The sequence below is a fragment of the Streptomyces sp. NPDC088785 genome, from assembly GCF_044750685.1.
In the GTDB taxonomy this organism is placed as follows: domain Bacteria; phylum Actinomycetota; class Actinomycetes; order Streptomycetales; family Streptomycetaceae; genus Streptomyces.
In genome coordinates this window covers 1-112,489 of record NZ_JBIVKH010000018.1, presented here as the reverse complement: position 1 = coordinate 112,489, position 112,489 = coordinate 1, and the positions used below count along the sequence as shown (strand labels likewise).

At 73.2% G+C, this 112,489-nt stretch carries 102 protein-coding genes and 1 rRNA gene (1 of these 103 cut by a window edge); 36 read left to right on the top strand and 67 right to left on the bottom strand.

Annotation, left to right across the window (positions count from 1 at the left end; all coding sequences use genetic code 11):
- Together ACIP5K_RS32865 and ACIP5K_RS32860 are read left to right on the top strand one after the other, a co-directional pair.
- Positions 1–167 carry the final stretch of an aryl-sulfate sulfotransferase gene (locus ACIP5K_RS32865; RefSeq protein WP_401415499.1) on the top strand. Its footprint begins 952 nt before the window's first position, so the window shows 167 of its 1,119 coding nt (coding positions 953–1,119); the start codon falls outside the window, past its left edge; its stop codon occupies positions 165–167.
- On the top strand, positions 164–1,492 hold the full coding sequence (locus ACIP5K_RS32860; RefSeq protein WP_401415497.1) for a uracil-xanthine permease family protein: 1,329 nt from the start codon (positions 164–166) through the stop codon (positions 1,490–1,492). Before ACIP5K_RS32865 ends, ACIP5K_RS32860 begins: the two co-directional genes overlap by 4 nt.
- On the opposite strand, the gene soxR is transcribed toward ACIP5K_RS32860, so the two are convergent.
- Entirely contained in the window at positions 1,440–1,916 is a 477-nt protein-coding gene (soxR, locus tag ACIP5K_RS32855) for a redox-sensitive transcriptional activator SoxR (RefSeq protein WP_401415495.1), read from the bottom strand. The genes ACIP5K_RS32860 and soxR overlap by 53 nt on opposite strands.
- Positions 1,917–1,997: 81 nt before the next feature.
- Here soxR and ACIP5K_RS32850 point away from each other — a divergent pair, with 81 nt between their 5' ends.
- On the top strand, positions 1,998–2,459 hold the full coding sequence (locus ACIP5K_RS32850) for a MaoC family dehydratase (RefSeq protein WP_401415493.1): 462 nt from the start codon (positions 1,998–2,000) through the stop codon (positions 2,457–2,459).
- Between the two features lie 15 nt (positions 2,460–2,474).
- Here ACIP5K_RS32850 and ACIP5K_RS32845 read toward each other — a convergent pair whose 3' ends face one another.
- Positions 2,475–3,122 carry a TetR/AcrR family transcriptional regulator gene (locus ACIP5K_RS32845; protein ID WP_401415491.1) on the bottom strand — a complete coding sequence of 216 codons (648 nt, stop codon included), beginning with the start codon at positions 3,120–3,122 and terminating at the stop codon, positions 2,475–2,477.
- A gap of 372 nt (positions 3,123–3,494) precedes the next feature.
- Here ACIP5K_RS32845 and ACIP5K_RS32840 point away from each other — a divergent pair, with 372 nt between their 5' ends.
- Positions 3,495–5,732, top strand: coding sequence for an arginine decarboxylase (locus ACIP5K_RS32840; RefSeq protein ID WP_401415490.1), 2,238 nt, complete (start codon positions 3,495–3,497; stop codon positions 5,730–5,732).
- Here ACIP5K_RS32840 and ACIP5K_RS32835 read toward each other — a convergent pair.
- Complete coding sequence (locus ACIP5K_RS32835) at positions 5,716–6,006, bottom strand: YiaA/YiaB family inner membrane protein (RefSeq protein ID WP_401415488.1); 291 nt, start codon at positions 6,004–6,006, stop codon at positions 5,716–5,718. The two genes, ACIP5K_RS32840 and ACIP5K_RS32835, sit on opposite strands and share 17 nt — an antisense overlap.
- A gap of 88 nt (positions 6,007–6,094) precedes the next feature.
- A complete protein-coding gene (locus tag ACIP5K_RS32830; protein ID WP_401415487.1) occupies positions 6,095–7,252 on the bottom strand; it encodes an acyl-CoA dehydrogenase family protein in 1,158 nt (385 codons plus the stop codon).
- 81 nt (positions 7,253–7,333) lie between these two features.
- On the opposite strand from ACIP5K_RS32830, the gene ACIP5K_RS32825 reads away from it, so the two are divergent.
- Entirely contained in the window at positions 7,334–7,984 is a 651-nt protein-coding gene (locus ACIP5K_RS32825) for a TetR/AcrR family transcriptional regulator (protein WP_401415486.1), read from the top strand.
- Between the two features lie 697 nt (positions 7,985–8,681).
- Here the strand turns inward: ACIP5K_RS32825 and ACIP5K_RS32820 are convergent.
- From ACIP5K_RS32820 to ACIP5K_RS32795, 6 genes are all read right to left on the bottom strand, one after another.
- Complete coding sequence (locus tag ACIP5K_RS32820) at positions 8,682–9,764, bottom strand: Zn-dependent alcohol dehydrogenase (RefSeq protein WP_401415484.1); 1,083 nt, start codon at positions 9,762–9,764, stop codon at positions 8,682–8,684.
- A 17-nt stretch (positions 9,765–9,781) separates the two neighbouring features.
- On the bottom strand, positions 9,782–11,170 hold the full coding sequence (locus ACIP5K_RS32815) for an aldehyde dehydrogenase family protein (protein WP_401415482.1): 1,389 nt from the start codon (positions 11,168–11,170) through the stop codon (positions 9,782–9,784).
- An 86-nt stretch (positions 11,171–11,256) separates the two neighbouring features.
- Positions 11,257–12,519, bottom strand: a complete 1,263-nt coding sequence (locus ACIP5K_RS32810) for an MFS transporter (RefSeq protein WP_401415481.1) — start codon at positions 12,517–12,519, stop codon at positions 11,257–11,259.
- Positions 12,520–12,526: 7 nt separating this feature from the next.
- Positions 12,527–13,939: a CitMHS family transporter gene (locus tag ACIP5K_RS32805; RefSeq protein ID WP_401415480.1), complete on the bottom strand. Its 1,413-nt coding sequence runs from the start codon at positions 13,937–13,939 to the stop codon at positions 12,527–12,529.
- Positions 13,940–14,094: 155 nt separating this feature from the next.
- A complete protein-coding gene (locus tag ACIP5K_RS32800) occupies positions 14,095–14,697 on the bottom strand; it encodes a TetR family transcriptional regulator (protein ID WP_401415478.1) in 603 nt (200 codons plus the stop codon).
- Positions 14,698–14,718: 21 nt separating this feature from the next.
- Complete coding sequence (locus tag ACIP5K_RS32795) at positions 14,719–15,231, bottom strand: hypothetical protein (RefSeq protein WP_401415476.1); 513 nt, start codon at positions 15,229–15,231, stop codon at positions 14,719–14,721.
- A gap of 181 nt (positions 15,232–15,412) precedes the next feature.
- On the opposite strand from ACIP5K_RS32795, the gene hmgA reads away from it, so the two are divergent.
- The 3 genes from hmgA to ACIP5K_RS32780 all read left to right on the top strand — a co-directional run bounded on the left by hmgA (position 15,413) and on the right by ACIP5K_RS32780 (position 18,839).
- Positions 15,413–16,726 (top strand): homogentisate 1,2-dioxygenase, encoded by a 1,314-nt coding sequence (gene hmgA, locus ACIP5K_RS32790; RefSeq protein ID WP_401415474.1) that lies wholly within the window; start codon positions 15,413–15,415, stop codon positions 16,724–16,726.
- Between the two features lie 87 nt (positions 16,727–16,813).
- A complete protein-coding gene (locus ACIP5K_RS32785) occupies positions 16,814–17,563 on the top strand; it encodes a GntR family transcriptional regulator (RefSeq protein ID WP_401415473.1) in 750 nt (249 codons plus the stop codon).
- A 22-nt stretch (positions 17,564–17,585) separates the two neighbouring features.
- Positions 17,586–18,839: a type ISP restriction/modification enzyme gene (locus ACIP5K_RS32780; protein ID WP_401415471.1), complete on the top strand. Its 1,254-nt coding sequence runs from the start codon at positions 17,586–17,588 to the stop codon at positions 18,837–18,839.
- Positions 18,840–18,891: 52 nt separating this feature from the next.
- On the opposite strand, the gene ACIP5K_RS32775 is transcribed toward ACIP5K_RS32780, so the two are convergent.
- Positions 18,892–19,611: a TetR/AcrR family transcriptional regulator C-terminal domain-containing protein gene (locus ACIP5K_RS32775; protein ID WP_401415470.1), complete on the bottom strand. Its 720-nt coding sequence runs from the start codon at positions 19,609–19,611 to the stop codon at positions 18,892–18,894.
- A gap of 63 nt (positions 19,612–19,674) precedes the next feature.
- On the opposite strand from ACIP5K_RS32775, the gene ACIP5K_RS32770 reads away from it, so the two are divergent.
- A complete protein-coding gene (locus ACIP5K_RS32770) occupies positions 19,675–20,661 on the top strand; it encodes an ATP-binding cassette domain-containing protein (protein WP_401415468.1) in 987 nt (328 codons plus the stop codon).
- Complete coding sequence (locus tag ACIP5K_RS32765) at positions 20,658–21,443, top strand: ABC transporter permease (protein WP_401415466.1); 786 nt, start codon at positions 20,658–20,660, stop codon at positions 21,441–21,443. The genes ACIP5K_RS32770 and ACIP5K_RS32765 overlap by 4 nt, the downstream gene beginning before the upstream one ends.
- Before the next feature lie 181 nt (positions 21,444–21,624).
- Here the strand turns inward: ACIP5K_RS32765 and ACIP5K_RS32760 are convergent, their stop codons facing one another.
- Positions 21,625–21,897, bottom strand: a complete 273-nt coding sequence (locus ACIP5K_RS32760) for a hypothetical protein (protein WP_401415465.1) — start codon at positions 21,895–21,897, stop codon at positions 21,625–21,627.
- 429 nt (positions 21,898–22,326) lie between these two features.
- Between ACIP5K_RS32760 and ACIP5K_RS32755 the strand changes: the two genes are divergently transcribed.
- A complete protein-coding gene (locus ACIP5K_RS32755; protein WP_401415463.1) occupies positions 22,327–24,006 on the top strand; it encodes a serine/threonine-protein kinase in 1,680 nt (559 codons plus the stop codon).
- Positions 24,007–24,028: 22 nt separating this feature from the next.
- Here the strand turns inward: ACIP5K_RS32755 and ACIP5K_RS32750 are convergent, their stop codons facing one another.
- The gene (locus ACIP5K_RS32750) at positions 24,029–24,826 is read right to left on the bottom strand and encodes an SGNH/GDSL hydrolase family protein (RefSeq protein WP_401415462.1); all 798 of its coding nucleotides are present in this window, start codon (positions 24,824–24,826) and stop codon (positions 24,029–24,031) included.
- 285 nt (positions 24,827–25,111) lie between these two features.
- Here ACIP5K_RS32750 and ACIP5K_RS32745 point away from each other — a divergent pair, with 285 nt between their 5' ends.
- The 4 genes from ACIP5K_RS32745 to ACIP5K_RS32730 all read left to right on the top strand — a co-directional run bounded on the left by ACIP5K_RS32745 (position 25,112) and on the right by ACIP5K_RS32730 (position 28,615).
- A complete protein-coding gene (locus ACIP5K_RS32745) occupies positions 25,112–26,329 on the top strand; it encodes a S8 family peptidase (RefSeq protein ID WP_401415461.1) in 1,218 nt (405 codons plus the stop codon).
- 154 nt (positions 26,330–26,483) lie between these two features.
- Complete coding sequence (locus tag ACIP5K_RS32740; RefSeq protein ID WP_401415459.1) at positions 26,484–27,578, top strand: DUF5925 domain-containing protein; 1,095 nt, start codon at positions 26,484–26,486, stop codon at positions 27,576–27,578.
- A gap of 148 nt (positions 27,579–27,726) precedes the next feature.
- Positions 27,727–28,122 carry an STAS domain-containing protein gene (locus ACIP5K_RS32735; protein ID WP_401415457.1) on the top strand — a complete coding sequence of 132 codons (396 nt, stop codon included), beginning with the start codon at positions 27,727–27,729 and terminating at the stop codon, positions 28,120–28,122.
- Between the two features lie 52 nt (positions 28,123–28,174).
- Entirely contained in the window at positions 28,175–28,615 is a 441-nt protein-coding gene (locus tag ACIP5K_RS32730) for an ATP-binding protein (protein WP_401415456.1), read from the top strand.
- Positions 28,616–28,736: 121 nt separating this feature from the next.
- Here the strand turns inward: ACIP5K_RS32730 and ACIP5K_RS32725 are convergent, their stop codons facing one another.
- Positions 28,737–29,102 carry a GntR family transcriptional regulator gene (locus ACIP5K_RS32725; protein ID WP_401415454.1) on the bottom strand — a complete coding sequence of 122 codons (366 nt, stop codon included), beginning with the start codon at positions 29,100–29,102 and terminating at the stop codon, positions 28,737–28,739.
- Positions 29,103–29,172: 70 nt separating this feature from the next.
- On the opposite strand from ACIP5K_RS32725, the gene ACIP5K_RS32720 reads away from it, so the two are divergent.
- Both ACIP5K_RS32720 and ACIP5K_RS32715 read left to right on the top strand, forming a co-directional pair.
- Complete coding sequence (locus tag ACIP5K_RS32720) at positions 29,173–30,108, top strand: GNAT family N-acetyltransferase (protein ID WP_401415453.1); 936 nt, start codon at positions 29,173–29,175, stop codon at positions 30,106–30,108.
- The gene (locus ACIP5K_RS32715; protein WP_401415451.1) at positions 30,086–30,583 is read left to right on the top strand and encodes a DUF402 domain-containing protein; all 498 of its coding nucleotides are present in this window, start codon (positions 30,086–30,088) and stop codon (positions 30,581–30,583) included. Before ACIP5K_RS32720 ends, ACIP5K_RS32715 begins: the two co-directional genes overlap by 23 nt.
- A 28-nt stretch (positions 30,584–30,611) precedes the next feature.
- Here the strand turns inward: ACIP5K_RS32715 and ACIP5K_RS32710 are convergent, their stop codons facing one another.
- Positions 30,612–31,244: a class I SAM-dependent methyltransferase gene (locus tag ACIP5K_RS32710; protein WP_401415449.1), complete on the bottom strand. Its 633-nt coding sequence runs from the start codon at positions 31,242–31,244 to the stop codon at positions 30,612–30,614.
- A gap of 150 nt (positions 31,245–31,394) precedes the next feature.
- Between ACIP5K_RS32710 and ACIP5K_RS32705 the strand changes: the two genes are divergently transcribed.
- Entirely contained in the window at positions 31,395–31,532 is a 138-nt protein-coding gene (locus tag ACIP5K_RS32705) for a hypothetical protein (RefSeq protein ID WP_401415448.1), read from the top strand.
- Positions 31,533–31,550: 18 nt separating this feature from the next.
- Here the strand turns inward: ACIP5K_RS32705 and ACIP5K_RS32700 are convergent, their stop codons facing one another.
- Positions 31,551–32,018, bottom strand: a complete 468-nt coding sequence (locus tag ACIP5K_RS32700; protein WP_401415446.1) for a GNAT family N-acetyltransferase — start codon at positions 32,016–32,018, stop codon at positions 31,551–31,553.
- 202 nt (positions 32,019–32,220) lie between these two features.
- Between ACIP5K_RS32700 and ACIP5K_RS32695 the strand changes: the two genes are divergently transcribed.
- A complete protein-coding gene (locus ACIP5K_RS32695; RefSeq protein ID WP_401415444.1) occupies positions 32,221–33,246 on the top strand; it encodes a lytic polysaccharide monooxygenase in 1,026 nt (341 codons plus the stop codon).
- Positions 33,247–33,411: 165 nt separating this feature from the next.
- Here ACIP5K_RS32695 and ACIP5K_RS32690 read toward each other — a convergent pair whose 3' ends face one another.
- On the bottom strand, positions 33,412–33,876 hold the full coding sequence (locus tag ACIP5K_RS32690) for a GNAT family N-acetyltransferase (protein ID WP_401415442.1): 465 nt from the start codon (positions 33,874–33,876) through the stop codon (positions 33,412–33,414).
- Positions 33,877–34,080: 204 nt separating this feature from the next.
- Here ACIP5K_RS32690 and ACIP5K_RS32685 point away from each other — a divergent pair, with 204 nt between their 5' ends.
- On the top strand, positions 34,081–37,530 hold the full coding sequence (locus tag ACIP5K_RS32685; RefSeq protein WP_401415440.1) for a DNA polymerase III subunit alpha: 3,450 nt from the start codon (positions 34,081–34,083) through the stop codon (positions 37,528–37,530).
- A complete protein-coding gene (locus ACIP5K_RS32680) occupies positions 37,527–38,540 on the top strand; it encodes a DNA polymerase thumb domain-containing protein (protein ID WP_401415438.1) in 1,014 nt (337 codons plus the stop codon). Before ACIP5K_RS32685 ends, ACIP5K_RS32680 begins: the two co-directional genes overlap by 4 nt.
- Here the strand turns inward: ACIP5K_RS32680 and ACIP5K_RS32675 are convergent.
- Positions 38,527–39,552, bottom strand: a complete 1,026-nt coding sequence (locus ACIP5K_RS32675; protein ID WP_401415436.1) for a sugar phosphate isomerase/epimerase family protein — start codon at positions 39,550–39,552, stop codon at positions 38,527–38,529. The genes ACIP5K_RS32680 and ACIP5K_RS32675 overlap by 14 nt on opposite strands.
- 137 nt (positions 39,553–39,689) lie before the next feature.
- Here ACIP5K_RS32675 and ACIP5K_RS32670 point away from each other — a divergent pair, with 137 nt between their 5' ends.
- Positions 39,690–40,796 carry a Gfo/Idh/MocA family protein gene (locus ACIP5K_RS32670; protein ID WP_401415434.1) on the top strand — a complete coding sequence of 369 codons (1,107 nt, stop codon included), beginning with the start codon at positions 39,690–39,692 and terminating at the stop codon, positions 40,794–40,796.
- A gap of 10 nt (positions 40,797–40,806) precedes the next feature.
- Here ACIP5K_RS32670 and ACIP5K_RS32665 read toward each other — a convergent pair whose 3' ends face one another.
- The gene (locus ACIP5K_RS32665; protein WP_401415432.1) at positions 40,807–42,060 is read right to left on the bottom strand and encodes an ROK family protein; all 1,254 of its coding nucleotides are present in this window, start codon (positions 42,058–42,060) and stop codon (positions 40,807–40,809) included.
- Between the two features lie 148 nt (positions 42,061–42,208).
- Here ACIP5K_RS32665 and ACIP5K_RS32660 point away from each other — a divergent pair, with 148 nt between their 5' ends.
- Positions 42,209–43,273 carry a DUF3533 domain-containing protein gene (locus ACIP5K_RS32660; RefSeq protein ID WP_401415430.1) on the top strand — a complete coding sequence of 355 codons (1,065 nt, stop codon included), beginning with the start codon at positions 42,209–42,211 and terminating at the stop codon, positions 43,271–43,273.
- Positions 43,274–43,357: 84 nt separating this feature from the next.
- Entirely contained in the window at positions 43,358–44,011 is a 654-nt protein-coding gene (locus tag ACIP5K_RS32655) for an acetate uptake transporter (RefSeq protein ID WP_401415429.1), read from the top strand.
- 81 nt (positions 44,012–44,092) lie between these two features.
- On the opposite strand, the gene adhE is transcribed toward ACIP5K_RS32655, so the two are convergent.
- From adhE to ACIP5K_RS32595, 12 genes are all read right to left on the bottom strand, one after another.
- Complete coding sequence (gene adhE, locus ACIP5K_RS32650; RefSeq protein ID WP_401415573.1) at positions 44,093–46,693, bottom strand: bifunctional acetaldehyde-CoA/alcohol dehydrogenase; 2,601 nt, start codon at positions 46,691–46,693, stop codon at positions 44,093–44,095.
- A gap of 267 nt (positions 46,694–46,960) precedes the next feature.
- On the bottom strand, positions 46,961–48,043 hold the full coding sequence (locus tag ACIP5K_RS32645; RefSeq protein ID WP_401415427.1) for a S1 family peptidase: 1,083 nt from the start codon (positions 48,041–48,043) through the stop codon (positions 46,961–46,963).
- 520 nt (positions 48,044–48,563) lie between these two features.
- Complete coding sequence (locus ACIP5K_RS32640) at positions 48,564–49,355, bottom strand: slipin family protein (protein ID WP_401415425.1); 792 nt, start codon at positions 49,353–49,355, stop codon at positions 48,564–48,566.
- A gap of 195 nt (positions 49,356–49,550) precedes the next feature.
- Entirely contained in the window at positions 49,551–50,456 is a 906-nt protein-coding gene (locus ACIP5K_RS32635) for a S1 family peptidase (protein WP_401415423.1), read from the bottom strand.
- A 255-nt stretch (positions 50,457–50,711) separates the two neighbouring features.
- Entirely contained in the window at positions 50,712–51,464 is a 753-nt protein-coding gene (locus ACIP5K_RS32630) for a DUF1684 domain-containing protein (protein WP_401415421.1), read from the bottom strand.
- On the bottom strand, positions 51,461–52,774 hold the full coding sequence (locus ACIP5K_RS32625; RefSeq protein ID WP_401415419.1) for an LLM class flavin-dependent oxidoreductase: 1,314 nt from the start codon (positions 52,772–52,774) through the stop codon (positions 51,461–51,463). Before ACIP5K_RS32625 ends, ACIP5K_RS32630 begins: the two co-directional genes overlap by 4 nt.
- Positions 52,771–53,853, bottom strand: a complete 1,083-nt coding sequence (locus tag ACIP5K_RS32620) for an LLM class flavin-dependent oxidoreductase (protein ID WP_401415418.1) — start codon at positions 53,851–53,853, stop codon at positions 52,771–52,773. The genes ACIP5K_RS32625 and ACIP5K_RS32620 overlap by 4 nt, the downstream gene beginning before the upstream one ends.
- Before the next feature lie 106 nt (positions 53,854–53,959).
- Complete coding sequence (locus tag ACIP5K_RS32615) at positions 53,960–54,925, bottom strand: ABC transporter substrate-binding protein (RefSeq protein WP_401415416.1); 966 nt, start codon at positions 54,923–54,925, stop codon at positions 53,960–53,962.
- 89 nt (positions 54,926–55,014) lie between these two features.
- Positions 55,015–55,776: an amino acid ABC transporter ATP-binding protein gene (locus tag ACIP5K_RS32610; protein ID WP_401415414.1), complete on the bottom strand. Its 762-nt coding sequence runs from the start codon at positions 55,774–55,776 to the stop codon at positions 55,015–55,017.
- Positions 55,773–56,684 carry an amino acid ABC transporter permease gene (locus ACIP5K_RS32605; protein WP_401415413.1) on the bottom strand — a complete coding sequence of 304 codons (912 nt, stop codon included), beginning with the start codon at positions 56,682–56,684 and terminating at the stop codon, positions 55,773–55,775. Before ACIP5K_RS32605 ends, ACIP5K_RS32610 begins: the two co-directional genes overlap by 4 nt.
- Positions 56,685–56,761: 77 nt before the next feature.
- Positions 56,762–58,561, bottom strand: a complete 1,800-nt coding sequence (locus ACIP5K_RS32600) for an FAD/NAD(P)-binding protein (protein WP_401415411.1) — start codon at positions 58,559–58,561, stop codon at positions 56,762–56,764.
- Positions 58,558–59,418 carry an amino acid ABC transporter permease gene (locus ACIP5K_RS32595; RefSeq protein WP_401415409.1) on the bottom strand — a complete coding sequence of 287 codons (861 nt, stop codon included), beginning with the start codon at positions 59,416–59,418 and terminating at the stop codon, positions 58,558–58,560. The genes ACIP5K_RS32600 and ACIP5K_RS32595 overlap by 4 nt, the downstream gene beginning before the upstream one ends.
- A gap of 458 nt (positions 59,419–59,876) precedes the next feature.
- Between ACIP5K_RS32595 and ACIP5K_RS32590 the strand changes: the two genes are divergently transcribed.
- On the top strand, positions 59,877–60,833 hold the full coding sequence (locus ACIP5K_RS32590; protein ID WP_401415408.1) for an ABC transporter substrate-binding protein: 957 nt from the start codon (positions 59,877–59,879) through the stop codon (positions 60,831–60,833).
- Positions 60,834–61,531: 698 nt separating this feature from the next.
- On the opposite strand, the gene ACIP5K_RS32585 is transcribed toward ACIP5K_RS32590, so the two are convergent.
- Complete coding sequence (locus ACIP5K_RS32585; protein WP_401415406.1) at positions 61,532–62,845, bottom strand: DUF5685 family protein; 1,314 nt, start codon at positions 62,843–62,845, stop codon at positions 61,532–61,534.
- 367 nt (positions 62,846–63,212) lie between these two features.
- Between ACIP5K_RS32585 and ACIP5K_RS32580 the strand changes: the two genes are divergently transcribed.
- Positions 63,213–63,659: a cell division protein SepF gene (locus tag ACIP5K_RS32580; protein WP_401415405.1), complete on the top strand. Its 447-nt coding sequence runs from the start codon at positions 63,213–63,215 to the stop codon at positions 63,657–63,659.
- A 58-nt stretch (positions 63,660–63,717) separates the two neighbouring features.
- Here ACIP5K_RS32580 and ACIP5K_RS32575 read toward each other — a convergent pair whose 3' ends face one another.
- Entirely contained in the window at positions 63,718–65,334 is a 1,617-nt protein-coding gene (locus ACIP5K_RS32575; RefSeq protein WP_401415403.1) for an MFS transporter, read from the bottom strand.
- Positions 65,335–65,637: 303 nt separating this feature from the next.
- Here ACIP5K_RS32575 and ACIP5K_RS32570 point away from each other — a divergent pair, with 303 nt between their 5' ends.
- Both ACIP5K_RS32570 and ACIP5K_RS32565 read left to right on the top strand, forming a co-directional pair.
- Positions 65,638–66,777: a hypothetical protein gene (locus ACIP5K_RS32570; RefSeq protein ID WP_401415402.1), complete on the top strand. Its 1,140-nt coding sequence runs from the start codon at positions 65,638–65,640 to the stop codon at positions 66,775–66,777.
- A gap of 238 nt (positions 66,778–67,015) precedes the next feature.
- Positions 67,016–68,005, top strand: a complete 990-nt coding sequence (locus ACIP5K_RS32565) for a phosphatase PAP2 family protein (protein ID WP_401415400.1) — start codon at positions 67,016–67,018, stop codon at positions 68,003–68,005.
- 123 nt (positions 68,006–68,128) lie between these two features.
- Here the strand turns inward: ACIP5K_RS32565 and ACIP5K_RS32560 are convergent, their stop codons facing one another.
- On the bottom strand, positions 68,129–68,332 hold the full coding sequence (locus ACIP5K_RS32560) for an I78 family peptidase inhibitor (protein WP_401415398.1): 204 nt from the start codon (positions 68,330–68,332) through the stop codon (positions 68,129–68,131).
- Positions 68,333–68,781: 449 nt separating this feature from the next.
- Between ACIP5K_RS32560 and ctaD the strand changes: the two genes are divergently transcribed.
- Positions 68,782–70,497, top strand: coding sequence for a cytochrome c oxidase subunit I (ctaD, locus tag ACIP5K_RS32555; RefSeq protein ID WP_401415396.1), 1,716 nt, complete (start codon positions 68,782–68,784; stop codon positions 70,495–70,497).
- Positions 70,498–70,507: 10 nt separating this feature from the next.
- Here ctaD and ACIP5K_RS32550 read toward each other — a convergent pair whose 3' ends face one another.
- The 3 genes from ACIP5K_RS32550 to ACIP5K_RS32540 form a co-directional block, all read right to left on the bottom strand.
- Positions 70,508–71,287, bottom strand: coding sequence for a hypothetical protein (locus tag ACIP5K_RS32550; protein ID WP_401415570.1), 780 nt, complete (start codon positions 71,285–71,287; stop codon positions 70,508–70,510).
- Positions 71,288–71,340: 53 nt separating this feature from the next.
- Positions 71,341–72,600 (bottom strand): glycosyltransferase family 4 protein, encoded by a 1,260-nt coding sequence (locus ACIP5K_RS32545; RefSeq protein WP_401415394.1) that lies wholly within the window; start codon positions 72,598–72,600, stop codon positions 71,341–71,343.
- A 250-nt stretch (positions 72,601–72,850) separates the two neighbouring features.
- The gene (locus ACIP5K_RS32540) at positions 72,851–73,432 is read right to left on the bottom strand and encodes a transglycosylase family protein (protein ID WP_401415392.1); all 582 of its coding nucleotides are present in this window, start codon (positions 73,430–73,432) and stop codon (positions 72,851–72,853) included.
- Positions 73,433–73,831: 399 nt separating this feature from the next.
- On the opposite strand from ACIP5K_RS32540, the gene ACIP5K_RS32535 reads away from it, so the two are divergent.
- Complete coding sequence (locus ACIP5K_RS32535; protein ID WP_401415391.1) at positions 73,832–74,608, top strand: hypothetical protein; 777 nt, start codon at positions 73,832–73,834, stop codon at positions 74,606–74,608.
- A gap of 125 nt (positions 74,609–74,733) precedes the next feature.
- Positions 74,734–75,144, top strand: a complete 411-nt coding sequence (locus ACIP5K_RS32530; RefSeq protein ID WP_401415390.1) for a hypothetical protein — start codon at positions 74,734–74,736, stop codon at positions 75,142–75,144.
- Between the two features lie 21 nt (positions 75,145–75,165).
- Here the strand turns inward: ACIP5K_RS32530 and der are convergent, their stop codons facing one another.
- From der to ACIP5K_RS32500, 6 genes are all read right to left on the bottom strand, one after another.
- Positions 75,166–76,641 (bottom strand): ribosome biogenesis GTPase Der, encoded by a 1,476-nt coding sequence (der, locus tag ACIP5K_RS32525; protein ID WP_401415388.1) that lies wholly within the window; start codon positions 76,639–76,641, stop codon positions 75,166–75,168.
- Between the two features lie 81 nt (positions 76,642–76,722).
- Entirely contained in the window at positions 76,723–77,370 is a 648-nt protein-coding gene (locus ACIP5K_RS32520; protein ID WP_401415387.1) for a lysophospholipid acyltransferase family protein, read from the bottom strand.
- Positions 77,367–78,047, bottom strand: a complete 681-nt coding sequence (gene cmk, locus ACIP5K_RS32515) for a (d)CMP kinase (protein WP_401415386.1) — start codon at positions 78,045–78,047, stop codon at positions 77,367–77,369. Before cmk ends, ACIP5K_RS32520 begins: the two co-directional genes overlap by 4 nt.
- A 90-nt stretch (positions 78,048–78,137) precedes the next feature.
- Positions 78,138–79,223 carry a prephenate dehydrogenase gene (locus ACIP5K_RS32510; protein ID WP_401415384.1) on the bottom strand — a complete coding sequence of 362 codons (1,086 nt, stop codon included), beginning with the start codon at positions 79,221–79,223 and terminating at the stop codon, positions 78,138–78,140.
- Positions 79,220–79,591 (bottom strand): chorismate mutase, encoded by a 372-nt coding sequence (gene aroH, locus ACIP5K_RS32505; protein WP_401415382.1) that lies wholly within the window; start codon positions 79,589–79,591, stop codon positions 79,220–79,222. The genes ACIP5K_RS32510 and aroH overlap by 4 nt, the downstream gene beginning before the upstream one ends.
- A gap of 129 nt (positions 79,592–79,720) precedes the next feature.
- Entirely contained in the window at positions 79,721–80,164 is a 444-nt protein-coding gene (locus ACIP5K_RS32500) for a YidB family protein (protein ID WP_401415380.1), read from the bottom strand.
- A 174-nt stretch (positions 80,165–80,338) separates the two neighbouring features.
- Here ACIP5K_RS32500 and ACIP5K_RS32495 point away from each other — a divergent pair, with 174 nt between their 5' ends.
- Complete coding sequence (locus ACIP5K_RS32495; protein WP_401415379.1) at positions 80,339–81,022, top strand: DNA polymerase beta superfamily protein; 684 nt, start codon at positions 80,339–80,341, stop codon at positions 81,020–81,022.
- A 28-nt stretch (positions 81,023–81,050) separates the two neighbouring features.
- Here the strand turns inward: ACIP5K_RS32495 and ACIP5K_RS32490 are convergent, their stop codons facing one another.
- The 12 genes from ACIP5K_RS32490 to ACIP5K_RS32435 form a co-directional block, all read right to left on the bottom strand.
- On the bottom strand, positions 81,051–81,815 hold the full coding sequence (locus ACIP5K_RS32490; protein ID WP_401415377.1) for a DNA polymerase beta superfamily protein: 765 nt from the start codon (positions 81,813–81,815) through the stop codon (positions 81,051–81,053).
- Positions 81,816–81,874: 59 nt separating this feature from the next.
- On the bottom strand, positions 81,875–82,870 hold the full coding sequence (locus tag ACIP5K_RS32485) for an ADP-ribosylglycohydrolase family protein (protein WP_401415375.1): 996 nt from the start codon (positions 82,868–82,870) through the stop codon (positions 81,875–81,877).
- Positions 82,867–83,628, bottom strand: a complete 762-nt coding sequence (locus tag ACIP5K_RS32480) for an NUDIX hydrolase (RefSeq protein WP_401415373.1) — start codon at positions 83,626–83,628, stop codon at positions 82,867–82,869. Before ACIP5K_RS32480 ends, ACIP5K_RS32485 begins: the two co-directional genes overlap by 4 nt.
- Before the next feature lie 79 nt (positions 83,629–83,707).
- Positions 83,708–84,841: a pseudouridine synthase gene (locus ACIP5K_RS32475; RefSeq protein ID WP_401415371.1), complete on the bottom strand. Its 1,134-nt coding sequence runs from the start codon at positions 84,839–84,841 to the stop codon at positions 83,708–83,710.
- A gap of 10 nt (positions 84,842–84,851) precedes the next feature.
- On the bottom strand, positions 84,852–85,493 hold the full coding sequence (gene scpB / locus ACIP5K_RS32470; protein ID WP_401415370.1) for an SMC-Scp complex subunit ScpB: 642 nt from the start codon (positions 85,491–85,493) through the stop codon (positions 84,852–84,854).
- Positions 85,490–86,536 carry a segregation and condensation protein A gene (locus tag ACIP5K_RS32465; RefSeq protein ID WP_401415567.1) on the bottom strand — a complete coding sequence of 349 codons (1,047 nt, stop codon included), beginning with the start codon at positions 86,534–86,536 and terminating at the stop codon, positions 85,490–85,492. The genes scpB and ACIP5K_RS32465 overlap by 4 nt, the downstream gene beginning before the upstream one ends.
- Positions 86,537–86,553: 17 nt before the next feature.
- Positions 86,554–87,138 (bottom strand): hypothetical protein, encoded by a 585-nt coding sequence (locus ACIP5K_RS32460; protein WP_401415368.1) that lies wholly within the window; start codon positions 87,136–87,138, stop codon positions 86,554–86,556.
- Positions 87,123–88,316 carry a ParA family protein gene (locus ACIP5K_RS32455; protein ID WP_401415366.1) on the bottom strand — a complete coding sequence of 398 codons (1,194 nt, stop codon included), beginning with the start codon at positions 88,314–88,316 and terminating at the stop codon, positions 87,123–87,125. The genes ACIP5K_RS32460 and ACIP5K_RS32455 overlap by 16 nt, the downstream gene beginning before the upstream one ends.
- 366 nt (positions 88,317–88,682) lie before the next feature.
- Complete coding sequence (gene ald / locus ACIP5K_RS32450) at positions 88,683–89,798, bottom strand: alanine dehydrogenase (RefSeq protein ID WP_401415365.1); 1,116 nt, start codon at positions 89,796–89,798, stop codon at positions 88,683–88,685.
- 144 nt (positions 89,799–89,942) lie between these two features.
- Positions 89,943–91,988, bottom strand: coding sequence for a tetratricopeptide repeat protein (locus ACIP5K_RS32445; RefSeq protein ID WP_401415565.1), 2,046 nt, complete (start codon positions 91,986–91,988; stop codon positions 89,943–89,945).
- 289 nt (positions 91,989–92,277) lie between these two features.
- Entirely contained in the window at positions 92,278–92,907 is a 630-nt protein-coding gene (locus tag ACIP5K_RS32440) for an NUDIX domain-containing protein (protein WP_401415364.1), read from the bottom strand.
- A gap of 94 nt (positions 92,908–93,001) precedes the next feature.
- Positions 93,002–94,675 (bottom strand): CTP synthase, encoded by a 1,674-nt coding sequence (locus tag ACIP5K_RS32435; protein WP_401415362.1) that lies wholly within the window; start codon positions 94,673–94,675, stop codon positions 93,002–93,004.
- 609 nt (positions 94,676–95,284) lie between these two features.
- Between ACIP5K_RS32435 and ACIP5K_RS32430 the strand changes: the two genes are divergently transcribed.
- Entirely contained in the window at positions 95,285–97,087 is a 1,803-nt protein-coding gene (locus ACIP5K_RS32430; protein ID WP_401415563.1) for a glycoside hydrolase family 15 protein, read from the top strand.
- 197 nt (positions 97,088–97,284) lie between these two features.
- Positions 97,285–98,958 (top strand): PucR family transcriptional regulator, encoded by a 1,674-nt coding sequence (locus ACIP5K_RS32425; RefSeq protein ID WP_401415360.1) that lies wholly within the window; start codon positions 97,285–97,287, stop codon positions 98,956–98,958.
- 69 nt (positions 98,959–99,027) lie between these two features.
- On the opposite strand, the gene ACIP5K_RS32420 is transcribed toward ACIP5K_RS32425, so the two are convergent.
- The 5 genes from ACIP5K_RS32420 to ACIP5K_RS32400 all read right to left on the bottom strand — a co-directional run bounded on the left by ACIP5K_RS32420 (position 99,028) and on the right by ACIP5K_RS32400 (position 104,431).
- The gene (locus ACIP5K_RS32420; protein WP_401415358.1) at positions 99,028–100,161 is read right to left on the bottom strand and encodes a glycosyltransferase family 4 protein; all 1,134 of its coding nucleotides are present in this window, start codon (positions 100,159–100,161) and stop codon (positions 99,028–99,030) included.
- A gap of 344 nt (positions 100,162–100,505) precedes the next feature.
- On the bottom strand, positions 100,506–102,239 hold the full coding sequence (recN, locus tag ACIP5K_RS32415) for a DNA repair protein RecN (RefSeq protein ID WP_401415561.1): 1,734 nt from the start codon (positions 102,237–102,239) through the stop codon (positions 100,506–100,508).
- A 203-nt stretch (positions 102,240–102,442) separates the two neighbouring features.
- A complete protein-coding gene (locus ACIP5K_RS32410) occupies positions 102,443–103,348 on the bottom strand; it encodes an NAD kinase (RefSeq protein WP_401415356.1) in 906 nt (301 codons plus the stop codon).
- The gene (locus ACIP5K_RS32405) at positions 103,345–104,160 is read right to left on the bottom strand and encodes a TlyA family RNA methyltransferase (protein ID WP_401415354.1); all 816 of its coding nucleotides are present in this window, start codon (positions 104,158–104,160) and stop codon (positions 103,345–103,347) included. The genes ACIP5K_RS32410 and ACIP5K_RS32405 overlap by 4 nt, the downstream gene beginning before the upstream one ends.
- A 7-nt stretch (positions 104,161–104,167) precedes the next feature.
- Positions 104,168–104,431, bottom strand: a complete 264-nt coding sequence (locus ACIP5K_RS32400; RefSeq protein ID WP_401415353.1) for a hypothetical protein — start codon at positions 104,429–104,431, stop codon at positions 104,168–104,170.
- A 42-nt stretch (positions 104,432–104,473) separates the two neighbouring features.
- Here ACIP5K_RS32400 and ACIP5K_RS32395 point away from each other — a divergent pair, with 42 nt between their 5' ends.
- Positions 104,474–104,821 (top strand): SCP2 sterol-binding domain-containing protein, encoded by a 348-nt coding sequence (locus ACIP5K_RS32395; RefSeq protein WP_401415351.1) that lies wholly within the window; start codon positions 104,474–104,476, stop codon positions 104,819–104,821.
- Here ACIP5K_RS32395 and ACIP5K_RS32390 read toward each other — a convergent pair.
- The 4 genes from ACIP5K_RS32390 to ACIP5K_RS32375 all read right to left on the bottom strand — a co-directional run bounded on the left by ACIP5K_RS32390 (position 104,805) and on the right by ACIP5K_RS32375 (position 108,951).
- Complete coding sequence (locus ACIP5K_RS32390; protein ID WP_401415349.1) at positions 104,805–105,659, bottom strand: ABC transporter ATP-binding protein; 855 nt, start codon at positions 105,657–105,659, stop codon at positions 104,805–104,807. The two genes, ACIP5K_RS32395 and ACIP5K_RS32390, sit on opposite strands and share 17 nt — an antisense overlap.
- 35 nt (positions 105,660–105,694) lie before the next feature.
- A complete protein-coding gene (locus ACIP5K_RS32385) occupies positions 105,695–106,732 on the bottom strand; it encodes a FecCD family ABC transporter permease (protein ID WP_401415347.1) in 1,038 nt (345 codons plus the stop codon).
- Positions 106,729–107,775, bottom strand: coding sequence for a FecCD family ABC transporter permease (locus ACIP5K_RS32380; RefSeq protein ID WP_401415345.1), 1,047 nt, complete (start codon positions 107,773–107,775; stop codon positions 106,729–106,731). The genes ACIP5K_RS32385 and ACIP5K_RS32380 overlap by 4 nt, the downstream gene beginning before the upstream one ends.
- Before the next feature lie 114 nt (positions 107,776–107,889).
- Positions 107,890–108,951, bottom strand: a complete 1,062-nt coding sequence (locus ACIP5K_RS32375) for an HAD-IIA family hydrolase (RefSeq protein ID WP_401415343.1) — start codon at positions 108,949–108,951, stop codon at positions 107,890–107,892.
- A gap of 71 nt (positions 108,952–109,022) precedes the next feature.
- Here ACIP5K_RS32375 and ACIP5K_RS32370 point away from each other — a divergent pair, with 71 nt between their 5' ends.
- On the top strand, positions 109,023–110,339 hold the full coding sequence (locus tag ACIP5K_RS32370) for a DUF1015 family protein (protein ID WP_401415341.1): 1,317 nt from the start codon (positions 109,023–109,025) through the stop codon (positions 110,337–110,339).
- Positions 110,340–110,405: 66 nt separating this feature from the next.
- Here the strand turns inward: ACIP5K_RS32370 and ACIP5K_RS32365 are convergent, their stop codons facing one another.
- The 3 genes from ACIP5K_RS32365 to rrf form a co-directional block, all read right to left on the bottom strand.
- Positions 110,406–111,155, bottom strand: a complete 750-nt coding sequence (locus tag ACIP5K_RS32365) for a hypothetical protein (RefSeq protein ID WP_401415339.1) — start codon at positions 111,153–111,155, stop codon at positions 110,406–110,408.
- A complete protein-coding gene (locus ACIP5K_RS32360; RefSeq protein WP_401415337.1) occupies positions 111,047–112,237 on the bottom strand; it encodes a hypothetical protein in 1,191 nt (396 codons plus the stop codon). The genes ACIP5K_RS32365 and ACIP5K_RS32360 overlap by 109 nt, the downstream gene beginning before the upstream one ends.
- A gap of 158 nt (positions 112,238–112,395) precedes the next feature.
- Positions 112,396–112,489 (bottom strand): 5S ribosomal RNA (gene rrf, locus ACIP5K_RS32355); the annotation flags it as partial.

Sequence of the window (112,489 nt, the reverse complement as noted above, 5' to 3'; positions counted from 1 at the left end):
GGCTCTTCGAGGTGACCGCCGACGGCTATCTGTGCTGGGAGTACATCGTCCCGTTCTTCGGCGGCTACGCCGAGGAGGAGGTCCGCACGCTCTTCCCGTCCGAGCCGAACGCCGTGTTCCGCTCCTACCGCTACGCGGCCGCCGAACTGCCCTGGCTGAACCGGTGACCGCCCCGGCCGGCGCCCTGGTGAGCCCGGTCGACGAGCGGCTGCCGGTGCGCCGTCTCGTCCCCCTCGCCTGCCAGCACCTGCTGGCGGGCGTGGCCGCGCCCGTCTCCTCCGTCGTCCTCATCGCGACGACGCTGGGGCTGTCGCCCGCCCGGACCGCGTCCCTGCTCAGCGCGACGCTGATGCTGTGCGGGGTGGGCGCCCTGCTCCAGTCCCTGGGCGTGCGGGCGCTGCGGGTGGGGGCCCGGCTGCCGTTCCTGATGCTGCCGGGCGGCGCCGCCGTCGCGATCTTCCTCCAGACCGCCCGGGAGTACGGCCCGGCGACCGCGTCCGGCTCGGTCCTGGTCGCCGCCGCGTTCCTGCTGTGCGTCGTGCCCTTCTACGGGCGTCTGGTGCGGCTCTTCCCGCCGCTGGTGATGGGCACGACGGTCGTCCTCATCGGCATCAACATGATCAAGGTGACCGCTCCGATGGTCGCCTCGGGCCCGGGCCTCGGCTTCGCCACGCTCGGCGTGACCGGTCTCCTGCTGCTCGTGCTGCGCGGCGTGTGGCGGCAGTCGGCGGTGCTGCTCGGCCTGGCCGGCGGCACCCTCCTGGCGGTGCTGACCGGCACCGGGCTGCACGTCGCGCACGGCGGCGCGTTCGCCCTGCCCGAGCCGTTCCCGTACGGCACGCCGCACCTCGACCCGCTCGCCGCCGTACCGCTGCTGGTCTTCGCCCTCGCCTCGCTCGCCGAGGCCACCGGGCAGACGGTGCTCAACAGCGAGGCCGTGGGCCGCGCCCCCGACCCCGGCCGCGACGTGCCGCGCATCGCCCGCGCCGACGCGCTGGTCTCGCTCGGCTCGGGCGTCTTCGGTACGTCGCTGATGGTGACCAGCGCCGAGAACATCGGGATCGTCCAGCTCACGCGCGTCCGCAGCCGGTTCGTGACGGCGGCGGCCGGGGTCCTGCTCATCGCCTGCGGGCTGCTCGCGCCGCTCACCCGGGTGCTGGCCGCCGTCCCCGAGCCGGTGGTCGGCGCGGCGGGGCTGGTCATCTACGCCGTCATCGCCGTCATGGGGTTCGGGATGCTCTCCCGCACCGACCTCGCGCACGGCACCGACAGCGTGGTGATCGCGCTCGCCCTGGTCGTCGGCATGCTGCCGATCGTGCAGCCCGGGATGTACGCGGGCCTGCCCTCGTGGGCGCGGACCCTGTTCGGCAGCGGGGTGGCGGCCGGGGCGATCGCGGCGGTCGTGCTCTGCGCGGTGTTCCGGGCGCTCGGTCCCCGGGTCACGGCCGCGCGGGACGCTCCCGGCGCTCCGTCATCAGACGCGAGCCCGTGAGCCGCTCGCCGAAGACGTCGTCCGGGTTGGACAGCACGCAGTTCTCCAGGGAGAGGCAGCCGCAGCCGATGCAGTCGGTGAGGTGGTCGCGCAGCCGGCCCAACTGCGCGATCCGCTCGTCCAGTTCGGAGCGCCAGGTCTCGGACAGGCGCGCCCAGTCCTCCTGGGTCGGGGTGCGCTCCTCGGGCAGTTCGGCCAGCGCCTCGCGGATCGTCGCCAGCGGGATGCCGACGCGCTGGGCGGCGCGGACGAAGGCGACGCGGCGCAGGGTGTCCCGGCTGTAGCGGCGCTGGTTGCCGGGCGTGCGGCGGCTGGTGATCAGGCCCTTGGCCTCGTAGAAGTGCAGCGCGGAGACGGCGGCGCCGCTGCGTGCGGCGACCTGCCCGACGGTCAGCTCGTGGATCTTCTCCGGGATCTGTGGCACCCGGTCGAGCCTAGTCGCAGCGCGACCGCGTTGTTAGCATGCTGAGCAAGCGCTTAGACATTGCGATGGAGGATGGACAGCATGGCGGAGCCGCGGGTTTTCAAGGACGTCGACGAGCTGAAGGGCGCCGTCGGCGAGCAGCTCGGACACAGCGACTGGGTCGAGATCGAGCAGAGCCGCATCGACCGGTTCGCCGAGGCGACGGGTGACCACCAGTGGATCCACGTGGACCCGGAGCGGGCGAAGGCCGGGCCGTTCGGCACGACGATCGCGCACGGCTATCTGACGCTGTCGCTGCTGCCGCTGTTCGGCCCGCAGCTCATCGCCGTCGAGGGCGTGAAGATGGGCGTGAACTACGGGACGAACAAGGTGCGTTTCCCCGCGCCCGTACCCGTCGGCTCGCGGCTGCGCGCCACCGGGAGGATCACGTCCGTGGACGACGTGGCGGGCGGCGTGCAGGTGTCGGTGGCGTTCACGGTGGAGCGCGACGGCGGCGACAAGCCGGTCTGCGTCGCCGAGTCGGTGTCCCGCTACTACCTGTGAGCGCCCCGGCGGGCGCTAGCCGCGCGGCTCGACGGCGGCGCCCACCATCCTGAGGACGAGGTCGGCGTAGAACGCGCCGACCTCGTCGGGCGTGCGGCGGCCCTGGGTGTTGAACCAGCGCGCCACGTCGATGCACAGCGAGAGGATCGCGACCGTCGTGCCGGGCACGTCCGGCACCTGGAACTCGCCGGCGGCCACGCCGTCCTCGATGATCCCGCGGACGGCGGCGTCGCTCTCGCGGCGCAGCGCCACGATCTCCGGCCGGTGCTCGTCGCCGAGGGAGTCCAGCTCGTACTGGACGACGCGCGCGGTGGTGTGGTGTCCCGCGTGCCAGCGGACGAAGGTGCGCACCGCCTCCGCGAGCCGCTCGGTGGCCGTGCCCCCGCCGTCGGCCGCGCGGCGCAGGATGCGCAGCGCCTTCTCGTGGCCGATGCGGCTGATGCGCAGCAGCAGCTCTTCCTTGGTCTTGTAGTGGATGTAGAGCGCGGCCGGGCTCATGCCGGCCCGGCTCGCGATGTCCCGGGTCGTCGTGGCGTGGTAGCCGCGCGCGGCGAAGGCCTCGACCGCGGCGACGAGCAGGCGCCGGGCGGCGTCGGGGGTGACCTCGGCCCAGGGCATCTCGTCGTCGGGCTGCTGGTCCGTGACCCGCTGGTCCTGCGTCATCGCTGCGCTCACATCCTGTCGTGGGGCTCGGCCTCACCCTACCTCCCGGGCTGAGCGGGCGCTTAGCCCGAGGTCGCCCCGGCCGGAATGCGGTGAACACATAAGGAGGGGCGCGCGCATTCCCGGGCGGACCCGGTATTGGATGCACTCTTTCGGAATGCCCGGGAAATCCACTCCACCGGCCGGATCGCGCGGTCCTTTTCGAGGCTTTTACCGCTCCGGCGTGCCCGAGGAGCGGGAGCGCACGTGCCCGCAATTCCGAATGCCGCCGTACGCCGGAGGACCAGGTCCATCTCCGCTCCATTTCCGGGCACTTGCCCATGACGGGAATCTCCCGCATTCAGCGAACAGCCGAGGAACGGAACGGGCACCATGGACAGTCGGACGCGGATCTTCACCTATCTGGGAGGCGGCCTCGACGGCCGGACGGCGCACGATCTCGGCGTCTGGCGCGACCTCCTGCGCGCAGCGGGGCTCCAGGTCGAGGTGCAGGCCGGGCTCCCGGCCGCCGGGGACGGCGCCCACCGGTCGGCCGGCGCCGCCGTGGTGGACAGCCGGCTGCTCGCGGACCGGCCGGCGGCCGGGCTGTTCCCGTCGGTGCCCGTCATCGTGCTCCTGGCGGGCGCGGACGCGACCGACCCCCTCACCCGCGTCCCGGGCGAGGCCGGCCGGATCCGGCTCGGCCGCGACGCCCCGGAGGAGGACGCGGCGAAAGTCCTCACCGCCCTCGGAAAGCGCCCCGAATCGGCCCGTCCGCCATTCTTCGACGCGCTCCAGGATTTCGTCCGGCGCGATACGACGTCGTGGCACACTCCGGCCCACGCCGCGGGGCGGGCCTTTCTCGCGTCGGACGTCGGCCGGGAGTTCCACGCGTTCTGCGGCGAGGAACTGCTGCGGGGCGACATCTCGGTGTCGGTCGCCGCATTCGGTTCGCTGCTCGAACACTCCGGGCCGATCGGTGCGGCGGAGGCGAACGCCGCGCGCGTGTTCGGGGCCGAGCGCACCTACTTCGTCCTCAACGGCACCTCCACCACCAACCGCATCGTCGGTCACTACGCGCTGGGCCCGGGCCGGAGCGCCGCGGTGGACCGCAACTGCCACAAGGCGGTGCTGCACGCCCTGGTCCTCAGCGGCGCCCGGCCGCGCTATCTGCACCCCACGCGCAACGGCTACGGACTGATCGGCCCGGTCCCGCCCGCGGGGCTGGACACCGAGCCCGCCGACCTCGCGGTGATCACCAACTCCACGTACGACGGGCTGTGTTACGACACCGTGCGCACCAGCGCGCTCCTCGCCCCTGCGGTCCCGCGCATCCTGTTCGACGAGGCGTGGTTCGGCTACGCGCGCTTCCACCCGCTCTACCGGGACCGGTACGCCATGGCCGTCACCGACCGGGCGCTGCCCGACGCCGTGCGCCCGACCGTCTTCGCCGCGCAGTCCACGCACAAGATGCTCGCGGCGCTCTCCCAGGCCGCGATGCTCCATGTGCGGTCGGCGCCGCGGGCGCCGGTGGCGGACCGGCGGCTGGACGAGACGTACATGATGCACGCCAGCACCTCGCCGTCCTACCCGATGATCGCCTCGCTCGACGTGGCCGCCGCCATGATGGACGGGGAGCGCGGCAGGGAGCTCATCGCGGAGCCGGTCCGCGAGGCGGTGGCGTTCCGGCAGGCCATGGACCGCACCGGCAGCCGTCTCGCGGCGGCCGACGCGCGGGACGGGTGGTTCTTCGGGGTCTGGCAGCCCCCGTACGTCACGGACCCCGACACCGGCGAGCGGACGGCCTTCGCCGAGGCACCGGCCGACCTGCTGACCACGCGGCCGTCCTGCTGGGAACTGGAACCGGGGGCGGCCTGGCACGGGTTCAGCGGTCTGGAGGACGGCTACTGCCTGCTGGACCCGCTGAAGGTCACCGTGCTGTGCCCCGGCGTGAGCGCGAGCGGCGAGGTCGCGCCCCGGGGCGTCCCGGCGCCCGTGCTGAGCGCCTTCCTGGGCACCAGGGGCATCACCGTCGAGAAGACGGGCGACTACACCGCCCTGTTCCTCTTCTCGATGAGCACGACCCGCGAGAAGTGGACCGCACTCCTGCGCGCCCTGCTGGACTTCAAGGAGCTGTACGACGGCGACGCCGCGCTGGAGGACGTCCTGCCGGACCTGGTCGCCGACCGGCCCGGGCACTATCGCGGGATCACCCTGCGCGAGCTGTGCCGGCGCATGCACGCGCACCTGCGCGACCACGGGCACGCGGAGCTGCTGGACCGCGCGCACACGACGGCGCCGCCGGCCGACTGCACCCCCGCGGAGGCCTACCGGCGCACCGCGGACGCGCCCACCGAGCTGCTGTCCCTGCGCGAGGCCGCGCATCGCACCGCGGCCTCGATGATCGTGGTCACGCCGCCCGGCATCCCGCTGCTGATGCCGGGCGAGAACTGCGGGCCCGCGTCGGGGACCGTGCTGCGCTTCCTGGCGGCCCTGGAAGCCCGGGACCGGTCCTTCCCCGGCTTCCTCAGCGAGATCCACGGAGTCCACCGGGACCCGCGTACGGGCGCCTACCGGATCGACTGCCTCGCCGCTGCGGCGCCGGAGGGCGGGGTCAGGCGACCGGCCTGAACGGGTCGTGCTCCGCGAGGATCTTCTCGATGCGGGCCTGGTCGACGCGGCTGACGATCCGGTCGGCCTCCTGACGGTCCCGGATCACCTTGGCGAGGGTGAACGCCGAGGTGGTCAGGTACAGGACCGAGACCGCCAGGAACGCCCGGATCCAACCGCTGACGTCGAGGCTGTAGATCCCGACGGAGACCGCCGCGAGCGCGACGGCGAAGGACGCCACGGCCTGGCCGTAGTAGGCGTTGGTGTTCTGCTGCTTGACCGGTGTCTCACTCATGCCGCCCAGCATGGAGCGGGCGGGGCCTGCGCCCCATCCGCTCCCGTACTCATCCGCGTACTCAGACCGCGGACCCGCGGCCGGCGCCTCAGAACGCCGATACGCCCGTCAGCGCGCGGCCGATGATGAGCTTCTGGATCTGGCTGGTGCCCTCGTAGAGGGTCATGACGCGGGCGTCGCGCAGCAGCTTGCCGACCGGGTACTCGTCGATGTAGCCGTAGCCGCCGAAGACCTGGAGGGCGTTGTTGGCGCAGCGCACGGCGGCCTCGGAGGCGAAGAGCTTGGCCTTCGAGGCCGCGACCTGGAACTCCTCGCCGCGGTCGATCAGGTCGGCGACGCGCCAGGTCAGCAGGCGGGCGGCGTCCACGTCGAGCGCGATGTCGGAGATCATCTCCTGCACCAGCTGGTACGCGGCGATGGGCTTGCCGAACTGCTCGCGGTCCGTGGCGTATCCGACGGCGGCGTCGAGCGCGGCCTGGGCGATGCCGACGCAGCCGGCCGCGACCGACATCCGGCCCTTGGCGAGGGCGGACATGGCCACCGAGAAGCCCTTGCCCTCGGGGCCCATCAGCGCGGAGGCGGGCACGCGCACGTCCTCCAGGACCAGCTCGGCCGTCGCCTGGCCGCGCAGGCCGAGCTTGCCGTGGATGGTGTTGCGGGTCAGGCCCGGGGTGTCGGTGGGGACCAGGAAGGCGGAGATGCCCTTGTGGCCCGGGGTGTCGTTGGTGCGGGCGAAGAGCAGCACCACGTCGGCCCAGGTGCCGTTGGTGATGAAGATCTTGGTGCCGTTGATGACGTACTCGTCGGTGGCCGCGTCGTGGACGGCCCTCGTCCGCAGGTGGGCCGGGTCGGAGCCGTGGCCCGGCTCGGTCAGGCCGAAGCAGCCGAGCGCGTCGCCGGCGGTGAGCCGGGGCAGCCAGTACCGCTTCTGCTCCTCGGACGCCCACTGCTGGATCGGCTTGGTGACCAGGCCGAGCGAGACGGAGACGATGCCGCGCACGGACGAGTCGCCGCGGCCTAGCTCCTCCGTGACCAGGCAGTACGAGAGGTGGTCGCCGCCGGAGCCGCCGTACTCCTCGCCGATCGTCAGGCCCAGGAAGCCGACCTCGCCGAGCTTCTTCACGATCGCGCGGTCGACCTCCTCCGCGCGGTCCCACGTCACGACGTTCGGCGCGATCTCGCGGTCCACGAAGTCCTTGGCGAGGCGGCGGACCGCCGTCTGCTCCTCGTTCAGCTCCAGATTCACGGACGACTCCCGGGGCGGCGTGCAGGCTGAGCTTTAAATTAGCACTGCTAGTTTTTGGCTGACAGCCCTACTATGTGCGCCATGGCCCGACCGCGCAAGCCCCTCCTCAGCCGAGACCGCATCGTCGACACGGCCCGCGCCCTCGTCGACGGCGAGGGGCTGGCCGCCGTCTCCACGCGCCGGCTCGCGGCCGAACTCGGGGTGAGCGGGCCGTCCCTGTACAACCACTTCCGCACCAAGGACCAGATCCTGGAGGCGGTCGCCGACTCGGTGAGCGCGCAGGTCGATCTGTCGATGTTCGACGCGGCGGACGGGCGGGACTGGCGCACCGCCCTGCACGACTGGGCCGTCTCCTACCGGGCGGCGCTGCGGGCGCATCCGAACATCGTGCCCGTGCTCGCGCAGGGGCCCGGGCGGCGGCCCGCCGGGCTGCGGCTCGCGGACGCCGTGTTCGGGGCGATGGTCGATGCCGGGTGGTCGCCTGCTCAGGCCACGTCCATCGGGGCGCTCATGCGGTACTTCGTCACGGGGTCGGCGCTCGGGTCGTTCGCGGGGGGCTTCGTCGACGACGAGGCCGCCTACGATCCCGCCGACTATCCGCATCTCGGGCAGGCCCATCTGCTCGCCGACCGTCAGGAACTCATCGACGAACGGGCCTTCGAGACCGGCCTCACGGCCCTCCTGGACGGCCTGTCGGTCCAGTACGCCGGCCGCCCCCGCCCGACCCCCTGACCCCGATCCCCCTTCACACGGCTCCCCGCACCTCGGGCCGCTCTGTTCGCGTGCGGCCCGGTGGGGGGTCGGTCGCGCAGTTCCCCGCACCCCTGGGCCGTACGTCATCTGCGGCCCGGCGGGGCTTCTCGCGCAGTTCCCCGCGCCCCTGGGTCGTGCTTCGTGTGCGGGCCGGTGGCCGCGTCTCGCGCAGTTCCCCGCGCCCCTAGGTCGTACGTCATCCGCGGGCCGGTGGCCGCTTCTCGCGCAGTTCCCCGCGCCCCTGGGGTGGTCTCTCGCGCGTGCCGCCGTCGTGGCTGGTCGCGCAGTTCCCCGCGCCCCTGAGGCATGCGCTGGCGCGCAGCCTCTCCTTGAGGCTGCGCTTCGCGCGCCTCTTGGGGCAGGCGGGCGGTGCGGCTCTCCTGATGGGCCGCTCCGGGGAGGCGGGACCGTGGTGGGCCCCTGATGAGATGGCGCACGCAGTGCGCATCTCAGGGGCGCGGGGAACTGCGCGAGAAGCCCCGCCGAGCCGCAGACAAAGTGCTACCCAGGGGCGCGGGGAACTGCGCGAGAAGCCCCGCCGGGCCGCGGGCGAAGTGCTACCCAGGGGCGCGGCCAGCCCCCACCGGGCCGCAGGCGACGGACCGGACAGCCCAGGGGCGCGGGGGACTGCGCCGTCGGCCGCCACGCCCGGCGCATCCGAAAGACCGCTCGGGGGTCAGAAGATGATCAGGGAGCGGGCTCCCTTGCCCGTGAGCATGTTGTCGAAGGCCGTCGGGATGTCGTCCAGGGTGATGTGCTCGGAGACCAGCGCGGACAGGTCCAGACGCCCCGCGCGGACGTGCTCGGCGAGGACGGGAAGGTCGGCGGCCGGATCGGAGTTGCCGTAGACGCAGCCGGACAGGGTGCGCCCCCAGTGGAAGAGCTCCAGGGCGTTGAAGGTGACGACCTGGTCCTTGCCGCCGATCCCGACGACCGTGGTCCGCCCACCCCGCCGCGTGGACTCCCAGGCGGCCCGAATGGTCACGGCACGCCCCACGCACTCCACGGCGACATCGACCCCCTGCCTGCCGGTGAGCCCCCGGATCTCCCGGGCCGTGCCGTCCGAGGCCACGACATAGTCCGTGGCACCGGCGGCGCGCGCCAACTCCTCCTTCTCCGGCGACACGTCGACCGCGACGATCTTCGAGGCCCCCGCGATCCGGGCGGCCTGGAGGGTGGCGAGCCCGACGCCCCCGACGCCGAACACCGCGACCGTCTCCCCCGCACGGACCCGCGCGGAGTGGTGCACCGCGCCGTATCCGGTGAGCACGGCGCAGCCGAGCAGCGCGGCGTCGGTGAGCGGCACCCCGTCCGGCACCGGCAGCACGGCGTTCGCGGCGACCACCGTCTCCTCGGCGAACGCGGCGACGTTCAGCCCGGGGTGCAGATCGGAGCCGTCGGAGGCCCGGCGCGCGTACACGTCGTTCGCTCCGGCCAGCGCGTTGGCGCACAGCCAGACCTCGCCCAGCGAGCAGGCGTGGCAACGGCCGCACGAGGGCGCCCAGTTGAGGACGACCCGGTCGCCGGGCGCGACATGGGTGACGCCGTCGCCGACGGAGCGGACCGTGCCGGCCCCCTCGTGGCCGAGGACGGCCGGGAGCGGCACCCGCATGGTGCCGTTGGTGAGCGACAGGTCGGAGTGGCAGACCCCGGCGGCGGCGAGCTCGATGCGGACCTGCCCGGGTCCCGGCTCGGGCAGGTCGACGTCGGTGATCTCCAGCGGGGAACCGACGGCGGTGCAGACAGCGGCGCGGACCATGGTGATCGGTGACTCCCTTAGAACTGGAGGGACTTGGTCTGGAGGTACTCGGAGAGGCCATGCGCGCCGAGCTCCCGGCCGACGCCCGACTGCTTGTAACCGCCGAAGGGGGCGAGGGGGTTGAACCGCCCGCCGTTGATGTCGACCTGGCCGGTGTCCATGCGGCGCGCGAAGGCGACGGCCCGGGCCTCGTCACCGGCCCAGACGGCGCCCGCGAGCCCGTACACGGTGCCGTTGGCGATCCGCAGGGCGTCGTCCTCGTCCTCGTACCGGATGAGGGAGACGACCGGGCCGAAGATCTCCTCCTGCGCGATGGTCATCTCGGGGGTGACGTCGGCGAAGACGGTGGGGGCGACGTAGTAGCCCTTCTCGTGCGGGGTCCCGGTGCCGCCGACGACGAGGCGGGCGCCCTGCTCGACGCCCTTCTCGATGTAACCGCGCACCCGGTCGCGCTGCTTGGCGTTGACGAGCGGGCCGATGCGGTCGCCGTACTTGGCGGCGGCCGCGGCGGCGAGGCCGACCGCCTCGTCGTACTGGTCGGTGTGGACGAGCATGCGGGTCCAGGCGCTGCACGTCTGCCCGGAGTTGCCCATGACGTTGGCGATGCCGACGTTGACGGCCTTGGCGAGGTCGGCGTCGGGCAGGATGACGTTCGCGGACTTGCCGCCCAGTTCCAGGGCCACCCGCTTGACCGCCGCGCCCGCCGCGGCGCCGATCGTGCGGCCCACCGCGGTCGAGCCGGTGAAGGAGACGAGGTCGACGTCCGGGTGCTGGGCGAGGGCCTGCCCCGCGACCGCGCCGACCCCCGTGACCAGGTTGAAGACGCCCGCCGGCAGGCCCGCCCCGTCGACGGCCTCCGCGAAGAGCTGGGCGGTCAGGGGCGTGTCCTCGGCCGGCTTCAGCACGACCGTGCAGCCCGCCGCGAGGGCCGGGCCGACCTTCGCGACGATCTGGTGCAGCGGGTAGTTCCAGGGCGTGATGGCGCCGACGACGCCGACCGGCTCGGAGTAGACGACCGAGTTGCCGACCTTCTCCTCGAACGGGTGGGAGGCGGCCAGTTCGGCGTACGAGCCGGAGACCAGGATCGGTACGCTCGCGTGCACCGCCTGGGAGAAGGCGAGCGGGGCGCCGAGTTCCGCGGTGACCGTCTCGGCGATCTCGTCCTTGCGGGCGACGAGCGCGTCGCGCAGTGCGGCGATCCGTGCCGCGCGCTCGGCCGGGGGCGTGGCGGCCCAGGCCGGGAAGGCGGTCCGGGCGGCGTGCACGGCGGCGTCGACGTCCTCGGCGGTGCCCGCGGGCACGTGCCCGATGACCGTCTCGTCGACCGGGTTGACGACCGCGATCGTCTCCTCGGTCAGGGCCGGGCGCCAGGCGCCGCCGATGTACATCCCGTCGTGGGCCTTCATGGCTCTCCTCCCGCGTACTGCGCGATCGTTCGGGTCGTCCGACACCCAAACTAGCGGTGATAGTTTTCAGGCGCCAGAGACGCCCGTCACGCCGCTCCGTGCTCCGGCGCCGCGCGCCCCCGCACCGCGAGCGCCGACGCGACCAGCAGCAGCGCCCCCAGCATCACGAACGGCGCCGCCGTGCCGGCCACCGCCGCCACCGCGCCCGCCGAGGCCGGCGCCGCCACCTGGCCGAGGCGGTTGCCGGTCAGGCGCAGGGCCAGGGCCGTCGAGCGGGCGTCCCGCGGGGCGGCCCGGACGACCGTGGTCATGGACAGGGGCTGGCCGACGCCCAGGCAGAAACCCAGTACCACCAGGATCCCGGCCAGCGCCCACACCGGCACCGGGAGGGCGACCGCCGCGCACGCCAGCGCCGCCAGCAGGCACGTGGTGGCGGTCAGCACGGCCCGGCCCAGCCAGGCGATCAGCGGGGTCATGACCAGCCGGCAGGCGATCGTGGCCGCCGCGCGCAGGCTCAGCAGCACGCCGACCGCGGCGGGCGCGATGCCCCGGTGCTCGCCGACCACCGGCAGGTACGCCGTGAGGATGTCGGTGGCCGACAGCACGGCGAGGCTGATGAAGATGCCGCCCGGGACACCCCGGCTGCGCAGGATCCGGTGCACGGGCACCCGGGCCGCGCCCGACCCCGTGGCCGCTGCCCCAGCCGCGCCCGTCCCCGTGGCCGCTGCCCCAGCCGCGCCCGTCCCCGCAGCCGCTCCCCCGCCCGCGCCCGGCCGTGCGTCGGACGGAGTGCGAGGGACCTCGACGCGCCACAGCGAGGTGAGGGCGAGGGCGCAGCCGCCCGCCGCGATCAGCAGCGCCGGCGTGCTGGTGCCCGCCAGGTCGCCGCCGTCGACGACGGCGCCCGCCGCGACCGGCCCGACGAGCTGGCCGAGCGAGGCGCCGATCGTGAAGTGGCCGAAGTTGCGGTCCTGTTCGTCGGGGGCCGACCGGCGGGCCACGATGGACTGGGCGCCGATCACGAAGCAGAGGTGGCCGAGGCCCATCACCCCGCTCCAGGCGGCCATCCCCGCCAGGGACCCGGCGGTGCCGCTCAGCGCGCAGCCGCCCGTGATGAGCCCCACCCCGGCGGGCAGCAGCGGGGCGCAGCGGCCGTGGTCCGTGCGCCGCCCCAGCGGAACGGCGGCGAACAGCGGCAGCAGCGCGTAGACCCCCGCGATGACGCCGACGGCGCGCTCGTCGGCGCCGAGGGCGAGCGCCCGGTAGGTGACGGCGGGCCGCGCCATCGACACCGCGCCCTGCGCGAAGCCGAAGGCGATGACGAGGCGCAGCAGCCAGGTGCGGCTCATCCGCCGGTCACACGATCCCGAGGAGCAGACCGGCGCCGAGGACGACGACCGCGGTCAGCGCGGCCCACTTGACGGTGAACCGGGTGTGGTCGCCGAACTCGACCCTGGCCATGCCGACGAGGACGTACACGGCCGGGACGAGCGGGCTGGACATGTGCAGCGGCTGGCCGACGAGGGAGGCGCGGGCGATCTCCAGGGTGGAGACGCCGTGCGCGTTCCCGGCCTCGGCGAGGACCGGCACGATGCCGAAGTAGAAGCCGTCGTTCGACATGAAGTAGGTGAAGGGGATGGAGAGGACCCCGGTGACCAGGGCCATGTGCGGGCCCATCCAGTCGGGGATGCCGCCGACGACCCACTCGGCCATGTGGTCGACCATGCCGGTGCCCTGGAGCACGCCGGTGAAGACGGCGGCGGCGAAGACCATGCCGGCGACGTTGAGGACGTTCTCGGCGTGGGCGCCGATGCGGGCCTTCTGGTCGGGCATGTGCGGGTAGTTGACGGTGAGGGCGAGCGCGGCGGCCAGGATGAACAGGACCGGGATCGGCAGCAGCTCCATGATCATGGCGGCCAGCAGGACGACCGTGAGCAGGGCGTTGAACCAGTAGAGCCTCGGCCGCAGGGTGGGGCGGTCCGGGTCGAGACCGGTGAAGGACCCGCCGTCCTCGTCGCGGAAGGAGGGCGCGGAGCCCGCGGCCGCGCCGTTCGTCCCCGTACCGGAGCCCGCGGCGGCGCCGGCGCCCACCAGGACCTTCTCGTCCGCGGCCTGCGGCACGGTCCCGGCGGCCCCGTCGCCGGGGAGGGAGAGGTGGCCGAGGCGCCTGCGCTCGCGGCGGCCCAGCACGTACGCGAGGACGAGGACGAAGGCCAGGCCGGCGCCGAGCGCGGGGATCATCGGCACGAAGATGTCGGTGGCGTCGACCTTGAGGGCCGTGGCCGCGCGGGCGGTCGGGCCGCCCCAGGGCAGGGTGTTCATGACGCCGTTGGCGGTGGCCGCGACCCCCGTCATCACGACGAGGCTCATCTTCAGGCGCTTGTACAGCGGGTACATCGCCGAGACGGTGATCATGAAGGTGGTGGAGCCGTCGCCGTCGAGGGAGACGATCGCGGCGAGCACGGCGGTGCCGACGACGATCCGCACCGGGTCGGCCTTCGCGAATCTCAGGATGGCCCGCACGATCGGGTCGAAGAGGCCGACGTCGATCATCACGCCGAAGTAGACGATCGCGAACATCAGCATGGCGGCGGTGGGCGCCAGGTCGCCGATGCCGTCGATGACGTAGTCACCGAGGTGGGCCCCCTTGCCGACCAGGACGCAGAACAGCGCCGGGACGAGCACGAGCGCCGCGATCGGTGACACCTTCTTGAGCATGATCAGCACCAGGAAGGTGGCGATCATGACGAATCCGAGGATCGTCAGCATGGAGTGGGTTCCTCACGTCGTTCGCCGTTGAACTGCCGCCCGGGGTCGGCGGTCAGCGAGACGCTAGGGCCCGTCCGTCGGCGTTAACAAGACGTTGACACGTGAGCAATAAGCGCAGAACTCCAGGTCACAGCTTTGCGCTCGGTCCGGCTCGGTCAGTCGAGGGAGCGGGCCAGGTACGCGCGCAGCAGTTCCCGGGTCTCGGTGATGACCTGTTCGTCGCCCGCCGGGTCGAGCCTGAAGGCGAGCCGCACCAGCGCGTCGGCCGCCTCGACCGCGACCAGGAACGTGCGCCGCAGTTCCGCGTCGGCGGTCCGGCCGAGGTGCGGGGCGAGCAGGTCGGTGAGGGTGTCGGCGACCCGCAGGTTGGGCGCGGCGTCGGGGTCGCCGACGGGGATCTGGGTGCCGAAGTCGACCAGCGAGAAGCCGGGCGCGGTGCGCTTCATCGCCAGGTACTCGTCGAGGACGGCGTCCATCGCGGCGCGCCAGTCGTCGGCCGGGAGGGCGCCGAGGCGGGCGGTGACGCGCTCCGCGTACCGCTCCAGGTTCCGCTGGGCCAGGGCGTCGACCATGGCCCGCTTGTCGGTGAAGAAGCGGTAGACCGAGCCGATGGGGACGTCGGCGGCGCCCGCGACGGCCCGCGTGCTCAGGCGCTCGTAGCCGACCTCGTCGAGGAGGGCGGCGCACGCGTCGAGGATCCGGCTCAGCCGCTCGGCGCTGCGCTGCTGAACGGGCGTACGGCGCAAGGGAGGGGACATGCCGGTCACCCTACGGCGGCGTCACGGGGAGGGGGATGCCGTCTCCGCGCCGGACGCCGTGAGGTCGGCGGTGGCCTCGACGGGTCTGCCCTCGACCGCCCAGGCCGTGCCGTCGTCGGCGTAGAGCCGGGCGGTGACCTTGTGGGTGCCGCGGCTCACCCGGGTGCCGGGCAGCCGGTAGTCGTCGGCGCGCAGCCGGGACAGGCGGGCGCCGTCCAGGTAGAGCTGGGCGTAGCCGCGGCCGTGCACGGCGCGGGCCGCCGCCTTCCCGGGGCTGAAGCGGAAGTTCCGGACCCGCACCCGGACGTCCCAGCCGCCGTCGGGCCGCGCGTCGGGCTGCACGATCAGGCCGACCTCGGGGGCGTCGGCGGCGGGGACCTGGCGGAGGTGGTGGCCGTCGCCGTCCGCCTGGTCGAGCACGGTGCCGACCTGGCGCGGGCCGCCGTCGTCGCCGCCGCATCCGGCGAGGCCCGGCAGCAGGGAGCAGGCGAGAAGGGTGGCGGCGAGGGCGCGGGCCGGCGTCGTCCTGGGCATGCTCGGACAGTAGGCGACCGTTCACGTTTTCGGATCCGTCTCGGGGAGGAGGTCCACAGAGGGAGACGGGGGAGGAGACCGGGGAAGTCAGGGGGAGATCGAATCCGGCCGGACGGCGTCTTGCGTGGGCCGATACCGAATCCTACGGTTGTGCATAGGAATCATTGACGAGGGAGCGATGATGAGCGGGGACGCACACAAGACGGCCGAGGCCCTGGCCTATCTGACGGGCTTCGGGAACGAACACGGCTCGGAGGCGGTGCCGGGCGCCCTGCCGCAGGGGCGCAACGCGCCGCAGCGCGCCCCGCTCGGTCTGTACGCGGAGCAGCTGAGCGGCAGCGCGTTCACCGAGCCCCGCGCGCACAACCGGCGCTCGTGGCTGTACCGGATCCGGCCCTCGGCGGCGCACCCCGAGTTCACGCGGACGGACAACGGCACCCTGCGCTCGGCCCCCTTCACCGAGTCGGTCCCCGACCCCAACCGGCGCCGCTGGAACCCGCTGCCCGACCCGGCCCCCGGCACGGACTGGCTGGCGGGCCTGTGGACGCTGGGCGGCAACGGCGACGCGACGCAGCGCACCGGCATGGCGGTGCACCTGTACGCGGCCGACGCCTCGATGACGGACCGGGTGTTCAGCGACGCGGACGGCGAGCTGCTGATCGTGCCCGAGCGCGGCACGCTGCTGCTGCGCACCGAGTTCGGGCTGCTCGCCGCGGGCCCCGGCGAGGTCGCGCTGATCCCGCGCGGGGTGCGCTTCCGCGTGGAGCTGCTCGACGGGCGGGCGCGCGGCTACGTGTGCGAGAACTACGGCGCGCCGTTCCAGCTCCCGGACCTGGGCCCGATCGGCGCCAACGGCCTGGCGAACGCCCGGGACTTCAGGGCGCCGGTCGCCGCGTACGAGGACGTCGAGGGGCCGGTCGAGGTGGTGAACAAGTTCTGCGGCAACCTGTGGTCCGCGACCTACGACCACTCTCCGCTGGACGTCGTCGCCTGGCACGGCAACCACCTGCCGTACGTGTACGACCTGCGCCGCTTCAACGTCATCGGCTCGATCTCGTACGACCACCCCGACCCGTCGATCTTCACGGTGCTGACCTCGCCGTCGGACACCCCCGGGCTGGCGGGCGTCGACTTCGTGGTCTTCGCGCCGCGCTGGCTGGTGGGCGAGGACACGTTCCGGCCGCCGTACTTCCACCGCAACGTGATGAGCGAGTACATGGGGCTGATCGAGGGCGCCTACGACGCGAAGGCCTCCGGCTTCCTGCCGGGCGGGGGGTCGCTGCACAACATGATGTCGGCGCACGGCCCGGACCGGGAGACGTTCGACCGGGCCAGCACCGCCGAGCTGGTGCCGCAGCGGGTCGACGACGGGCTGGCGTTCATGTTCGAGACGCGCTGGCCGGTGACGGCGACGGCGCAGGCCGCCGGAGCGGGACATCTACAGCGGGGCTACGACGACGTGTGGCGCGGCCTGGAGCGGCACTTCGGCGGGTAGGGGCCGCCGGCGGCGGGGCCCGGGAGGGGGCCCCGCCCGGCGCGGGCCTTCATTGCACATCCCGCCCCCGACCGATACGGATAGGCCGTGACGTCATTCGCCCCGGACTCGATCGTCCTGAACCGCAAGCTGCCGCTCTGGTACCAGGTGTCGCAGTCGCTGCGCGCCTCGATCCTGGGCAGGTCCCCGCAGGACCCGCTGCGGCTGCCCACCGAGGAGCGGCTGGCGGTCCACTACGGCGTCTCGGTGCTGACCATGCGGCAGGCGCTGAAGGAGCTGGAGGACGAGGGGCTGATCACCCGGCACCGGCGGCGCGGGACGTTCATCGAGCCGGGGGCCCGGCGCGGCGCCCCGGTGCGGCTGCTCGGTTCCGTGGATGCGATCGTGGCGCAGCAGTCCGGGATGACGGCCGAGCTGCTGGAGCACGGCACCGTCCCGGTGCCGGCGGCGCTGGCCGACCACTTCCCGGGCGCGGACCGGGTGGCGACGTACCACCGGCTGCGCAGCGACGAGAAGACCGGCGAGCCGACGAACCACGCCCGCAACTACATCCGGCCCGAGCTCGCCGAGCGGGTCGACGTGGCGGACCTGGAGCGGTGGCCGATGACGAAGGTGCTGCGGGACGTGGTGGGGGTGCGCATCACCCGGGTCACGGACTCGGTGGAGGCCCGCCTGGCCGACCCGGAGACGGCGCGGCTGCTCGAAGTGCCGCTGCTCAGCCCGATCCTGCACTACACCGGCATCACGTACGACGAGGAGAGCCGGGTCCTGGACGTGGCGGTGATCCATTACCGCGGGGACCGCTTCTCGTTCTCGGTGACGCTGGACGCCGACTGATGACCGGCCGGGGGGACGTACCATGCCGGGCGTGACGAACGACCGCCCCGTCGGCACCGCCACCGCCGCCGACATCGCCGCCGACGACGCCGAGACCGTCGCCCTCCCGGACCTCATGCCGTGGTCCGTGGCGCCGCTGCGCCTGGGCCGCGGCTGGCCCGTGGCGCCGGACGCCGCGTCCCTGAAGGCCCGTTGGGAGGCGTTCGTCGGCGGCGACCCGGAGCGCCGGGCGACGCTGCTGGAGCCGACGCGCGCCCGCACCCTGCACACGGCGGCCGCCCAGCTGCCCGGCGTCCGCGCGGGCACCGAGCCGCTGGCGCACGCGTCGGGGCCGTGCCCGGAGCCGGTGCGCGTGCTGCACGGGCCGTTCGACGAGCAGTGGCTGATCCCCGACCAGCGCCTGATCGACGCGGCCCGGCCCGAGTTGTGGCGGGTCGCGGACGAGCGGCAGCTGTACCTGGTGGAGCAGGGGTACGTGCCGGGCGCCGGCGGGCCGGCCGTGCTGGCCTGCGCCGTGCTGCCCGAGGGCCGCTCCCCCGCGGGCCGGCCGGGCCGGATCCGCCCCCTGTACCGGCGGCCGGGCGCGACGGAGCCGAACCTCGCGCCGGGCCTGCTCCAGCACCTGTCCGGCACGTACGACCAGGAGGTCGTGGCCGCCGACGTGTTCGCCTGGATCCTGGCGATGGCCGCGCGCGGCGCCGACCGGACGTGCCGGGTGCCGCTGCCCGTCGACCCGGACGTCTGGCTGCGCGGCGTCGAACTCGGCCGCCGCGTCCTGCGGCTGGAGCGCCGCGGCGCCGGCGCCGACCGCCCCCGGCTGCCCGGCGGCCGGCGCCCGTACGTCCGCGCGCCGCTGCCGGACCGGCCCGACGGGCTCGGCTACGACCGCGACGAGGAGACGCTGTGGATCGGCGCCGGCCGGATCGCGCCCGTGCCCGCCGCGGCCTGGGACTTCCAGGTGAGCGGGGTGCGTGTCCTGGAGCAGTGGTTCGCCCGCCGCACGGCCCCGGCGGAGCCGGGCTCCCTGGCGGCCGTCCGGCCGAAGAGCTGGCCGCAGCCCTGGACGTCGGAGCTGCTGGAGCTGATCACCGTCCTGGCGCTCCTGGCGGAACTGCTGCCGCTGCGGGAGGAGTTGACGGCCGGGATCGGCGACCGTGTCACACCGGGGGAACTGACGCGGGCGCGGATCCTGCCGGTCCCGGACCGCTGCCGCCGCCCGGCCTCGGTCCTGGACCACCGGGAGGAGGGCCCCGGCGGCCAGTTCGCGATCCTGTAGCGGCGGGCGGGCCCGGGCCCCGCGGATCCCTCGCGCGGCCCGTCTCCCCCGCTCACGCCCGCGCCGGTCCGGCGAACCCCTCCAGGGTCCTGCGCAGCGCCCGCTCGAACACCGCCTCCAGGTCGATGGGCCCGGTGTCCTCGGCGAACGCGGCGGCGAGCCGCGGATATCTCCCGGACGCCACCTGCGCCCCGAGGTACGCGATCCGCACGGCGTGCTCCCGCTCCGCGCTCCACGGCAGCGACCGCGTCCGCTCGGCGGTCGCGATCTCGTTGGCGACATAGGTCGTCACCACGCCGGTCACCGACGCGATGAGCTCCATCTTCGTGCCGTAGGGCAGTTCCAGCGGGTCCAGGCAGGCCATGCAGTGCTCCAGGTACCGCAGGGCGTTCGGGCTGAACCCGTACACCGGTGACATCAGCCGCGGCAGCCAGGGATGGCGGTGCATCAGCGCGCGGGTCTGCCGGGCGAGCCCGAGGACGTCCGCCCGCCAGTCGCCGGAGGGCTCCGCGTACGTGTACTCGGCGCTGACCGCGTCGACCATCAGCTCGTACAGGTCCTCCTTGCGCGGCACGTAGTTGTACAGCGACATGGTGCCCATGCCGAGTGCGCCGGCGACGCGCCGCATGGACAGCGCGTCGATGCCCTCCGCGTCGGCGACGCGCACGGCGGCGGCCGCGATGTCGGCCCGGCTGTGCGCGGGCCGTGGGCCCCGCCCGGCACGCTCGGGGCGCGCCCAGATCACTTCGGGTTCGGCCGGTCGGCCCGCCATCGATCATCACCTCGCGCTCCATCGTAGTTACGTACGGCGTACGTAGTGCGCTACGGTGGCGCCATGACTTCTACGTACGCTGTACTTAGTGAAGGTCTGGAGAAGCGCTTCGGCGCGGGGGACAAGGCGGTGCACGCCGTGCGCGGCCTCGATCTCGCCGTGCGCGAGGGCACGGTCTGCGGCCTGCTGGGGCCGAACGGGGCGGGCAAGACGACCGCCGTCCGGCTGCTGACGACACTGCTGCGGCCGGACGCGGGCACCGCGCGTGTCGCCGGGCACGACGTCGTCACCGCGCCGCACGCGGTCCGCCGCCGGATCGGTGTCACCGGGCAGTACGCGTCGGTCGACGGCGATCTCACCGGCCGGGAGAACCTGCGCCTGTTCGCCCGGCTGCTGCGCACGCCCCGCGCCCGCGCCGACGAACTCATCGAGCGGTTCGGCCTCGCGGAGGCGGCCGGGCGGCCGGCGCGCACGTGGTCGGGCGGGATGCGCCGCCGCCTCGACCTCGCCGCGAGCCTGCTCACCCGGCCGGCCGTCCTCTTCCTCGACGAGCCGACCACCGGACTCGACCCGCACAGCAGGGGCGCCATCTGGGACACCGTGCGCGAGCTGGCCCGCGAGGGCACGACCGTCCTGCTCACGACGCAGTACCTGGACGAGGCCGACCGGCTCGCCGACGACATCGTGCTGGTCGAGGCGGGCCGCGCCGCGCACCGCGGCACGCCCGCCGGGCTGAAGGCGCAGATCGGGCACCGGCTGGAGATCACGGTGGGCACCGCGGACCCCGCGGCCGCCCCCGGCGAGCGGGAACTGCTCGCGGCCGCCGCCGTCCTGGACCGGCTCACCGGGGCCCGGCCCGCACCGGACCCCGATCGCGGGACCGTGGGCGTCGTCGTGCTCGACCCGGCCCTGACGCTGCCCCACGTGGTGCGCGAACTCGACGCCGCCGGGGTGCCGTTGCGGGACGCGACGCTGCGCCCGCCCACCCTCGACGAGGTGTTCCTGCGCTTCACCGCCACGCCCACGACACCGAAGGCGGTCGCCGCATGAGTTCCGCGATCCTGTACGACGGCACGGCGATGCTCGGCCGCCACCTCCGGCGCGTCCGGCACGCCCCGGCGATCCTGGTCATGACGCAGACGATGCCGATCGTGTTCCTGCTGTTCTTCGGGTACGTCTTCGGCAGCGCCCTCGCCATGCCGGGCGCCGACTACCGGGCGTTCCTGGTGCCCGGCATGCTGGTGGCGACGGCGGCGAACGGCGTCATGACCGGGATGTTCACCGCCGCCCAGGACGCGCACCGCGGGGTGATGGACCGCTTCCGCACCATGCCGATGAGCCGGGCCGCCGTGCCGCTCGGGCAGGCCGCGGCCGATCTGGCGACGACGTCCGTCGGGCTCGTCCCGCTCGTCCTGGTGGGCCTCGCGATGGGCTGGCGGATCGAGGGCGGGGCGGCGGACGCCTGCGCCGCGTTCGGACTGCTCCTGCTGTTCCGGTTCGCGACGTCCTGGGTGGGCATCCTGCTCGGGCTCGCCTCCCGGAGCGAGGAGGCGGCGGGGCAGTTGGGCAGCGCCACGTTCATGCTGCCGCTGCTGTCGAACGCGTACCTCCCGACCGCCGGCATGCCGGGCTGGGTGCGCGCCCTGGCCGAGTGGAATCCGATCAGCGCCGTGGCGACCGCCGTACGCGAGCTGTTCGGCAACGCGCCGGTGCCGCACGGCGCCGCCTGGCCGGTGACGCACCCGCTGGCCGGCTCACTGGCCTGGTGCGCGGCGCTGCTGATCGGGTGCGCGCCGCTCGCCGTCCACCGGTACGCCCGCGGCGGACGGTGACCGTCCCCGGCCCCGGGGGCCGGGTCCACCCCGCATGCAAAGGCCCCGGGCCCGCACCCGACTCCCCCGCCGGGGCGCTCGCCGCATGCCGTGGGGATGACGGTCGCGGAGATGCGCGGCGCTACGCCGGACGGCGCGGAGGTCGGTTGCGGGCCCGGGGCCCTCGCTGGGCGGCGGCCGCCTAGTGGCCGCCGAACAGCGAGCGGCGCAGTCGCCGCAGAGGTGCGAAGAGCGAGACCCGACGCACCCGCGCGCGGGTCGTGCTGCGCTCGTCGTGCGCGGCGTCACGCGCGGTCAGCTCACGCATCAGCGTCGTCGCCTCGACCGTCTCACGCTGCGGGACGGCAGGGCCGCCGAGCACCGAGAGATGGCGGTCGAGCCGCGAACTGGTCGCGCTGCTCCCGCAGGTGATCGCAGGCACACGAGGCCTGCTGCGCACTGTTATCTGTTCCATGTCACTCCCCACCCGTACGAGGGCACCCGGCCCGGGCAGGTTAACCCTATCGCCCCAGCGCGACACTCGTGTATCCCGGTCGCAGGATTCACCTCCCCCACAAGGAGGTTGACGACCTCATGCCGGTTACTCTCCGAATCCAACTGAATTCAGGGCGAGTTGGACAAGCTGGGCGCCTGGCGGGAGTTTCGCGCCGCCTCCCGAGGAGGGCGTCACCGACAGTGAGGAAGCGCCGGAGGTCAAGCCGGAGGCGGGACACGGCGTGTCGGAGGCGTTCGCGGGCAGGCGGTTCCCAGGAGCGCGGCGACGCGCGGGCCCCCGGGCGACCCGGGCCCGCCGCCGCGCCCGGACGTGGGCGATCTCACGCGTCCCGGTCCGCCCCGTGCCCTCCGGCCCCGGGCTGGGCTACTTTTGTTCAGACTTGTCGTGATGTCGTGGCGAGTGGGGGCGGCGGCCGTGGACACAGGGCCGGGCAGTGGGGGACGCAGCGGGCGGGTCGTCGCGGGCCGGTACCGGCTGCTGGACCCGATCGGCGAGGGCGGCATGGGCACCGTGTGGCGGGCCCGGGACGAGGTGCTCGGCCGCGAGGTGGCCGTGAAGGAGGTGCGGGCCCCTGCGGGCCTGCCGACGGCGGACCGGCACCGGATGTACCAGCGCCTGGAGCGCGAGGCCTGGGCGGCGGCGCGCATCTCGCACCGCAACGTCATCACCCTGTACGACGTGGCGACCGATGACGAACGCCCCTGGGTCGTCATGGAGTTGGTGCGGGGCGTGTCGCTCGCCGACCAGCTCGACGCCGAGGGCCCGATGCCCGCGCAGCGCGCCGCGCACATCGGCGCGGAGGTGCTCGCCGCGCTGCGCGCCGCGCACGGGGCCGGGGTGCTGCACCGCGACGTGAAACCGGGCAACGTCCTGCTCTCGAACGACGGCCGGATCGTCCTCACCGACTTCGGGATCGCCATGGTGGAGGGGACCCAGGCGCTCACCATGACCGGCGAGGTGATCGGGTCGCCCGAATTCCTCGCCCCCGAGCGGGCCTTGGGGCGCACGCCCGGGCCCGAGTCGGACCTGTGGTCGCTGGGCGTACTGCTGTACGCGGCCGTGGAGGGCCATTCGCCGTTCCGGCAGCAGACCCCGCTGAGCACGCTGCGCGCCGTCGTGGACGAGGAGTTGCCGCCGCCGCACCGCGCGGGCCCGCTGGCCCCCGTCATCGAGGGGCTGCTGCGCAAGGACCCGGCGCGGCGCATCGGCGCGGCGGAGGCCGAGCACGAGCTGCGGATCATCGGTGCGGGCGGCACCCCGCGGTCCACGCCGATGGCGTCGATGCCGACCGTGACGTCGCGGCAGCCGTCGGCCGCGCCCACCCCGCCGATGCCGCTGCCCGTCGGGCCACCCCCGGCCCCGGACCCGGCCGGCACCCGGTCGACCGTCGCGGCGCGCACGGGCCCGGACGCGTCCCGGCGCGCCTCGCTCGCCCTCATGGCCGGGCTCGTGGTCCTGCTGCTGGCGCTCGGCGGGCTGGCGTACGTCCTGCTCGACGGCGGCGGGGACGGCGGTGACGGCGGCGGCCCGTCCGCCGGCGGTTCCGCGTCCGGCGGCGGCCCCGGCCCGAGCGCGTCGGCGACCTCGGCGGCGTCAGCGGCGTCCTCGGCGTCCCGCGGCGGCTCCGCGTCGTCGGGGCACGGCGGCGGGGGCGGTGGCGGCGGGGGCCGCACGACGACGCCGGCCCAGTCGGTGCGGGTCACCGTCACGGCGGTGCGGGGCAGTTACTCCGGGCCCTGTCCCCCGCCGGGCGCCGCGGCACCGTCCTTCACGGCGACGATCACGGTGGGGCGCACGCCGGCCCGGGTCGAGTACCGGTGGGTGACGAAGGGCGGTCGGGCCTCGGACCCGGGCTGGAAGACCCTGGACCTCGGGTCGGGCGGCGCGCGGACCCGCGCGGTGAGCACGGCGCAGACGCGGTACGAGGACGGCGGCACGCTGCACGACGAGATCGGCGTGGAGGTGCGCGGCCCGGTCGCGGTGACGTCGAACTTCGTCGCCTACGCGGTGACGTGCCGGGTGGTGACCCCCTCCACGGGAGCCACCACCGGTTCCCCCACGCCGTGAGCCGTCGCCCACGGGGTGGGACTCAGGCCGCGGACGTGAGCACGGGCAGGTAGCCGCCGGACTGCCCGGCGGCCGTCGGGTGGTACGACTCGCCGATGTTGGTCCAGTTGACGCTGTGCAGCCAGGGGCTGCCGGAACAGATCTCGTGCCCGGAGAACTTCGTGGTCACGTCGCCGAAGGTGAATCCGTGGTCGGCGGCGCGCTTGGCGGTGGTGGTGTTGAGCAGGTCGGCGGCGCTGTTGATGGCGGTCCGCTCGGCCTCGGACAGGCCCGCGATGCAGCTGCCGCCCAGCTTGTAGAAGCGGGGGTAGCCGATGACCACGACGTGGGCGGCCGGCGCCTTGGCGTGGATGGCGTCGTAGACCTTGTCGAGGTTGCCGGGCAGCGTGGAGGTGACGTACGCGCGGGCCTGGTTGATGCGGTTCAGGCAGGTCGCCTCGGAGTTGAGGACGCAGGTGGTCATGACGTCGGCGAAGCCCGCGTCGTTGCCGCCGATGCTGATGGAGACGAGGCCGGTGCCGGAGCCGAGCGGGGTGAGCTGGCCGGAGAGGACATCACCCGTACGAGCACCCGAGCACGCGGTGAAGTTGAAGCTGGAGGGTGAATGGGCGGCCGCCCACAGGGCCGGATAGGCCTTGGAGGAGCGCTTGCAGTCGCCGCTGGCGCTGTCGTAGCTGCCGGACCCGACCCCCGAGGAGTAGGAGTCGCCGAGCGCCACGTAGCCGGTCGCCGCCGCCTGCGCGTTCGTCGCCCCGGTGAGGGCGACGCCGGCCGCGAAGAGGAACGACGTCATGAATGCCGTAAGTCGGAAACGTCTCATGGAACCTCCCTTAGCAGGATTTCTGCCACATCTGTGGTAGCACGCCACAGAGTTACCGGGAAGTACCCCTGACGGACATTCACCGGCCGTTCAATTGCAGGTACATGTCAGGGTTATGACATACCCTCAGATTCCTTGAGCTACGCCCGTAGATGAATCAGCCTGCTGAGTGGGCCCGGACGGAACACCCCGCTCCGACGGCCCGTGTGCGCCACCCAGCGCACACCCCCCACTGACGCGTGCCGCCCTCCGGCACGCGCCGCCTAAGAGGAGGACTCCCTCGTCATGGCACTCTCCAAAGCACTGGTGACCGCGGCCGCCTCGACCGCCGCCGCCGTCGGCCTGCTCGGTTCGCTCACCGCACTGCCCGCCCAGGCCGCCGCCCCCGCCACCGGCACGGTCCTCTCGGCGGGTGCCGCCGGGGCGGTCGACGGCAGTTACCTCGTCACGCTCAAGAAGCCCGCACAGAGCCCGGCGGGCCTCACGGCCGCGTCCGCGGACGGCAAGAGCCTGATATCCGAGCACGGCGGCACCGTGCAGAAGACCTTCCGCAGCGCGCTCAACGGCTATGCGGTGAAGGGGCTCTCGGCCACGGAAGCCGCGAGACTCGCGGCCGACCCGGCCGTGGCGTCGGTCGAGCAGAACCAGCGGGTGCACGTCGACGCCACCCAGACCGGCGCCCCCTGGGGCCTGGACCGCATCGACCAGTCGGCCCTGCCGCTCTCCGGCACGTACACCTACCCGGACACGGCGGGCGGCGGGGTGACGGCGTACGTCATCGACACCGGGGTGCGCATCACGCACTCCCAGATCAGCGGCCGCGCCTCGAACGGCTACGACGCCGTCGACGGCGACAACGTCGCCCAGGACGGCAACGGCCACGGCACCCATGTGGCCACCACCATCGCGGGCACCACCTACGGCGTCGCCAAGAAGGCGAAGGTCGTGGCGGTGCGCGTGCTCGACAACAACGGATCGGGCACGACCGCGGGCGTCATCGCCGGCATCGACTGGGTCACCAGGAACCACAGCGGCCCGTCGGTCGCCAACCTGTCGCTGGGCGGCGGGACCAGCACCACGCTGGACACGGCGGTGCGCAACTCGATCTCCAGCGGCGTCACGTACGCGGTCGCGGCCGGCAACTCCGGCGCCAACGCGTCCACGTCGTCGCCCGCGCGCGTCACCCAGGCCATCACCGTCGGCGCCACGAGCAACACCGACGCGAGGGCCAGCTGGTCCAACTACGGTTCCGTGCTCGACCTGTTCGCCCCGGGGGTGTCGATCACGGCGGGCTGGAACACCAGCGACACCGCGACCAACACCATCTCCGGCACGTCGATGGCCACGCCGCACGTCGCGGGCGCGGCCGCGGTCTACCTGGCGGGCCACCCCTCCGCCACGCCCGCCCAGGTCTCCTCGGCGCTGGTGAACGGGGCCACGTCGGGGGTCGTCACCGGCCCCGGCAGCGGCTCGCCGAACAAGCTGCTCAAGATCGTCCCGTAACGGGCCGCCCCGCGGCGGACCGCAGGCAGTGCCCCGGCGGCGGGCGTCACGCCGCCGGGGCACTGCCCGTCCCCGCCCGCGCCCCGGGTGCGGGACGGGTGACGCGGTGGGGAAATGCCGTGCGGCCGGCCTCCGCTTGGCGGATCATGTCGGCATGTCTGCGAACCCCTTCGACGCGCTGCCGGTCCGGCTGGGCGTCGACGACAGCGACTCGCCCTCCGATGTCGTCGACGCGCTCTTCCTCGGCCGCTTCGCCACGGGCGAGCAGCCGCACTCGCACGCCGTCAACATCGACCGGGTCCGGTCCGGCGCGACCCTGCTGCCGCCGGACGCCCGCATCCTGCGCTCCGCGCGCGACGACGACCGCAGCGCGACGCTCGCCGAGGGGGACGGCTGGACGCTGCTGATCTCCCGGTGGAACCGGGGCGCCGACGTCACCGTCACCGCGACCACCACCGAGCTGGCCGAGAAGGTCCTGAAGCTGGCCACCGACGGCGCGGCCGACGAGCCCGAACCCCAGCCGGAGAACGTGACGATGGGGTTCTGGTACGTCTCGCCGCGGCGCGGGCCGCACCGCACGACCCGGCAGATCTCGGCCGGCACCTGGGACGAGGTCCGGTCCAACTACACGGCCCCGGTCGCCGCGGCGATGGACGGCCTCATGAAGACACGGCCCGAGACCATCGCGGGCCGGCTGCTCCTGCTGCACGGACCGCCCGGCACCGGCAAGACGTCGGCGCTGCGCACCCTCGCCCGGTCCTGGCGGGACTGGTGCCAGGTCGACTGCGTGCTCGACCCGGAGCGGCTCTTCTCCGACGTCGGCTATCTGATGGACATCGCGATCGGCGAGGACGACGGCACGGCGAAGGGGCGGTGGCGGCTGCTCCTGCTGGAGGACTGCGACGAGCTGATCCGGGGCGAGGCCAAGCACACCGCCGGGCAGGCGCTGTCGCGGCTGCTGAACCTCACGGACGGGCTGCTCGGGCAGGGCAGGAACGTCCTGGTGGGCGTGACCACCAACGAGGACCTGGAACGGCTGCACCCGGCCGTGGTCCGGCCCGGCCGCTGCCTCGCCCGGATCGAGGTGGGCCCGATGACGCACCGCGAGTCGGTGGCGTGGCTCGGCACCGAGGAGGGCATCGGGCGGGAGGGCGCGACACTGGCCGAGCTCTACGCCCTCCGCCGGGGGGTGTCGCCGACGTCGGTGCCCGACCAGCGGGGCGGCGCCGACGCGGGGCTGTACCTGTAGACCGGCCGTACCCGTACCCGTACCTGTACCCGTGGACCGGCCGTACCCGTCGGCCGCGGGGCCCGGAGGACGCCGCGACCTGGAGGGATCCGGGGCCGGCGGACCGGTCGGGTGCCGGTTCCCGCCGCGCCGGGTGGATAATGCTCCCATGCGTGCGTCTTTGCAGGTCACCGTCAACTGCGATCCGCATAGGTCCACGATCTCCCTGCACGGGGACTGCGACGAGGATTCCGAGCACCTGCTCACGGAGGCGCTCACCCAGGTCCTCGCGGTCGAGCCCCGGGTCCTGGAGATCGATGTGAGCCAGGTGGGTTTCGGCGACTCGACCCTCCTCCATGCCCTGTTGCTGGCGCTGCGCGCCCAGTCCGACCGCGGGGCGCGGCTCGTCCTGCGGGGCCCGCTCAGCGCCGCCGTCTCCCAGCTGCTCGACGTGACCGGGACGACGGACGTGTTCCGGCGCTGCGTCGAGACGTCCGTCCCGGCGCAGCGCGCGGCCGAGCAGGAGTCCGGGTCCCGCCTCGGTCGTCAGGAGAGCGCACAGTGAGGGAACCGCGCGGGCCGGTGGCCCCGGCAGCCGTCGAGAGCAGGGGTGGGCCATGAGGGCCGAGCACGATGGCGCCCACGGCTCCTCACGGGCGCGACCGGCCCTCGCCGCCGCGCCGCTGACCCTGTCGGGAGCGGAGGCGCGCGAACTGGTGCGCCGGGCGACGCTCGCCTGTCTGGCCGCCGACGCCGCGCAGACGCTCGCGACCGAGCGCCTGCTGGCCGAGGCCCAGCTGGTCTGCTCCGAGCTGGTGTCGAACGCGCACCGCCACGGCGGCGGCCTCTACTGGTTCGAGGCACGGGCCCACGACGGCCAGGTGCTGATCGACGTGGGCGACCGCAGCACCCAGCAGCCCCGCTCGCCGCGGCGGGACGCCACGGAACCGGGCGGCTTCGGCTGGGACCTGGTGCAGCGGCTGGCCACCCAGGTCGTGGTGACGATCCACCCCGACGGCGCGGGGAAGACCATCCGGGCCGTCATCCGCGTCCGCTGACCCGCCGGCCCGCCGCCCGACGGCCGGGCTGGGGCGTGTCCGGCGGATCAGGTCGTGGTCGGGTGGCCCGCGTATTTCTGTGCCGGACCCCGCGCCCGCGACACGATCCGCCGGACAGGCCCTAGGCGTAGGCGGCGCGTACCGCGTCCCGCGCCGCCTCCAGCGCGGCCTCCTCGGTGAGGCCGAGGCGATGGGCGCGTTCGGCGTAGGTCCGGGCCGCGGTGGCCGCCTCCCGCGAGGCGGCGTCCCGGGCGGACGCGACGAACGTCCCGTTGCGCCCCCGCGTCTCGATCACCCCGTCCGCCTCCAGGGCCCGGTACGCCTTGGCCACGGTGTTGGCGGCGAGCCCCAGCTCCTCGGCCAGCCCCCGCACGGTCGGCAGCTTGTACCCGACGGGCAGCGCCCCGCCCCTGGCCTGCTCGGAGATCTGCGCCCGCACCTGCTCGTAGGGGGCCGCGCCGTCGTCGATCCGGATCTTCAGAGTCACGGCCCGATTGTCCCGCAGGCCCGGAAAATGGGAGGCACCCGGGCCCGGTCGGCGCGTACCGTCCGGCCCCATGACTGTGATCGTCCGTACCCTGCGCCCGGGTTCGCCGTCCGAGACGGCGGGTTTCGCCCGGGTCCGCAGGGCCTGCGTACCGGCGATGCTCGCGACCCCCGCGTCCCTCGCCCACGACGTCTCCCGCTCCCACCCCGACGCCCACTACCGCCAGCTGATCGCGGTGGCCGACGACGAGGTGGTCGGTACGGCGCAGGTCGGCATCGCCTACGACAGCCCGCGTCCCGGCCAGGGCTTCGCCAACGTCTACGTCCATCCCGACCACGAGAACCGGGGCGCGGGCGGCCTGCTCCTGCGCACGGCCGAGGAGCATCTCGCCCGGCACGGCGCCCGCGAGGTGTTCTGCTGGGCGCTGGACGGCGAGCGCAATCTGGGCTGGGCGGCGGCCCACGGCTACCGGCCCAGCCGCAGCGCCCACTTCCTGCGCCTCGATCTCGCCGCCGACGGCGCGCTGCCGCCCCGCGCCCCGCTCCCGGCCGGCGTGGAGCTGCGCACCGGCGCCGACTACGCGGCCGACCCGCGCCCCCTGTTCGCCCTCGACGCGGAGACGGCGGCCGACGAACCGGGCGACATCGCCACCCTGCTCACCGACTACGAGCAGTGGCTGGCGGACACCTGGCAGCATCCGCTGCTCGACCACGCGCTGACGTCGGTGGCCGTGGTGGACGGCCGGCCCGCCGCGTTCACCCTCGCGCACACCGACGGCGACGGCCGCTACGCGTCGGGGATGACCGGCACGGGCCGCGCGTACCGCGGCCGGGGCCTGGCCAAGCTCGCGAAGAACGACTCGCTGCACCGTGCCCGGGAGGCCGGGATGCGGGTGGCGTACACGGGCAACGACGCCGGGAACGCGCCGATGCTCGCGATCAACACCTGGTTCGGCTACACCCGCGACGCGAAGGAGATCCGCCATGTCCGCGCCCTCGACGCCTGACCCGGTGCACGTCCGGCTGGTCAAGGCCGGCCGGACGAAGATCCGGTATCCGGCCGAGCTGCTGCGCGACGACGGCACGCACGCGGTGGTCCGTGCCGCCTGGGCGGGCGACGGCGTGCGGGACTTCGGGTTCGTGCGGTTCGAGCCGGGCGACGTCTTCACCGAGCACTACTGGCGCGACCGCTGGTACGCGGTCAAGGAGGTGCGGACCGGGGACGGCACCCTGAAGGGCTGGTATTGCGACATCACCCGCCCGGTGGTCCGCGGCGCGGACGGCGATCTGCTCTCCGAGGACCTCGACCTGGACCTGTGGGTGTCGGCGGACGGCGCCGAGGTGATCCGGCTGGACGAGGACGAGTTCGCCGACAGCGGGCTCGCCGGGCGGGACCCGGCCGCCGCGCGGGAGGCGACCCGGGCCCTGGACGCGCTCGAACACCTCGCCCGGCAGGGCGCGTTCCCCAGCCTGCTCAGCTGAGGGATCCTGCTCAGCCGAGGGATCCTGCTCAGCTGAGGGCGACCACCGCGTACCGCTCGTCGCGCACCGGTCCGCCCCACAGGCGCGCGTCCTGCGACAGGGGGGTGTGCCGCACCGTGCGGACGAGCGGTGCGAGGGTGTCCAGGACCCGGTCCGCGGGGATGCCGACCGGGTCGAGAGCGCCCCACACCCCCTCGATCAGCACCAGCCGCCCGCCGGGGCGCAGCAGCGTCAGCCAGTGCCGCAGCACGTCCTCGGGGCCGGGCAGGGCCCACAGCACGTGCCGGACGAGCACCACGTCGTACGCGCCCGGCGGGACCGGCGGGGCCGCCGCGCTCCCGAGGTGGAACCGGGCGTCGTGGTCCGCGAGTTTGTGCCGGGCCCGCTCCAGCATGCGCGGGGCGCTGTCGATCCCCGTCACCCGGTGGCCGCGCTCGGCCGCGAGCAGCGAGAGGCTGCCGGTGCCGCAGCCGAGGTCGAGCACCGCGGCCGGCCCGGCGGGCAGCCAGTCGTCGAGCCGCTCGGCCCAGGCCGCGCGCACGGCGGGGTCCCGCAGGCCGTGGTCGGGCTCGTCGTCGAAGGTGGCCGCCGCCTCGTCCCACACGGCGGTCGTGCCGCTCACGGGTGCGTCGGTGCCGGTGCTGCCGGCTGTCTCGTCCATGCCCCGCATCCCATCACGGGGCACTGACATCGCGGTCCGCCGTACCTTCCGTGACAACCGCCACTGACAAATGCGCTTCGATGAGCGAGGCTCCGGGAACAGGTCTACAACGGCACCACGTTGGAAACCGTGTAGGTACAGGAGGCACCCATGCGCCGAGTGACCATGCACAAGCCCGTCGGGCAGAGCGGTATCGCCCGTCGGCTGCGGGAAGAGGCCGCCGAGCGACAGCCCGAGCGGCCCGAAGTGCGCAAGGACGTGCGCAAGACGTGGTGGCCGGACGAGTAGGGGGTCGGCCGATGAGACTCAGAGCCGCTTGCGGTAGTGGACGCGGTCGTAGGGCCCGTCGGTGCGGCGCTCCGTGACCTCGTAGCCGTACCGCGGGTAGATCTTCTGGTTCTCCCACATCAACGCGTGGGTATAGAGCCGCACTTCGGGCAGTCCGAGGGCGCGCGCGTGCTCGTCGACGAAGCCGAGCAGGCGACGTCCCACTCCGTGCCCGTGGGCGTCGGGGTGGACCGCGACGCTCTCCAGGAACAGATGGCCGGGGCGGGCCTCCACCACCACGAGCCCGACGACGTCCGGTTCCCCGGTGACGTGCACCAGCCCCGCCGCGACGTCCGCGGCGTGATCGGCCTCCATGGGCTGCGGGGCGAGACCGATGCGGGCGATGTAGGGGCGGTACGCGGCGTCGGTGACGGCCCTGACGGCCGGTACGTCGGCGGCGACGGCCGGGCGGATCCCCGGCTCCCCCGCCGGTGCTTCGTCGTTCATGCCTCCTTGTCTACGTCACCTCCCCCTCCGCGCACCAGCGGGTTCCCGGCGCGGGTGCGGCGGGCTTCCTGATCCCCGGCTGAGCCGGGCCTTAACGGCGCCATAAAGATCGTCCCGGGGCCGCCGGACGGCCCGGACGGGCGGGTTCCGCGGGCTAACTTCCTTGGCACACCCCCACGTCGGACGAGACCGAGGAGCCCCCATGCCCACCCGCCGCACGCTGACCGCGCTCACCGCCGTCGCCTCGGGCGCCACCGCCCTGGCCGCCTTCTCGGCGACGCCCGCCGCCGCGCACGGCACGCTCGGCGACCCGGTCAGCCGGGTCGCGGCCTGTTACGCGGAGGGCGCCGAGAGCCCCACCTCCGCGGCGTGCAGGGCGGCGGTCGCGGCGGGCGGCCCGCAGGCCCTCTACGACTGGAACGGCATCCGGGTCGGCGACGCGAACGGGCAGCACCAGGCGCGGATCCCGGACGGCGAGCTGTGCTCGGCGGGCTCCGAGGAGTTCAAGGGCCTGGACCTGGCGCGGGACGACTGGCCGGCGACGAAGGTCTCGGCGGGCGCGTACACCTTCAGGTACAAGGTGACCGCCCAGCACAAGGGCACCTTCAACCTCTATGTGACGAAGCAGGGTTACGACGCGTCGAAGCCGCTGGCCTGGTCCGACCTGGACCTGGACCACCCGGTGGCGACGAAGACGGACCCGACGGCCGAGGGCGGCTACTACACCTTCTCCGGGACGCTGCCCGAGCGCACGGGCCGCCAGCTGGTCTACGGCGTCTGGCAGCGTTCGGACAGCCCGGAGGCGTTCTACTCCTGCTCGGACGTGACGTACGGCGGCAGCGGCGGAGCGGCGGCCGGATCCGCCGCGGCGCCGGCGGCCTCCGCCCCCTCCGACGCGCAGATCGCGAAGGACGCCGACAAGTCGACGGTGGACCACAGCGGCATGGACATGGGGGGCGGCGACGAGGGCGGCGCCCCGGCCACCGCGCACGAGGACCACGCGTCGCCGTCGACGTCGCCGTCGACGGAGGCCGCGGCGGCGGCCTCGACCGGCGGCAACACCCCGTCCACGGACGGCAGTTCCGAGCGCCTCGCGGAGACCGGGGGCGACGCCTCCACCTCCTACCTCGCGATCGGTGGCGCCGCGGCCCTGACGATCGGCGCGGCGGGCCTGTTCGCCTCGGTGCGGCGGCGCGCGGTGGCGGGCGGCGCCCGGCACGGCCGCTGACCCGACGCACCCCCCTCTTCCCCCCGTTCCCCCCTCTCCCCCCTCTCCCCCTTCTTCCCCGCACGCCCCGGCAGGCCGAGCAGCCCGCCGGGGCGTCGGCGTACCGTCATCCGTGCCGCCCCTTCGCCGGGCAGGCCCGCACGGCCCGCACCCCGGATCGGCCCGTCACGTCAGGACGAGTTCCCCGACCGCGTCGGTGCCGCTGGTCTCCCCCGTCGGCCGGAAGCCGAGGCCGAGGTAGAACCCCTCGGGGCCGGTCGGGCCGGGGTGCCAGGTGACATGGAAGCGGGTGCGGCCGCGGCGGCGCAGTTCGTCGGCCACGGCCCGCACGGCGAAGCGGCCGTAGCCCCGGCCCTGCTCGCCCTCCGCGATGTTCAGCCGCCACAGCCCGGAGCGGTGGTCGGTGCCGTCGCCGGTCCAGTCGATGTCGAAGAAGGCCATCAGGAACCCGACCGTCCGGTCCCCGTCGACGATCAGCCGGGGCCAGGCCACTCCGGGATGCACGTACGCCTCGGCCAGAGACTTCACCACCGGGGCCACCCGATGCTCCTGGTCCGCCCGCACCCGCACGCCGAGGGCGGCGTCCAGGTTTTCGGGGGTGATCTCACAAAGTCGCAGGTCGCTCGCCATGCGAGGACCTTACTCGGGGCGGGGACGGGGCTTCGATCCGCACCCTCGAAGGCCCCGGGCCGGGAGCCCGCCTCTCCTCCACCCCCACCTCGGATGCGATCACATGTTCGACTCCTGAGCTAGAGTGACTCTTGTTATCGAACGCGAGTACGATTGACGTGTCGGACAGAAGCGGCAAAGGGGGCAAGGCGAGAGAGGTGTGGCATGACAGGCTTTGCTCATCTGCATGTCGCCTCCGGCTATTCGATGCGCTACGGCGCCTCCCACCCCGAGGACCTGGCACGCCGGGCGGCCGAGCGCGGCCTGTCGGTGCTGGCGCTGACGGACCGGGACACGGTCACCGGCACTGTTCGATTCGCCAGGGCGTGCGCCGCCCAGGGGATCCGGCCGGTCTTCGGGATCGACCTCGCCGTGGAGCCCGTCGCGCCCGCGCCGCCCGCCCGGCGCCCCCGCACACCGGCCCGCGGCGGGGCGCACGTGACCGAGCCGCCGCTGCGGGTCGTCCTGCTGGCGCAGGACCGGGCCGGCTGGGCCCGGCTGTGCCGGATCACCTCGGCGGCCCACGCCCACCCCACGGCCCCGGCCCCCGTCGTGCCGTGGGACGCGCTGCGCGAGCACGGCGGTCCCGGCCTGACGGTGCTGCTCGGCCCGCTCTCCGAGCCGGTCCGGGCGCTGGCCGCGGGCCGGGAGGACGTCGCGCGGAAGCTGCTGGTCCCGTGGCAGGAGATCTTCGGGGCGGGCGTGCGGCTCGAAACGGTCGCGCAGAAACGTTTCAGCACGGGGGCGGGCTCCCTGCGCCTGGCCGCCCGCACCCTGACCCTGGCCGACCGCACCGGCACCACCGCCGTCCTCACCAACGCGGTGCGCTACGCCGACCCCGGCCAGCACCGCGTCGCCGACGTCCTGGACGCCGCGCGGCTGCTGCGCCCCATCGACCGGCGCCGCCTGGACAGCGGGCAGCGCTGGCTCAAGGACGAGGCCGCCATGGCGGACGTCGCCCGCATGATCGCCGAGTGCGCGGGAGCCGGGCCGCGGCGGGCCCGGCGGCTGCTGGCGGACACCGCCGCCACGGCGGCCGCCTGCGCCGTGGACCCCGTGGCCGACCTCGGCCTGGGCACCCACCGGCTCCCGGAACCCGAACTGTTCGGCGCCCCGCCCCGCTCCGGCGGCGCGGCCCGGCTGCTGCGCGAGCACGCCGAGGCCGGTCTGGCCCGGCGCGGCCTGGCGCACGACCCGGCCGCCGTGCGGCGCCTGGACGAGGAGCTCGCCGTCATCGCCGAGCTGGGCTACGACGCGTACTTCCTCGCCATCGGGCAGGTCGTGACCGACATCCGCGCGAAGGGGATCCGGGTCGCCGCGCGCGGCTCGGGCGCGGGGTCCCTGGTCTGTCACACCCTGGACATCGCCACGGCGAACCCCCTGGAGCACCGGCTGCTGTTCGAACGCTTCCTGAGCGTGCGGCGGGCCTCGCTGCCGGACATCGACCTCGACGTCGAGTCCGCGCGGCGCCTGGAGTGCTACGACGTGATCTTCGAGCGGTTCGGGAAGGAGCGCGTGGCGGTCACCGCGATGCCGGAGACCTACCGGGCGCGCCGGGCGCTGCGCGACGCCGGGCTCGCCCTGGGCATCGAACCGGCGGAGGTCGACGAGATCGCCAAGAGCTTCCCGCACCTGCGCGCGTCCGACATCGGCGGCGCGCTCGCCGAACTGCCGGAACTGCGCGGGCTCGCGGCCCGGGCGCACCGGTACGGGCCGCTGTGGGAACTGGCCGAGGGGCTCGACTCCCTGGTCCACGGCATGGCCATGCACCCCTGCGGCGTGGTCATCAGCGACGCGACCCTCCTGGACCGGCTGCCGGTGCAGCCGACGCCGCAGGGCGACTACCCGATGGCGATGGCGGCCAAGGAGGAGATCGAGGCGCTGGGCAACATCAAGCTGGACGTCCTGGGCGTGCGGATGCAGTCCGCGATGGCCCACGCCGTCGCGGAGATCGAGCGGACCACCGGCGACCGCGTCGACCTGGACGACCAGGACCAGGTGCCGCTCGACGACGTGTTCGCGTTCAAGCTGATCCAGGAGAGCCGCACCCTGGGCCTGTTCCAGCTGGAGTCCCCCGGCCAGCAGGACCTGCTGTCGCGGCTCCAGCCGCGTGATCCGCAGGACGTCATCGCCGACATCAGCCTCTTCCGGCCCGGCCCGGTCGCCGGCGGGATGCCCGAGCGGTACATCGCGGCCCGGCACGGCGGCGCCCCCGTGTACGCCCACCCGGACCTGGAGCCCGTCCTCGCGGACACCTACGGCGTGACCATCTGGCACGAGCAGATCATCGAGACCCTGTCGGTGCTGACGGGCTGCGACCGCGCCATGGCGGAGACCGCCCGGCGCGCGCTCGGCGACAGGGCGCGGCTGCCCCGCGTCCGGGACTGGTTCCACCGCGAGGCGCGGGCGCGCGGCTACGACGACCCGGTCCGCGAGGAGGTCTGGAGGACCGTCGAGGCGTTCGGGGCCTACGGCTTCTGCCGGGCGCACGCGGTCGCGTTCGCCGTGCCGGCCCTCCAGAGCGCCTGGCTCAAGGCGCACTTCCCCGCCTTCCTGCTGGCGGGGCTGCTCGAACACGATCCCGGCATGTGGCCCAAGCGGGTCCTGGTCGCCGACGCGCGGCGGGGCGGTGTGCCGGTGCTGCCGGTCGACATCAACCGGTCCCGGGTGCGGCACGTCGTCGAGAAGAGCGACGGGGACCGGTGGGGGGTGCGGCTCGCGCTGTCCGAGGTGCGCGGCATCGGCGAGGAGGAGGCCGCGCGGATCGAGGAGGGGCAGCCCTACGGCTCGCTGTCCGACTTCTGGCAGCGGGCCCGCCCCAGCCGGCCGACCGCCGAGCGGCTCGCCGAGATCGGCGCCCTGGCCCCCCTGCACGACGGGCGGTCGACCCGCCGCGACCTGCTGCTCCAGATCACCGAACTCCACCGGCAGTCCCGCACCCGGTCCGCGGGCGAGGGCCAGCTGCCCTTCGACACCGGCGCGGTGGGCGGCCAGGGCCCCAGCGGGCTGCCGGAGCCGACCTCCCGGGAGACCATGAGCGCCGAGCTGAACACCCTCGGCCTCGACGTCTCCAAGCACCTGATGGAGCATCACCACCGGCTGCTGCGCGAGGTCGGCGCGACCGACTCGGCCCATCTGGCGGGGCTGCGCGCGGGGCAGCGGGTGCTCGTCGCCGGGGTCCGGGCCTCCACCCAGACGCCGCCGATCGCCAGCGGCCGGCGGATCATCTTCGTCACCCTGGAGGACGGCTCGGGCCTGGTCGACCTGGCGTTCTTCGAGGACTCCCACCCGGCCTGCGCGCACACCGTCTTCCACAGCGGGCTGCTCCTGGTGCGCGGCACGGTGCAGGTGCGCGGCACCCGGCGCACCGTGGTCGGCAGCATGGCCTGGGACCTGGACGAGATCGCCGCGGCCCGCCGGGACAACGGCCCCGAGGCGGCGCTCGCCCTGCTCGGCGCGAGCGGCCCGCAGCCGACGCCCGCCCAGCCGGGGCGCACCCTCGCCAACGGCACCACGGGCGCCCGGCTGCATCCGTACGCCGATCTTCAGCCCGCGGGCAGCCGGTCGGCGGACCTGAAGAGGTTCGGCCACCGCAGTGCGGGGAGCGCGGGATGACCCCACGACGGCGGCACATCGCCCATCTGCACCTGCACGCCCGGCTGAGCGAGGAGCAGTACGCCCATATAATCGAACTGATGTCTGACATCACGCCGCACGTGCAGGCCGTCCCGCCGGACGCCGTGCAGCTGGACCTGACGTCGGCGCTGCGCTACTTCGACCTGTCCCCGTACGAGGCCGTGCACATGGTGAAGATGCGCCTGACGGCCCTCTACGGCATCGACAGCAGCGCCGGGCTCGCGGGCAACCGCATGCTGGCGGCCATGGCGGCGGACGCCTCGGCGCCGGCGGCCACCACCTGGGTGCCCGCAGAGCGGGCCGCCCAGTGGCTCGCTCCGCGGCCGCTCGCCGCCCTGCCGGGCGTCGGCCGCGGCACGGCGGCGACCCTCGGCAAGTACGGCCTGCACACCATCGGCCAGATCGCGGACCTGCCGCCCGCGACCCTGCAACGGCTCCTCGGGAGCGCGCAGGCACGGCTGCTGGCCGAACGCGCCCGCGGCCACGACCCGCGGCCGGTCGTCCCGGCCGAGCCCGCCGAGCACCTGAGCGCCGATCACGTCCTCGACCGGGACTGCCTCGACCCGGCCGGGCAGCACCGCGCCGTCCTGGGTCTCGCCGACCGGCTCGGCCAGCTGCTGCGGGCCCAGGACCGGGTCGCGGGGCGTCTCACCCTCACCGTGCGGTACGCGGACCGCAGCTCCACCACGCGCACCCGCGCCCTGCCGGAGTCCACCGGGCACTCGCCGGCCCTGGCCGGCACCGCGCTCGCGCTGCTGGCCGGTCTCGGGCTGCAACGCGCGCGGGTCCGCGCCTTCAGCGTCCGCGCCGACGGCCTGCGTCCGGCGGACACGGCGCACCTTCAGCTCTCGCTCGACCCGGGGGCCGACCGGGCCCGCGCCGTGGAGGCCGCCGCCGACCGGGCCCGCCGCCGCTTCGGTCCCGGCGCGGTGCGGCCGGGCACGCTCGCGGGGGCCGGGCCGGGGCCGGCGTCGGTCACTGGTTGCTGAACGCGGCGTCGAAGGACGCCCCGGGCAGCGGCCACAGCGCGTCCTTGATCCGTCCGACGGCCTCGGCGGCGCCGTGCAGCCGGTCCATGCCGGCGTCCTCCCACTCGACGGAGATCGGCCCGTCGTAGCCGATCGCGGCGAGCGCGCGGAAGGCGTCCTCCCAGGGCACGTCGCCGTGGCCGACGGAGACGAAGTCCCAGCGGCGGCGCGGGTCGCCCCAGGGCAGGTGGGAGCCGAGGACGCCGGACCGGCCGGTCTGCGGGCGCACCCGGGTGTCCTTGCAGTCGACGTGGTAGATGCGGTCGGCGAAGTCGGTGATGAAGCCGACCGTGTCGACGCCCTGCCAGAGCATGTGCGAGGGGTCCCAGTTGAACCCGAAGGCGGGCCGCCGGCCGATGGCCTCCAGGGTCCGCACGCTGGTCCAGTGGTCGTAGGCGATCTCGGAGGGGTGGACCTCGTGGGCGAAGCGCACGCCCTCGGCGTCGAAGACGTCCAGGATCGGGTTCCAGCGCCGGGCGAAGTCCTCGTAGCCGTCGTCGATGACGGACTGCGGGACCGGCGGGAACATGGCCACGTATTTCCAGATCTTCGATCCGGTGAAACCGACGACGGTGTCGGCGCCGAGCCTGCGGGCCACGCGGGCGGCGCGCTTCATGTCCTCGGCGGCGCGCTGCCGCACGCCCTCCTCGTCGCCGTCGCCCCACACCGAGGGGCGCAGGATCGCCCGGTGGCGGAAGTCGATGGGGTCGTCGCAGACGGCCTGGCCGCCCAGGTGGTGGGAGATCGCCCAGACCTTCAGTCCGTAGCGGTCGAGGACGGCCCGCTTGGCCGGGAGGTAGTCCGGGTCCTCCTCGGCGCGGGCCAGGTCCAGGTGGTCGCCGGACGCGGCGATCTCCAGTCCGTCGTACCCCCATCCGCTCGCCAGCCGGGCGACCTCCTCGAAGGGCATGTCGGCCCATTGTCCGGTGAACAGCGTGACCGGTCGGCGGGCCGGTCGCGGGTGCTGGGTCATGCCGTGCCTCCTTGGCTCCGTTCGCGACTTTAGCTTAGTTTGAACAAAACTATGGGCCAAGGGTCTCTCCCGGGCCGTACCTTTTGTTCACGTGAGGCTTTGCTGAAGCCCCCTGGGGACAGGAAGACGAGGGCATCATGAGTCAACTCCGTGTCGCGGTGATCGGGACGGGTTTCATGGGGGCGGTGCACACCCGGTCCGCGCGCGCGGCGGGCGCCGACGTGGTGGGGATCGTCGGGTCGACCCCGCGCAAGGGGCGCGACGCGGCCGAGCGGTTCGGCGCCGGGCGCGGTTTCGACTCGGTGGCGGACGTGCTGCGCGCCGGGGTCGACGTCGTGCACGTGTGCACGCCCAACGCCTCGCACGCCCGGTTCAGCCGCGCCGCGCTCGACGCGGGTGTCGCCGTGGTCTGCGAGAAGCCGCTGGCCACGGATGCCGCGACGGCCCGGGAGCTGCACGAGCGGGCTGCGGAGCGCGGTGTGGTGACCGCCGTGCCGTTCGTGTACCGCTACTACGCGGCGGTGCGCGAGGCCCGGCTGCGGCTGGCCCGGCCGGGGCAGCGGCCGCCGTGGCTGCTGCACGGCAGCTACCTCCAGGACTGGCTCGCCGACCCGGACACGGGCAACTGGCGCGTCGACCCCGCCGACGGCGGCGCCACCCGTGCCTTCGGCGACATCGGCGTGCACTGGTGCGACCTCGCGGAGTTCGTCACCGGCCAGCGCATCACCCAGGTGTCGGCCACCTTCGCGCGGACCGCCGCGAGCCGCCCGGCCGCCGACGGCACCCCGCGGCCCGTCGCGACGGAGGACGGCGCGGTCGTGCAGCTGCGCACCGACTCCGGCGCCGTCGGCTCGGTCGTCGTCAGCCAGGCGTCCGCGGGCTACAAGAACGCCCTGTCGTTCTCCTTCGACGGGCCGGACGCCAGCTTCGCCTTCCACCAGGAGACCCCCGAGTCGCTGTGGATCGGCGACCGCGACGGCGCGCGGGTGGTCGTGCGCGACCCGGGGCGTGCCGCGTCGCCGGTGGGCCGTTCGGCGGCGCTGCCCGCCGGTCACCCCCAGGGCTACTACGAGTGCTTCGCCGACTTCGTCGCCGACGCCCACGCCGCCGTGCGCGGTACGCAGGTCGAGGGGATGCCGACCTTCGCGGACGGGGTCCGCGCCGCGCACCTCGCCGAGGCCGTCGTGGCGTCCGCGCAGGACGGCGGCTGGGTGGACGTGAAGGAGACCCGGCGGCCCGGCTGACCGGGGCCGCTCAGGAGAGGTAGAGCGGTTCGGCGCCCGCCCGGTCGCGGGCGTGGGCGTCGCGCGGGCTGCCGTGGCGCAGCCATTCGCCGAGCATGTCGGGGTGCAGCAGCTCCTCGATGGCGAGCTGGGCCGCGCCGACCCCTTCGGCCCGGTCCGGATCGGCCTCGGTGATGACCAGCTCGTCGGTGGCCAGCGGCAGGGCGCCGCGGGTGACCTGGTCGACGACCGGCTCCCGGAACACGGCGCCGGCCTGCGCCAGCGTGCCCGCCAGGTACACGGTCGACGGGTTGAACACACTGACCAGCAGCGCCAGTTGGGAGCCGACGAGCTCGCCGGCCCGGGTGACCAGTTCGATGCTCACCGGGTCGCCGTGCGCGCAGCCGTCCAGCACCTCGGTGACGGTCAGCCGGTCGAGCCGCTCCTGGAGGAAGGCGCTGCGTCCGGCGAGGGCCGCGGCGCGGGCGTCCCGCGCGAGCGCCCAGCCGCCGGCGAGCGCCTCCAGGCAGCCGTACTTCCCGCACCGGCAGCGGTGGCGGGACTCGGCCGCGACGATGGTGTGGCCCAGGTCGCCGGCCGCGCCCCGGGCGCCGCGGTGCAGCCGGCCCCGTGAGATGAGGCCGAGGCCGATGCCGGTGCCGGCCTTGACGAGCAGGACGTTGTCGCCGGCCGCGACCCGGTCCCGGCTCCAGGCGCCCAGCGCCATCACGTTGGCGTCGTTGTCGACCCAGGCGGGGACGGCGAAGTGGGCCTCCAGGCGCTCGCGCAGCGGGAAGCCGTGCCAGCCCTCCATGATGGGCGGGTGGACGGGGGTGCCCCGGGCGAAGTCGACGGGGCCCGGCACGCCCACGCACACGCCCCACAGCCGGTCGGCCAGCTCTCCGCCGAGCAGGGCGGCGGCGGCCTCGAACAGCGCGGCCAGCGACGCCTCGGGGCCCGCCGCCACGTCCCAGGGCTGGCGCCGGTCGGCCAGCTGCGTACCGTCCAGGTCGGTCACGGCGAGGTGCAGGTGCGTGGCGCCGAAGACCACCCCGAGGACGGCGCCGCGCCCGGCGGCGATCCGCAGGATCCGTGACGGCCTGCCACCCGTCGACGGCGCGGGCTCGCCCTCGTGGAGCAGCCCGGCCCTGAGCGCGTGGTCGACCCGCTGCTGGATGATCGTCCGGCCCAGGCCGGTGTGCCGGCTCAACTCCGGCCGGGTCACCGCCAGGCCGCTCCTGATGGTTCTCAGGACCAGCGACAGCGTCTGGGTCTGTTCGGTCATACGGCGCAGTCTCCATGGGGTCGGGAGGACGAGCTTAGGGCGTGTCCGGACCCGCGGGCAGGGCCGGGCGGACGGCGCGGCCGCCCCGGGGCCACTCGTTCGGTCCACCCCGACTGCACGCGGCGGTGCCCCGCCGGACGGTGGTGACATGAGATTCGCCGATGGATTCGCCCGAGAGTTCAAGGACGCCGTCACCCCCCGGGCCGTGCTGCTCGTCATCGGTGTGCTCGCGCTCCAACTCCTCTTCATCGCCTCCTACGTGGGAGCGCTGCACAGCCCGAAGCCGAAGGACGTGCCGTTCGGGGTCGTCGGTCCGACGGCGGCCGTGGCCGAGCGGACCGAGCAGCAGCTGGCGAAGCTGCCGGGCTCGCCGCTCGACCCGCGCGTCGTCGCCGACGCGGCGACGGCGAAGCGGCAGATCCTGGACCGCAAGATCGACGGCGCGCTGGTCCTGGACCCGCGCGGCACCACGGACACCCTGCTCGTGGCGTCCGGCGGCGGCACCGTCCTGGCCAGCGCCCTGGAGAACCTGGCCGGGGAGATCGACGCCACCCAGCAGCGCACGGTGCGCCCGGTCGACGTCGCCCCGGCCTCGCCCAAGGACTTCGACGGCCTCTCGGCGTTCTACCTGATCGTCGGCTGGTGCGTCGGCGGCTATCTGTGCGCCTCGATCATGTCGATCAGCGCCGGGTCCAAGCCGACCAGCCCGCCGCGCGCGCTGATCCGGCTCGGCACGATGGCGCTGGTGGCGATCGCGGGCGGCATCGGCGGCTCGCTCATCATCGGCGACGCCGTCCTGGGGGCGCTGCCCGGCTCCTTCTGGGGGCTGGCCGGGCTCGGCGCGCTCGTCACCTTCGCGGTCGGCGCGATCACCCTGGCCCTGGAGGAGCTGACCGGCATCGTCGGCATCGGCCTGGCCGTCCTGCTGATCGTGGTGGCGGGCAACCCGAGCGCGGGCGGCGCCTTCCCGCTGCCGATGCTGCCCCCGTTCTGGAAGGCGATCGGCCCCTGGCTGCCGCCGGGCGCGGGCACCTGGTCGGCCCGCTCGATCGCGTACTTCCACGGCAACGACCTGACCCGGTCGCTCCTGGTGCTGTCGGCGTGGGCGGTGGTGGGCGTCGCGGTGACGATGCTCGTGTCGGGCCTGCGCGAGAAGAGGCTCGGCCGGGAGCGGCTCCAGCGGCAGCCGCTCGGGCCGAGTGCAGCCCCGTAAGGGGCGCGGTCGACCGCGCGCACACCCCACCACGACCCGCACCCGCCCCCCGGCGGCTGCCCGGCAGACGAGAGGGCGTCCCCGTTGAACCTCCCCCACCGCTCCGGCCCGGCCGCCCAGGCCAGCTCCGTCAAACGGATGGAGCCGACGGCGCAGGCCCAGCTCGGCCCGCTCGGCCTGACCGGGTTCATCGTCGTCACGATGATCGCCACCGGTATCGACGCGGGCATCTTCCCCGAGCGGCTCGCGGCGGCCGACGTGCCCACGGTCGGCTTCTTCATCGGCGGTCTGGCCCAGCTGCTCGCCGGCCTCTTCCAGGCCCAGCGGGGCGACACCTGGCACGCCACCGTGTTCGGCGGCTTCGGTCTGTTCTGGATGGCGAAGGCGCTGATGCTCCAGTGGATCGTGCCGTCCCTCGATCCGTCCCTGCGGGGCGACGCGATGGGCCTGTTCACGCTCCCCTGGGTGTTCGTGGTGTTCGTGCTGTGGCTGGCGAGCTGGCGCATCCACCTGGTCCTGCTGCTCACCTTCAGCTGTGTGCTGGTCGTGTTCATCGCGATGACCTGCAACGGCTTCACGGGTCTCGTCGGCTGGAACCGGGTCGCGGGCTGGTTCGGCCTGGGGGCCACGGCCGGGGCGCTGTATCTGCTCGCGGGCCAGGTGATGGCCTCGACGTGGGGGCGGCCGGTGCTGCCGATGGGCCGTTTCCTGACGCCGCCGGAGCTGGCCGAGTCCTGACGCGCGTCCGCGTGCGGGACGGGCGCGCCCCGCCACCGTCGTGCGAACGGTGGCGGGGCGCGCGTCCTCGCGGGCGGCCGGTCACGCGGTGGGCGTGCCCTCCCGGTTGCCGTAGTACGCCTGCCGCATGAGCTGTCGCATGTCGTCGATCATCGGCATCCGCGGGTTGGCGGGCGCGCACTGGTCGGCGTAGGCGTTCATGGCCTGCTGGGGCAGCGCCTCCAGGAAGGCGCTCTCGTCGACGCCCTCGGCGGCGAACGAGGCGGGGATCCCGCACCGCTCGCGCAGGTCCTCGACGGCCCTGGCGTAGGACTCGACGCCCTCCTGCGGGGTCGCGGCGGGCAGGCCCAGCATCTTCGCGAGGTCCTGGAACCGCTCGGGCGCCCGGTAGGTCTCGGCCTTGGGCCACGGGGTCGCCTTGTGCGAGACCGTGCCGTTGTGCCGGATGACGTGCGGCAGCAGCAGCGCGTTGGTGCGGCCGTGGGCGACGTGGAAGGTGTTGCCGAGGGTGTGGGCCATGGCGTGCACCATGCCGAGGAAGGCGTTGGCGAAGGCCATGCCCGCGATCGTCGACGCGTTGTGCATCTTCTCGCGCGCCTCGGGGGCCCGGGCGCCGTCCCGCACGCAGGCTTCCAGGTTCTCGAAGATGAGCCTGATCGCCTGGAGGCACTGGCCGTCGGTGAAGTCGTTGGCGTAGACGGAGACGTACGCCTCGGTGGCGTGGGTCAGCGCGTCGAAGCCGGAGTCGGCGGTGACGGTCGGCGGGAGGTCCATCGGGAGCATCGGGTCGATGATCGCGACGTCCGGGGTGAGGGCGTAGTCGGCGAGCGGGTACTTCTGGGCCGCCTCGGGGTCGGAGATGACGGCGAAGGGGGTGACCTCGGAGCCGGTGCCGGAGGTGGTGGGGATCGCGACGAGCCGGGCCTTCCCGCCGAGCCGCGGGAACGTGTAGGCGCGCTTGCGGATGTCGAAGAACTTCTCCTTCGTGTCCGCGAACTCGATCTCCGGGTGCTCGTACATCAGCCACATGATCTTCGCGGCGTCCATCGGCGAGCCGCCGCCGAGCGCGATGATCGTGTCGGGCCGGAACTCCCGCATGGCGGCGGCACCGGCCCGCACGGTGGCCAGCTCCGGGTTGGGCTCGACGTCGTCGATGACCTGGACGGTGACGGGCTCGGGACGGGCGTGGAGGATGTCGGTGATCTTCCGGACGAAGCCGATGGCGTCCATCGTCCGGTCGGTGACGAGGCTGACGCGGCTGACGCCGTCCATCTCGCCGAGGTACTTGACGGCGTTCCGCTCGAAGTAGATCTTCGGCGGGATCTTGTACCACTGCATGTTGGTGTTGCGCCGCCCGATCCGCTTGATGTTGACGAGGTTGACCGCCGAGACGTTGTTGGAGACGGAGTTGTGGCCGTAGGAGCCGCAGCCCAGGGTCAGCGACGGGAGGAAGGCGTTGTAGACGTCGCCGATGCCGCCGAAGGTGGAGGGCGCGTTGACGATGACGCGGACCGCCTTGACGCGCCGGCCGAACTCCTCGGCCAGCTCCTCGGACTCGGTGTGGATGGCGGCCGAGTGGCCGAGGCCGTTGAACTCGACCATCCGCGCGGCGAGTTCGAGGCCGTGTTCGGTGTCGCGGGCCCTGAGCGCGGCGAGGATCGGGGACAGCTTCTCGCGGGTGAGGGGCTCGGCCGGGCCGACCTCGGCGCATTCGGCGACGAGGACCGAGGTGTCGGCGGGGACCTCGAACCCGGCCTGCTCGGCGATCCAGGTGGCCGGCTTGCCGACGACGGCGGCGTTGAGCCTGGCGCCCGCGCAGTCGCTGCCGTAGGCGGTCGCGCCGAAGACGAACTCCTCCAGCTTGGTCTTCTCGGCGGCGGTCAGGACGTGGGCCTGGAGCCGGCGCAGCTCGGCGATGCCGTCCTCGTAGATCTCCTGGTCGAGGACGACGGCCTGCTCGGAGGCGCAGATCATGCCGTTGTCGAAGGCCTTGGACAGGACGATGTCGTGGATGGCGCGGCCCAGCCTGGCGTCCTTGGCGACGTAGGCGGGCACGTTGCCCGCGCCGACGCCGAGGGCCGGCTTGCCGCACGAGTAGGCGGCCCTGACCATGGCGTTGCCGCCGGTGGCGAGGATGGTGGAGACGCCCTCGTGGTTCATCAGGAAGCCGGTGGCCTCCATGGACGGCTGCTCGATCCACTGCACGCAGTGCTCGGGGGCGCCCGCCTCGATCGCGGCGTCGCGCACGATCCGGGCGGCCTCGGCCGAGGACCTCTGGGCGCTGGGGTGGAAGGCGAAGACGATGGGGTTACGGGTCTTGAGCGCGATCAGCGCCTTGAAGACCGTGGTGGAGGTGGGGTTGGTGACCGGGGTCATCGCGCAGATGACGCCGACCGGTTCGGCGATCTCGGTGATGCCGTCGATCTCGTCGCGGGAGATCACACCGGCGGTCCTCAGGCCGCGCATCGAGTTCACGACGTGTTCGCTCGCGAAGAGGTTCTTGACCGCCTTGTCCTCGAAGACGCCGCGCCCGGTCTCCTCGACGGCGCTCTTCGCCAGGTCGCCGTGGTGGCTGAGCGCCGCGAGGGACGCCTTCTGCACGATGCGGTCGACCTGCTCCTGGTCGTACGTCTCGAACCGGGCGAGCGCCTCCAGCGCGCCGGTGACCAGTTCGTCGACCATCCCCTTGGCATCCACGGCAGGATCTCCTTCTTCACGGCCTTTTCTCCGACAGTTCGATTCCACACCTTTTCGCGCGGCCCGGCGGGCGGAAAAGGGCCTCGGATGGCAGGCCGAAGGTCCCGACGAGTTGGCGGCGACACCCTCGATACCCTCCCCCACCTGCATGAATGGCGAAGGTCCAACGTCCCTTGCGAGCTTGTGAAAACTTTCACAAGAATTTCCCGGAAAAGGGGCACCCCGCGTGTGCGGGGTGCCCCGGGAAAAGGGTCAGCCGATTTCCGCGCCGAAGGTGGAGAGCGCTTCGGTGACCGGCTGGAAGAACGTCTCGCCGCCGGAGGTGCAGTCGCCGCTGCCGCCGGAGGTGAGGCCGATCGCCGTGCTGCCGGAGAACAGCGAGCCGCCGCTGTCGCCCGGCTCGGCGCACACGTCGGTCTGGATCAGGCCGTTCACGATGTCGCCGTTGCCGTAGTTCACGGTGGCGTCGAGGCCCGTCACGGTGCCGTCGTGGACCTGGGTGGTGGAGCCCGAGCGGGTCACCTTCTGGCCGACGGTCGCATCACCGGCTCCGGTGATCGCCTGCGCGGAGCCGTTGTAGAGGTTCACCTCGCTGGGGTGGGGGACGTCCGCGGTGTACTTCACCAGACCGAAGTCGTTGTCCGGGAAGCTGGACTGCTCGTTCGTGCCGATCTGCTGGCCGCTGGAGTCGGACCAGGTGGAGATCGCCTCGGTGCAGTGGCCCGCCGTGATGAAGTACGGCTGGCCGCCCTTGACCACGTTGAAGCCGAGGGAGCAGCGGCCGCCGCCGCCCGAGATGGCGTCGCCGCCCGCCACGAAGGGCTTGAACTCCCCCTGGGTGCGCTGGAGTTCGGCCTTCTTGCCGAGCCCGTCGACGACCTTGTTCAGCTTCTGCCAGTCGGCGCCCTTGACCGTGCGGTCGGCGGTGACGACGACCTTGTTGGTCGCGGGGTCCGTGGCCCAGGAAGTGCCCGGGATCGAGGCGTCGCTCTTCAGCGTGGTCCGGGCGCCCCTCAGCTCGGCCAGCGAGTTCCGCACGATTCTGGCCTGCGCGCCGGCCGCCCGCACGGTCTGCGCCGCGTCCGCGTTCAGCACGTTGACGATCAGGTGCTTGGCCCGGGCGTCGTAGTAGCTGCCGGCCGCCTCCGCGCCGAGGTCCTGATGCAGCGTCGAGGCGAGATTTCCGGCCTTCGCGACGGACAGGTTCCGCGGCGTCAGGTCAGGCGTGTCCGTACTGGCGTTCGCAGTCTGGAAGGTGATGCCCGCGGCGGCCAGGGCGGTTATTCCCGCCCCGACCACGGCGACGCGCCGCTTGGGTATGCGTCGGTGCTTCAACTCTCGTCCTCCTGTGGGGGGTGGGGAGCCCGGCTGTCGTGGGGGACGCACCGGGTTCCGTGAGGCTGACGGGCCCACTATCCCGAGCGTCACAGGGGGCACACAAGGTCGACTTCAGGACGCGCGTCCGCCAACCCGCGTACGCCCCCGCCCTGTTCCACGCCCCGCCCCCACCGAGGTCGCCCGCCCACCGTCACCGAAGCAAACACTCCGCGCGCGCACCGTTGGGCGGAGGGTGAGGACTAGTCCTGTCCAGAATCCGCCCCTGCGCTCCCGGACCGAACGGGCCCCAAGGGGCATGAGGAACCGCGCGCCCGGCCACGGCGCACGGCCACAGAACAATGAAGGGCGCCCCCCACCAGGGGCGCGAGGAACCGCGCGCCCGGCCCCCGCCAGCCGGCACCACACCACGACGCCGAGCCACCCCGCCACCACCAGCCGGCACCACACCACGACGCCGAGCCACCTCGCCACCGCCACCCTGCACCGGCACCGGCACCGGCACCGGCACCGGCAGAAGCTAGGCCGTACCCCCCTCGTCCCCCCGGGCCGGCGGCGTGGCCCGCTCCAGGAACCGCAGCAGCTCCACCGGGAACGGCAGCACCAGCGTCGAGTTCTTCTCGGCGGCGACCGCCACCACGGTCTGGAGCAGCCGCAATTGCAGCGCGGCCGGAGTGTCCTCCATCTGCTGCGCGGCCTCGGCCAGCTTCCGCGACGCCTGCAACTCGGCATCGGCGTTGATCACCCGGGCCCGCCGCTCCCGGTCCGCCTCGGCCTGCCGCGCCATCGACCGCTTCATGGTCTCGGGCAGCGACACGTCCTTGATCTCCACCCGGTCGATCTGCACGCCCCACCCGATGGCCGGGCTGTCGATCATCAGCTCCAGCCCCTGGTTGAGCCGTTCCCGGTTGGACAGCAGGTCGTCGAGATCGCTCTTGCCGATGATGGAGCGCAGGGACGTCTGCGCCATCTGCGAGACGGCGAACCGGTAGTCCTCGACCTGCACGACGGCCTCGGCGGCGTCGACCACCTTGAAGTAGATGACGGCGTCCACCCGCACCGTGACGTTGTCCCGGGTGATGCCGTCCTGCGCGGGCACCGGCATCGTCACGATCTGCATGTTGACCCGGCGGAGCCGGTCCACACCGGGCACGATCATCGTGAGCCCGGGCCCGCGCACCGACGTGGTGAGCCTGCCGAGGCGGAAGACCACCCCGCGTTCGTACTGCTTGACCACCCGGGCCGCGGCCATCGCGTACACCGCCCCGGCCCCCACGACGGCCGCCGCGGCCGCCACCAGTTCCTCCACCATCACACGGCCCCCAGGGTCCGAAGTGGGCGCGTCACAGACGTGGTTCAGGCGCGTCCTTCGACGGTAGTCCCGTGCGGGGCGGTACGGGAGAGCCCCCGCCCGGTGCGCTGCCGGACGGGGGCTCTCCACTGATGGCTGCCGTGCGGCACGGATCTACCGCCGGTGCCGGTGGTGCGGGTGACGCGGGTGGTGCGGTCAGAACACGTGCACGCCGTAGACGCTGAGCGCCTCGGTGACCGGCTGGAAGAACGTCGTGCCGCCGGACGAGCAGTTGCCGCTGCCGCCGGAGGTCAGACCGTAGGCCACGCCGCTGGTGGAGTAGAGGGCGCCACCGGAGTCGCCGCCCTCGGCGCAGACGTTGGTCTGGATCATGCCGTAGACGATGTCGCCGCCGCCGTAGTTCACGGTGGCGTTGAGCCCGGTGACCTTGCCGCTGTGGATGCCGGTGGTCGAGCCGTCACGGTAGACCGTGGCGCCCACGCCCGGCGTGGCCGCGCTCTTGATGTCCGTGTTGCCGGCGGTGCCGGACTTGGCGATCGAGCTGTTGCTGTACTTCACCAGCGCGTAGTCGTTGGTGGGGAAGCTGTAGCTCACGTTCGAACCGAGCACCGTGGTCTTCGCGGAGTTCGCGTACCAGGTGGAGGCGACCTCACCGCAGTGGCCCGCGGTCAGGAAGTAGTAATTGCCGCTGTTGTCCTGGACGTTGAAGCCCAGGGAGCAGCGGTAGCTGCCGCCGTAGATGGCGTCGCCGCCGGCGATCAGCTTCTTGAAGGTGCCGTTCGTCCGCTTGATCTGGAGCGCGCCCGCATTGCTGCCGGCCTGCTTCGTGATCGTGTTGATCTCGGCCTGCGACACGGTGCTGTCGACGGTGACGACGACCTTGCCGGTCTTGGCGTCGACGGTCCACGCCGTGCCGCCGATGTCGGCGGCCTCGACGGCGTCGCTGGCACGGGTGAGCTGAGCCGCACTGAACGTCGGGGATTCCGCGGCCTGCGCGGAGGGGACGGTGAACGCCGCCACGGCCAGCAGTCCGGTGCCCGCGGCGATCAGCCCGGTCCGTCTTGCCATGCCTTTACGGGGGGTGGTGCGCTTGATCCTCACTGGTCGTTCCTCCCGAGGGAAGTCGGGGGCCCGCGTGGGGTCGGGGCCCGTGAGGCGCGGTCAGGGACGGTGGTGGTCCGGATAACGGACACGCCGTGACCCTGACAAGCGCTGTTCGGGAGTATTCGGTCTCTCAACTACCGCGCACAAGAGCGGCTTTCGGCCTTCCGCATCGGCCGCGCGGGCATGGCGGAGCGCCCCGGCGGCTCGGCTCGTACGGTGGGTACGGCGCCCGCCGGGGCTCGGTCCGACCCGTCAGACGGTCCTGGGCGCCGCCGGGTTCCGCTCGCCCGCCTCGATGCCCACGGTGAGGGTGTTGCCCGGGGGCGGGAAGGGGCACAGGAAGTGGTCGGCGAAGGCGCACGGGGGCAGCGTCGCCCGGTTGAGGTCCACCGTCGTGCGGCCGTCGGCGTCGGGCGCCGGCGGGTACAGGAAGCGGAACCGGTAGCTGGTGCGGCCGCTGGTGGCGTCGGCGAACACGGCCCACAGCCGGCCGTCCGCCTGCCGCGCCACCTGCAAGGTGTGCTCCTGCCCGGCGAGCGTGAAGGTCAGCTCCCCCGCGAGCCCGAGCGCCCGCTCCCGGCCGTCGGCGTTCGCCACGCGCACGTCCGTGCCCCCGCCGGGATACGGGGTGTAGCGGCCCTCGACCGTCCAGCGCGGGTCGTACGGGGTGGCGTCGATGCCCGGCGCCGCGAGGAAGGCCGCGCGGGCGGGCGCGTCCGGGTCGAAGTCCCGTACGCCCCACAGTCCTTCGCGCCGGATCACCACGAGCCGCCGCGCGCCGAGCGTCACGGTGGCGTCGGCGGCGAGCCGGGTCCGCTCGCCGTCGAGGGTGCGCACGACGGCGTCACCGTCCGCGTGCCACGCGCCGGGGATGGCCGGAAGTCGGCCGTCCGGATAGTCGTCGAGCCAGTGGGTGCCGGTGAGCGAGAGGGGCCCGTGGGGCGCGGCGACGGACGCGGTCCGCTGTTCGTGCCACTGCTTCCAGGCGTCGGCGGCGTCGGTCATGCGGTGAGGATCCTTTCGGGAGTGCGCAGTCCCAGATGGGAGCGCAGGGTGGAGCCCCGGTATTCCGTGCGGAAGGCGCCGCGCTCCTGGAGCAGCGGCACGACCCGGTCCACGAACGCGTCGAGGCCGCCCGGGGTCAGGTGCGGGACGAGGATGAAGCCGTCGGCGGCGCGGCCCCGTACGAACGCGTCGAGTTCGGCGGCGACCGCGGCGGGCGTGCCGACGAAGGACTGCCGGCCGCTCGCCTCGATCACGGTCTCCCGGATGGACAGGCCCTTGGCCCGGGAGAGCGCCCGCCACCGCTCCGCGGTCTCGCGGACGTCGCCGCGCCGGGTGCGGCCCTGCGAGAGGCCGGAGTCGGGGACCGGGTCGATGTCGGGCAGCGGGCCGTCGGGGTCGTAGGAGGAGAGGTCCACGCCCCACACCTGTTCCAGGGCGAGGATCGCGGTCTGCGGGGAGATTTGGCGGCGCCGGATCTCGGCGGCCTCCTCCCGGGCCTCGGCGGCGGTGTCGCCGAGGACGACGGTGACCCCCGGCATGATCTTGAGGTCGTCGGGCTCCCGGCCGTACGCGGCGAGCCGTGCCTTGACGTCGGCGTAGAAGGCCTGCCCCGCCTCCAGGGTGCCGTGCCGGGTGAAGATCACGTCGGCGGCGGCCGCGGCGAACTCGCGGCCCTCGGCGGAGTCCCCGGCCTGGATGACGACGGGGTGTCCCTGCGGCGGGCGGGGCACGGTGAAGTCGCCCTCGACGGTGAAGTGCCGTCCCCGGTGCCGGACCGGGTGGTCGATGCCCGCGTCCCAGAACTCCCGTGCCACGTCGACGAACTCGGCGGCCCGGGTGTAGCGGTCGGCGCGGTCGAGGTAGCCGCCGCGGCGGAAGTTCTCGCCGGTGAAGGCGTCGGACGAGGTGACCACGTTCCAGGCGGCGCGGCCGCCGCTGACGTGGTCGAGGGTGGCGAAGCGGCGGGCGGTCTCGAACGGTTCGTTGAAGGTGGCGTTGACCGTGGCGGCGAGCCCCAGCCGCTCGGTCACCGCCGCGAGCGCGCCCAGGACGGTGATCGACTCGGGGCGGCCGACGACGTCCAGGTCGTGGATGCGACCGCGCTGCTCGCGCAGCCGCAGCCCCTCGGCGAGGAAGAGGAAGTCGAAGAGGCCGCGCTCGGCGGTGCGGGCCAGGTGGGCGAAGGAGGCGAAGTCGATCTGGGACTTCGAGCGGGGGTCGGCCCACACGGTGGTGTTGTTGACGCCGGGGAAGTGCGCGGCGAGGTGGATCTGCCGTGTGCCGTCCGTTCCGCTGTCGTGCCTGGTCATGAGGGGACCCCCGGGGCGGCTGCGTACTGGCTGGCGGGCCGGGCGAGCCCCAAGTGTTCGCGCAGGGTGCTGCCCGGATAGAAGGTGCGGAACAGGCCGCGGTGCTGGAGCAGCGGCACGGTGCCGTTGACGAGGCGTTCGAGGTCGCGGCGCGGGTCGAGCGGGGTGAGGTGGAAGCCGTCGGCGGCGCCCGAGCGGTACCAGTCGGCGATCAGGTCGGCCAGGTCCACGGGCCCGCCCCGGTACAGCGGGCCCTCGCCGGTGGGCAGCGGTCCGCCGCCGTGGCCGGGCTGGGCCGTGTGCTCGCCGCCGACGAGGTCGACGCGGAGCGCGGCGAGCACCCGCAGGTCGTCGGGGTCGCGGCCGTGCTCGCCGGCCCGGCGGCGCAGGCCGTTCCGGGCGGCGGCGAGGTGGCCCGGGTCGGAGACGCCGACGAGCGCGACGTCGGCGTGCCGGGCGGCGACGTCGTACGCGTACGGCTGGGTGGCGTCCACGACGACGACGGGGCGGCCCTGCGGCGGCCGGGGCACGATCGACGGGCCGCGCACGGAGAACGTCCGGCCTTCGAAGTCGACGTGGTGCAGCTTGTCGCGGTCGATGAAGCGGCCGGTGGCGACGTCCCTGATCTCGGCGTCGTCCTCCCAGCTGTCCCAGAGCCTGCCCGCCACGTCGACGACCTCGCCGGCCTCGTGCCACAGGTCGGCGGGCGGGGGCACCGCGGCCCGCCGGCCGAAGAGCCGGGCCTCGTCCTCGTCGGGCGAGACGTCGGGGCGCCAGCCGGCCCGCCCGCGGCTCACCCAGTCGAGGGTGGCGACGGCGGCCTGGACGTGGAACGGCTCGGTGTGGGTGGTGGTGACGGTGGGCACGAGCCCGATCCGGGAGGTCCGCGGGGCGAGCGCGGAGAGCACGGCGAGCGCGTCCGGGCCGGGCGCGCCGAAGCTGTCGTGCAGGGTGACGAAGTCGAGGGCGCCGTGCTCGGCGAGCCGGGCGAGTTCCAGGTAGGGCGCGGGGGCGTAGGTGTCCGCGAGGTCGACGGCGGCGGAGAGATGGAGCGGCCCGCGGCCGGGATGGCTGGCCATGACGGCGGGAACCTTTCAGCAGAGGGGGGAAGGGGCGCCCCGGCGGGGGCGCGGGGGCGGGGTGGCCGGTCACGGCGGCGCCGCGGCCGGCCACCCCGGGGAGGGGCTACGTCTTGGGCAGCCCCGCCGGGTTGACCTCGGACTTCGGCACGGCCTCGCTGGACAGGCCCCACCGCTTCAGCACCCGTGCGTACGAGCCGTCCTCGATGACGTGGTTGAGCGCGGCGGCGTACGCGTCGACGAGTCCGCTGCCCTTCTTCGTCGTCGCGGCGATCTCGCCCTGCACCTCGTCGCCGCCGCCGGAGATGGTCCCGATGATCTGCGACTGTCCGGCGGACGCCACGTGGTAGGAGGCGGCCGGGCTCGGGCCGAGGTAGGCGTCGATGCGGCCGGACTGGAGCGCCAGGTAGTAGTCGGTGTCCTTCTGGAAGTACTTGATGGTGACGGGCTTGCGGCCCGCCTTCTCGTTGCGCTTGCTCCAGTCGACGAGGATCTTCTCCTGGTTGGTGCCGGAGGAGACGGCGATGGTCTTGCCCGCGACGTCCTTGGGCTCCTTGACCCGCCAGTTCGCGCCCTTCTTGGCCTCGAAGGCGATGTTGTCGAGCCGGTAGGTCGCGAAGTCGTACTTCTCCTTGCGCTCCTCGGTGACGGTGACGTTGGAGAACACGGCGTCGAACTTTCCGCTGTCGAGCCCGACGAAGAGGTTCTCCCAGCTCACCAGCTCCTGCTTGATCTTGAGGCCGAGGGTGTCGGCGACGAGGGTGGCGAGGTCGATCTCCGAGCCGATGCGGGTCTTGTCGTCGGTGGCGAAGAAGCCGAGTGGCGGTGAGGCGTCGGCGCTGCCGCCGAGCCGCAGCGTGCCGCGCTCGCGGATGGCCGCCGGGAGCAGCGCGGCGATCTTGTCGACCTTCTGGCCGTGGATGCGGTGCTGGTCCGGGCCGATGTTGATCTTCCCGACCTTCTTGGTGCCGGAGCCGGTGGTGGCGGCGTCGCTGTCCCCTCCGCAGGCGCTGAGCAGGGGGGCCAGGGCGAGTGCGGCGACGGAGGCGGTCAGGGTGCGGCGGGACAGCATGGGTGTGCTCCTCGGCGTTCTGGTGGGTGATGGGTGGTGCGAAAAGGAAAGAAGGGAGGGACGGGCGGCGCCGGTCGCGGGGTCGTCGGTCACAGGACCTTGGAGAGGAACGCGCGGGTGCGCTCCTCGCGGGGCGCGTCGAGTACGTCGCCGGGGGCGCCCCGCTCGACGATGCGCCCCTCGTCCATGAAGACGACGGTGTCGGCGACCTCGCGGGCGAAGCCGATCTCGTGGGTGACGACGATCATCGTGGTGCCCTGGTGGGCGAGGTCGCGGATGACGTCGAGGACCTCGCCGACCAGTTCGGGGTCGAGCGCGGAGGTCGGCTCGTCGAACAGCAGCAGCTTGGGTTCCAGGGCGAGGGCCCGGGCGATGGCGACGCGCTGCTGCTGGCCGCCGGAGAGCTGGCGCGGATAGGCGTCGGCCCTGTCGGCGAGGCCGACCCGGTCGAGCAGCTTGCGGGCGCTCTCCAGCACCTGGGCGCGGGGCCGCTTCAGCGCCGAGAGCGGGGCCTCGACGATGTTCTCCAGGACCGTCAGGTGCGGGAAGAGGTGGAAGTTCTGGAAGACGAAGCCGATGTGGGTGCGCTGCTTGAGGATCTCCCGTTCGCGCAGCTCGTACAGCTTGTCGCCGGAGCGGCGGTAGCCGACGAGCTGTCCGTCGACGCTGATCCAGCCGCTGTCGACCTTCTCCAGGTGGTTGATGGTGCGCAGCAGCGTCGACTTGCCCGAGCCGGACGGGCCGAGGACGACGGTGACCTCGCCGGCCCGCACCTCCAGGTCGATGCCGCGCAGCACCTCGACGGAGCCGAAGCTCTTGTGCACGGACTTGACGTCCACCATGGTGCTCATCGGGTGGAACCTTTCGCGAAGTGGCGCTCGACGTAGTGCTGGAGTACGGAGAGCGCGCTGGTCAGCAGGATGTACCAGGCGGTGGCGACCATCAGCAGGGGCACCACGCGGCCGTTGCGGCCGTAGATGACCTGCACCTGGTAGAAGAGTTCGCCGATCGCCATGACGGAGACGATCGAGGTGCCCTTGAAGAGGGAGATGACCTCGTTGGCGGCGTTGGGCAGGATCGAGCGCATCGCCTGGGGCAGCACGATCCGGCGGATCTGCCGCAGGCGCGGGATGCCGAGGGCCGCGGCGGCCTCCAACTGGCCGCTGTCGACGGCGAGTACACCGCCGCGGACGATCTCGGCGGCGTACGCGGCCTGGTGCAGGGCGAGGCCGAGGACGGCCGCGCTCATCGCGCCGACGAGTCCCATCGTGTCGAAGGCGAAGAAGCCGGGCCCGAAGGGGATCCCGAACGTCAGCCGCTTGTAGAGGTAGGCCAGGTTGAACCAGAACAGCAGCTGCACGATCAGCGGGATCGAGCGGAACGCCCAGATGTAGCCGAACGCCACCGTGCGCAGGAACCGGCTGTTCGACAGCCGCATGAAGGCGATCACGATGCCGAGGGCGAAGCCGAGCGCCGTGCCGTAGGCGGTGAGCTGGAGCGTGGTCCAGACGGCCTTGAGGATGACGTCCGCGGTGAAGAACTCGGCGAACACCTCCCACTCCCAGCCGGCGTTGGTGGCCAGGCCGTGCGCGAACTGGGCGAGCAGCACGGCGGTGACGACGATGGCCACCCAGCGCAGGGGATGGCGTACGGGGACAACCTTGAGGTGCGCGTAGGCGTCGTTCGGCGCTTCGGCGGTGCTCGCGGGGTCGGCGGCGGTGTCGGTGGCGCCCAGGGGTGGGTCGCTGGTCAGAGACATGGGTGTCCTCGGAGACGGGCGGGCGAAGAGGTGTGGGGCGGCGGGCGGGGGCGGTCCGGGCGGGCGGACCGCCCCGCTCAGGAAGCGGCGGCGGTGGTGGCGGTGGCGCGACAGGAGAGGTCGCGCAGCAGCGCCAGGACGGCGCGGGCCGTGGCGTCGTTCTGCCGGAACGAGGGGCCGTTGGTGCGCGGCCGGGTGAAGGCGCCGGCGCCGCGGGCGTCGGTGTGCGGGCCGAGGGCGAAACGGCGCGGGTGTGCGGTGCCGTCGCGGTGCAGGACGCGTCCGTCGGCCGGGTCGACGGCGAGCAGTCCGGCGTCGGTGGCGCGGGCGCCCTCCTCGTACAGGGTGCGCAGCAGCCGGTCCCGGGTCCGGGCGAGGGTCGGCTGCGGCAGGCGGGCCTCGACGAGCGCGCGGGCCTCGACGCCCGCTCCGGGCGCGCTGGCGCTCGTCGCCCGGAAGACGCCGTCGCGGGTCTCGATCCGCATGTCGGCGCCGACGAACCGCACGACGCCGGCGCGGGAGAGGGCGAGCAGCTGGCGCAGGCGCGGGCCGGGCGGCCCGGACGCCAGGAAGCTGAAGAAGCCGTGCCACCAGGGGCCGACGTCGCCGAGCCGGACGAGCTGTCCGTACACGGAGAGCAGGCCGAGGAAGACGGCGAGGTCGGGGCTGTGCGCCGGGTCGTGGCGGCGCTGGAGGTCGTCGGTGATGTGGGCGCGAAGACCCGCCTGGAGGTCCTCGGACGAGCCGTACCGCAGGCCGTCGAGCGGGTGGTCGAGGGCGTCGAGGTCCAGCCGGTCGGCGGGGTCGGGCACGGTGGCGGCGACGAGCGCGCGGATCTCGGCGCCGAGCGGCGCGGCGGCGGCGTACTTCTCCTCGAAGACGTCCCAGGCGACCGTGGTGCGCTCGGGGTGGGCGGTGAAGAGGCGGTGGTAGTGGGCGTAGCCGAGTTCCTTGTCGATGAGCGGCCACACGTCGCGCCGGAAGTCGTCGGGCCGGAACCCGCCCTGTCTCGCGAGCAGTTCGTCGATCTGGGCGGGTCCGAGGAAGCGCGGCAGCGGCGGCCGGTCGCCGGTGTCCCAGTCGTAGCCGAGCTTGGAGTGGTACGGCACGCCGCGCCGGGATCCGACGTGCAGCACCGGCTCCCGCCCGGACGGCACGTAGGTGTCCCCCTCGAAGCGTCCGCCCCGCCCTTCCGTGAGCAGCACCATCAGGTCGACGAAGGCGAGGCCGAAGCCCCGCACGAGGACGTCCTGGCCGGGTGCGAGGGCGCTCAGGTCGGAGTCGGCGGTGAAGTCGGGCGGCAGGTGCGTGAGCCCGTGCCGTGCCGCGTACGCGCTCAACTCCCGCTGGTCTTCGTCCAGTTCGGCGTCCAGGTGGCCCTGGGCGAGGATGACGGCGTCGGCGGACAGCGGCCTCGTCTCCCCCTCGACCCACACCTGCTGACGGCCGTGCGGCGTCCCGGACACGCGCAGGGCGCGCCGGGCGTGGTGGTGGACGGTGACGCCCTCGGGCAGTGCGGCGACGGCCCGCTCGTACACCCAGCGCAGATAGCCGCCCTGGCGCCGCCGGTCGGCGAAGGTCCGTCCGTCGATGCCGGCCCACTCGTGCAGCACGGGCCCGGGCACCACGGGGCCGGCCAGCTCCACCGTGTCGTCGGTGAACATGGTGACGTCCTGGGCCTGCGAGTTCATCCACAGCAGCGGTGACTGCTCGCGCCGCCAGATGCGCCCGCCGCCCGGCGGATAGGGGTCGACGAGATGCACGTCGAGCGCCAACTCGCCGTCCTCGTGCGGTGCGTTGGCGGCGATGCGTTCCAGGATTCCGGTCCCCCGCGGCCCGGCCCCCACGATCACCAGGGACTGCCGTACGGGACTCATCGGCGGGTCCCGCGCGCGTAGTGCCGCTCGACGTAGTACTGGCCGACGCTCAGCAGCGAGGTGACGACGATGTACCAGAGGGTGGCGACCAGCAGGAGCGGGATGACCTGGTAGGTGCGGTGGTAGACGAGCTGGACCGAGTAGAGCAGGTCCTGCACCGCGATGATGCTGACGATGGAGGTGCCCTTGAGGGTGCCGATCAGCATGTTCCCGGCGGGCGGCACGATGGCGCGCATGGCCTGCGGCAGCACGATCCGGCGCCACCGGCGGAACCGGCCGAGCCCCAGGGCCTGGGCCGCCTCCACCTGCCCGCGGTCGACGGAGAGGATGCCGCCGCGCACCACTTCGGCGGCGTACGCGGCCTCGTGCAGGGTGAGTCCGATGATGGCGACGGTGACGGGCCCGAAGAGGTCGACGGTCCGCACGCCGAGGACGCGCGGGTAGAGGGCGCCGATGTTGAACCAGAACAGCAGCTGGACCAGGATCGGCACCGACCTGAACAGCCAGACGTACCCCCAACTCACCGCTTGCAGAACGGGGTTGGCGGACAGTCGCATGACGGCCAGCAGGGTGCCGAAGACGAAGCCGAGCGTCATGACGAGCGCGGTCAGCCACAGCGTCAGCCAGAGCCCGCGGAGCACGGAGGCGGTGGTGAAGTAGTCGGCGACGACGTCCCATTGGAACGCGTCGTTGCGCAGCACCGAGTTCACCGCCAGGGCGAGCAGGGCGAGTACGACGACCGCGGCGGCCCACTGTCCGGTGCGGCGGCGCGGGACGATGCGCGGAGCGGCGGGGCCGGCGCCGGGTGGCGCTTCGGCCAGCGGGCCCGAGGGTGACGGAAGGGTGTCTGAGGACATGGGAAGGCTCCGTGGGCTGGAATCCCGTCCAGTACGGTCCCGCCTTCGCACCTGCTGCGTGCGTGTCGCTCGGGCCGAGCCCCTCAGCAGCGGTCCCGCACCGAGAGTACGGGGCCTGTCACGGCCCCTGTCAAGGCTGTCCAGACTGTGAGCCGGGCGTCTCAAGTGAGTTGACGCGGAACCGGATGCCTGTTCCACTAATGCCCATGCATCCGCAGCAGTGGCTGGTCACCCGCTCCCACATCGACTTCGGTCGCGTGTGGTCCGCGTCCTGTTGATGCCCTTCCGACGCCTCTGAGCGCGTCCTTTCTCCTTTTCTCCCCCGGCGATTCCGCCGCACTTCGACGCGTCCCGTTCCCTGTCCAGGTACGCGCCTTGGCCCTGCTGCACGCTCCCCTCGCACAGCCGGTTCCTCCAGCCCCGCTCTGCTCTGCCATCGAAGGGCACACCTCTCCGCCATGCGCTCCTCCAGCCTGCCCAAATCACCCGTTCTCTCTTCTTTCGCGCTGATCACCGTCGCCGCGCTGGGGCTCACCGCCTGCGGCTCGGGCGGCGGGGCCGACGACGCCGCGCCGGCCGGCGCGGCCGCCGACAAGATCCCGACGAAGGACGTGGTGTCGTCCGTCGCCGAGGATCCCGCCTCCGCGAAGCTCCTGCCGGCCGCCGTCCGCAAGAGCGGCAGCCTCCGGATCGCCGTCAGCGTGGGCGGCACACCGCCCAACTCCACCTATCTGCCCGACGGGAAGACCGTCGTCGGGCAGGACCTCGACTTCGCGAACGCGGTCGCCAAGGTGCTGGGCATCTCGCTCGACCAGCAGGTCGCGAGCTTCGAGGCGATCCTCCCGGCCCTCGGCAGCGGCAAGTACGACCTCGGCACCGGGAACTTCGGCGTCACCGACGAACGCCGCCGGACCATCGACTTCGTGACGTACATCAACGACGGCCAGGGCTTCGCCGTCCGCAAGGACAGCGACCTGAAGAAGGTCACCGACCTGACGCAGCTGTGCGGCCTGAACGTCGCGACCGGCGCCGGCACCACCTTCGAGACGACGCTGGAGGAGAACAAGGGCCTGTGCCGCAAGGCGGGCAAGAAGCCGTACGACGTGAAGACGTACGCGGAGCCCAGCGCGATCTGGTCGTCCCTTCAGCAGGGGCGCAGCGATGTCGTGATGAGCACCATCAACGGGCTCCGGTACGGGGTGGCCCACCAGGAGGGCCTGCGCTTCCTCAACGAGTTCCACCGGCTCGACGTGGGGTTCGCGTTCAAGAAGGGGACGCGGTTGGCCCCGGCGTTCCGCTCCGCGGTGAACCGGTTGATCGCGGATGGCACCTACCAGAAGATCCTGGCCAAGTGGGGCACATCAGGCTCGGCCCTCACCACATCCCGAATCTCCCCACCAGAAATCAAGGACTGACGTTGCGGGGGGGGTGGCTGCCGCCGAAGCTCCGCGCGACCTGGTGGGGGCTGGTCGCGCGGTTCCCCGCGCCCCTGGACCGTATTTCGCCTGCGACCCGGTGGCCGCTTCTCGCGCAGTTCCCCGCGCCCCTGGGTCGTACTTCACCTGCGGGCCGGTGGAGCTTCTCGCGCAGTTCCCCGCGCCCCTGAGGCATGCGCTACGCGCAGCCTCCCCCCAGAGGCAGCGCTCCGCGCGCCTCTCCTGAGAGGCGCGACGGTGACACGCCCCTCCCGAGGGGAGCGGGACGGGGGCACGCCCCTCCCAAGGGGAGGCGGGACGGGTGACGCGCACCTCCTGACGGGAGGCGAGACGGCGGCACGCCCCTCCCCCGGGGAGGCGAGACGGCGGCACATCCCTCCCGTTGGAGGCGAAACGGTGGCGCGCCCCCTGGGAAGCGAGAGGGTGGCGCACCTCTTTTGGGCGGCGCAACGGTGGCGCCCCCGATGAGATGCCGCACGCAGTGCGCATCTCAGGGGCGCGGGGAACTGCGCGACCAGCCACCACGAAACCCGCACCCGAAAAACCACCCAGGGGCGCGAGGAACTGCGCAACCAGCCCCCACCGACCCGCACCCGAAAGACGACCCAGAGACCACGCCCCGGCCATCAATCGAGGCGCACGGACGATCCCGCCGCCCCCCAGAAACCCGGCATCCCCTAACCGCAATCGCAGCACGAGCAACAGTCACAGCAATCGCACGAATCACAGCAAGAGCAATCGGGGCAGTCGCAATCGCAGTTGCTGCACCACCCCTCCCGCTTCTTGCCCGACCACGGCCCCTCGAACTCGTCGGCGCAGCAGACCTTGCAGGTGCAGCAGAGCCCGATCGCCACCGCACACCCGGCGACCAGCCCACGCCTGCCGGGCTTGGGCGGCGGCGGGAAAGCGGGCCCTCCCCCGAATCCCCCCGACCCACCGGATCCACCCGACCCACCGGATCCACCCGACCCACCGGGGCCACCGGCACCGCCCCCGTAAGGATTGTTGGACTCGTACGCACCCGACCCCGTCGGCGCGTACGGACTACCGGGCGCCCCGGTCGGCACCCAGCCCCCCGGCCCACCGGAGTGCGGGGTGGAGGCGGTCGCGGCGTGCCCGCACGTACCGGTGACCCCGAACACCCGGTCCACCGACCGCCCCACCTCGTGCGCGAGCAACAGATGCGCCAGCTTCCCGTCCACGAAGTCGACCTCGCGCAGGGCGAGCCGGATCCCGCGCACGGCGTCGTCGGCGAGCCGCCGCGCCTCGTCGAGACCGGTGCCGGTCGCGGCCAGCGGGTTCCACGCGCCGGAGGCGGCGTCCTCGGCGAGGTCCTCCACGGCGTCGAGGAGATGCGCGAGGCGGCCGAAGAGCCGGCCCGCCTCGGCGAGCGGCTCGGCGTTGTGCGGCCGGCCCGCGAGCCGTGCGGTGTGCGCGAAGGCGGCGGCGGTCGCGGTCTCGGTCGGCTCGGTGACCGTCAGCAGGGCGGTGCCCGGCCCGGCCAGCGCCTCGATCCCGACCTGCCGCTCCACCGCGTCGAGCAGCACCGCGGTGTCGAAGCCGACGTCGGATCCGGTGCGCGCGCCGGCCCGGCCCCAGCTCGCCGCGACCCGGCGGGCGGCGAGGGCGACCGGGCGGCGGGCGAAGAGCCCGTCCCGGTCGTCGACGTGGTCGCGCACCTTCGCCGCCGCGAGCACCAGGGAGACGGCGGCCGCGAGCCGGGCCCCCTCGCCCCGGGCGACGGACGCGGTGCGCATCCCGCGCAGCGGGCAGGGTCCGGCCTGCCGCCGCCAGGCCCCGGCCCCGCCCGGCCGCTCGGCCTGAGCCTCCGTCAGGACGGATACCAGCAGACCGTCATAGTTCGTGACGACCCGGGCGAACTGCCCGTGATCGCCGCGCAGCGCCAGACAGAGGCCGCACAGATGGGCCATCCACTGGGTCTTGAGGTGCTCCCCGAGCCGATGACTACAGGGCCGGACGATTCCGAACAAGGCGACTCCCCCGTGCGCCGGATGACGAAGCGTCAACTGGGGCCGTCAACGTCGTCCGCCCGACGCGCCGCCGCCCAAGTGACCGTGAACGACGGCATCGTATCGAGCCCCCGTACGCCTTCTCGTTCACCCGTACGCACCTCCGGTCACCCAAACGCCGCGAAGAATCATATTTCACTCACCGTCAGCAGCTCGGGCCCGTACAGCCCTTGGGAACGCCGGGGCAACACCGTGTTGACTCTGCACCAGTACCGTCACGAAAACCCCGCGCGGCGACTATCCACTTGGCGCGGCATCCGCATCATGGATGAACATGGGGATGCAGGACATGCGGAACGCAGAGGAACCGCGGTGAGAGGAGGCGTCCATGGGATCGGTGCGCAAGGCGAGTGCCTGGCTTGGCCTCGTCGACGACAACGATGACGAGCGCTACTACGACGACGACTACGACGAGGGGCCCGAGCCCCCTGCGGGCGGCGCCGCCTGGGTCACCGACCCGCGCGTGAAGGTCGCCGAGGACAAGGCCGAGGAAGAGGACCGGCGGATCGGCACCGTGACCCCGGACAGCTTCCGCGACGCGCGCCGGATCGGGGAGATGTTCCGGGACGGCGTCCCGGTGATCATGAACCTCACGTCCATGGAGCCCGCCGACGCCAAGCGCGTCGTCGACTTCGCGGCGGGGCTCATCTTCGGTCTGCGCGGCTCGATCGACCGGGTCGCGAACCGGGTGTTCCTGCTGACCCCCGCGGACACGCAGATCGTGTCCGGCCGGGAGGCCAAGGTTCAGCAGGACGGTTTCTTCAACCAGAGCTGACCGTCGGGTGGGCGGTGCCGCAGCCCCGCCCACCCACGGTCAGACGGCCGCACCGGCCTCAGACGACGGAGGACTCGGTGCGGGACGAGCTGCGCGGAGCGGCGACCCCGGACCCCGGGCCCTCCTCCTCGCACTCCATCCGGCGCGGCAGCCACAGCGCGGCCAGCGCGCCGAGGAACAGCAGCACCGCGCTGACGATCAGGGTGACGTGCAGCCCGTGCACGAAGGCGGTCCGTGCGGCGTCGCGCAGTGCGGCGCCCGCCCTGCCGCCCAGGTCGCCGGCGATCTCGTACGCCTCCCCCAGCGAGTGCCCCGCGGCCGCGCTGGTCCTCCCGGACACTCCGGGGACCTGATCGAGACCGGGCGCGTACGCGGCGTTCATGACCGAGCCGAGCAGGGCGATGCCCATGCCGGCGCCCAGCTGGTACGAGGTCTCGCCGATGGCGGCGGCGCCCCCGGCGTCGTCGGCCGGCGCCTCGGTGAGCATCGACTCATAGGCCCCGAACAGCGTGCTCTGGAAGCCGAAGCCGAGCAGTATGAAGCCGAAGCCGAGCAGCCACGGCCGGTCCTCCTGCCCCATCAGACAGAGCAGCAGCACCGCGCAGGCCGTCAGCGCGAAGCCGGACGCCACCATGCCGCGCGGCCCGAAGCGGCGCAGGTTGGCGGAGCCGAGCACGCCCGCGGCCATCGCGGCGAAGGTGAGCGGCAGCATCCGCAGGCCGGTCTCCAGCGGGCTGAGCCGCAGCACCAGCTGGAGGTACTGGACGGCGATCAGCTCCAGGCCGACCAGCGCCAGCATCGCGATCACGATGCAGCCGACGGACGTCGAGAACGCGGCCCGCGCGAACAGCCGCATGTCGATCAGCGGGTGCTCGCGGCGGCGCTGACGCCGCACGAACAGCACCAGGAGCAGCACTCCGGCCAGGAACGGCAGCACCGCCTCGGGGGCGAGCAGGTCCCGCTCGGTGCCCCACTGCTTGATGCCGTACACGACACCGAGGACGCCCAGCGCGGCGAGCAGCGCCCCGGCCAGGTCCCACGGTCCGTCCGAGCGCCCCCTGGACTCGGGCACCAGGACACGGCACAGCGGCAGCATGACCGCCATCAGGGGGATGTTGATAAGGAAGACGGATCCCCACCAGTAGTGCTCGACGAGGAATCCGCCGAGGACGGGCCCGGTGGCGGCGCCGATCGCGGCGACGGCGGTCCACACGCCGATGGCGACGGCCCGCTCGTTCCGGTCGGGGAAGACGTCCCGCAGGATCGACAGCGTCGCGGGCATGATCATCGCGCCGCCGATGCCGAGCAGGGCGCGGGCGGCGATGAGCACCTGCGCGGTGTCGGAGAGGACGGCGAGCGCGGAGGCCGCGCCGAACAGGGCGTACCCGAGGAGCAGGATGCGGCGCCGGCCGACCCGGTCGCCGAGCGTGCCGAAGAGGATCAGCAGCGAGGCGCACACCAGCGGGTAGGCGTCGCCGATCCACAGCAGCTCGACCGAGGTCGGCCTGAGGTCCTCGGTGACCGAGGGCAGGGCGACGTAGAGGATGGTCGAGTCGAGCGCGACCAGCAGCAGGCTCGTGCACAGGACGACGAGGACGACCCAGCGATTGGTGCGGGCGCGCGTCGCGGCGAGCAGTCCGCGCAGCCGCCCGGCGGCCGTGCTCGTCCCGGACATGTGCGTACCTCCCAGTGGTCCTCGCGTTCGGCGGATCCGGGGGCTGGGGATGTCCCTCGGTCTCCGGTCGGGAGGAGTCGGCTCCCGGCCCCGCAGCGGTCAGGCGAGTGAGCCGTCAGAGTACGCGAGTTCGAGCCGGTCACACGTGGCGGGTCTCTCACGGACCGGGCCCGCGCGTGTGGCGTGCACCACTCGTGCACCACTCGTGCGCCACTCGTATGCCACTCGTGCGTCACGCGTACGCCGCCCACGCGGGCCGGGCGGCGTCCGGACCACGGGCGGCGACGGCCGATAATCGGGGCCGTGACGGACGATGATCGACAGGACCGGCCAGGACTGCGGCGGGCGGCCCCGGCCCTGCTGGGCTACGCGGCCGTGCGCGCCCTCGGCGTGCTCGTGCTGGCGCTGTGGAGCGCCGCCGCGGACAAGAGCTGGCTGACGCTGCTGACCGCCCGCTGGGACTCCCTCTGGTACACCCGGGTCGCCGCCCACGGCTACGGCTGGTCGGTGACGCTGCCCGACGGGAGCGTCCACTCGAACCTGGCGTTCTTCCCGCTGCTGCCGTGGCTGGAGCGGCTGGTGTCGGCGCTCACCCCGCTCTCGTACGGCACGGCGGGGATGGTCGTGAGCTGGCTCGCCTCGCTGGCGGCGGCGTGGGGGATCTACGCGGTCGGCGCCCGGGTGGCCGGGCGGCGGGCGGGCGTCTGCCTCGCGGTGCTGTGGGGCGCGCTGCCCATCGGGATCGTGGCGTCGATGGCGTACAGCGAGGCCCTGTTCACGGCGCTCGCGGCGTGGGGCCTGTACGCGGTCCTGCGCCGGCACTGGGTGACGGCCGGGCTGCTCGCCTCGCTGGCCGGGCTGACCCGGCCGATCGGCGCGGCCGTCGTGGCGGCGGTGTGGGTGGCGGCGGCGCTGTGGATGCGCCGGGAGCGGCGGGTGTCGTGGCGGTCGGTGGCCGGGGTGCTGCTCGCGCCGGTGGGCGCGGCCTCGTACGTGCTGTGGGTCGGCAACCGTACCGGTGGCGGACTGTTCGGCTACCTCGACGTCCAGGGGCAGTGGGGCAACGGCTTCGACGGCGGGCTGGCCTTCGCCCGGTTCGTCGCCGACCGGTTCACGTCGCTGCCCGGGGCGCTCGCCGGGACCGGGCTGATCGTCGGGGTCGTGCTCGTCCTGTGGCTGTACGTGACCGGGGCGCGCCGGGGACAGCCCGCGCCCCTGCTCGTCTACACCGGGATCGTGCTGGCACTGGCGCTGTGCTCGTCGGGCTACTTCGGCTCCAAGCCCCGGCTGATGCTGCCCGCGTTCCCGCTGCTGCTGCCGCCGGCGGTGGCCCTGGCCAGGTGGCACGCCCGGCGGCCCGCGGCGGCCTGGGCGCTGGGCGCTCTCGCGCTGATCTCGGCCGGGTACGGAGCGTTCTGGCTGAACGGCTCGGGGCCGCCGTGACCCGGCCCCGCCCGCTGCCGACCGGGCGGCGAATTCCGCGCCAGCGGGCGGTGAACGCATTGATAAGCGAACGAAAACCGGCCCGTTTAAACGATCACCGAATTCACGGGAACAGGACTCTCCGGTAATCGGAATCCGGGGAATAAACCCCGGGCTGAGATCAATCCCACATCACATCGTCATCACAAAGCCCCTGTTTCGAGGCGGTCCGCCACTCACCCGCTGTAGCGTCGATTGGGTGCGTACCGAACCAAACCTGACCCGCCGGGTCGAGCGGGTCTTCGCCCGGCTCGACCGAGAGCCCGAACGGCCGGCTCATGTGGACATGCCCCACATGAGCCGGCACCGCGTGGTGCTCCTGGGCCTGACGCTGTCCTTCTACCTCACGATCGTGGTGGCCGTGCTGGCCACGACCTGGCTGGTCGCGTTCGACTGGCAGGTCATGTTCTTCCGGCCGTACCAGCAGTGGCCGGAGATCCACGCGTTCCTGGACTACTGGGTGGTGCTGGGCCAGCGCGGCCCGACCGCCGTGATGGTGATGGCGTGGCTGGGCTGGCGCTCCTGGCGGCAGCACACGCTGCGGCCGCTGCTGATGTTCGGCGCGGCCCTGCTGCTGCTCAACGCCACGGTGGGCGCCGCCAAGTACGGCATGGGCCGCGCGGGCCCGCACTACGCCACCATGATCGGCTCGAACGAGATGTGGCAGGGCGGCGACATATTCCCCTCGGGCCACACGGCGAACGCCGTGGTGACGTGGGGCATTCTCGCCTACCTCGCCTCCACCCCACGGGCCCGCCGCTGGCTGTCCGCCGTCTCCGCGGTGATCTCCCTCAGCGTCGGCCTGACCACCGTCTACCTCGGTACGCACTGGCTGAGCGACGTGCTGCTGGGCTGGGCCGCCGGCCTGCTGATCCTGCTCGCGCTGCCCTGGTGCGAGCCGCTGGTCGCCAAGGTCGAGGCCCGGATCCTCGCGGTCCGCGACCGCGTCCGGATCCCCCGCCGGGGCGCCGAGCCGGCCGCCGAGCCGCTCCCGGCCCCCGCGCCGGCCCGCACGCGCGAGCCGGCCGGGCTGCCCAACCGCCCGGGGAGCCGCCCCTCGGCGCTGCTCCCCCAGGGCCCGCACACCCCTCGGGGCGAGCGCACCCCCGCCACCCCGGCGGGCAGCAGACGCCCCGCGGGCACGCGGGGATCCGCGCGCGCGGGCACGGCGGACCCCCAGCGGGCCTGAGACCCGCCCGGCGGGTCCCCCCGAGCAGCGGGGCCGGTACGCACAACCACCCCGCACGACGAAGGCCCCGGAGCCCATGGCTCCGGGGCCTTCGCGTGTCCGGACGGGGGCGGGCCGGACCCCTCACCCCTTCCAGCAGCGCGTCACGGTGCCGTCCCTGACCTCGAAGTTCAGCCGGCCCGCGCGGTACTCCATGGTGACGATCGCGCCCGGCGGCAACTGCCGGACGGTCGACCAGCCCCGGTCGTGGGCCTGCCGCTCGGCGCGCGCCGCGTCGAGACCGACGTAGCTGTCGGGGGTGTCCTGTGATCCCTGCGTGGGTGCCATGCAGCCCACCGTAGGCCGTGTCCCCGGGGGGCGCCAGGGCCGCCCGGATGCCCCGGTCGGACTGTCGTACTGTCACGCTTCCGTCACAAGATCACGACGGATCGCGACGCCGAGTTTCCGTCCGACTTCCTCACACGTTCGAGCGGTTCCTTAGTTCTTACACACTTCTTACGCGCTCCCCCGCACCCCGGGAAGAACCCCCCGGTACCCGCAATTCCGGCCGCCCGCACAAGAGAGGCGGCACCCGCCCCGGAGTAATTGCCGGGACGCCTTCGCGCCATTCACGGATATTCCGAATCCCGCGGTGCGGGCCGCGAGTTGAGGATGTCCGACAATTGCCTGTCCATGCCAGAAACCGGGGTACGCCCCCTGTCGCGGGGGTGGCCGCGCGAGCATCATGGCGTCAGTCCGAAGCAAGCCCGGGGCGCGGCGCGGCGAGGGGGCAGGCGATGGGAACGACCGGGGTGGCGGCCGGACCGGAGACGGCGGAGCGGGCCGGCGCGCGGCAGCCGGGCCGCATCGTGGTGGACTGGCTGACCACGACCGACCACAAGAAGATCGGCCATCTCTACCTGATCACGGCCTTCGCCTTCTTCCTGGTCGGCGGCGTCATGGCGCTGCTGATGCGCGCCGAGCTGGCCCGCCCGGGGCTCCAGGTGCTCTCCAACGAGGAGTACAACCAGCTCTTCACGATGCACGGCACGATCATGCTGCTGCTCTTCGCCACCCCGACGTTCGCCGGGTTCGCCAACGAGATCATGCCGCTCCAGATCGGCGCCCCCGACGTCGCGTTCCCGCGCCTGAACATGCTCTCGTACTGGCTGTTCCTCTTCGGCGGGCTGATCGTGCTGGGCTCGCTGGTGGTGCCGGGCGGGGCCGCCGACTTCGGCTGGTTCGCGTACGCGCCGCTGAACAGCCTGACCCGGTCGCCCGGTGTCGGCGCCGACCTGTGGATCATGGGGCTCGCGCTCGCCGGGTTCGGCACGATCCTGGGCTCGGTGAACTTCCTGACGACGATCATCGGGATGCGGGCCCCCGGCATGACCATGTTCCGGATGCCGATCTTCACGTGGAACACGCTGTTCACGTCGATCCTCGTGCTGCTCGCCTTCCCGGTGCTGGCGGCGGCGCTGCTGGTGCTGGAGGCGGACCGGCGGTTCGGGTCGGTGGTCTTCGAGCCGCAGAACGGGGGCGCGCTGCTGTGGCAGCACCTCTTCTGGTTCTTCGGCCATCCCGAGGTCTACATCATCGCGCTGCCCTTCTTCGGCATCATCAGCGAGATCATCCCGGTCTTCAGCCGGAAGCCGATCTGGGGCTACACGATGCTGGTCGGCGCGACCATGGCGATCACCGGCCTGTCGGTGGTCGTGTGGGCGCACCACATGTTCGTGACCGGCGGGGTGCTGCTGCCCTTCTTCTCGTTCATGTCGTTCCTCATCGCGGTGCCGACGGGCGTGAAGTTCTTCAACTGGACCGGCACCATGCTCAAGGGCTCGCTGTCCTTCGAGACCCCGATGCTGTGGTCGGTCGGCTTCCTGGTGACGTTCCTGTTCGGCGGGCTGACCGGCGTCATCCTGGCGTCGCCGCCGATGGACTTCCACGTCTCGGACACGTACTTCGTCGTCGCGCACTTCCACTACGTCGTCTTCGGCACCGTCGTCTTCGCGACGTTCGGCGGCTTCTACTTCTGGTGGCCGAAGCTGACCGGGAAGATGCTCGACGAACGGCTCGGCAAGATCCACTTCTGGACGCTGTTCATCGGCTTCCACACCACGTTCCTGGTCCAGCACTGGCTGGGCGCGGAGGGCATGCCCCGCCGGTACGCGGACTATCTGGCGGCGGACGGCTTCACGGCGCTCAACACGCTGTCGTCGATCGGCGCGTTCCTGCTCGGCCTGTCCACGCTGCCGTTCCTCTACAACATCTGGCGGACGGCCAAGTACGGCGCCAAGGTCGAGGTCGACGACCCGTGGGGCTACGGCAGGTCGCTGGAGTGGGCGACGGCGTGCCCGGCGCCCCGGCACAACTTCCTCACGCTGCCCCGGATCCGCTCGGAGTCCCCGGCGTTCGACCTGCACCACCCGGAGTTCGCCGCGTTCCAGGAGCATCCCCCGGAGTCGAAGACCGCCCTGGCGCACGGCCCGGACGGTCCCGCACCACGCTGAGCGCGACCGGCTAGGCCGTCGCGGCGCGCACCACCACGGCGAGGTCGTTGTCGTTCGTGTAGTACGGCTCGGCGGTCAGCTCCCGGCCCGCGACGACGACCGGGGTCACCGGGTAGGCGAAGATCGGCTTCTTGTCGGCGATGTCGTCGAGCAGCCGGGCCACCCGCACCTCGGGGCCGTCCTCGCCGCCGGGCCGCAGCCACAGGTCCCAGCGCCCCTCGGTCAGCTCGTCGTACGTGATCCGCAGGGTGAACTCGCACCCCTCGGCGTCCATTTCGGCGTGCAGCGCCGGGCCGTCGCCGCCGCGCTCGCGCACCTCGGCGCTCGCCTTGGCCGTGACCGGCGTGCCGTAGACCCGGCCGCGCACGCTCAGTTCGGTACCGGTGATGAGGAGTTCACCGGCCTCCGCGTGCGGGGCCCGGCGCCAGCTGCGGACCGACAGGTTGCCGTTCTTCGTGGCGTACGGGATGCGGACGGCCACGTGGCCGCGGGATCCGCTGGGCGCGCGGTCCACCAGCGAGCGCAGGTCGTTGACCCCGGGCACCAGCCGGACCGGGTCGCCCCCGGCGACCTCGGCGAACGCGTCCCAGCGTCCCTCGGCCAGCGCCACCCCTATCGGGAGCGAGGCGCGCAGCCGGCCCTCGCCGACCGGGGCGAGCGGCAGGCGCACCTCCTGGCCGCCGGCCCGCTGGACCAGGACCAGGTAGGCGGAGCCGGCCGCCCCGTGGTCGATGACGTCGAAGGTGAGGCCGCCGGCGGAGTCGGCGATGCAGTCGGCGCGGGGTGCCATGAGGACGGTCCTGTCGTCAGACGCGAACGTCGGTGCGGGCGTGGCCAACGATGTCATGCGGTGCGCCCCTTCCCCGGGGACTTGAACAGGGTGCGGCCGGCGTCACGGACGACGTAGGCGCCGCCGAGCAGGGAGCCGCGGGTGCGGTGCAGCAGGCCGCCGGAGCCGCCGCGGCCGGTCAGCGAGCCGAAGAGCGACTCGTAGCGCTCGGCGATCCGGGCCGGGTCGAACCGCTCGGAGCTGGTGAGGGCGCGGGCCGCCATCTCCTGGCGCCGCTTGTCGTCGTTGATGAGTTCCAGCAGGCCGCCGGCGATCGCGTCGACGTTGCCGACCTCGACCAGCCGGCCGTCGATCCCGTCGTCGATGATCTCGCCGGGCCCGTGCGGGCAGTCGGTGGCGACGACCGGGAGCCCGCAGCGCATGGCCTCGACGATGGTCATGCCGAACGACTCGAAGGTCGAGGTGACGGCCGCGACGGAACCTTTCGCCCATTCCGGCTCGATCGGGTTGGCCGGGCCCATGAGGAAGACGTGGTTGTAGAGCCCGAGTTCGTCGATGAGGGCGCGGAGTCTGTCCTTCTGGCGGCCCGCGCCGTAGATCCGCAGCCGCCAGTCGGGGCGCTCGGCGCGCACCTTGTCGAAGGCCCTGATCAGCAGGTCGTACCGCTTCACGGGGGCGAGCCGCCCGGCGGCCACGACCCACTTGGCGTCACCGTCGGCGGGGGTGACGCCCGGGGCGGGCACCGGGTTGGACATGGCCTCGATGCGGACGCCGGGCAGCCGCATCCGGTCGCGGTAGGCGCGGGCGTCGGCCTCGGTGGTCGTGGTGAGGGCGTCCAGACGCGGGTAGACCTTGCGCAGCTGCCGCAGCAGGCCCGGCGGGTGGGTGTCGAGCGTGAGGTGCTCCTGGCCGACGCGCAGCGGGCCGCGCCGGGTCTGCGTGGCCAGGTGCACGTTGAGCCCGGGCCGGGTGCCGACGACGACGTCCGCCCCGGTGCTCCCGAGGTACTCGGCGATGCGCCGGTCGGTGAGCGCGCTGTACTGCTCGTAGCGGCCCTCGTGGCGCGGGAAGACCGCGGCGGGCGCCGCGAACTCCGGGTCGGCGCCGTCGTAGCCCGGCGCGTCCTTGCGGATGTCGACCAGATGACGCAGCCGGACGCGCTGGTCAGGCGCGAACACCGGCTCGTCGCGGTGCCGGAAGACCGACACCACTTCCACGTCGTGCTGCTCGGCCAAGGTGTTGGCGAGGTTGTACGTGGTGCGGATCGTCCCTCCGATCCCATATGCATTGTGAATCAGAAAAGAAATCTGCATGTGTCCCCGTATCCCACCATTCCGCGCGGACAGTCCGGACCGTCGGTTCTGTCGGTTCGATCCGTGTCCTCCGCCTACCAGATGGTTAGACAGAGATGCCCCGCCCAGGGTTGTTCCTCATCATCATCTTGTTCCAGAACAGTTGCCTTATTGGTAGGCAATATGAGGAACCATTTGGCCACTTTGTCCATCAGGGCCGCATCGTGGCTGGTGAGGAAGTTGCGGAGCGTCAAAACGCGTGTCGCCCACGTCACCGCCGCGGGTGACCCCGCGACGCCTTCCTCCGCTTCTCCGGGACGGAGAGCATCGTTCCCACGTTCAGCAGGTCGGGGTGCGGACCCACCAGGTCCCGGTTCGCCGCGTAGAGCGCCTGCCAGCCGCCCTTCACCTTCAGGCGGCGGGCGATCGACGTCAGCGTCTCCCCGCGCTGCACCACGTGGACCCGGCCCCGGAGCCGGTACTTCTTCGCGCAGGCGGGCCAGGCGCGCCAGCCCTGGGTGCGCAGCACCTCCTCGGCGACCTGGATCTGTTCGGCGCGGGTGGCGAGGTCGGCGCGCGGCGCGTACGCGAGGCCGCCGTGCTCCTTCCAGGTCGGCTGCCAGATCTGGAGCCCGCCGTAGTAGGAGTTGCCGGTGTTCGCGTCCCAGTGGCCGCCGCTCTCGCACTGGGCGAGGCAGTCCCACGGCCAGTCGCCCTTGACGCAGGCGTCGGGCTTGCGGACGGTCCGCGCGGCGGGCGCGGCGCCCTGGGCGGGCGCGGGCGCGGCGGTCACGGCGAGCAGCGAGGCGAGCAGGGCGCAGGACGCCGGGAGCAGCGAGGGCAGCGGACGCATCGCGTCACGCTAAGCAGCGGGCCGGGACCGGTCCGCCGTGCCGCGCCGCGCGGGCCCCGGGCCCACCCGGTCGGCGGACCAGGCGGACGGGACCCGCTGCCCTTACCGAAGGTAACAGCACCTTCACGCCACCCGCTTCATGAGCTGATTTCAGGATTTGTCGACCTGGCGCCTCATCGGCATATGGCCTTCCACCTGCTCAACGCGCTGGCCGTGAAGGCCAGTTGGCGGGGAACGGCGGGTTCCGGGGTGGCTCGCGCGATGCGCGCCGGATGGGTGAATTCTGTTCGGTTCCGGGCGTGACCCCGGCCGCGGATCACCCGTTGTCCCTTCATCAGCACTCTCTGTCCCCGTGTCCGCGCTCGCGTGCGGGGGCGACCGACCCTTGAGGAGCCACCCGTGCCGCGCTTGCTCGACGTCAGCGACGACGTACGCGCCGAGATCGGCGACGAAGAAGCCGACCGGCTGCTCGCCGGGGGCAACGCCCCGGGCAGCTACGACTGCACGTCCTGCCGCACCGCGGGGGACTCGGAACAGGAGCACACCAGCACCGTCCTGTTCGTCGGTGACGAGACCGCCGTACTGGCCTTCGCGCACGCCGGCTGCCTGCCCTCGCAGGTCGTCCGGGTCGCCGAGGACCAGTTGCAGGGCGCCGTCCGCTCCGTCGCCGGGTCCCCCGACGAGATCCCCGGCGCCGCGCCGTCCCAGGCCGTGCTCGGTGTGACCAGCGGTCTCGTCCTGATCGCGGGCGACCTGCACCCGGCGCTCGTCGTGGAGCCCACCGGGCCGATCGCCCGCCCCGGCAGCGACTCGGGCGACGACTTCCTGCCGCTCCTGATCGAGCAGGGCTACATGCCCGTCACCGGCCTGGAGGAGGCGCCCCGCACCCTCGAAGGCTGGTCGGTGCTGCTCGCCATGGGCCAGCTGCACGCCGTGCTCCAGCCCGGCACCGGCGGCGCCCCCTCCCAGGTCGCCTGGTGGCAGGCGCACCAGCCGCTGGTCGTCACCGAGGGCTGGCGGGCCGCCGCCAACAAGACGCAGACCGTGCTCGTCTTCGCCGCCCCCGCCGGTTCGATCGGCCGGCAGCCGCGCGAGGACCTGCTGCGCGACGCCCTCGACAAGGCGGCGGCGAACGGCCGGCTGGTCGCCGCGGCGCTGCCGCTTGCGGGCACCTGAGCCCGGCCGCACCCCGTAGGACCGACGGCCCGGACCCGTACGCATGCGCCGCCCACCCTCCTGAAGCCTTGGAAAAGCCGAGGCCAAGGGCGCATCCGTAGCGGATCCGGGTCGTTGGCACCTACGTGCACCCATACGACCCCAGCATGTCCGGACGGCGTCAGCCGTACCCGAGCCAGATCCCGTCGATGCGCCCCGCGGAGGACCACCAGAGCAGCCAGCCGAGCGGCCACGCGGGCGGCCACTCGACCGGCTACGCGGGCGTCCCCTCGGCCACGCCCATCTACGACGCCCTCTACGCGGAGTACCGCAGGTCCTTCCGGGCGCTGCCCGGCGACCGCAGCGGCGAGGAGGATCTCGGGTTCACCGGCTTCGGCGGCGGTCCCTACGGCGCACGCCACCACACCCCGTACTACCCGGCGGCCCACCAGTACCAGCACTGGCAGCCGCAGGCCCCGCAGACGAACGGGCGGCACCACGGCCACGGAGGTCACCTCCCGGCCGCGCTGCCGCCCGCTCCGCGCCGCGAGCACTGAGGCCCCGGCGCGACGGATCCGCTACTTCTTCCTGCCACGCTTCTCGCGCACGCGGACGGAGATGTGGATCGGCGTTCCCTCGAAGCCGAACTCCTCGCGCAGCCGGCGCTCCACGAACCGGCGGTAGCCGGCCTCGATGAAGCCGGAGGCGAACAGCACGAACCGCGGCGGCTTCGTACCGGCCTGCGTCCCGAACAGGATGCGGGGCTGCTTGCCGCCGCGGACCGGGTGCGGGTGCGCGGCGACCAGCTCGCCGAGGAAGGCGTTCAGCCGCCCGGTCGGCACCCGGGTCTCCCAGCCGTCCAGCGCCGTCTCGATCGCCGGGACGAGCTTCTCCATGTGGCGGCCGGTCCGCGCCGACACGTTGACCCGGGGCGCCCACGCGATCTGCGCCAGCTCGGTGTCGATCTCGCGCTCCAGGTAGTAGCGGCGCTCCTCGTCGAGGGTGTCCCACTTGTTGAACGCGACGACGATCGCACGGCCCGCCTCGACCGCCATCGTCACGATCCGCTGGTCCTGGATGGAGATGGACTCGGAGGCGTCGATCAGGATGACCGCGACCTCCGCCTTCTCCACGGCGGCGGCGGTGCGCAGCGAGGCGTAGTAGTCGGCGCCCTGCTGGAGGTGGACGCGCTTGCGGATGCCCGCCGTGTCGACGAACTTCCAGGTGACGCCGCCCAGCTCGATCAGCTCGTCGACCGGGTCGCGGGTGGTGCCCGCCAGCTCGTTGACGACGACGCGGTCCTCGTTCGCCACCTTGTTGAGCAGCGAGGACTTGCCGACGTTCGGCCGGCCGATCAGCGCGATGCGGCGCGGGCCGCCGGTGCCGACGCCGCCGAACGTCTGCTGCGGCGCCTCGGGCAGCGCCTCCAGGACGGCGTCCAGCATGTCGCCGGTGCCGCGGCCGTGCAGCGAGGAGACCGGGTGCGGCTCGCCGATGCCGAGCGACCACAGGGCGGTGGCGTCGGCCTCGCCGGACGGGCCGTCGACCTTGTTGGCGCAGAGCACCACCGGCTTCTTCGCCTTGCGCAGCAGCCGGACGACGGCCTCGTCGGTGTCCGTGACGCCGACCGTGGAGTCGACCACGAAGACGACGGCGTCGGCGGTCTCGATCGCGTACTCGGCCTGCGCGGCCACCGACGCGTCGATGCCGAGCACGTCCTGCTCCCAGCCGCCGGTGTCGACGACCTTGAAGCGGCGGCCCGCCCACTCGGCCTCGTAGGTGACGCGGTCGCGGGTGACGCCCGGCTTGTCCTCGACGACCGCCTCGCGGCGGCCGATGATGCGGTTCACCAGGGTCGACTTGCCGACGTTCGGGCGGCCGACGACGGCGAGCACGGGCAGCGGGCCGTGGCCCGCCTCCTCGATGGCGCCCTCGACGTCCTCGATGTCGAAGCCCTCTTCGGCGGCGAGCTCCATGAACTCCGCGTACTCCGCGTCGCCGAGCGCCCCGTGCTCGTATTCCGGGGAGTCCTCGGGCTGGATCTGGTCGTTCATGAAGTCCGTACCTCGTCGTTCATTCGTGGTGATCGGTGGGCCGCCGTGTCGTGTACCGCGGTCCACTACTGAAAGTCTCGCTCAGCGCCCGGTCAGGCGCCTGGCGTCCGCCAGGTGGGCGGTGAGCCGCCCCTGGACGCGCACGGTCGCCTCGTCGAGGGCCCTGCGCGTACGCCGTCCGCTGCCGTCGCCCGCCTCGAAGGGGTCGCCGAAGACGACGTCCACCCTGCTGCGCAGCGGGGGCAGCCCCTTTATCAACCGTCCGGGCCGCTCCGTGCTTCCCAGCACGGCCACCGGGACGATCGGCGCCCCGCCGCGCACGGCGAAGTACGCCAGTCCGGCGCGCAGCGACGCGAAGTCGCCGTCACCGCGGGTGCCCTCGGGGAAGATGCCGAGCACTCCGCCGTCCTTCAGCACGCCGAGGGCGCGGGTGACGGCGGTGCGGTCGGTGCCGGAGCGGTCGACCTTCAGCTGGCCGATGCCTTCGAGGAAGGTGCCGAGCGGCCCGATGAACGCCTCCCGCTTGATCAGGAAGTGCGTCGGGCGCGGGGCGACGCCCATGACCATGGGGCCGTCCACGTTGTGGGAGTGGTTCACGGCGAGGATCACCGGGCCGGCGGCGGGCACCCGCCACGACCCGAGGACGCGCGGCTTCCACAGCCCGTACATCAGGCCGACGCCGATCCGCCGCCCGACCTCGGCACCCCGTACCGACGGCGCGTCCGTCACTTCGCGGCCCGCTTCTCCTCGACCAGCGTCACGACGCACTCGATGACCTGCTGGAGCGTGAGCTCGGTGGTGTCCACCTCGACGGCGTCGTCGGCCTTGGCCAGCGGCGACGTCTTGCGGCTGGAGTCCGCCCGGTCCCGGGCGACCAGGGCCTCCTGGGTCGCCCTGACGTCCGAGCCCTTCAGCTCGCCGGAGCGGCGGGCGGCGCGGGCCTCGGGCGAGGCGGTGAGGAAGATCTTGAGGTCGGCGTCGGGCAGCACGGTCGTGCCGATGTCCCGGCCCTCGACGACGATGCCGGCCCCGGCGCCCTTGGCGATGGAGCGTTGCAGGTCGGTGATGCGGGCGCGCACCTCGGGCACCGCGCTGACGGCGCTGACCTTCGAGGTGACCTCGGTGGTGCGGATCGGGCCGGCGACGTCCGTGCCGTCCACCGTGATGGTGGGGGCGGCCGGGTCGGTGCCGGAGACGATGTCGGCCTTGCCGGCGACGGCGGCGATCGCCGTCGGATCGGTCAGGTCGACGTCGTTGTTCACCATCCACCAGGTGATGGCCCGGTACTGGGCGCCGGTGTCCAGGTAGCTCAGACCGAGCTGCGCGGCGACGGCCTTCGAGGTGCTGGACTTGCCCGTGCCGGAGGGTCCGTCGATCGCGACGATGACAGCTGCCGGGGTTTCCATGGGTGACGAACGCCTTTCTCAGTGCACGGGGGCATGCGTACGGGGCGCGGACACGCCCCGCACAAGGTTACTGGCTCCGGCAGCCGCCTTTTACTGGCGCATGGCCCAGCCCCGCTCGCGCAGGGACGCGGCCAGTTTCGGGGCGGCGGCGGGCTGCACCATGAGCTGCACGAAACCGGCCTGCTGCCCGGTCGCGTGCTCGATGCGGACGTCCTCGACGTTGACCCCGGCCGCGCCGGCGTCGGCGAAGATGCGGGCCAGCTCGCCGGGCTGGTCGGAGATGAGCACGGCGACGATCTCGTACGCGGCCGGGGCGGCGCCGTGCTTGCCGGGCACCCGGGCCTGCCCGGCGTTGCCCCGGCGGAGCATGGTCTCGACGCCCTCGGCGCCCTCGTGCCGCTTGGCGTCGTCGGCGGACTGCAAGGAGCGCAGGGAGCGGACGGTCTCCTCCAGGTCGCCGGCGACCGCGGCGAGCAGGTCGGCGACCGGGCCGGGGTTCGCGGACAGGATGTCGATCCACATCTGCGGGTCGGACCCGGCGATCCGGGTCACGTCGCGGATGCCCTGGCCGCAGAGCCGGACGGCGCTCTCCTCGGCGTTCTCCAGGCGGGCCGCGACCATGGTGGAGACCAGGTGCGGCATGTGGGAGACGAGGGCGACGGCCCGGTCATGGGCGTCGGCGTCCATGACGACGGGGACGGCGCGGCACAGGGCGACCAGTTCGAGGGCGAGGTTCAGGACCTCGGTGTCGGTGTCCCGGGTCGGGGTGAGCACCCAGGGGCGGCCCTCGAAGAGGTCGGCGGTCGCGGCGAGCGGTCCGCTGCGCTCGCGGCCGCTCATCGGGTGCGTACCGATGTACGACGTCAGGTCGAGCCCGAGGGCCTCCAGATCGCGGCGCGGGCCGCCCTTGACGCTGGCGACGTCCAGGTAGGCGCGGGCCGCGCCGGCCCGCATGACGGCGGCCAGCTGGGGGGCGACGTGGGCGGGCGGCACCGCGACGACGCACAGGTCGACGGCGCCCTCGGGCGGCGCGTCGGTGCCGGCGCCGAGCGCGGCGGCCGTGCGGGCCTGTGCCTGGTCGTGGTCGGCGAGGTGCACGGTGACCCCGCGCGAGGCCAGGGCGAGGGCGGCGGAGGTGCCGATCAGGCCGGTGCCGATAACGAGTGCGGTTCTCACTGGGCGATGTCCTTGCGGAGTGCGGCCGCGGCACCGAGGTACACGTGCGCGATCTCGGACTTGGGCAGGTCGGTCTCGATGTGGGCGAGGAGGCGCACGACGCGGGGCATGGCGCCCGCTATCTCCAGTTCCTGGGCGCAGATCAGCGGCACGTCGGCCAGTCCTTCGACGCCGAGTCTGCGGGCGGCGGCCGCCGGGAAGTCGGAGTGCAGGTCGGGCGTGGCCGTGAACCAGACGGAGATCAGGTCGTCCGCGGTCAGACCGTTGCGTTCCAGGACCTCGGTGAGCAGCTCACCGACCTGCCGGCCCATGTGGTCGGCCGCGTCCCGCTCCAGCTGGACGGCGCCCCGGACCGCTCGTACCGCCACGACGGTGCTCCTTGCCTGTGTTGCGTGTGTCTTGCGCACCAGCGTAATTGGGCCCGCACGCACGGGTGCGCGGCGCCCGTCTGCCGAGACGGGGCCGCGCACCGGTGCGCCGGGCCGCGGTGGGGCGGCTCAGAGCTTCTGCTGCTTCGCCAGCTCCTCCAGGGAGACGGCCGGCACCTGCCCGTCGGGGGTGATCCGGTCGACGAGCTGCGGCAGCTCCTGGGCCACCTGGTCGGCGACCTGGTCGCGGCTGAGGCCCGCGTCGGCGGCGGCCCGGTCGAGGGTCTCGTCGGGGACGGCCTGCTTGACCTGGTCGGCGTCGAGCGGCTGGTTGCTGCCCGTGCCGACCCACGAGTCGAGCTGCTCCTGGCTGACCAGGCCGGACTTCGTGATCAAGTCCATCAGCCCGCCGAGCGGGTTGGAGCCGCCCGCCGCGGCGGCGCTCCCGCCGGACTTGCCGCCCAGGACGGAGCCGAGGACCTGGCCGAGGATCTTGCCCGTGCCGGACGAGCCGCCCTGGCCGCCTCCGCCGAGGAGACCGCCGAGCAGACTTCCGAGATCGTTGCCCGCCATCGTGGTGTGCCTTTCGGTGCGGTGCGTGCGCAAACGCGAACCACCTCAATGTCACCCGAAGCGCACCGGTGCGCCACTCGGCCGGGTGGTGCACCGCCGGTACGCGCCCGGCCGTCCCACCGGCCCCGGGGCAATGCGACCACGCGGGACGGACGGGCGGCCTACGCTCACCGCATGCACCCGCACGACCTGGTCCGCGACCACACGATCTACGCCTGTGTGATGGGCTCGCGCGCCTTCGGCCTGGCCACCGAGGACAGCGACACGGACCGCCGGGGGGTGTACGCGGCGCCGGCCCCGCTGTTCTGGCGGTTCGACAAGCCGCCGACGCACGTCGACGGGCCGGCCGACGAGCAGTTCTCCTGGGAGCTGGAGCGCTTCTGCGCCCTGGCCCTGCGCGCCAATCCGAACATCCTGGAGTGCCTGCACTCCCCCCTGGTCGAGGTGCTGACCCCGGCGGGCGAGGAGCTGCTCGCGCTGCGCGGGGCGTTCCTGTCCCGCCGCGCGCACCGGACGTTCGCCCGGTACGCGGACGGGCAGCGCAGGAAGCTCGAGGCCGACGTCCGCGTCCACGGCGCCCCGCGCTGGAAGCACGCGATGCACCTGCTGCGGCTGCTGGCCTCCAGCCGCGACCTGCTGCGCACCGGCGAGCTGCGGATCGGCGTGGGCCCGGACCGTGACGCGCTGCTCGCGGTGAAGCGGGGCGAGGTGCCGTGGGCGGAGGTGGACCGCCGGATGGCCCGGCTGGCCGAGGAGGCGGACGCGGCGGCGGACCGCTCCCCGCTGCCGCCGGAGCCGGACCTGCCCCGCGTCGAGGACTTCCTGGTCCGCACCCGCCGGGCCTCGGCCCGGGACTGACCGCCGCCGGTCCCCCGCCGGACCCCGGTCAGTCCCCCAGGCGGGCCCGCACCACGAAGTCGTGCAGGGCGTCGTACGCGGTCGGGGCGTCGGCCAGCTTCGAGGCGGCCTGTGCCTCGTCGAGACGGATGTGCAGCGCCTCGACGTCGGCCTCGGCCCGGCTCGGGTCCACCGGCGCCGGCCCGTGCTCGGCCGCCGCCTTCGCCTCGATCAGCGCGGGCAGGTAGTCCGGCCCGAGGCCCACCTCGCCGTACAGCGTCGGCAGGTCGGCCTGGATCTCGCCGGTGCGCATCAGGTGGATGCCGGTGAGCAGCACCCGGAACGTGTACAGCAGCGGCTTCAGCTCGCCGGTCTTCGCGTACAGCCGCCACTGGGTGCCCGCGAACCCCCGGTAGTGGTGGGCGTGGTGCCGGGTGACGACGCCCCGCGCGAGGGCGGCGAGTTCGCGGTGCGCGGCGCCGGTGTGCACGACGAGCGGGGACAGCAGCTGTTCCAGCACGTATCCGTTGCGGCGGAGCATGAGGCGGACGAACGTGCGCAGGTCGTGCGTGACGAGGTCCATCTCGGTCCCGTCCTGCCACCACATCCGCGACCGGGTCTCCTCCGGCTCGCGCAGTCCCACCAGCGCCTCGGCGGGCAGCAGGTGCACGCCGCGCAGGTCGACGTCCGAGTCGTGGGACGGGAACCCGTACAGGTGCGCGCCGGAGACGGTCGCGAAGAGCAGCGGGTCGGGCTCCGCGGCGACCACGGCGGTCAGGTCCACGGAGGCGGGCAGCAGGGCGTTCTCGGTCATCCGCCCATGCTCCCCGACCCCGTGCGCGGGCCCCACCGAATTATCCGGCGGCGGCCCGCTCAGGCGGCGTCCCAGCGCTTGCCCAGGGCGAGCAGTTCGTCGCGGTGCTCGATCCGCTCGACCCAGGGCGCGGGCCAGGCGCCGGCGCCGAGCCGCGCCCCGGCGAACGCTCCGGCCAGCGCCGCGACGGAGTCGGAGTCGCCGGAGGTGCAGGCGGCCCGGCGCAGCGCGAGCACGGGGTCGTCGACGAACAGCAGGAAGCACAGCAGTCCGGTGGCGAGGGCCTCCTCGGCGATCCAGCCGGCGCCGGTGGCGAGGCAGGGGTCGATCTCCGGATTGGCGTCGCGCAGGGCGCGCTCCAGGCGGCCGAGGGCGTCCAGGCACTCGTCCCAGCCGCGCGCGATGAACTCCTCGGGGCCCGGGTCCTGCCCGCGCCGCCACAGGTCGCCGAGCCAGCGCTCGTGGTACCGGGTGCGGTTCTCCAGCGCGTGGCTGCGCAGCCGGCCGACCAGACCGGTGGGATCGGCGCCCTGCGCGAGGAGGTGCACGGCCCGCGCGGTCAGGTCGCTCGCGGCGAGCCCGGTCGGGTGCCCGTGGGTGAGCGCGGCCTGCAACTGGGCGGCTCCCGAGCGCTGTTCGTCGTCCAGGCCCGGTACGAGGCCGAGCGGCGCGACCCGCATGTTGGCGCCGCAGCCCTTGGAGTGGATCTGGCTGGCGTCGCGCCAGTCGCGCGCGGGGTCCTCCAGGAGGTCGCAGGCGCGCAGGCAGGTGTTGCCGGGGGCGCGGTTGTTGTCGGGCGAGCGGTTCCAGGCGATGAACTCGCGGCGCAGCGCCTCGGCGTACTCGGCCGGGGAGTCGGGGGCACCGGCCCGCGCCACGGCGAGCGCCATCTGGGTGTCGTCGGTGATCCAGGCGACGGGCCCGGGCAGCTCCATCTCGCGCCAGGGCCCGCACTTCGCGAGGATCGCCGGTACGTCGTTGAACTCGGTCGGGAACCCGAGCGCGTCCCCGAGCGCCAGTCCGAGCAGTGATCCGGTGGCGGCGCGCCCGATCACGGCGAGACCCCCTTCTTCGCGTCGGGCACCGGCTCGGGCGCGGGCCGCAGCAGCGGCGGGTGGAGGGATCCGGCGCCGCCGGCCCGGTAGAGGGCGGCGGGCTTGCCGCGGCCGCCGGTGAGCCGGGAGGCGCCGGGGACCTGGGCGACGAAGCCGGGGGTGGCGAGCACCTTGCGGCGGAAGTTCGCCGGGTCGAGTTCGGTGCCCCACACCACTTCGTAGACCTGCCGCAGCTCGCCGAGGGTGAACTCGGGCGGGCAGAAGGCGGTGGCCAGGCAGGTGTACTCCAGCTTGCCGCCGATCCGGTCGTGGGCGTCGGCGAGGATCCGGTCGTGGTCGAAGGCGAGCGGGCCGTAGGCGCCGCCCGCCCCCTCCTCGTACGGCAGCCAGGCGGCCCGGGCCGCGTCGCCGCCGCCCTGGGCCTGCGGCGCGTCCGGCACCAGGGCGGCGAAGGCGACGGAGACGACGCGCATCCGGGGGTCGCGGCCCGGCTCGCTGTAGGTGCGCAGCTGCTCCAGGTGGAGCCCGGCGACGTCGTCGAGGCCGGTCTCCTCGGCCAGCTCGCGCCGGGCCGCCTCCTCCGCGGCCTCGTCGGGCTCCAGGAAACCGCCGGGCAGCGCCCACTGTCCCGCGTACGGCTCCTGGCCGCGCTCGACGAGCAGAATGTGCAGCCGCCCGGATCTGAGTGTGAAGACAGCCAGATCGACGGTGACGGCGAACGGTTCGTAGGCGTACTTGTCGTAGCCCTGCACGGACATGCGGCGACCCCCTCCCTTATTAGTCCAATCGACTTTAAAGGAGGGGGTCGCCGACGACAACCCCTTGCGGGAGTCCGGTCTACAGGTCGACTTCCTTCATCAGCATGCCGACCTCGGTGTTCGACAGGCGGCGCAGCCAGCCCGACTTCTGGTCGCCCAGGGTGATCGGGCCGAAGGCGACGCGGACCAGCTTGTCGACCGGGAACCCGGCCTCGGCGAGCATCCGCCGCACGATGTGCTTGCGGCCCTCGTGCAGGGTGACCTCGACCAGGTAGTTCTTGCCGGTCTGCTCGACGACGCGGAAGTGGTCCGCCTTCGCGTACCCGTCCTCCAGCTGGATGCCGTCCTTGAGCTGCTTGCCCAGGTCGCGCGGGATCGGGCCCACGATGTGCGCGAGGTAGACCTTCTTCACGCCGTACTTCGGGTGCGTGAGGCGGTGCGCCAGCTCACCGTGGTTGGTGAGCAGGATGACGCCCTCGGTCTCGGTGTCGAGCCGGCCCACGTGGAACAGCCGCGTCTCGCGGTTGTTCGTGTAGTCGCCGAGGCACTGGCGGCCCTCGTTGTCCTCCATGGTGGAGACGACGCCCGCGGGCTTGTTCAGGACGAAGAACTGGTACGACTGCGTGGCCACGGTCAGGCCGTCGACCTTGATGACGTCCTTCTCGGTGTCGACGCGCATGCCCTGCTCCAGGACGATCTCGCCGTTGACCTCCACGCGGGCCTGCTCGACCAGCTCCTCGCAGGAGCGCCGCGAGCCGTAGCCGGCCCGGGCCAGCACCTTCTGGAGCCGCTCGCCCTCCTGCTCGGCGCCGGGGAAGGTCTTGGGGAGGTTCACCTTCGGCTTGCCCGCGTACCGCTCGCGGTTGCGCTCCTCGGCCCGCGCCTCGTACTCGCGCGAGGTCGCCGGGACCCAGCGCCCGCGGCCCTGTGCGGGCTGCTGCCCGCGCTTGGGGCCGCCCTTGGCACCGCCGCGCGCCGAGGCGCCGCGGCCCGTCTTCGGGCCGTCCTGCGTGCCGCCGGGGCCCACGTCGTAACGCCGCTCCTCCGGGCGCGGCCGCTTCGGGCGCTCGTTGCCGCCCTGCTTGTCGTCGCGGTCGTTGCCGGCGCCGCGGTGGTTGCCCCGGCCGCCGCCACTCCCGCCGCGGCCGCCGCTGTTGCCACCACGGCTCCCGCCGTTGTTTCCGCTGCTGTTCCTGCCGCTGCTGCTTCGCATCAAATTTCCGTTAGTCGGCTGTGTGCTCGGTGTGCTCCGGACCCGGCGCATCGGGTGCGTCCGGGTCGAAGGACGGAACCCCTTCCAGCGTGTCCGCCTCGATCGCGTCCGCCTCGGGGAGGAAGGGCGCGAGCTCCGGCAGCTCGTCCAGGCCGCGCAGGCCCGTCCGCTCCAGAAAGTAGTTCGTCGTCCTGTACAGGATCGCACCTGTTTCGGGTTCCGCGCCCGCCTCCTCCACCAGACCCCGCTGGAGCAGGGTCCGCATGACCCCGTCACAGTTCACCCCGCGCACGGCGGAGACCCGGGACCGGCTGACCGGCTGGCGGTACGCGACCACGGCCAGGGTCTCCAGGGCGGCCTGGGTCAGCCGGGCGATCTGCCCGTCCAGGACGAAGCCCTCCACGGCGGCCGCGTAGGCGGGCCGGGTGTAGAACCGCCACCCGCCGGCCACGAGCCGCAGCTCGAAGCCGCGCCCCTGCACGGTGTACTCGTCGGCGAGGGCCCGCAGGGCGTCCGCGACGGCCCGCCGGGGCCGCCGCAGGATCCGGGCGAGGTGCTCCTCGGTGGCCGGCTCGTCGACGACCATGAGCACGGCCTCCAGCGCGGGTTTGAGGTCGAGCCCCTCGACACCGGTCGCGGCGTCCACACTCATCGCGCACTCTCCTTGTCGTCGCCGACGGGCTCGGGGGCCCGGTCGAACTCGTCGGTCACCACCGGGCGCCCGTCGCCGTCACCGCCGGTCCACCGCACGAGCAGCTCGCCCAGCGCGGTCTCCTGGTCCAGCGCGACGGCCTTCTCGCGGTACAGCTCCAGGAGCGCCAGGAACCGGGCGACGACGGTGAGGGTGTCGTCGGTGTCGGCCACCAGCTCCCGGAAACTGGCCTCGCCCCGCTCCCGCAGCCGCGCCATGACCACGTCCGCCTGTTCCTGGACGCTCACCAGCGGGGCGTGGATGTGCTCGACGTACACCTGCGGCTTCGGCCGGGGCTGCATCGCCTTGACCGCGAGCCGGGCGAACCCCTCGGCGCCGATGCTGATGACGACGTCGGGCAGCAGTTCGGCGTGGTGCGGCTCCAGGCCGACGGTCCGCGGGTAGCGGCGGCCCTCCTCGTCCATCCGCCGGACGAGGATGTCGGCGATCTCCTTGTACGCGCGATACTGGAGCAGCCGGGCGAAGAGCAGGTCGCGGGCCTCCAGGAGCGCGAGGTCGGCCTCGTCCTCGACCTCGGCGGCGGGCAGCAGCCGGGCGGCCTTCAGATCGAGCAGGGTGGCGGCGACGACGAGGAACTCCGTCGTCTGGTCCAGGTCCCCGTCGGGGCCCATGGCGCGGATGTACGCCATGAACTCGTCGGTGACCTTCGACAGCGCGACCTCGGTGACATCGAGCTTGTGCTTCGAGATCAGCTGGAGGAGCAGGTCGAAGGGCCCCTCGAAGTTGGCGAGCCGGACCGTGAAGCGCCCGTCGTCCACGACCTCGTCCACCGGACCGGCGGCCTCGGGAGGAGCGACGGCTTCAGGAGGAGCCACGGCGTCAGGAGAAGCGGCGGGACCGGCCGGATCCGCCGGGGCGGCGGCGGCCGGAGCGGCGGGCTCGGCGGCCCCGGGCTCCGCCTCCTGGGGCGCGGCGAGCGCCCCCCGCCCCAAGGCGCGCCGACGCGCACCCCGGTCGGGCGAACGGGAGGACGAATCGTTCACAGGCACAAGGCCGGAGGCTACCGCCCGCGCAGCCTGCGAACGAGAATGCTGGCGTCGCCGCGCGACTCCAGGTCGGCGAGGACCACGGCGACGGCCTCGCGCACGATCCGGCCCCGGTCCACCGCGAGCCCGTGCTCCCCGCGGAGCACCAGCCGCGCGTGCTCCAGGTCCATCAGCTCCTCGGCGGAGACGTAGACGGTGATCTTCTCGTCGTGCCGCTCACGGCCGCTGGGCCGCCGGTTCGCGGCGCGGGCGCGGCGACGGGCCTGGCCGGTCCCCCGGCCACCGCCGGCAGAACCTTCCTGCACGCCACCGGACGAGCGCCGCGCGGACTTCTCGGCCGCCTCCGTGGCGACGGACCGGCCCCGGGACCCGGAGTCGGACTCCGCGTCCGCGGCGGCGTGTTCGGCGGACGGCGCGGACTCGCCCTCGTCCTCCTCCGGCGCGGACGAGGCGGCGGCCGCCTCGTCGCTCTCGCCGGCCGGCGCGGGCACGCGTGCCTCGCCGTTCGCCGAGCGCCTCGGGGACGACGATTGCAGTGCCATGCCCCCGGTCGTACGGAACAGTTCGTCGGCCCCCGGCAGACTCACTCGGCGTGACACCGGGCGAGCACCTCCCTGGCGAGCTGACGATAGGCGGCGGCGCCGACGGAGTTGGACGCGTAGGTGGTGATCGGCTCACCGGCGACCGTGGTCTCCGGGAAGCGCACGGTCCGGCCGATGACCGTGTGGTACACGTGGTCGTCGAAGGCCTCGACGACGCGGGCGAGCACCTCACGGCTGTGCACGGTCCGCGAGTCGTACATCGTGGCGAGGATGCCGTCGAGTTCGAGCTCGGGGTTGAGCCGCTCCTGGACCTTCTCGATGGTCTCGGTCAGCAGCGCGACACCGCGCAGCGCGAAGAACTCGCACTCCAGCGGGACGATCACCTTGTGGGCGGCCGTCAGCGCGTTCACGGTCAGCAGACCGAGCGAGGGCTGACAGTCGATCACGATGTAGTCGTAGTCGTCCATCAGCGGCTTGAGCGCCCGTTGCAGCGTGGACTCCCGCGCGACCTCGCTGACCAGCTGCACCTCGGCGGCGGACAGGTCGATGTTGCTGGGCAGCAGGTCCATGTTCGGAACGGCCGTCTTCAGCAGCACCTCGTCGGCGGACATCCCCCGCTCCATGAGCAGGTTGTAGACCGTGAGGTCGAGTTCCATCGGGTTCACGCCGAGCCCGACCGACAGGGCGCCCTGCGGGTCGAAGTCGACGAGCAGGACCCGGCGGCCGTACTCGGCGAGCGCGGCACCCAGGTTGATGGTCGACGTGGTCTTGCCGACGCCGCCCTTCTGGTTGCACATCGCGATGATCTTCGCCGGGCCGTGATCGGTCAGCGGTCCTGGAATCGGGAAGTACGGAAGCGGCCGCCCGGTGGGTCCGACGCGCTCGCGGCGCTGGCGTGCAGCGTCGGGCGCGAGCGTGGCCGCGTACTCCGGATCGGGCTCGTACTCGGCGTCTGGGTCGTAGAAGTGTCCCTCGGGGGACAGTTCGTCGTAGTCGGCGAAGCGGCTGTGTGTGTCGCCGCTTCGGTCGCCGGCCATGGCGTTCACGTGATGGCCATCCATGCTCTGGTGTGCTGTCTGCGTCGGCGTCTGCTGGGGGCTCTGCGCGGAGATGCCCCGATGGCCACTCTGGCGGGCGGCGAAGGTACGTACAGCGACGGAGCCGACAGCCTGAAGCCCCGCGGGTCCTTGTCCGCCTGGCTGGCCACCTCCGGGAGTAAATGTCGACTCATTCACAAGTCGTCTTACCTCCTTGGATGTGACCAGGAACATTTATCGATAGGTCAGCGTGGCACCATGCCGACGGTTTGCGACTCTATGGCGTGTCACCACTCCGCAGCAACACAATCCGCCGGACCCGGCACGATGTGTCGGCGCTTCAGCGACCGGTGAACACCCTCATGTCAAGGGCGTATGGCGGTTCTTCGACGGGTTTCGCAGGGGCGCGAATCGGTTGAAGGGTTACGTTCGCGGCGAGTTGACCACGCCCGCGCGCCCGCTGTGCCCCCAAAAGTGCGGCCGGACCCCTCACAAGGTCCGGCCGCAGGCGTGAGATTGACGACTCCCGTTGACGCGTACGCGGTCCGGGGGCCGGTCGGGGCGTCAGCCCAGGAGGGTCTCCAGCTCGATGTGGTCCAGGCCGTGGGCCTCGGCGACCTCCTTGTAAACGACCTTGCCGTCATGCGTGTTGAGGCCCAGGGCCAGGGCCGGGTCCCGGCGCAGGGCCTCGACCCAGCCCCGGTTGGCCAGCTCGACGATGTACGGCAGCGTCGCGTTGGTCAGCGCGTACGTCGACGTGTTGGGCACCGCGCCGGGCATGTTGGCGACGCAGTAGAAGACCGAGTTGTGGACCGGGAAGGTCGGCTCGGCGTGGGTCGTCGGGTGCGAGTCCTCGAAGCAGCCGCCCTGGTCGATCGCGATGTCGACAAGGACACTTCCGGGCTTCATCCGCGACACCAGCTCGTTGGTGACCAGCTTCGGCGCCTTGGCGCCGGGGATCAGGACGGCACCGATGACGAGGTCGGCGTCGACGCACGCCTTCTCCAGCTCGAAGGCGTTGGAGACGACCGTCTGGATCTTCGTGCCGAAGATCTTGTCGGCTTCCTTGAGCTTGTTGATGTCCTTGTCGAGCAGGGTCACGTGGAAGCCCATGCCGATGGCGATCTGCGCGGCGTTCCAGCCGGAGACGCCACCGCCGATGACGACGGCGCGGCCGGCCGCGACACCGGGGACACCGCCGGGCAGCACGCCGCGGCCGCCGTTGGCGGCCATCAGCTGGTAGGCGCCGACCTGCGGGGCGAGCCGGCCCGCGACCTCGGACATCGGGGCGAGCAGCGGGAGCGCGCGGTTGGCGGTCTCGACGGTCTCGTAGGCGATGGCGGTCGTGCCGGACTCCAGGAGCGCGTCGGTGCACTCCCGGGAGGCCGCGAGGTGCAGGTAGGTGAAGAGCGTCTGGTCCTTGCGCAGGCGGTGGTACTCCTGCGCGATCGGCTCCTTGACCTTCAGCAGGAGGTCGGCGGTGGCCCAGACCTCGTCGGCGGTGGGGAGGATCTGCGCGCCCGCGCCGACGTACTCCGCGTCCGTGATCGACGAGCCCACACCGGCGTTCTGCTCGACGAAGACCTGGTGGCCGTGGCGCACGAGCTCGTGCACGCCGGCGGGGGTGATGGCCACCCGGAACTCGTTGTTCTTGACCTCGCGGGGGATGCCGACCTTCATCGTCGATCACGGTCCTTGGCTCAGGGGATGTTTCGGACAAAGCACTACATACCAGCGCCCCGAGGGGTACACCGGAGACACCGCGGAAGGACGCGGCGGAGCCAGTCTAATGAAGGTTTTCTGGCTGTCTAGCCTTTCGATACATCAATCTTCTGCGGATGCACTGCGGATTTCGTAGGCGTTAGCGGCTTGTTCCGAAGGGTTTGCTTCCGGAGCGGCCTGCGCGCCCGTGGCATCCGCGGGGGCCGCCGGCGCCAGTTCCTCTCCCAGCATGCGCTCGGCGGCACTGCGGTGCAGCTTGGCCGCGGCCGGGTCGCCCAGCCGTTCGAGCGTGTCCGCGAGCCGCAGCTGGAGCGCCGCCTGAAGCCGTACGTCTTTGGCCTGGCGGGCCCACTCGACGGCCTCCTGGCACGTGTACAGCGAGTCCTCGGGCCGCCCCGCGTACTCCTGCACGCGCGCCAGTTCGCTCAGTGCCCGCGCCTGCGCCGGCACGTCGCCCTCCTTGCGGTACCCGGCGACGGCCGACCGCCAGCCGCGCAGGGCGTCGCCGTAGCGCCCGGCGTAGGTGTGCACCGTCGCGATCCGCCCGTGCAGCCGCGCGGCGTCCGCGCGCTCGCCCCGGGTGAGCCGCTGGGCGAGGGCGCGGCCGTACCAGTCGGCGGCCCGGTGCCAGTCCCCGAGCTGCTGGTAGGTGCCGCCTACGGATTCCATCGCGCGGCCGGTCGCGTACGGGTCGCCGGCCCGGCGTCCGGCGTCCAGCGCGGCCCGGTAGCGGGCCAGCGCCTCCTGGGTGCGGCCGGTCCTGGCGTCGAGGTCCGCGAGGTTGAGCAGGGCCGCGGCCTGCTCGCGCGGCAGGTCGCGGCGCTCGGCGACGTCGAGGACGAGCCGGTGGATGCCGTACAGCTCGGCGGCGGCGTCCTCGGGGCCGCGGTGCGCGACCAGGGCCCGGGTCAGGGCCGCCATCAGGCGGCGCGCGAGGGTGTCGAGCTCGCCGTCGGCCACGGCGAGCCGGGCCGCCGCGAGCAGGGTGGGCCGGCGCACCCGCAGCCAGTCGGCGGCCGCCTCGGCGTCGGTGAACCGCAGGGCGCTGGGCAGCCCCGCCAGCTTCTTGCGGGGCGGGGAGCCCTCGGGCTCGGTGACCGCGCGGCAGGAGGTGAGCAGCCGCACCGTGCGCTCCAGCATCCGGGCGCGGGCCAGCTGCACCTCGCCGGGCCGGTCCTGGGTCTCGGTGAGCCCGCGCAGCAGCGGCAGCAGGCAGCCCGGCACCTCGTACTGGGGCAGCTCGGAGGCGACGCCCCGCACCAGCCCGAGCGTCACGAAGTCGTCGAGGGTGGTGCGGGCGGCGGACACCGAGCAGCCGGCGAGCGCGGAGGCGGTGTGCGGGTCGACGTATCCCTCGGGCGCGAGGGACAGGTAGCGCAGTATCCGGGCGGCGGGGCCGGGCAGGGCCGCGTAGGCGTGCCGGAACACGCGGGCGAGGGCCGGGCCGTCGCCGTCCAGCGCGTGCAGCTGCTTGGCCAGGTCGGCGACGGACTCCTTCGGCCGGACCGCGAGCCAGCCGCCGGCGATCTCCAGCGCGGCGGGCTCCGATCCGCACACCTCGACCAGGGACTCGGCGGAGCGGGGGTCGCAGGTGATCCGGACGGAACCGGTGTGCCGGGTGAGCAGTTCGACCGCGGACTTGGTGTCGAGGCCGCCGATCGTGCAGGGGCGGACGTCCGGGATGCCGGTGAGGGGGCCCTCGGCGACGGCCACGACCAGGCAGTCCGGTGTCTCGGGCAGCAGCTCGGCCACCTGCTCGGCGCCGCTCGCGTCGTCGAGGAGCAGGACGGCCCGGCGCACGGACAGTCCCTCGCGCAGCCTCTCCGTCAGGTCGTCGGCGGACTCGCCGGGCGGTGCGGGCAGGTCGAGCGCGTCCAGCAGGTCGCGGGCGACGCGCTCGGTCGGCACCGGGGTGCCGTCGGGCGCGGTGAGCCGGGCGCGGACCGCGCCGTCGGGGTAGCGGTCGGCGATCTGGCGCAGCAGTTCGACGGCGAGTGCGGTGCGGCCGGTGCCGGGGCGGCCCGCGATGAGCAGCACCCGGGCCCTGGGCGCCTTGCGGCCCGACAGGGTGTCCAGGCCCGCGCGCTCGATGTCGGCGCGCAGCTCTTTCAACTCGCGGCCGCGACCGATGAACTGAGGGCCCGTCATGTCCAGGCCACGGCGGATGCGGCGCCGCTTTCGGGCTCGCCCCGAGGGCTCCTCGACCGCCTGATTCGTCACGGGCCACGCTCCGTCTCACGCCAGCCCCTCCGGGGGTCGGCCGGGGCGTGGCCGAGCCTAGTTCAGGGGGTGCCGTCGCCCCGGCCGGGCAGCGCGGGCAGGTCCCCCGATCGGATCAACGGATGGTCTGACCGGGCTAGTTCAGCCGCCCGCGCCCGCCGTCACCGGCACCCCCGCCCCGTCGTACCGGGCCCGCACGCCTCGGCCCGCGCGCGTCCTAGGCGTCGAACGGCCGGGCCGGCCACTCCGCATCGGCGGGCCGAAGCTCCTCGACCCCGCCGCCGGCCAGTGCGGCGCTCAACGACAGCACCCCCACCACCAGGCAGTTGTTGTGCAGCTCCCCGCGCAGCACCCCCTGCACCAGCTCCGCCACCGGCACCCGGGCGAACTCCATGTCCGCCTCCTCGTCCTCCACCTCGAACCGCGCCCCGTCCGCCTCGGACAGCCCGCGGGCCAGGAAGATCCGTACCGCCTCCGAGCACCCGCCCGGCGTGGTGTAGACGTCGGTCAGCACCCGCCAGTCCTCGGCCTTGACGTGCGCCTCCTCGTACAGCTCCCGCTGCGCGGCGTGCAGCGGGTTCTCCCCCGGCACGTCGAGGAGCCCGGCCGGGATCTCCCAGAGCTTCATGCCGACGGGGTGCCGGTACTGCTTCAGGAGCAGCACCCGGTCCCGGTCGTCGAGGGCGAGCACGGCCACCGAGCCGGGGTGGACCTGGTAGTCGCGCCGCGCCACGGACCCGTCGGGCATGACGACGTCGTCCGTGCGCACCGAGGTCTTGTTCCCGACGAAGGGGGTCGCGGTCTCCCGGACCTCCCACTGCTCGGCGCTGTCCTTGATCGTCGTCATGCCGGAACGTCCTCCCACGTGCGCAAAAGAAACCGGGGCACGTGCCGCATTTGGCACGCACCCCGGTAACCGTACCTCGCTGGTACGACAGGTCTTACTTGGCCTTCTTGGCCCCCGCGGCGGCCTTCACCTTGCGCTCCACGGCGGCCTTGACCAGGCCGGCGAACAGCGGGTGCGGACGCGTCGGGCGCGAGCGCAGCTCCGGGTGGGCCTGGGTGGCGACCAGGTAGGGGTGGACGTCGCGCGGGTACTCGACGTACTCGACGAGCTTGCCGTCCGGGGAGACGCCGGAGAACTGCAACCCGGCCTTCTTCTCCAGCTCGGCGCGGTAGGCGTTGTTCACCTCGTAGCGGTGCCGGTGGCGCTCCTCGACGTACTCCTTGCCGTCGTACACCTCGCGCACGATGGAGCCCTCGGCGAGCTTGGCCGGGTACATGCCCAGCCGCATGGTGCCGCCCATGTCGCCCTCGCCGGCGACGATGTCGAGCTGCTCGGCCATGGTGGAGATGACCGGGTGGGCGGTGGCGGCGTCGAACTCCGTCGAGTTGGCGTCCGGGATGTCGGCCAGGTTGCGCGCGGCCTCGATGACCGTGCACTGGAGGCCGAGGCACAGGCCCAGCAGCGGGATCTTGTTCTCGCGGGCGAACTGGATCGCGCCGACCTTGCCGCTGACCCCGCGGTCGCCGAACCCGCCGGGGATGCAGATCGCGTCGGCGTCGCCGAGCTGCTTCTTGGCGCCTGCCGGGGTCTTGCAGTCGTCGGACGTGACCCACTTGATCTTGACGCGGGCCTTGTTGGCGAAGCCGCCGGCGCGCAGCGCCTCGGTCACCGACAGATAGGCGTCGGGCAGGTCGATGTACTTGCCGACCAGCGCCATGACGATCTCGTGGTCGGGGTTGTGGACGCGGTCGAGCAGGTCGTCCCAGGTCGTCCAGTCCACATCACGGAACGGCAGGTCCAGCTTGCGGACGACGTACGCGTCGAGGCCCTCGGTGTGCACGACCTTCGGGATGTCGTAGATCGAGCGGGCGTCGGGGCAGGCCACGACGGCGTCCTCGTCCACGTCGCACATCAGCGAGATCTTGCGCTTGATGGCGGTGGGGACCTCGCGGTCGCAGCGCAGCACGATGGCGTCCGGCTGGATGCCGATGTTGCGCAGGGCGGCCACCGAGTGCTGGGTGGGCTTGGTCTTCAGCTCGCCGGAGGGGCCGATGTAGGGCAGCAGCGAGATGTGGACCACGAAGACGTTGTCGCGGCCGACCTCGTGGCGGACCTGGCGGACGGTCTCCAGGAACGGCAGCGACTCGATGTCGCCGACCGTGCCGCCGACCTCGGTGATCACGACGTCGACCTCGTCCGTCGCCATGCGGCGGATGCGGTGCTTGATCTCGTTCGTGATGTGCGGGATGACCTGGACCGTGTCGCCCAGGTACTCGCCGCGCCGCTCCTTGGCGATCACCTGCGAGTACACCTGGCCGGTGGTCACGTTGGCGCTGCCGTCGAGGTCGACGTCGAGGAAGCGCTCGTAGTGGCCGATGTCCAGGTCGGTCTCGGCGCCGTCGTTGGTGACGAACACCTCGCCGTGCTGGAACGGGTTCATCGTGCCCGGGTCGACGTTCAGGTAGGGGTCGAGCTTCTGCATGACGACGCGGAGACCCCGTGCCTTGAGCAGCATCCCGAGGCTGGAGGCGGTGAGGCCCTTGCCGAGGGATGAGGCGACACCCCCGGTGACGAAGATGTGCTTGGTCGTCGTGGATTTGGGCGTCATGGCCAAGAGGGGGCTCCCGTGGTCGCGGTCTGGGGTGCGTACCGGCGCGCTCACCCGACCGGTTCAGGGTCGTCCGGGGGAGGTGCCGTCGCTGCGGTTCGGGGGTTCTAGGACCACCGGCTCACGGGCTACCAGGGTATCAGCGCATCGGGGAGGCTGCTTCCGGCCACGCTCCGCACATGCGTCACCACAATGGTGCACCGGTATACCGCCGTCCCGGCACTCTCACCCGTGGCTCACCCGTTCGGCCCGGACGCGTTGCCCTGAGCGGCACGCGGATCACTTGAGCGCGTCGTATCCTGCTCGGACACTCGGCTGGCGAGTCACCTCAGGAAAACGGCACCACAACGGCAACACCCCCGCCCGTTCCCGCCCGTTCACCGGAATCCGAAGTCCGATCGCATCCGATCGCCGGTGCCTCCACCGGAACACCCGGCTCGTCAGTTCGTTTGACAACGTCGTATCAGGACGACGTATCAAGACGATTCGTTGACCGTATGTTTGACGTAGTCGACGATCGTTAGTTGACCGTGAAGACCGCAGAGCGCATGTCCCTCGCAGCATTTTCGTCTCGCTGGGGTGTGCGTGGCCGTTCGACTGGAGATGCACGTGGCCGGGCGCATCGAGGATTACGCACTCATCGGGGACATGCAGACCGCCGCGCTGGTCTGCCGGGACGGGACAGTCGACTGGCTGTGCCTGCCCCGCTTCGACTCGCATGCCATTTTCGCCGGGCTGCTCGGCACCGAGGACCATGGGTTCTGGCGGCTGGGCCCGGCCCATGCCGCCGACGCCGAGCCGCCGGCGGCGACCCGGCGCTCGTACCGGGGCGACTCGCTGATCCTGGAATCCGAGTGGGAGACCCCACGCGGCACGGTCCGTGTGACGGACTTCATGCCGCCGCGCGACGGCGCGCCGCAGCTGACCCGGATCGTGGAGGGGGTCAGCGGCCGGGTGCCGATGCGTTCGACGCTCCGGATGCGGTTCTCCTACGGCCGGATCACGCCATGGGTGCACAAGGTGGACGGGCGGACGGTCGCGGTGGCCGGGCCGGACTCCGTGTGGCTGGATTCCGACGCCGAGACGTACGGCAAGAACCTGACCACGTACTCGGACTTCACCGTGGGACCGGGCGACCGCGTCGCCTTCACCATCCAGTGGCAGCCCTCCCACCGGGAGCAGCCGCCGCTGCCGGATCCCGAGGGATCGCTGGAGGCGACGGAGCAGTTCTGGCGCGAATGGGTGGACCACTGCACGTACCACGGCCCCTACCGGGAGGCCGTGGTCCGCTCCCTCATCACGCTGAAGGCGCTCACCTACGCGCCGACCGGCGGCATCGTCGCCGCTCCCACGACCTCGCTGCCGGAGGAGATCGGCGGCGTACGGAACTGGGACTACCGGTACACCTGGCTGCGCGACGCGGCCATCACCCTGTCGTCACTGCTGCGCACCGGCTACCGGGAGGAGGCCCGGGCCTGGCGCGAGTGGCTGCTGCGGGCCGTGGCCGGCGATCCGGAGAACCTCCAGATCATGTACGGCATCGCGGGCGAGCGGGAGCTGGGCGAGGCCGAGCTGGACTGGCTGCCCGGCTACGAGAACTCGGCGCCGGTCCGGGTCGGGAACGGAGCGGCGCACCAGCTCCAGCTCGACGTGTACGGCGAGGTGACGGAGGCCCTGCACCTCGCGCACATGACGGGCCTGGCCCGCAACGACTACGCGTCGCTGCTCCAGCTCAAGCTCATCCGGTACCTGGAGGGCCACTGGGACGAGCCGGACGAGGGCATCTGGGAGGTGCGCGGGCCGCGCCGGCACTTCGTGCACTCCAAGGTGATGGCGTGGGTGGCGGTCGACCGCACCATCAAGCTGATCGAGTCCGGTGACGCCGACGGGCCGCTGGAGAAGTGGCGCGAGCTGCGCGACGACATCCACCGGGACGTGTGCGAGAAGGGGTACGACAAGGAGCGCAACACCTTCACGCAGTCGTACGGCAGCAAGGAGCTGGACGCGTCGCTGCTGCTGATTCCGCAGATGGGCTTCCTGCCGCCGGACGACAAGCGCGTCATCGGCACCATCGAGGCGATCCAGCGGGAGCTGTCGACGTCGGACGGCTTCATCCTCCGGTACCCCACCGACGGGGACAACGCGGGCGTCGACGGGCTGCCCGGCGACGAGGGCGCCTTCCTGGCCTGCTCGTTCTGGATGGCGGACGACCTGGCGATGATCGGCCGGGTCGACGAGGCCCGCCGGCTCTTCGAGAAGCTGCTGGCCCTGCGCAACGACCTGGGCCTGCTGGCCGAGGAGTGGGACCCGCGCCTCCAGCGCCAGGTCGGCAACTTCCCGCAGGCCTTCAGTCACGTGCCGCTGATCGACACGGCGCTGCGGCTGACGGCGTCGGGAGCGTACGGGGGCTGACCGCCCGGCCCCGCGCGGCCCGGTCCCACCCCGTACGGGGGTCGGGGCCGGGCCGCGCGTGAGGTACGCCACACCCGCCGCGGGGCCGGGCAATGCCGTTGGCCCGGTGACCAGTTGCCGGGGCGCCGGGCGCGGCGCCGGTCCCGGTGCGCGGGCGGCTGTGTTGCCGGACCGTCCGCGCCGGTACCGTCCGCAGCATGGACAGCACCTCCCCCGAGTACTCCCCGTACTCCCCTCCCGTCTCGCCCGCCGGGATCACCGTGCAGCGGGCCCTGGAGCTGCCCGGGCTGCGCAGCGGGCTGCCCGAGGTGGTGGCGGGCGGGGACCGGCTCCAGCGGACCGTGCGGTGGGTGCACGCGGGCGAGGTGCCGAACATCGCGTCGCTGCTCAAGGGCGGCGAGCTGCTGCTGACCACGGGGTTCGGGCTCGGCACCCGCCCGGCGGAGCAGCGGGCCTTCGTGCGCAAGCTGGCCGAGCGGGGCATCTCCGCGCTGGTGATCGAGCTGGGCCAGCGGTTCGCCCGGCTGCCCGCGGCGCTGGTGGAGACGGCGCGCGCGGCGGGCCTGCCGCTGGTGCAGCTGCACCGCGAAGTGCCCTTCGTGACGGTCACCGAGGAGGTCCACACCGAGATCGTCAACGGCCACTACGCCCTGCTCCAGCGCGCCGAGGAGGTCCACCGGCGCTGCACGCACGCGCTGCTCGGCGGCGGCGGGGTGCCGCAGGTGCTGCGGATCCTGGCCGGGTTCAGCGGCAATCCGGTCTTCCTGGAGACCGCCGACGGACAGCTGCTCTACGCGGCCGGTGCCGACGGCGACATCACCGACCCGCTCCAGGTGTGGGAGGGCATGCGCGGCACGCACCAGGACGAGCCGCCCAGCGGGGCGCTGCTCGTGGACGTGCCGGGCGGCGGCCCGGGGACGGGTTCGGTGCGGGCGCGGCTCGTCGTGCTCCCGGTGTCGTCGGCGCCGTTGCCGGTGCACCGGATCGCGGCGGAGCGGGCCGCCGGCTCGCTGGCCGTCGTACTGATGCAGGCGCGGCAGGAGGAGGAGCTGGCGGCGCGCGGGCGCGGCGACTTCCTCACCGATCTCGCGGAGGGCCGGATCACCGCGGAGGACGCCCCGGCGCAGGCCCGCGTCCTGGGCTTCAGGCCGGTCGGTCAGGGTCCGCTGCTGCCGGTGGTGATGCGGCTGCCGGGGCAGCCGGACTCCGCGGTGAGCCTGTCGCCGGGCGGCGGCTGGGCCGTGCTCGCGCGGGCCGTGTCGGAGGAGCTGGCGTCGGTCGGGGTGCCCGTGCTGCTCGGCGTGCGGCCCGTCGAGGGGCGGGTGCCGCTGCTGCTCGGGCTGCGTTCGGAGTCGGAGCGCACCGCGGTGGCCGACCGGGTGGCGGCGGCGCTGCGGGCGGGCGTGGAGCGGGCCGGGATCCAGCGCGCGGGCGCCCGGCCGCCGGTCGTCGTGGTCGGCGGCGCGGGCGGCTGGGCGGCGGCCGCGGCGGGGCTGCGGCACGCGGCGGAGACGGCGACCGCCGCGCAGGGCCTGACCGACCGCCCGTGGTTCGACGCGCGGCGGCTGGACATCGACCTGCTGCTGTGGCGGCTGCGCGACCATCCCGACCTGGCGGCGTTCGTGGACCGGGCGATCGGCCCGCTCCAGGACCACGACAGGCGCTCGAAGCCGCCCCTGCTGCCCACCCTCCAGACCTATCTGGCGCACGCGGGCCGCAAGGCGGAGACGGCCCGCGAGCTGCACCTGAACCGGCAGACGCTGTACAACCGCCTCGCGCGGATCGGCGAGCTGCTGGGGACGGACCTGGACGACCCGCAGACGGTCCTGGCGCTGAGCCTGGCGCTGCGGGCGCGGCGGCACGTCGGGTAGCGGTGCCCGGCGGGCGTGCCCTCAGAAGGTGCCGGTCTCAGAAGGTGCCGGTCTCAGAAGGTGCCGGTCTCAGAAGGTGCCGGTCAACTCGTCGTAGACGCTGAGGACCTGGGTGACCGTCGCGTCCTCGCTCGGCCAGGACGCGGCCTGCGCGGCACCGGCCGCGCGCAGTTCGGCGCACCGGTCCGGGTCCGTGAGGAGGCGTTCGATCGCGCGGGCCAGCGCGGGCGCGTCGCCGTAGGGGACCAACTCGGCGGCGTCGCCGACCAGTTCGGGGATGCCGCCGACGTCGGTGGCGACGAGCGGCACCCGCGCGTGCAGGGCCTCCTGGGCGAGCAGGGAGCGCGATTCCCAACTGCTGGGCAGGACCGCGACGTCGGCGGCGTGCAGCAGGTCGGCGACGTCGTCCCGGCGGCCGACGAGACGCACCGGCAGGCCCTCGCCCTCGATGCGGCGCTGGAGGATGCTGCGCTGCGGCCCCTCCCCCGCGATGACGAGCAGGGGGGCCGGGTCGAGGTCCAGCCAGGCGTGGGCGGCGTCGAGCAGTACCTCGTAGCCGCGGTGCCGCTCCAGCGTGCCGACCGACATCAGCAACGGGCGCCCCACGGCTCCCAGTTCGGCGCGCGTCTTGCTGCGGGCGCGCTCGGCGTCGTCCTCCCGGAGCGGCTCGGGGCGGTACGGCGGCGGGAAGGACACGGCGGCCAGCCGGGCGTCCCGCGCGCCCCGGGTGCGGGCCCGGTCGACCAGGTCGGAGGAGGTGCCGAGCACGACGGACGCGGCCTTGGCGACGCGCCGCTCCAGCATCCGCTGGAGCGAGGCCCGGGCCCCTTCCGCGTACGACCGGGTGTGCCACGTGACGACCAGCGGGATCCGGCGGCCGCTGAGCGCGAGGGAGGCGCGCAGGGCCGCGTGCAGTCCGTGGGCGTGCACCAGATCGGCGTCGGCGCAGGCCACCCGGAGCGCGGCGAGGGACGCCGGGTCGCTGCTGCGCGGCACCGCCAGGTGGTGGGCGCCGACGTCGCCGAATCCGTAGGCGTGCTCGGCCTCGGCGGGCGCGCAGACCGTGACCCGCACGCCGCGCGCCACGAGCCCGGCCGTCAGCGAGCGCACGTGGGCGCTGCTGCCCGCGCTGCCGCCGCCCAGCACTTGCACGGTACGCAGCGGCTTCTGTCCGTGCGCTGCGTGGCTGCTCACGTGACTCACGTGACCGGGCTCCTGGTCGATAGGTGCGAGAGGTGCGTGGGGTGGACTGGGTGCGAGGGATACGGGAGGTGGGAACGGTGCGAGGGGTGCGGGAAGTCCGTGGGCATGGGTGTACGGGGGTCGCGGGTCCGGGGCGGCCGGCGCCTCAGCAGCCAAGGATGCCAGTCCGTACGGGCGTTCCGGCACCGCCCACGGTCTCGCACCGCGCGAGTCCGGGCAACACGGCACACCGGACCACTCACATGGGTGAGTTGACCGGGCTCAGCGCCACCGCGTGCCCGCGGGCGCCCGGTCACCGCGCGCCCCGCGGTGACCCTGCCCCCGGCCCCGCGCCGGGGAGGCGCTCACGCGTCGGCCCTGGCCGCGGCCAGCAGCTCCTCCGCGTGGGCCCGCGCCGTCTCGGAGTCCTCCTGCCCGGCGAGCATCCGCGACAACTCCCTTACGCGGTCCTCCCCTTCGAGCACGGTGACGCCGGAACGGGTGACCGAGCCGTCGTTCGTCTTTTCGACCAGCAGCTGCCGGTCGGCGAACGCGGCGACCTGCGGCAGATGCGTGACGACCACGACCTGGGCCGACCTGGCCAGCTTGGCGAGGCGCCGGCCGATCTCGACGGCGGCCTTGCCGCCGACCCCGGCGTCGACCTCGTCGAAGAGGTAGGTGGGCACCGGGTCGGTGCCGGCGAAGACGACCTCGACCGCGAGCATCACGCGGGAGAGCTCGCCGCCGGAAGCGCCCTTGGCGATGGGCCGCGGCGGGGCACCGGGGTGCGGGGCGAGCAGCAGCTCCACCTCGTCGGCGCCGCTCGGCCCGCACGTCACGGTCCGCCCGTCGACCTCCACGCCGTCACCGGCGTCGGCCGGGGTCTGCCGGATGTCGAAGGAGATCCGGGCGTGCGGCATCGCGAGCGAGGCCAGCTCCTCGGTGACGGCGGCGGCGAACCGCGCGGCCGCCTCCACCCGGGCGTGCGTCAATTCCTGGGCGAACGTGCTGAGTTCGGTGCGCAGCGCGTCGCGCTCGGTGGTGAGTTCGCCGATCCGCTCGTCGTCGCCGTCGAGTTCGAGCAGGCGCGCGGCGCTCCGCTCGGACCAGGTCAGCACGGCCTCGGTGCCGCCGCCGTCCTCGCCGTACTTGCGGATGAGCGCGGTCAGCGCGGCGCGGCGCTCCTCGACGGCCGCGAGCCGCAGCGGGTCGGCGTCCAAGTCGTCCGCGTACCCGGCGAGTTCCGCGGCCACGTCGGTGAGCAGGATCTGCACCTCGCCGATCCGCTCGGCGAGCGCGCCGAGGGCGGAGTCGTGCGAGCGGACCGCTTCGAGCGCCCGGTGGGCGCCGCCGACCAGGGTCTGGGCGTCGACGCCCTCCGGGTCCTCGGGGTTCCCGGCGAGCGCGCCGTGGGCGACCGCGGCGGCGGACGCCAGCGCCTCGGCGTGCCCGAGCCGCGACGCCTCCTCGGCCAGTTCGGCGTCCTCGCCGGCGCGGGGCTCCACGGCGGCGATCTCGTCGAGCCCGAACCGCAGCAGATCGGCCTCCTGCGCCCGCTCCCGGGCGCGCGTGGTGATCTCCTCCAGCTCGGCGCCGACGGCCTTCAGCCGCTTGTACACGCCCGCGTACCCGGCGAGCGGCTTCGCGACGGCGTCCCCGGCGTACCGGTCGAGCGCCTGCCGCTGCCGTCCCTGCTTGAGCAGCCCCTGCTGGTCGGTCTGGCCGTGCACGGCGACGAGGTCGTCGGCGAGCTCGGCGAGCAGGCCGACGGGCACCGAGCGCCCGCCCAGGTGCGCCCGCGAGCGCCCCTCGGCGGAAACGGTACGGCTGACGAGCAGCACGCCGTCCTCCAGCTCGGCCCCGGCCTCCTCGGCCCGCGCCGCCGCGCCCGAGCCGGCGGGCACCGTGACGCTCCCCTCGACCACCGCGTGCTTCGCGCCGATCCGCACGAGCGCGGCATCGGCGCGCCCGCCCAGCAACAGCCCGAGGCTCGTGACGACCATGGTCTTGCCCGCGCCGGTCTCGCCGGTCACCGCCGTGAAACCGGGTGACAGCTCGACCACCGCGTCGTCGATGACTCCGAGCGACCGTATCCGCATCTCCTCCAACACGAACACGACCTTACGAGGTCCCGGGCCCTCCGTGCGACGGACCCCGGCCCTCGGCCCCGAACCAGCAGGTGGTGCGCGGCCCTCTGTCACCCGTGCGTGTGCCGGGACGGGCGGGGCGGCCGTGCACCGCGCGTGCCCGAGTGGCGCGGGGAACCGCGCGTCCGGCGCCGCGCCCCGCCGAGCGGACAGGCCTAGTGCGGGGCCCCGCGCCACCCCGCGACCGGCAGCGCGAACTTGGCCACGAGCCGGTCGGTGAACACGGCGTGGTGCAGCCGGGCCAGCCGCACCGGGACGGCCCCGCGCCGGACCTCCACCCGGGCGCCCGCGGGCAGCTCGACGGTCCGCCGCCCGTCGCACCACAGCACCCCGTGCGGGGTGTGCGGCTGCACCTCCACGGCCAGCACCGAGTTCGGCGAGGTGACCAGCGGCTTCGCGAACAGCGCGTGGGCGCTGATCGGCACCATCAGCAGCGCCTCGACCTCCGGCCACACCACGGGCCCGCCCGCAGAGAACGCGTAGGCGGTCGACCCGGTCGGGGTGGCGCACACGATGCCGTCGCAGCCGAACCCGGTGACGGGGCGGCCGTCGATCTCCAGGACGACCTCCAGCATCCGCTCGGGCTCGACCTTCTGCACGGCGGCCTCGTTGAGCGCCCAGTCCTCGTGGACCACGTCGCCGTTGCGGTGCACGACGACGTCGATCGTCATGCGCTCCTCGACGTCGTACTCCCGGGTGACGACCCGGTCGACGACCTTGTCCAGGTCGTCGCGCTCGGCCTCCGCCAGGAAGCCCACGCGCCCCAGGTTCACCCCGAGCATCGGCACGCCGGAGGCGCGGGCGAACTCGGCGCCGCGCAGCAGCGTCCCGTCGCCGCCGAGCACGATGAGCAGTTCGCACCCGTCGAGACAGGCCGGGGTCGCCTCCTTCACCAGCTCCACGGAGTCGGGCAGCGGCAGGTCAAAGGCCTCCGACTCCAGCACGCGCACGCCGAGGCCGCTGCGCAGCAGCCCCTCGACGACGAGCTCGGCGCTGCGGATGGCCGCGGGCCGCCCGGTGTGCGCGAGCAGGAACACAGTACGAGCTCGGGTCTGGGTCAACGCGGCCCCTCCGCCACTGCACGGTCGACGTCGGCCGGGTCCAGCGCGGGCGCACCGGCACGCAGCCACAGAAAGTACTCGACGTTCCCGGACGGCCCCGGCAGCGGGCTCGCGGTCACGCCCCGCACGCCGAGCCCCAGCGCGAACGCCTGGGCGGCGACCCCGCGCACGGCCTCGGCGCGCAGCTCGGGGCTGCGCACGACACCGCCGCTGCCCAGCCGGTCCTTGCCGACCTCGAACTGCGGCTTCACCATCAGCACCAGGTCGGCGTCGGGTGCCGCGCACCGCACGAGGGCGGGCAGCACCAGGCCGAGCGGGATGAAGGACAGGTCGCCGACCACGATGTCGACGGGCACGCCGTCGATCGCCTCCGGCGTCAGCTCGCGCACGTTCGTGCGGTCCTTGACGGTGACGCGTTCATCGCTCTGGAGCGACCAGGCGAGCTGCCCGTACCCCACGTCGACGGCGACGACGTGCGCGACGCCGGAGCGCAGCAGCACGTCGGTGAAGCCGCCGGTGGAGGCCCCGGCGTCCAGGGCCCGCCGCCCCGCCACCGCCAGCCCGCGCGGCAGGAACGCCGCCAGGGCGCCGGCGAGCTTGTGCCCGCCGCGCGAGACGTATTCGGGGTCGTCGGCGTCCGACTGCACGACGATGGCCGCGGCCGTCTCCACCTGGGTCGCGGGCTTGGTCGCGACGGTCTTGCCGACGGCGACCCGGCCCGCGGCGATCAGCTGGCTGGCGTGCTCGCGCGAGCGGGCCAGCTTGCGGCGGACGAGTTCGGCGTCGAGGCGGCGACGTGCCACACCTGCCACGGTCGGTTCAGCTCCTGTGCTCATACGGGGACGAGGGCCGGGGCCGCGCGTCCAGCGCGCTCAGCGCGCCGCGCAACCCCTGATGTACATCCTCGTACACCTTGGCGTGTCCGTCTGCCGCGAGGTGGTCGACATCGGCCAGGCGCTCCAGCTGCCCGTCCACCTCCGGGTTGCCGGTGCGGGCGCGCTCGACGCCCAGCGGGGCGGGCGCGGCGGGGTCGTACGACGGTTGCGCCGGCACCGGGGCCCCGGCGGCGGGAGTCTCGCTCATGCCCAGACGCTACCTCGTGGCGCCGGTGTACCGTCGGTCGCGATGGCGACGATCGAAGAGTGCCGCGCGGCACTGGGCAGGCTCTCGGACACCATGGCGGGCGCGGGCGGCGACGTACGCGCGGCGGCCGCCCTGGACCGCTCGCTGAGCTGCCACATCAAGGACCTGGACACGACGTTCTCCGGCCGTCTGGAGGACGGCCGGATCACGGTGCTCGGCACCCGCCCGGGGCCGCCCGCCGAGAAGGCGCAGATCCGGCTGGCGATGACGGGCGACGACCTCGTGGCGCTGGTGGACGGGCGGCTGAACTTCGCGAAGGCGTGGGCCGCCGGCCGTGTGAGGCTGGAGGCGTCCTTCCGCGACCTGCTGCGCCTCAGGACGCTGCTTTAGCGACGTCCGCCCGGGCGGCCTCCGCCCGCGGGCCGTCGGTGCTCCGCTGTCCGCGGGCCTTGCGCGCCGCGGGTACCACCAGCGGGGTGCCGGTCTCCGGGTCGTCGATGACCTGGCACCGCATCCCGAAGAGCCGCTCGACGAGGTCGGCGGTGACGATGTCCTTCGGCGCGCCCTCGGCGATCACCTGTCCGTCGCGCAGCGCGATCAGGTGCGTCGCGTACCGGGCGGCGTGGTTGAGGTCGTGCAGCACGGCGACGAGCGTGCGCCCCTGCTCCTCGTGCAGGTCGGCGCAGAGGTCGAGGACGTCGATCTGGTGCTGGATGTCGAGGAAGGTGGTCGGCTCGTCGAGCAGCAGCAGCGGGGTCTGCTGGGCGAGCGCCATGGCGATCCAGACGCGCTGGCGCTGGCCGCCGGAGAGCTCGTCGACGTACCGGTCGGCGAGTTCGGCGACGCCGGTGGACTCCATCGCCTCGCGGACGACCTTCTCGTCCTCCGGCGACCACTGGCGCAGCAGTCCCTGGTGCGGGTAGCGGCCGCGGGCGACGAGGTCGGCGACGGTGATGCCGTCGGGCGCGACCGAGGACTGCGGGAGCAGGCCGAGCGTCTTGGCGACCTTCTTCGCGGGCATCGACTGGATGACGTGGCCGTCGAGCAGCACCCGGCCGGTGCTGGGCCTGAGCATGCGCGACAGGGCGCGCAGGAGCGTCGACTTGCCGCAGGCGTTCGGGCCGACGATCACCGTGAAGGACTGGTCGGGGATCTCGACGGACAGCTTCTCGGCGATGACGCGCTGGTCGTATCCGAGGGTCACGTCGTCGGCTATCAGCCTGTTCACGGCGGTGCTCCTTTGGTTCGTACGAATACCGGGACTCAAATCCGCCCCGCCTTGCGCTCGGTGACGAGCAGCCACAGCAGATAGACGCCGCCGACGACGCCCGTGACGACGCCCACCGGCAGCTGGTCGGCGCCGAACGCCCGCTGCGACACCAGGTCGGCGACGATCAGCAGGGTGGCGCCGAGGACGGTGGAGGCCAGCAGGTTCGGCCCCGGCGACCTGGTCAGGCGGCGGGCGATCTGCGGGGCGGTGAGCGCCACGAAGCTCACCGGGCCCGCGGCGGCGGTGGCGGCGGCGGTCAGCACCACGGACGCGCCGAGCAGCACCAGCCGGGTCGCCTCGACGCGCACGCCGAGCGCCCCGGCCGCGTCGTCGCCCATCTCCAGCATCCGCAGCGGCCGCCCGTGGTAGGCGACGAGCGGGGCGACGACGACGAACAGGATCAGCAGCGGCCACACCTGGGTCCAGTCGCGTCCGTTGAGCGAGCCGGTCATCCAGACGGTGGCACGGGCCGCGTCGACGAAGTCGGCCTTGGTCAGCAGATAGCCGTTGACGGCGGTGACGAAGGCGGAGGCGCCGATGCCGACGAGGACCAGCCGGTAGCCGTGCACGCCCCGCTTCCAGGCGAGTACGTAGATGGCGACGCCGGTGACGAGACCGCCGACGAGCGCCCCGAGCGCGACCTGGGCCGCGCTGCCGCCGAAGATCACGATCATCACGAGGGCGCCGGCGGTGGCGCCCTGCCCGAGGCCGAGGACGTCTGGGCTGCCCAGCGGGTTGCGGGAGATGGACTGGAACAGGGCGCCGGACAGGCCGAGCGCGCCGCCCACCAGCAGCCCGACGAGGACCCGGGGCAGCCGCAGGTCGTTGATGATGAACTCCTGCCCGGCGTTCCCGTGACCGGTCAGGGTGCGCAGCACGTCCAGGGCGGGGATGGGGAAGTCGCCGGTGCCGATGAGCACGACGCCCGCGGCGAGCACGGCGACGAGGAGGGCGGCCACGACGGCGACGGTGCGCGGGTCGAGCCGTACCGAGAGTCCGCCCGGGGTGCGGACCGCCTTGATGGTCTTCACAGCTGGGCCATCCTCCGGCGTCGTACGAGAACGATGAAGACGGGCGCCCCGAGCACGGCGGTGACGATGCCGACCTGGAGTTCGGAGGGCCGGGCCACGATCCGGCCGAGCACGTCGGCGCCGAGCAGCAGCACCGGCGACAGGACCGCCGCGTAGGGCAGCAGCCAGCGCTGGTCGGGGCCGGTGAAGGAGCGCACCATGTGCGGCACCATCAGGCCGACGAAGGCGATGGGCCCGCACGCGGCGGTGGCGGCGCCGCACAGCAGCGTCGCGGAGGCCATCCCGAGGGCGCGGGTCCGTCCGAGGTGGGCGCCGAGCGCCCGTGCGGTGTCGTCGCCCATGGCCATGGCGTTGAGCGGCCGGGCCAGGCCGAGCGCGAGCAGGGTGCCGACCGCGATGAACGGCCAGACCTGCTGGACGGTGTGCATGCTGGCGCCGGCCAGCGAGCCGACCTGCCAGAAGCGCATCCGGTTCAGCGCGACATCGTCGGTGATCATGATGGCGTAGAGGTAGCCGGAGAGCGCCGCGGCGACGGCGGTTCCGGCGAGCGCGAGGCGCACGGGCGTCGCGTTCCTGGTCCCTCCGAGCACGTAGACGAGCGCGCCGACGGCGGCGGCGCCCGCGAAGGCGAACCACACGTACCCGCTGAGCGTGGTCACGCCGAAGAAGCTGATGCCGGTGACGACGGCGGCGGACGCCCCCATGTTGATGCCGAGGATGCCGGGGTCGGCCAGCGGGTTGCGGGTGAGCGCCTGGAGCACGGCGCCGGAGAGGCCGAGCGCGAGCCCGGCCAGCAGTCCGAGCACCGTGCGCGAGACGCGCTCCCCGACGACCACGTCCGCGTAGGTGCCGGTGTCGTGGAAGAGCCCGTGCCGGACCTGGTCGAGCGTGAGCGACTTCGCGCCGACGGCGATGCTCGCCACGGCGACCGCCACCAGGAGGAGGACCGCGCCGAGCAGGACGACGGTGCGGAGCGTCGTACGACGGCCGGGGGGCGCGGGAGCGGTCTCCGCGCCGGCTTCTGGGGGACTCTCGACCAACACGAGGTTAGGCTAACCTATCCTCCCGCTACCCAGCGGTGCGGGGAACGTCGGGACCGGCCCGGGGCCGACGGCGCCCGGGCCCTTGTCCCCCACGCGTGACCGGGTGGCGCGCCGCTAAAGCCCCGCCTGCGCCAACCGCTCCAGAACCTTCACAGAGTCCCGCTCGCAGACTCCGTCCCCGGCGGCCGCCCAGGCGGCGCCGCACAGGGCCCGCAGCCCGTCGACCGGGTCGCCGTCGCCGGTGAGTTCGAGGCGCTCGTCGCCGGCCGACGCGGTCCAGCCGCCGCACCGCCATCCGCCGTCCGTCTCCTCGACGTCCGGCTGCCCGCGCAGCAGCCCGCGCAGATCGCGGTCCACGTACGTCGGCCGGTGCTGCGGCGGCGCGGCCAGCAGCTGCGCCCCGTCGGTGACGCCGGTGAGGACGAGCAGCGAGTCCACCCCGCCGTTGAACGCCCCCTCGATGTCCGTGTCGAGGCGGTCGCCGACGACCAGGGGGGTCTCGGCCCCGGTCCGCAGCACGGTCTCGCGGTGCATCGGCGGCAGCGGCTTGCCGGCGACCTGCGGGTCGGCACCCGTCGCGATCCGGACGACCTCCACCGCCGCGCCGTTGCCCGGGGCGATGCCACGGCCGCTCGGGATCGTCAGGTCGGTGTTGGACGCGAACCACGGCACGCCGCGCGCGACCGCGTAGCCGGCCTCCGCGAACCGTGCCCAGGTCATGTCGGGCCCGCCGTACCCCTGGGCGACGGCGGCGGGGTCGTCATCAGCGGATTCGACGGGTTCGAGCCCGCGCTCGCGCAGGGCGACCCGCAGTCCCTCGCCGCCGATGACCAGCACCCGCGCCCCGGCGGGCACCTGCTCGCTGATCAGCCGGGCGACGGCCTGCGCGGAGGTGATCACGTCGTCGGCGCCGGTCGGGATCCCCAGCTCGCTCAGGTGCTCGGCGACGCTGTCCGGGGTGCGCAGCGCGTTGTTCGTCACGTACGCGAGGTTCATCCCGCCCTTCCGCGCGGTGGCCAGCGACTCCACCGCGTGGTCGATGGCGTGCCCGCCCGCGTAGACGACCCCGTCGAGATCGAGCAGGGCGGTGTCGTAGGCCTCGCTCAACGCCCGCGCACTGCCGTCGGGCCGCACTCGCGGCCCGCTGCCGGCCGCCTCGCGCTCACTCTGGCTCATTACGTATCGCTCCTCGTTCCATCCGACTCCCCGATCATCCCTCACCGCGCCGACACTCGTACGATGCTCGAATGAACACTGCAGGTCGCACGGTACAGACGGGACACCACGGCCTGGACCTGAAGCCGTTCAGGGGCGTGCGGTACGTTCCCGAGCGGGTCGGCAGCCTCGCCGCCGTCACCTCACCCCCGTACGACGTCGTCGTACGCCCCGACGGCCTGCTCCATCTGGAGAGCGCCGATCCGTTCAACATCGTGCGCCTGATCCTGCCGCAGGCGACGGATCCCGGCACGCGCAACGCGCAGGCCGCCGCCACCCTGCGGCACTGGCTCAGCGAGGGCGTCCTGGCGCCCGACCCGGAGCCCGCCCTGTACGTCTACGAGCAGCGCGGCGGCGACCTCCTCCAGCGCGGTGTCATCGGCGCCCTGCACCTGTCCGAGGCGGCGGAGGGTGTGGTGCTCCCCCACGAGGGCGTGATGCCGCATGTGGTGGAGGACCGTGCGGGCGTCATGCGCGCCACGGAGGCGAACCTCGAACCGCTGCTGCTGACCTACCGGGGCGACGGCAACGGCGCCGGCGACGCGACCGGCACGGCGGCCGTCATCGAGCGCACCGTGCAGGACCCGCCGCTGCTGTCGACGACGACCGAGGACGGCTACAGCCACCGCCTGTGGGCCGTCACGGATCCGGCGGAGGTCGCCCGCGTCCACGCCGACCTGGCCTCCCACCAGGCCCTGATCGCCGACGGCCACCACCGCTGGGCGACCTATCTGCGGCTGCGCACGGAGCACCCGCCGTCCGTGTCCTCCCCGTGGGACTACGGTCTGGTGCTCCTGGTCGACACGGCCCGCTATCCGTTGCGGGTCCGCGCCATCCACCGCCTCCTCAACCGGCTCCCCCTCGACGAGGCCCTGGCCGGGGTGGAGGGCTCGTTCCGCGTGCGCGAGGTGCGGGGCCCGCTGCCGCGCGCCATGGACGCTCTGGCGCGGGCGGCGGCCGACGGCAACGCCTTCCTGCTGGCCGGCGGCGCCACGGACACGTACCACCTCCTGGACCGCCCGGATCCGGCCCTGCTCGCCCGCACGATCCGCGCGGACCGCCCGGAGGCCTGGCGCACGCTGGACGCGACGGTGCTGCACGGGACGCTCCTCGGCCATGTCTGGGGCATCGCGGAGGACTCGCCGGCCGATGTCACGTACATCCACGACGCGCAGGCCACGGTCGACAAGGCGCGCCGGGACGGCGGGACGGCGGTGCTGATGCACCCGGTGCACGAGGACGTCGTCCGCGATCTCGCGCGGCAGGGCGTGACGATGCCCCGCAAGTCGACCTCGTTCGGCCCGAAGCCGGCGACGGGCCTGGTCCTGCGCACTCTGACCGACGACTGACGGGCAACGACGGACGGGCGGGCTCCCCGAGGGGAACCCGCCCGCCTTCACCGCACAGACCCGTTCCTACCGCTCCCGGTCCTGCTCCTGCTCGTCGTCGGCCTGCCCGGCCGGCGCGGCGCCGTCCTCGTCGCTGTCGTCGAAGGCGTCGACGAACTCGACGCCGTCCAGCTCGGCGAGCCGGTCCGACGCGTCCGTGCTGCCGTCCTTGTCGGACTCGACGGCCTTCGCGAACCACTCGCGCGCCTCGCCCTCACGCCCGGCGGCGAGCAGCGCGTCGGCGTACGCGTAGCGCAGGCGCGCGGTCCACGGCTGGACGGAGTTGGAGGCCAGCTCGGGGCTCTGGAGGGTGACGATGGCGGCGTCGAGCTGCCTCATGTCCCGCCGCGCCCCGGCCGCGACCAGCCGCATCTCGACCTGTCCGGCCTTGTCGAGCTTCTGCACCTCGGGCGCTCCGGCCATGTCGAGCGCCTTCTCCGGCCGCTCCAGCCCGCGCTCGCAGTCGGCCATGACGGGCCACAGCTCCACGTTGCCGGTCATGCGCCGCGCGGCACGGAACTCGGCCAGCGCCTCGCTGTACTTCTGGTTCGCGTACGCGGCGAAACCGGCGGCCTCGCGGACGGCGGCGACCCGCGAGGCGAGCCGCAGCGCGATCCGCGAATACCCGTAGGCACCCTCGGGGTCCTCGTCGATCAGCCGCGCCACCATCACCAGGTTCTTGCCGACATCCTCGGCCAGCCCCTTCGGCAGCGACTGAAGCTCCTGCTGTACGCCCTTGTCGAGCTCGAACCCGGAGACGTCCTCGGGGATCGGCAACCGCTTGATCGGCTCACGGTCCCGGTCCCGGTCGTCACGCCCACGGAAGCCGCCACCGCGCCGGTCGTCACCGCGCCGGTCGTCCCGCCGGTCGTCGCGGCCCCGGAACCCACCGGGCCGCCCACCACGGTCGTCCCGCCGCGGCCCGCGCGCACCACGGTCGTCATCGCGTCCACGGAAGCCGCCGCCACCGCGGTTGTCGTCACGACGGGCGCCGTAGGACGGCCGGTCGTCGCGTCGGTCGTCACGCCGGTCGTCACGCCGGAAGGGAGGACGGTCGCCGTCACGACGGGGCCCACGATCACGGTCACGGTCGCGGTCGCCGTACGAGGGTCGGTCCCCGTCACGCCGGTCGCGGTAGCCGCCGCCGCTGCCGCCGCCACGGTTGTCGTCACGGCGGTCGCGGAAGCCACCACCACGGTTGTCGTCACGCCGGGCACCGTACGAGGGACGGTCACCGTCACGCCGGTCACCGCCACCACGGTTGTCATCACGGCGGCCGCCGTTGGACGGCCGGTCATCGCGTCGGTCATCACGCCGGAAGGGAGGACGGTCGCCGTCACGACGCGGCCCACGATCACGGTCACGGTCGCGGTCACCGAAGGACGGACGGTCGTCGCGCCGATCGCGGTAACCGCCACCGCCACGGTTGTCGTCACGGCGGGCACCATAGGACGGCCGGTCGCCACGGTTGTCATCACGCCGGAAGGGAGGACGGTCCCCGTCACGACGCGGCCCACGATCACGGTCACGGTCGCCGTACGAGGGTCGGTCCCCGTCACGACGGTCGCGATAGCCGCCACCGCTGCCGCCGCCACGGTTGTCGTCACGACGATCGCGGAAGCCACCACCACGGTTGTCGTCACGGCGGGCACCGTACGAGGGACGGTCATCGCGTCGGTCATCACGCCGGAAGGGAGGACGGTCCCCGTCACGACGCGGCCCACGGTCCCGGTCACGGTCACGGTCACCGAAGGACGGACGGTCGTCGCGGCGGTCGCGACGCGGGCCGCCGGTGTTTCCGCGGTACCCGCCCCGGTCACCACTGTCCCGGCGGCGCTGGTCGCGCTCGGGTCGCTCATCGGGAGAGTTGGTGGGCATCGGTGGGCTCCTGTCTTCGGTACCGCAGTCATTCTCGCGCAGCCGGGGTGCCGGCGCGCTCCGAGATAAGTTCTGGAAATACAAAAAGGACCCTTGGTCCCCAGCATGTGTGCCGGGACCAAGGGTCCTCTCAAATTTAGTTCGGCGGCGTCCTACTCTCCCACAGGGTCCCCCCTGCAGTACCATCGGCGCTGTAAGGCTTAGCTTCCGGGTTCGGAATGTAACCGGGCGTT

Coding starts and splice junctions, on each gene's coding strand:
- ACIP5K_RS32850 (WP_401415493.1), top strand. CDS start 1,998: ATGGCGGAGCCGCGGGTTTTCAAGGACGTCGACGAGCTGAAGGGCGCC.
- ACIP5K_RS32845 (WP_401415491.1), bottom strand. CDS start 3,122: ATGACGCAGGACCAGCGGGTCACGGACCAGCAGCCCGACGACGAGATG.
- ACIP5K_RS32840 (WP_401415490.1), top strand. CDS start 3,495: ATGGACAGTCGGACGCGGATCTTCACCTATCTGGGAGGCGGCCTCGAC.
- ACIP5K_RS32835 (WP_401415488.1), bottom strand. CDS start 6,006: ATGAGTGAGACACCGGTCAAGCAGCAGAACACCAACGCCTACTACGGC.
- ACIP5K_RS32825 (WP_401415486.1), top strand. CDS start 7,334: ATGGCCCGACCGCGCAAGCCCCTCCTCAGCCGAGACCGCATCGTCGAC.
- ACIP5K_RS32820 (WP_401415484.1), bottom strand. CDS start 9,764: ATGGTCCGCGCCGCTGTCTGCACCGCCGTCGGTTCCCCGCTGGAGATC.
- ACIP5K_RS32815 (WP_401415482.1), bottom strand. CDS start 11,170: ATGAAGGCCCACGACGGGATGTACATCGGCGGCGCCTGGCGCCCGGCC.
- ACIP5K_RS32810 (WP_401415481.1), bottom strand. CDS start 12,519: ATGAGCCGCACCTGGCTGCTGCGCCTCGTCATCGCCTTCGGCTTCGCG.
- ACIP5K_RS32805 (WP_401415480.1), bottom strand. CDS start 13,939: ATGCTGACGATCCTCGGATTCGTCATGATCGCCACCTTCCTGGTGCTG.
- ACIP5K_RS32800 (WP_401415478.1), bottom strand. CDS start 14,697: ATGTCCCCTCCCTTGCGCCGTACGCCCGTTCAGCAGCGCAGCGCCGAG.
- ACIP5K_RS32795 (WP_401415476.1), bottom strand. CDS start 15,231: ATGCCCAGGACGACGCCGGCCCGCGCCCTCGCCGCCACCCTTCTCGCC.
- hmgA (WP_401415474.1), top strand. CDS start 15,413: ATGAGCGGGGACGCACACAAGACGGCCGAGGCCCTGGCCTATCTGACG.
- ACIP5K_RS32780 (WP_401415471.1), top strand. CDS start 17,586: ATGCCGGGCGTGACGAACGACCGCCCCGTCGGCACCGCCACCGCCGCC.
- ACIP5K_RS32775 (WP_401415470.1), bottom strand. CDS start 19,611: ATGGCGGGCCGACCGGCCGAACCCGAAGTGATCTGGGCGCGCCCCGAG.
- ACIP5K_RS32770 (WP_401415468.1), top strand. CDS start 19,675: ATGACTTCTACGTACGCTGTACTTAGTGAAGGTCTGGAGAAGCGCTTC.
- ACIP5K_RS32765 (WP_401415466.1), top strand. CDS start 20,658: ATGAGTTCCGCGATCCTGTACGACGGCACGGCGATGCTCGGCCGCCAC.
- ACIP5K_RS32760 (WP_401415465.1), bottom strand. CDS start 21,897: ATGGAACAGATAACAGTGCGCAGCAGGCCTCGTGTGCCTGCGATCACC.
- ACIP5K_RS32755 (WP_401415463.1), top strand. CDS start 22,327: ATGTCGTGGCGAGTGGGGGCGGCGGCCGTGGACACAGGGCCGGGCAGT.
- ACIP5K_RS32750 (WP_401415462.1), bottom strand. CDS start 24,826: ATGAGACGTTTCCGACTTACGGCATTCATGACGTCGTTCCTCTTCGCG.
- ACIP5K_RS32745 (WP_401415461.1), top strand. CDS start 25,112: ATGGCACTCTCCAAAGCACTGGTGACCGCGGCCGCCTCGACCGCCGCC.
- ACIP5K_RS32740 (WP_401415459.1), top strand. CDS start 26,484: ATGTCTGCGAACCCCTTCGACGCGCTGCCGGTCCGGCTGGGCGTCGAC.
- ACIP5K_RS32735 (WP_401415457.1), top strand. CDS start 27,727: ATGCGTGCGTCTTTGCAGGTCACCGTCAACTGCGATCCGCATAGGTCC.
- ACIP5K_RS32730 (WP_401415456.1), top strand. CDS start 28,175: ATGAGGGCCGAGCACGATGGCGCCCACGGCTCCTCACGGGCGCGACCG.
- ACIP5K_RS32720 (WP_401415453.1), top strand. CDS start 29,173: ATGACTGTGATCGTCCGTACCCTGCGCCCGGGTTCGCCGTCCGAGACG.
- ACIP5K_RS32715 (WP_401415451.1), top strand. CDS start 30,086: ATGTCCGCGCCCTCGACGCCTGACCCGGTGCACGTCCGGCTGGTCAAG.
- ACIP5K_RS32710 (WP_401415449.1), bottom strand. CDS start 31,244: ATGGACGAGACAGCCGGCAGCACCGGCACCGACGCACCCGTGAGCGGC.
- ACIP5K_RS32705 (WP_401415448.1), top strand. CDS start 31,395: ATGCGCCGAGTGACCATGCACAAGCCCGTCGGGCAGAGCGGTATCGCC.
- ACIP5K_RS32700 (WP_401415446.1), bottom strand. CDS start 32,018: ATGAACGACGAAGCACCGGCGGGGGAGCCGGGGATCCGCCCGGCCGTC.
- ACIP5K_RS32695 (WP_401415444.1), top strand. CDS start 32,221: ATGCCCACCCGCCGCACGCTGACCGCGCTCACCGCCGTCGCCTCGGGC.
- ACIP5K_RS32690 (WP_401415442.1), bottom strand. CDS start 33,876: ATGGCGAGCGACCTGCGACTTTGTGAGATCACCCCCGAAAACCTGGAC.
- ACIP5K_RS32685 (WP_401415440.1), top strand. CDS start 34,081: ATGACAGGCTTTGCTCATCTGCATGTCGCCTCCGGCTATTCGATGCGC.
- ACIP5K_RS32680 (WP_401415438.1), top strand. CDS start 37,527: ATGACCCCACGACGGCGGCACATCGCCCATCTGCACCTGCACGCCCGG.
- ACIP5K_RS32675 (WP_401415436.1), bottom strand. CDS start 39,552: ATGACCCAGCACCCGCGACCGGCCCGCCGACCGGTCACGCTGTTCACC.
- ACIP5K_RS32670 (WP_401415434.1), top strand. CDS start 39,690: ATGAGTCAACTCCGTGTCGCGGTGATCGGGACGGGTTTCATGGGGGCG.
- ACIP5K_RS32665 (WP_401415432.1), bottom strand. CDS start 42,060: ATGACCGAACAGACCCAGACGCTGTCGCTGGTCCTGAGAACCATCAGG.
- ACIP5K_RS32660 (WP_401415430.1), top strand. CDS start 42,209: ATGAGATTCGCCGATGGATTCGCCCGAGAGTTCAAGGACGCCGTCACC.
- adhE (WP_401415573.1), bottom strand. CDS start 46,693: ATGGTCGACGAACTGGTCACCGGCGCGCTGGAGGCGCTCGCCCGGTTC.
- ACIP5K_RS32640 (WP_401415425.1), bottom strand. CDS start 49,355: ATGGTGGAGGAACTGGTGGCGGCCGCGGCGGCCGTCGTGGGGGCCGGG.
- ACIP5K_RS32630 (WP_401415421.1), bottom strand. CDS start 51,464: ATGACCGACGCCGCCGACGCCTGGAAGCAGTGGCACGAACAGCGGACC.
- ACIP5K_RS32625 (WP_401415419.1), bottom strand. CDS start 52,774: ATGACCAGGCACGACAGCGGAACGGACGGCACACGGCAGATCCACCTC.
- ACIP5K_RS32620 (WP_401415418.1), bottom strand. CDS start 53,853: ATGGCCAGCCATCCCGGCCGCGGGCCGCTCCATCTCTCCGCCGCCGTC.
- ACIP5K_RS32615 (WP_401415416.1), bottom strand. CDS start 54,925: ATGCTGTCCCGCCGCACCCTGACCGCCTCCGTCGCCGCACTCGCCCTG.
- ACIP5K_RS32610 (WP_401415414.1), bottom strand. CDS start 55,776: ATGAGCACCATGGTGGACGTCAAGTCCGTGCACAAGAGCTTCGGCTCC.
- ACIP5K_RS32605 (WP_401415413.1), bottom strand. CDS start 56,684: ATGTCTCTGACCAGCGACCCACCCCTGGGCGCCACCGACACCGCCGCC.
- ACIP5K_RS32600 (WP_401415411.1), bottom strand. CDS start 58,561: ATGAGTCCCGTACGGCAGTCCCTGGTGATCGTGGGGGCCGGGCCGCGG.
- ACIP5K_RS32595 (WP_401415409.1), bottom strand. CDS start 59,418: ATGTCCTCAGACACCCTTCCGTCACCCTCGGGCCCGCTGGCCGAAGCG.
- ACIP5K_RS32590 (WP_401415408.1), top strand. CDS start 59,877: ATGCGCTCCTCCAGCCTGCCCAAATCACCCGTTCTCTCTTCTTTCGCG.
- ACIP5K_RS32580 (WP_401415405.1), top strand. CDS start 63,213: ATGGGATCGGTGCGCAAGGCGAGTGCCTGGCTTGGCCTCGTCGACGAC.
- ACIP5K_RS32575 (WP_401415403.1), bottom strand. CDS start 65,334: ATGTCCGGGACGAGCACGGCCGCCGGGCGGCTGCGCGGACTGCTCGCC.
- ACIP5K_RS32560 (WP_401415398.1), bottom strand. CDS start 68,332: ATGGCACCCACGCAGGGATCACAGGACACCCCCGACAGCTACGTCGGT.
- ctaD (WP_401415396.1), top strand. CDS start 68,782: ATGGGAACGACCGGGGTGGCGGCCGGACCGGAGACGGCGGAGCGGGCC.
- ACIP5K_RS32550 (WP_401415570.1), bottom strand. CDS start 71,287: ATGGCACCCCGCGCCGACTGCATCGCCGACTCCGCCGGCGGCCTCACC.
- ACIP5K_RS32545 (WP_401415394.1), bottom strand. CDS start 72,600: ATGCAGATTTCTTTTCTGATTCACAATGCATATGGGATCGGAGGGACG.
- ACIP5K_RS32540 (WP_401415392.1), bottom strand. CDS start 73,432: ATGCGTCCGCTGCCCTCGCTGCTCCCGGCGTCCTGCGCCCTGCTCGCC.
- der (WP_401415388.1), bottom strand. CDS start 76,641: ATGAACGACCAGATCCAGCCCGAGGACTCCCCGGAATACGAGCACGGG.
- cmk (WP_401415386.1), bottom strand. CDS start 78,047: ATGGAAACCCCGGCAGCTGTCATCGTCGCGATCGACGGACCCTCCGGC.
- ACIP5K_RS32500 (WP_401415380.1), bottom strand. CDS start 80,164: ATGGCGGGCAACGATCTCGGAAGTCTGCTCGGCGGTCTCCTCGGCGGA.
- ACIP5K_RS32495 (WP_401415379.1), top strand. CDS start 80,339: ATGCACCCGCACGACCTGGTCCGCGACCACACGATCTACGCCTGTGTG.
- ACIP5K_RS32490 (WP_401415377.1), bottom strand. CDS start 81,815: ATGACCGAGAACGCCCTGCTGCCCGCCTCCGTGGACCTGACCGCCGTG.
- ACIP5K_RS32480 (WP_401415373.1), bottom strand. CDS start 83,628: ATGTCCGTGCAGGGCTACGACAAGTACGCCTACGAACCGTTCGCCGTC.
- ACIP5K_RS32475 (WP_401415371.1), bottom strand. CDS start 84,841: ATGCGAAGCAGCAGCGGCAGGAACAGCAGCGGAAACAACGGCGGGAGC.
- scpB (WP_401415370.1), bottom strand. CDS start 85,493: ATGAGTGTGGACGCCGCGACCGGTGTCGAGGGGCTCGACCTCAAACCC.
- ald (WP_401415365.1), bottom strand. CDS start 89,798: ATGAAGGTCGGCATCCCCCGCGAGGTCAAGAACAACGAGTTCCGGGTG.
- ACIP5K_RS32445 (WP_401415565.1), bottom strand. CDS start 91,988: ATGACGGGCCCTCAGTTCATCGGTCGCGGCCGCGAGTTGAAAGAGCTG.
- ACIP5K_RS32440 (WP_401415364.1), bottom strand. CDS start 92,907: ATGACGACGATCAAGGACAGCGCCGAGCAGTGGGAGGTCCGGGAGACC.
- ACIP5K_RS32435 (WP_401415362.1), bottom strand. CDS start 94,675: ATGACGCCCAAATCCACGACGACCAAGCACATCTTCGTCACCGGGGGT.
- ACIP5K_RS32425 (WP_401415360.1), top strand. CDS start 97,285: ATGGACAGCACCTCCCCCGAGTACTCCCCGTACTCCCCTCCCGTCTCG.
- recN (WP_401415561.1), bottom strand. CDS start 102,239: ATGCGGATACGGTCGCTCGGAGTCATCGACGACGCGGTGGTCGAGCTG.
- ACIP5K_RS32400 (WP_401415353.1), bottom strand. CDS start 104,431: ATGAGCGAGACTCCCGCCGCCGGGGCCCCGGTGCCGGCGCAACCGTCG.
- ACIP5K_RS32395 (WP_401415351.1), top strand. CDS start 104,474: ATGGCGACGATCGAAGAGTGCCGCGCGGCACTGGGCAGGCTCTCGGAC.
- ACIP5K_RS32375 (WP_401415343.1), bottom strand. CDS start 108,951: ATGAGCCAGAGTGAGCGCGAGGCGGCCGGCAGCGGGCCGCGAGTGCGG.
- ACIP5K_RS32370 (WP_401415341.1), top strand. CDS start 109,023: ATGAACACTGCAGGTCGCACGGTACAGACGGGACACCACGGCCTGGAC.
- ACIP5K_RS32360 (WP_401415337.1), bottom strand. CDS start 112,237: ATGAGCGACCCGAGCGCGACCAGCGCCGCCGGGACAGTGGTGACCGGG.